Origin of the sequence: Streptomyces sp. RKAG337 (assembly GCF_023701715.1) — a bacterium.
Classification (GTDB): Bacteria; Actinomycetota; Actinomycetes; order Streptomycetales; family Streptomycetaceae; genus Actinacidiphila.
In genome coordinates, this window is sequence record NZ_JAJOZA010000001.1 from 7,558,455 (window position 1) to 7,670,963 (window position 112,509).

Consider the following 112,509-nt stretch of genomic DNA (forward strand, 5'->3'; position numbering starts at 1 on the left):
TCTCCGACGCGCAGCAGAAGCAGGAGAACCAGATCGCCGCGATCCGCACCTTCATCCAGCAGAAGGTGGACGTCATCGGCTTCTCACCGGTGGTCGTCACGGGCTGGGACACCGTACTGAAGGAGGCCAAGGCCGCCGGCATCCCGGTGATACTCACCGACCGGGCGATCGACACCCAGGACACGTCCCTCTACAAGACCTTCATCGGGTCGGACTTCGTCAAGGAGGGGACCGCCGCCGGTCAGTGGCTGCTCGACGCGGAGAAGAGCGGCACCGGCACGGTGAACATCGCGGAGCTCGAGGGCACCACCGGTTCCGCCCCGGCGATCGACCGCAAGAAGGGGTTCGAGGGCCTGGTCCTGAAGGACCCCCGGTTCAAGCTGGTCGCGGACCAGACCGGTGACTTCACCCGTGCCAAGGGCAAGGAGGTCATGACGGCCTTCCTGAAGGCGCACAAGAACATCAATGTGCTCTTCGCGCACAACGACGACATGGCGATGGGTGCCATCCAGGCGATCGAGGAGGCGGGTCTCAAGCCCGGAAAGGACATCCGCATCGTCTCGATCGACGGGGTCAAGGACGCCTTCCAGGCGATGGTCGACGGCAAGATCGAGGTCGTCGTCGAGTGCAACCCGCTGATCGGGCCGCAGGTCATGGACCTCGTGCGGAAGCTCAAGGACAAGGCCGAGGTGCCGGCCCGGGTCGAGTCCAAGGAAGGCGTCTTCACCAAGGACAAGGCGGCCGCCGAACTCCCCAACCGGCAGTACTGATCTCGCCGGTACCGTTCCGGTGATCCGGGACGGGGGCGCCCCAGGTGGGCGCCCCGGACCCGGCCGGAGCCGACAAGCGGCCCGAGGAGAGGAGCTCCCATGTCGACGCCGCAGCTCAGCCCCGCTCAACCCGTCCTCCGGATGACCGGCATCACCAAGGAGTTCGCCGGCGTCCGGGCCCTCGCCGGAGTCGGACTCGACCTGTATCCCGGTGAGGTGCACGCCCTGATGGGCGAGAACGGCGCCGGGAAGTCCACCCTCATCAAGGTGCTGACCGGAGTGCACGAGGCCGAAGCCGGGACCGTCACGCTGGACGGCGTCCCGGTCCGGTTCGCCGGGCCGCTGCAGGCGCAGCGGGCCGGGATCAGCACTGTGTACCAGGAGGTCAACCTCTGCCCCAACCTGTCGGTCGCGGAGAACATCTTCCTCGGCCGCGAGCCCCGCAGGTTCGGCCGCATCATGTGGTCCGAACTGCGCCGGCGGGCCCGTGACCTGCTGTCCGGGCTCGACCTGGAGATCGACGTCCGCGCGCCGCTGGACACCCTTCCGCTCGCCCTGCAGCAGATGGTCGCCATCGCCCGCGCCGTGGACATCCGGGCGAAGGTGCTGATCCTCGACGAACCCACCTCCAGCCTGGACCGCGAGGAGGTGGCCCAGCTGTTCACGGTGATCCGCCGGCTGCGTGGCGAGGGCGTGGCGATCCTGTTCGTGACGCACTTCCTGGACCAGGTCTACGACGTGTCCGACCGGATCACCGTGCTCCGCGACGGCCGTCTCGTCGGTGAGTACCGCACCGCGCACCTGCCGCAGATCGAGCTGGTGTCGGCGATGCTCGGGCAGGAGCTGGGGGAACTCACCGACCGGGGCCGGGGCGACCGCGAGCGGCCGGCCGGGGCCCCGTTCGCCGAGGCGCGCGGACTCGGACGTAAGGGCGCCATCGCGCCGTTCGACCTCGCTGTGCGCCCGGGGGAGGTACTGGGCCTCGCCGGGCTGCTCGGCGCGGGACGCTCGGAGACCGCCCGGCTGCTGGCCGGCGCCGACCGCGCCGACACCGGCAGTCTCACCGTCGACGGCCGGACCGCCACCCTGCGCAGTCCCCGCGCCGCCGTCCGGCGGGGCATCGCGTTCTGTTCGGAGAACCGCAGGAGCGAGGGCATCATCCCTGATCTGACGGTACGGGAGAACATCGTCCTCGCCCTCCAGGCCGCCCGCGGCTGGGCCAGAGCACTCCCCGCCCGCCGGACGGAGGAGCTGGTCGCGCACTGGACAGCGGCCCTGCACATCCACCCGGCCGACCCGGAGGCGGTCGTCCGCAACCTGAGCGGCGGCAATCAGCAGAAGGTGCTGCTCGCCCGCTGGCTGATCACCGAACCGAAACTGCTGATCCTCGACGAACCGACCCGGGGCATCGACATCGGGGCCAAGGCCGAGATCCAGCGGCTGGTGGCCTCGCTCGCCGCGGACGGCATGGCGGTGGTCTACGTCTCCGCCGAACTCGAAGAGGTGCTGAGCCTGTCCGACACCGTCGCGGTACTGCGCGACCGCGAGCTCGTGGCGACACTGCCCAACACCGCCGAACTCACCCTGGACCGGCTGATGGAGACCATCGCGACCGGAGGGACCCACTGATGCCGCCCCTCATCACCAGGCTGGCCGCCCACCGGCTGTTCTGGCCGCTGGCGCTGCTCGCCGCCCTGCTGGTCACCAATGTCGTCCACACCCCCGACTTCTTCTCGATCCGGATCCGTGACGGCCACCTCTTCGGCAGCCTGGTCGACATCCTGCGGCTCGGCTCCCCGCTGCTGCTGGTCGCCCTCGGTATGACCCTGGTCATCGCCATCGGCGGGATCGACCTGTCGGTCGGCGCCGTCGTCGCCGTCTCCGGAGCCGTCGCCTGCCTCAACATCAGCGAGCTCACCGACCAGCGGAGCGTGGGTGGCGTCGTCGTCGCGGTACTGCTCGCACTCGGCGTGTGCATCGCCCTGGGGGTGTGGAACGGCGTGCTGGTCGCCGGGATCGGCATGCAGCCGATCATCGCCACCCTGATCCTGATGGTCGCGGGGCGCGGCGTCGCACAGATGATCACCAGCGGCCGGATCGTCACGGTGAACAGTGAGCCCTACCACCTGATCGGGGGCGGGTACGAACTCGGCCTCCCGCTCTCGGTGGTGATCGCCGCTGCGGTGCTCGTACTGACCGGTCTTGTCGTCCGGCGCACCGCACTCGGGCTGCTGCTCGAAGCGGTCGGCGGCAACCGGGAGGCCAGCCGGCTGGTCGGAATCCGGGCCCGGGGCCTCACCATCGCGGTCTACGCGTTCTGCGCGCTGTGCGCGGCCGGTGCCGGACTGATGATCAGCTCCAACGTGGCCGCCGCCGACGGGAACAACGCGGGCCTGTGGATCGAGCTCGACGCGATCCTCGCCGTGGTCATCGGCGGAACCTCGCTCACCGGGGGCCGCTTCCACCTCGGCGGGACCGCCATCGGCGCCCTCGTCATCCAGACGCTCTCCACCACGGTCTACACCGTGGGGGTGCCGCCCGAGACGACGCTGGTGTTCAAGGCGCTGGTCGTCATGGCGGTCTGTCTGCTGCAGTCCCCGGCGTTCCGCACCAAGGTGCTGTCGCGCAAACCGCCCCGCCGGCCGGATACCGGCGGCGCCCGCCCGGACGTCACCGCGACGAGCACCGGCACCTCCCGGAGCAACACACCGGCCAACGCCGCCCAGAGCCCGAAGGAGGCGACCACCCTGTGAGCGCGACCCAGCCCCGCGCCGCCGCCGGCCGCGGCGTCCGCACCTTCCTGGCCCAGCACCGCGACTACGTCCCGGTCATGGCCACCGCTGTCCTGTTCGCGCTGACCCTCGAAGCGGGCAACTACCGTTACCTGGACTTCCTGGCCGGCCAGACCATCGCCAACCTCTTCGTGGACAACGCGTTCCTGTTGGTCATCGCCGCCGGCATGACGTTCGTGATCCTCACCGGCGGCATCGATCTCTCGGTCGGAGCCGTCGCCGCGCTCTCCACGATGCTGTGCGCCACGCTCGTCGAGCGGCACGGATGGCCGCCGGCCCTGGTCATCCCGCTGGTCCTTGCGGCCGGCGCCCTGATCGGTGGCGCCATGGGCTACGCCATCCATCACTTCGAGGTGCAGCCCTTCATCGCGACGCTGGCCGGGATGTTCTTCGCCCGGGGCCTGTGCTACCTGATCAGCACCAACGCGATCCCGATCGACGACCCGGTCTTCACCACCCTGGCGCAGTCCCATGTCACCTTCCCCGGAGGGGTGTTCATCTCCTGGTCGGTGGTCATCGCGCTGGGCGTCGTCGCCGTCGCGTTCCTGACGCTGCACTACACGAGGTTCGGCCGGGCGGTGTACGCGGTCGGCGGCAACGCGCAGTCGGCGCTGCTGATGGGGGTCCCGGTCGGCCGGACGGTGATCCGGGCCTACACCGTCAGCGGGCTGTGCTCGGCCCTGGGCGGAGTGCTGTTCACGCTCTACACGCTGTCCGGGTACAGCCTGCACCTGGTCGGCACGGAGCTCGACGCGATCGCCGCCGTGGTGATCGGCGGGACGATCCTGGCCGGCGGCTCCGGCTACGTCCTGGGCTCCCTGCTGGGCGTGCTCGTCCTCGGGGTCATCAAGACCATCATCACCTTCGAGGGCACGCTCAGCTCCTGGTGGACGAAGATCGCGGTCGGCACGCTGCTGTTCGCCTTCGTCCTGCTGCAGCGCCTGATGACGTCCCGCCGGCGAGCCTGACCGACCGACCGGCCGCCCCGCGGCCCGTCCCGCACCCCACGCGCCATGGAATCCGCCCTTCACCACCTTTCAAGGGAGACCCATGCCTTTCACCCGGTCCCATCGACCAGGCCGTCATCTCCGGCAACGGCTCCGTACCGCTGCCGCCCTCGCCACGAGCGCGGCACTCCTCACCGTCGGCTTCGTCCCGCTCGCGGCCACCCCCGCCGCCGCGGCCACCGCCCTCGCCGGGCACTGGGCGCTGGACGAGGCCACCGGCAGTACCGCGGCCGACGACTCCGGCGGCGCCCACCCGGGCACTCTCGCGGCGGGAGCCAGCCACGCGGCCGGGCAGGTGGGCGCCGGGAGCGTCGCGACGAACGGCACCGGCACCGGCAACATCGACCTCGGCGCCCCGATCGTCGACACCTCCGGCTCCTTCAGCGTCTCCGCCTGGGTGAAGCTCGACAACACCGACGGCTACCAGACCGCCGTCAGCATCGACGGCGCCGAGGTGAGCGGCTTCTACCTCGGACTGCGCGGCGACACCGAGACGTTCGCCTTCGCCCGGCTGCCCTCCGACACCGTTGGGACGGCGGCCGTCGCCGCCTCCGGCGACAGTCCGGCCGCCGGTTCCTGGTACCACCTCACCGGTGTCCAGGACACCGCCGCCGGCACGCTGTCGCTGTACGTCAACGGCAAACTGCAGACGGCCGTTCCGTACACCACTCCGTGGAAGGCCACCGGGCACGCCTTCGCCGGCCGGGGCAAGTACGCCGGGAATCCGGTGGACCACCTCGAGGGAGGCGTGGACGACCTGCGGTTCTACACCGGCGCCCTGGCCGCGTCCGAGGTGACCGCGCTGGACCAGCCCGCGCACTGGGCGTTCGACGCGGGCACCGGAACCTCCGCCGCGGACAGCTCAGGCCACGGCCACCCGCTCACCCTCGGCGCGACGGCCGCCTGGACCACCGGCAAAGCCGGTGCGTACGCGCTGCGGTCCAACGGGACGGCCGCCTCGTCCGCGACCACCGGCGCCGCCGCGACGGACACCTCGCAGTCCTTCTCGGTCTCGGCCTGGGTCAGGCTCAACTCCCTCACCGGCTACCAGACCTTCGCGAGCCTCGACGGGACCGCCGTCTCCGGCTGCTACCTCCAACTGCGCGGCGACACCGGAAAGTTCGCCTTCACCCGGCTGGCGTCCGACAGCTCCACCGCCACCGTCCACCACGCCGACGCGACGGCCGCCCCGACCACCGGCACCTGGTACCACCTCACCGGCGTCAGCGACAACGCGTCCGGCCGGCTGAGGCTGTACGTCAACGGCATCCTGCAGTCCACGGTCGCGTACACCACCCCGTGGAAGGCCGCGGCGGGCACAGCGGTCGGCCGCGGCAGGTTCAACGGCACCCCGGTCGACTTCGCCGACGCCGCCATCGACGATGTGGTGATCTACGACCATCCGGTGACCGCTCCCGAGCTGGAGACCCTCCTGGGCCAGGGCAACGGCACGCTCTCCGTCAACGCTGCCACCGCCGCGCACGCGCTGCCGAGCGACTTCTTCGGCCTGATGACCGAGGACATCAACCACTCCGGCGAGGGCGGCCTGTACGGCGAACTGCTGCAGAACCGCTCGCTGATGGCCACCTCCAGCAGTCCTACCTCCTGGTCCGCCGTCGGCTCCACCGGCGGCTCGGCGAGCATCGCGCTGGACACCGCGAATCCCCTCAACAGCGCGCTGACCCGGTCGCTGAAGGTCTCCCTGACAGGTGCCTCGCCGGGCAACCGGGCGGGCGTCGCGAACAGCGGCTTCTGGGGTATCCCGGTCAAGCCGTCCACCACCTACACCGCCTCGCTGTACGCCAAGGCCGCCCCGGGCTTCACGGGACCGCTCAAGCTCTCCCTGGAGAGCACCGGTGGCACGGCCTACGCGACGGCCACCATCCCCGCTCCGACCACGGCCTGGAAGAAGTACACCGTCCGCCTGACCACCGCGGCCGGCGCTCCCACCGGTTCCGCCAACCGCTTCGTGCTCTCCTCCGAGAGTGCCGCGGGAGCCACCTTGTGGCTGAGCAACGTGTCGCTCTTCCCACCCACCTACAACAACCGCCCCAACGGACTGCGGGTCGATCTGATGGAGAAGATGAAGGCCCTCAATCCCTCCTTCATCCGGCTGCCGGGCGGCAACTACCTCGAAGGCAACACGGTCGCCGAACGCTTCGACTGGAAGAAGACCCTCGGCCCGACCGAGACCCGGCCCGGACACCAGGACCCCTGGGGCTACTGGTCCACGGACGGCCTCGGCCTGCTGGAATACCTCGAATGGTGCGAGGACCTCGGCGCCCGGCCCGTCCTCGGGGTCTACGCCGGCTACTCCCTGCAGCACGATGTCGTACCGCTGGACCAGCTCGCCCCGTACGTCCAGGACGCCCTGGACGAGATCCAGTACATCACCGGCGACGTGACGACGAAATGGGGTGCCAGGCGCGCCGCCGACGGGCATCCCGCGCCGTTCTCCCTCCAGTACGTCGAGGTCGGCAACGAGGACTGGTTCGACACCACCGGCAGTTATGACGGCGCCAACGGCCGCTACGCACAGTTCCACGATGCCATCAGGGCCGCCTACCCGGCGCTCAAGCTGATCGCCACCACCGCCGTCTCCGCACGCACTCCCGATGTGGTGGATCTGCACAACTACCGCTCGCCCGGCTGGTTCAACGCGAACGCCAACGCCTACGACACCTACTCGCGCAGCGGCCCGAAGGTGTTCGAGGGGGAGTGGGCCTCCCAGGTCGGCCGGCCGACCCCGACGCTGGCGGGTGCGATCGGCGACGCGTCCTGGCTGACCAATCTGCAGCGCAATTCCGATGTGGTGGCGATGGAGGCGTACGCCCCGCTGCTGGCCAACGTGAACAGCGTCCAGTGGAACACCAACCTGATCGCCTTCGACGCCTCGACCAGCTACAACTCTCCCAGCGCCTACGTCCAGCAGATGATGGCCGCCGCACACGGCGACCAGATCCTGACCGCTTCTTACAGCGGCACCAGCACCGTCAACCAGGTGGTCAGCCGCTCGTCCCGCACCGGGAAGTACTACATCACCGTCGTGAACCCGGGCGGGAATCCGCAGTCGATCACCGTCCGTCTGACGGGCGCCGGCGCGGCCGTCCCGACCACCGGTACCGCCGTCACCTTGACCTCCGCCCATCCGTCCGACACCAACACCCTCACCGATCCCCGCCACATCGTCCCGGTCACCACAGCGGTGACGGGTCTGGGAGCCACTTTCACCCGCACCTTCCCGGCCAACTCGGTCACCCAGCTCACCATCGGCTGAGCGGAAGCACGTCCCTGACGGCGTCGGCCGACCCTCACCGGCCGGCCGACGCCCGGGCGCGGAATCAGTTCTGTTCACATCCGCTCACAGCATTGACGGACCTCCGGCGCGGCTCTAACTTTCATTGGGTCGTACTTCGTACGTCATATATGAGACGCGATATCTGAGATCTGAGAGCGCATATGACCTCCCCTCCCGCCCCGATCCCCTCCCGGACGCAGTACGTGCAGGAGGCGATCAAGCACGGCATCCTCACCGGGCAGTTGAGTCCGGGACAGGCACTCGTCGAGGCCGATCTGGCGGCGCAGTTCGGCGTTTCGAAGACCCCCGTGCGCGAGGCGCTCAAGACGCTGGCCGGCACCGGCCTCGTCGTGATGAGCCAGTACAAGGGCGTCACGGTGCGGACCGTGGACGCGGCCATGGCGCGGGAGATCTACGACGTGCGGCTGCTGCTGGAGCCTGAGGCGCTGCGCCGCAGCATCGTCAGGAAGGAGTCCCTGGCGGCGGCGCAGGACGCGCTCGTGCGGGCCGGGGGCGCGGAGGACCGGGCCGACCGGAGCCTCGCCAACCGCGACTTCCACCGGGCGCTCTACCTCCCCTGCGGCAACCCGCTCCTGACGCGGATGCTCGACGAGGTGCGTGACCAGGCGGCCCTGGTGTCGACAGTCGCCTGGGCGGCCTCCCCCTCCTGGGAGCAGGAGGCCCGTGAGCACCAGGAGATCCTGCGGGCCGCGCTCGCCGGCGACGCGGACGGCGCCGCCGGGCTGCTGCACACCCACATCTCGGACTTCGTCCGCCGCGCGTTCCCCGACCACGAGGAGGCGGGAGCCTGATGGACCGCTCCGAACCGACACCCCGCCCCGAACCGACGCCCGGCTCCGCACCGATGGACCGCGCCGCACTGCGGGCCGCGCTCGCCGACGTCGTCGCGATTCCGGTGACCCCGTTCGACGCCGACGGTGCGATCGACCGGGCCGCGTACCGGCTTCTGCTGCGCAGGCTGCTGGACGGCGGCGTCCGGACGCTCACGCCCAACGGGAACACCGGTGAGTTCTACGCACTCGCCCCCGAGGAGCGCCTCACCGTCGTCGAGGACACGCTCGCCGAGACCGCGCGGCGACCGGCCGCCGTCCTGGTGGGAGTGGGACACGACGTGCCGACCGCCGTCGCCGGCGCCCGGCACGCGCGCGACCACGGCGCGCAGATGGTGATGGTGCACCAGCCCGTCCATCCCTATGTCTCACAGGACGGATGGGTGGACTACCACCGCGCCATCGCCGAATCCGTTCCCGAACTGGGCGTGGTGCCCTACATCCGCAACCCGCTCCTCGGCGGCGACCGGATGGCACTGCTCGGCGACCTGTGCCCCAATGTGATCGGCGCGAAGTACGCGGTGCCGGACGCAGCCCGCTTCGGGGCCTTCGCGCGCGACGCCGGGCTCGACCGGTTCGTCTGGGTGGCAGGACTCGCGGAGCTGTACGCGCCGGCCTACTGGGCGATGGGCGCCACCGGGTTCACCTCCGGCCTGGTCAACGTCGCACCGTCCGTCTCGCTGGGCATGCTGACGGCCCTGCGGGCCGGAGACCATCCGGGAGCGATGAAGGTCTGGGAACAGGTCCGCCCCTTCGAGGACCTGCGCGCCGCGCAGCAGTCCGCCAACAACGTGACCGTTGTGAAGGAGGCACTCGCCGCACTCGGCCTGTGCCGCCGCGAAGTGCGGCCGCCGAGCCGTGAGCTGCCCGACGCGCAGCGCGCCGAGGTCGCGGCACTCATCAAGGACTGGGCGATATGAGGAAGTCTCCCGGTGAACTGCGCAGCCACCGGTGGTACGGCACCGACGGGCTCCGCTCGTTCAGCCACCGGGCGCGCACCCGGCAGCTCGGCTATCTCCCCGAGGAGCACCTCGGCAAGCCGGTGATCGCGATCCTCAACACCTGGTCCGACATCAACCCCTGCCACTCCCATCTGCGGGAACGCGCCCAGGCGGTGAAACGCGGGGTGTGGCAGGCGGGCGGCTTCCCGCTGGAGTTCCCGGTGTCCACGCTCTCGGAGACCTTCCAGAAGCCGACGCCGATGCTCTACCGCAACCTCCTCGCCATGGAGACCGAGGAACTGCTGCGCTCCTACCCGGTCGACGGCGCCGTCCTGATGGGCGGCTGCGACAAGTCCACCCCGGCGCTGCTGATGGGCGCGGCCAGCATGGACCTGCCGGCCGTCTTCGTCCCGGCCGGACCCATGCTGCCCGGACACTGGCGCAATGAAGTGCTGGGCTCCGGCACGGACATGTGGAAGTACTGGGACGACCGGCGCGCCGGGCTGATCGGCGACGCCGAACTGGCAGAACTGGAGAACGGGCTCGCGCGTTCCCCCGGCCACTGCATGACGATGGGCACCGCCTCGACGCTGACGGCCGCCGCCGAGGCGCTGGGTGTCACGATGCCCGGCGCGTCCTCGATCCCGGCGGTGGACTCCGGTCACGAGCGGATGGCTGCCGCCTCGGGAGCGCGCATCGTCGAGCTGGTGCGGCAGGACCTGAAGCTGTCGCGGATCCTCACCCGTGACGCGTACGAGGACGCGGTCGCCACCGTCCTCGCCCTGGGCGGCTCCACCAATGCCGTGATCCATCTGATCGCGATGGCCGGCCGTTCCGGCGTCGAGCTGACCCTGGACGACTTCGACCGCATCGCCCGCACGGTGCCGGTGCTGGCGAACCTGCGCCCGGGCGGCCGCTATCTGATGGAGGACTTCCACTTCGCCGGCGGCCTGCCCGGCTTCCTCGCGCAGCTCACGGACGTCCTGCATCTGGAGCGCCCGACGGTCGCGCACCCCACGCTGCGCGAGCAGCTCACGGGCGCGCGCGTCCACAACCCGGACGTGATCCGCCCCCGCGGCAACCCACTCGCCGACGAGGGCGGCCTCGCGGTGCTGCGCGGCAACCTCTGTCCGGACGGCGCCGTCATCAAGCACATCGCCGCCGATCCCCAACTGCTCAAGCACACCGGTCCTGCCGTGGTCTTCGACGACTACCGGACGATGCAGGCCACCATCAACGACCCGGGCCTGGGCATCACCGCCGACACCGTCCTGGTCCTGCGCGGCTCCGGTCCGCTCGGCGGCCCCGGGATGCCCGAGTACGGGATGCTGCCGATCCCCGACCACCTTCTCCAGCAGGGGGTGAGGGACATGGTCCGGATCTCCGACGCCCGGATGAGCGGCACGAGTTACGGTGCCTGCGTCCTGCACATCGCACCCGAGTCGTACGTCGGCGGCCCGCTCGCACTCGTCCGCACCGGTGACCTGATCACCCTCGACGTGCAGGCGCGACGACTCCACCTGGAGGTGGACGACGCCGAGTTGGCACGCCGCCGCACAGAGTGGCAGCCGCCACCGCCCCGCTTCTCACGCGGCTACGGCGCCCTCTACCAGGAACAGATCACCCAGGCCGACACCGGCTGCGACTTCCGTTTCCTGGCCGGGCCCGGGGAAGTGCCCGAGCCCTACGCGGGCTGATCGTCCGGAGGCGTCGCTTTCCCGCCCGTCGATCGACTATGCGTCTGGCAAGGGCGGATCATAGTCCAACGCTGCGTGTTTTCGCGGGAAATCATCTTACGTCCGCATCCAGGGCATCGCCGTGCGTAGTCTCACGGTCACCGCAGTGCAGTTGGGGTCCTCAACTGCCGCGAACCGAGAGGGAATCCGCGTGCCCGGAATCGATGAGTGCTTACTCGAAGCGATGGGTCTGCCCGGTGCACGGGGAGCCGCCGTCGTCGAGTGGACCACGGGACTGGCGCTCGGCACTCTCGGCGTATCCCCCACGAACGACTACGAGACCACGGCGGTCGAGACGGCCGAACTGGCCCGGATGGCCGCCGAACACACCGCCTTCGCGCCGGCCGGGAACCAGGGCGACGCCGAGGGCGCCAAGGGATCGCCCGTCGAGGACGTCATCGTCACCACCCCCACCAGCTATCACCTGCTGCGCTTCGTCGACACCACCTTCGACAGCAGCGTGTTCTTCCATCTCTGGCTCGACCGCGACGAGGGAAATCTCGCCCTTGCCCGGCTCCGGCTCCAGGGACTGGCCGAGCGCCTGGTGCTCGGATGAGAGCGCTGAACCCCTCGATGCTGGTCCGCATGGCCGGAGACCGGGCCACCGGCGCCCTGCTGCGGGAGACGGGCACGGTCTATCTGCTCGACGGAGAGGTCGTCCACGCCGAGAGTCCCGCGGCACCCGGCGTCGACGTGCTGCTGCTCGCCCGCCGCCGGCTCTCCCCGGCGGAGTGGCAGCAGACCATCGACCGGGCGGGGGCACGGTGCCGGGTCGGGCGCAGCCTCGTCGAGAGCAACCTGCTCACCAGCGGGGAGCTGGAGATCTGCCATCTCGGCGCGGTCTTCGACGCCGCGTTCTTCGCGCTCGCCCCCAGAACCGGCCCGACCCGCTTCCGCTACGGAGCCACCCACTGGTTCGGGCCGGTGCGACCGCTGCGTGCCGAGGTCGTCGAGCGTGAGACCCGGCGGCGGCAGGAGCTGCTGGACGGGATCTGGCCGCACCCCGAAGTCGACAGCGCGCCGGTGGTCCGCGACCGGGCGGCCGACAACCCCGCGGTCACCCGGCGGCAGCGCGCCGTCCTGGAACTGGCGGACGGCGTACGGACCCCGTTCACGATGGCCCGGCTCCTGGGCCGTCCCGCCTTCCACACCCTCGTCGACGTGCGCCGGCTGGCCGCCGCCGGGCATCTGCGGACACCCCGCCGATCGGCGGCGGCCGAGCCTTCCCCCATCCCGGCCTGGGTCGCGGACCTGTCCGCGGACCCCGACATATCCCTGCTGCGCCGACTGCGTGACGCATTGGAGGCAACCCTGTGATCTTCCGGCCCGCCCATGAGGCACCGGCAACGCCGTCATGAGACGCGCACTGAGACAGCGCGCCGAAAGGAGACAGCTGATGGCGACGGAGGCCGATGTCCTGGAAGAGCTCCGGAGGTTACGGGCCCGCGTTCCCCACCTCACCGGCGTGCTCGCGGCGAGTATCGACGGTCTGGTGCTGGCCCAGGACCTTCCCACCCCGGAGTCCGAGACCGTCGCCGCGCTCAGCGCCGCCGTGCTCTCGGTCGCCCTCCGCCTGGCGGACGGAACCGACCGGGGCGCGTTCCGGGAGCTGCTGGTCAGGGGCGAGCAGGGCTATGTCGCCACCTATGCGGCGGGCGTCTCCGTCGTCCTGACCGCATGGGCCGGGACGGACGCCAACGTGGGCCGACTCCACCTGGAGGCCCGCCGGTGCAGTGCGCGCATCGCCGAACTGACCGACAGCACGCTGATCCGGCCCGAGACCACCTGACCGCACCACCGTTCCGACGCATCACCCACAGCAGACCACTGCACACCACCGCAAAGACCGGAAGGAAGTACCCGCTCATGACGAACATCGAGACCTCCCTCAAGGAAGCGACGACATCGATCGAGGGCACGCTGGGCGTCGCGCTCGTCGACTACACCAGCGGCATGGCACTGGGCACGATCGGCGGCGGCAAGGACCTCGACCTGACGGTCGCCGCCGCCGGGAACACCGACGTGGTGCGCGCGAAGGTGCGCACCATGGAGATGCTCGGCCTCAAGGACGACATCGAGGACATCCTCATCACCCTCGGCAGCCAGTACCACCTGATCCGGCTGATCAAGGGACGCGGCAAGAACGGCCTCTTCCTCTACCTGGCACTGGACAAGGGACGGGCCAACCTGGCGATGGCCAGGCATCAGCTCAGGAAGATCGAGGCCGACCTGGAGGTCTGACGACCGCCCGCGACGGGGGCCGCACAGCGGTCGGCTCCCGTCCTGCGGTCGTGGAGAGCCGCGCCGCCGCGCTTCCGGCACTACGCCTGGCTGCCGGACCGGCGCCGGCGGACGATCAGGAGCGCGGCGCCGGCCGCCAGGACGACTCCCGCGGCGGCGGCACCCAGCAGCAGGGTGGACGACGAACCGGAACCGTCGGTGTCGGCGGCCGCGGTCGGCTGGGCGGCCGGGTGGCTGGGGGCCGGCGCGGCGGAGACCGGGGGAGCGGGCGTGGTGGCGGACGTGCTGGGTGCCGGGCGGCCCGGAACGGCTGTGACCTTGAGAGTGGTCTTTCCGGCGCCGATGGCCGGGAACGCGGACTCCGCCGCGATCTGCCAGGTGCCGGGCGGCAGCGGTACGGCGACGGTGTAGGTGCCCTGCGCCATGTCCAGCGGGGTGAGGGCCCACGGCCCGACCTGCCTGCCGTCCGCCGCCGTCGCCTGCAGTGTCGCGGCGACCTTCTCGTCCACGGGGTGGTGGTCCTCGTCCCAGGTGGCCGTGACCGTCAGGCGGCCCTCCGCGTTGCCGGTGATCTCCAGGTGGATGGTGTCCCCATGGGCGGACGCCGGGCTCGTGGACAGCAGCGACAGCAGGGTGGCGAGGGTGATCAGCAGTGCGGCCGTGAGCGGCCGGAGCAGGCGGAGGGACGGGAGGTGCATCGGGGACCGGCTTTCGGGAGGGTCGGGAGACACGGCGGGACGGGCGGCGGGCGGGCCCACAGGAGTGCTGACGGGCCCGCCCGGTGGGGCGGGCCCGTCAGTTCATGAGGTTTCGGCCGTCGTCAGGACGTGGACTGCTGGAAAGTCCAGCGCTGCCAGGCCTGGTTGCCGGGCTGCTGCAGCTCCAGCAACGCCCCGCCGTAGTAGTCGCGGTTGCTCACGCCGAGGACCAGCGGTGAGCCCTTGACGCCGAGCGTGTAGCCGGTGGCGTTGGCGGTGATCTTCCACGCTTGCGATGCGGCGGTGCCGCACGGCTGCTGGGCGATCCACTGACCCGCGACCGGCTTCCCGCCGATCTGCAGGCATTTGCCGGACACCGCGGACTTGACCCGGACGTAGCCGCCGCCGACGCTCTCGAACAGCCACTGCTGGTTGGTGTAGCCGTGCCGCTGGTAGCCGATGAGTACCGCGCCGTTGGCCCGGGAGGAGCCGTACATGTCGGCGGCCTGTCCGGTGAAGCTGTTCAGCATCAGGTACCGCTTGCCGGGCTCGACCGGGCCGGCCGTCGTTCCGCCGGCCGGCTGGGTACGGAACGCCGCCTGGCGACCGGGTGCGGAGACCTTGCCGTCCGCGCCGTGCACGGCGACGGCGACCTTGTACTGCGTGCCGGGCTTCAGGCTGACCACGCGCACGGTGGTGGCCTTGACGTTGCCGATGGCCCTCTGGTCCAGCAGCAGGTCGTACCCGGTGGCGCCGGTGGCCGGCTTCCACGTGAGCACCGCGGAGTTCTGGGTCACCTGACTCACGACGACATCAGGACCGGTCGTCGGGTTCGGCGTCGTGGTGGTGGTCGGGTTCGGCGTCGGACCGGCCGTCTTGGTGGGGGACGGTGTCGGGCTCGGCGTCGGGTTGGGATTGGGGTTGCTGCCGCCGTTGCTGAGCAGGAACTGGTTGTTGGCGATGTTCCAGTGCGTCGTCAGGTAGCTGCCCGGCTGCGGGTTGGTGTTGAAGTAGTCGTCGTGATTGCAGTCGAGCCGGTCGTCACTGCTGCGGTTCGGGCAGTGGATCTGCATCTGCGGGTAGTACGGCGTGTCCGAGTAGCACATGATGTCCCACTCGTCGACGCAGTGGCCGCCACGGCTGGTGTGCGGGGCACTGTTGTTGACCGCGCCGAGGTTGTGGCCGAGTTCGTGGGCGGGCGTCGAACCTCCCCAGCAGCCGGAGTCCGTCCGGCCGTAGGAGGGGCCGAAGTTGCTGGAGTTCTCCGGGCCGGGACGCTCGTCACCCGCGAAGCTGCCGATGCCGCAGTAGACGTTGGAGTCCGCGAAGATCATGTACTTGCGGTCGCGGCGGTTCAGGCCCTGCGCCGCCAGCGCCTGGTTGGTTGCGCTGAAGTCCTGCATCGCGGAAGCCGGCACTTCGAGGTTGAGTACCGCGACGGTGCAGTCGGACTCGGTGACGTAGCGGATGTGCCGCACACCGCCGGTCTCCGTCGCGCTCGCGTTGTAGATGACGTCGGAGTCGTGGGCCCACTTCTTGAACGAGGGCAGGTACTCGGCGAACCGGTTCGCGCCGGGGCCGTGCGCGTAGACGACCTGGACGCGGTTGCCGGTCGAGCCGTCGCCGTCACAGATCACGGCCGACGCCGCGTCCTGCGCCGCGGCGCTCTTGGCGGCGGTGCCGGTGGCGCCCGTCGAGGCGGGCGGTGCCGACGCGATGGCCTTGCCGGGGTGGGCGGCGTCCAGCGTGGCCGGCACGTCCGAGAGCAACTCGGCGCCGCCCGGGGCCCTGCCGGCGCCGGCCTTGGGTATGGAGGACACCACGGCCGCCTTGACGGCCGGAGGCGTGTCCTTGGTGATGTCCACGCCCTTGGGCGGTGAGTCGGGGCCGTGCGTGCACTGCTTGACGCCCTCGACCTCGAAGCCGCCGACACACGAGCTGTCCTCGGGGGCGGCTTCCAGGCCCTTGTACACCATGCCCTTGCGCGGCTCGTCGGGCGGAACGTCGTCCAGCGCCTGCGGGGATGCGGAGTCCACCTGCTGGGTGTTCGTGCCGCCGATGCCGCCCGTGGTGGCGAGTGCGGTGACGCCACCGGCGACCAGCGTGGCGGAGGCCAGCGCGATGGCGAGGAGCGTCCGTCTCTTGGCCGCCGAGCGGCGCCGGTGCTCGCCTCGATCGTTGAGCTGCAACAAGTTCATCCCATCCTTGGGTCTGGACTGCGTTGCGGCGGGACACTGCCACATCGAACGCCCGTTCATCCACCCGGGTTTCGTTGCTATAGGAGGGGCGAAAGTTGCCGATGGGGCGCCGATGGGCCGAACTGACGCACGGTCATGGGCGAGGAGCGTTGCCTCGCCCCGGGTATTGCAGTGACATTGCACCAGAGGTCTAGACCGCCGGAAAGCAAACCTCGGCGGCACTGCGGCGCCGGAACCTTCACAGGAACATGAGGTCGGCTTTAGGAATCCTTAGGCTTCGCCGAAACCGCGACCGCGCGGCGACGTGGCGCGAGCGGCGGAGGCAGCGGCGGAGGGGGCGTCACCCCGCGCGCAACCGGCGTCAGTTGAACGTAGCGCATCCCGTCGCAGGATGCGGCTGGTTCGATACCGTTCGGTAACTTCGTTGTTCCAGAGGGTGATAAACATGCTGCGAGACTGCTCGGGCGTCCGTGGGTGGGAACCGCCCGGTCGGATGCCGTACAGCCTTGTGCCCCCGTTGCGTTTCCCGACGAAACGGTCAGTGGCCCGGTGATCCCGGCCGCCGCTGGTGGGCACGGCGGTGCAGCCCTGGTGGGTGCCGCGCCGAGCACCGCGCGACCGGGCCCGCCGGCCGGCAGTCGTCCGAGGCGCGTGCGCGAAGGCGCCGTCGCCGTCCGCTGAAACGACCGGAGGGGCCATGTCGATGTCCACCAGGGGTACCGCGTCCGTGGGGAAGCAGCACGTGGGGCACAGGTCGTATCCCGGCTCGCGGGAGACGACCGCGCAGGAGGCGTCCGCCTCCCCGGAAGTCCGGATCCCGGCGGGACCGCCGGGCAGGACCCGCGACGGCCGGCCGGCGGAGTTACCGGGCCGCGCCCATCCGGCGGTCGACGCGGATTTCACCTCCGCCCGGAGCGCCGCCCAGAGCGCAGTTCAGAGCACTGTCCAAGGATCCACCCTGCCCGGAGGCCACGCGGAGCTGCTGCGGCCCCCCTCGCCGCACGGGGACAGGAGCGGCGGCCCCACCCCGGTGGTGCGCGGCCTCGCCGAGGGCCTGCTGAGACAACTTCCCCACCTCGTCGAAGAGCTCATGGAACTGACCTTGGGCAGGGGAGTGCGGCATCTGGAGCTCGTACCAGGGTCCGAAATACGCCGTTCCCTCCACGAGAACGTCCTCGGCTTCCTGCGGATCCTCGCGGGCAAGCCGCCCGCCGACAGCAACCCGCTGGCGGTCCCGATGGCATGGGGACACTACCGCGCCCAGGAAGGCGTGTCGGTCGAATCCCTGCTCCGCGTCCACCGGCTGGCCACCCAACTGCTCTGGGAGAAACTGTTCGACGAGGCCCGGGCGCTGTCCCCGGAGGTGCTGCAGCGGCTCCTCGACGAGAGCGGCCCCGTGTGGGACGCGCTCGACAGCTACTCGCAGGCGTTCGTCGAGGGGCACCGCGTGGCGGAGGCCGACGCCCAGCGCCGCAGCACCGAACGCCGTGAGACGGTGATCGACGCGCTGATCGAGGGCCGCGGCGTCGAGCCGGTGGTCGCGGCCGAGGCGCAGGTGACTCTCGGCCTTCCGGCGCGCGGCCGGTTCGTCGTGATCGCCATGGCCGACGGGACGGTGCCGAGCGGGGAGCGCGACGCCGACGGTTTCGGGAGCGGGACCCCGCGCGCGCTGCGTCATGCCCTGCCCTCCCACGCGGTGCTGGCCGTCTGGCGCCGGCGTACCGACCGGCACATCGGACTGCTGGAACTGGGCAGCACCTCGCTGGGGCGGCTGGTCGAAGCGCTCTCGGCCGGCGTGGGCCGGCGGGTGGGCATCTCCTGCGAGGTCGACAGCCTCTCCGACATCGCCACTGCTTATCACTGCGCCGAGACCGCCCTGCAGACCCTGCCGGCGGCCACGGAAGGCGTCGCGGCCTTCGACGACCACCTGCTGGAAGCCCTCGTGGTGACCAGCCCGCACGTCGCCCAGCGGCTGGCCCGCCACACCTTCGGCAGACTGCTCGACTGCCCTCAGGAGGAGCGGGACCTGCTGCTCGCCACCCTGGACGCCTGGTTCCGCGGCGGCTGCTCGGCGGCCAGGGCCGCGGACGAGCTGCACTGCCATCGCAACACCGTGCTCAACCGGCTGCGCCGCATCGAGGCGCTCACCGGCAGCATGCTCGACGACGACCGGCACCAACTCGCCTGCCGGATGGCCCTGGTGGCCGTGCGCTGCCCATGAGCGCCCCGACACGATGCGCCGCTCCTGACCGTTCCGGCCTCGTGTTCCGCTCCTGACCTGGTGCGTTGTGCTCGGCGCACAGCCAGGTACCGGCAATCCGCAGCGGGCGGCCATCGACTCCGGTGCCGGCGCACGGGACCCTGGAGGCGGGGGAACACGCACACGTGGCCGGCTTCACCGCCGGTTCATGGCCCGGCTTCCAGACGAGCGGCCGACCCTCTCGGGCCGATGGTCCCGTCCGCAGCGCGGCGGACGGCAAGGACCGCGGCACGGCCCATGGTCCCCGAGTGCCTGCTGGGAGAGATGCTGTGACCGACGTATTCGTCGACTCGTTCGTCCACGCACTGGGCGAACGCAAAGCCCATGTCAGCGAGACCGGCGCCGCGGGGCACCTGATGTCCTCGGCGCAGGACCTGGAGTCGGCCGGCTTCCGCTGGCACCACGTCTGTGAGCCGACGACCGGCGCCTACGACCTGGCCAGGAACGTCACCGCGCAGCTGGCCGACTCCGGCCGGCTGGGCGACGTGGACGCGATCGTCTACGCGACATGTCTGCCCGGCAACGGCAACGCCGGAGACCCGGCGGCGTGGGAGCGCAGCCGGGACGTGAAGCACCTCATGGACTTTCCCGCCGGCCGGCTGCAGGCCGACTTCGGGCTCGGGAAGGCCGTCGTCATCGGGCTCAACCAGCAGGCGTGCACGGCGATGCTGGGCTCCCTGCGGCTGGCCGGGGCGATGCTCCGGGCCGAGGCGGACTGGGAGCGGGTGCTGTGCGTGACGGCCGACCGCTTCCCGGCGGGTGCCCGGTACGAGCAGGCCTACAACCTCATCTCCGACGGCGCGGCGGCCTGTGTCGTCAGCCGGGAACCCGCCGCGTTCCGCCTGGTGACGGCACACCAGATCACCAACGGCGGCCTCGGGCAGGCGGATGACGACGAGACGGTCGGCATGTACTTCGCGTACACCCACCGGCTGGTGCGCGAGACCCTGACCCGGGCCGGGCTGTCGGCCGCGGACCTCGACTGGGTCGTCACCCAGAACACCAACGACAAGGCCTGGCAGATCCTGGCCCGGCTGCTCGGGGTGGACGCCGGGAAGGTCTTCTTCTCGTCCATGCGGGACGTGGGGCACGTCATCTCCGCCGACAACATCATCAACCTCGCGGAACTGATCGCTTCCGGCCGGCTGCGGCCTGGTCAGTACGTCGCGCTCGTGATGGCCGGATTCGGCCTGAACTGGCAGTGCGTGATCCTGCAGGCCACCGAGTCCTTCGCCGCGTGAGCCGGACGAGCGCCCGCGGTCGCAGCGCCCGCGCTCGCGGCGTCCGCGTCCCCGGCGTCCGCGGCCGTGGCGTCCGGGCGGATCCGCCCCGACCGCCTGCCACCGGTACGCGAACCGACACGACACGTCAGATGAGGACAGTGTGAGTAGTACAGCGAATGCTCCGAAGCCCCGGCTCGCGGAGGCCATCGCCTCGCTCGGTGACACCGTGAGCAGGCTCAGCCACCTCTCGAAGCGCTCCTACCAGAACCCCTACATCACGCTGCGGCAGTGGCCGGAAGAGGTCCGGCCCGAGGAGGACTGGTTCAGCTCACCCGAGTACGTGAGCCTGTACGGCACCCCGTTGTGGGACGCGCTCGACGAGCCCGCCAGGCGGCGGCTGGCCTTTCATGAGGCCGTCAACTTCTACAGCCTCAACATCCACGGCGAGAAGGGCCTGATGCAGGGCCTGGCGCAGCGTCTGTACCGCAAGGACCTGGTGGACGTCTCGGAGTACCTGCACCACTTCCTCGACGAGGAGAACAAGCACAGCATCTACTTCGGCGGCTTCTGCACCCGGTACGCGAAGGTGTACCGGAGCCGCCAGTTCGCGCTGGAGGAGACTCGTTCGCAGAGCGTCGAGGACTTCCTCTTCTTCGCCAAGACCATGATCTTCGAGGAGATCGTGGACCGCTACAACTGGGTCCAGGCCCGGGACGCCAGGTTGCACCCGGTGTCGCGGTTCATCAACGACAACCATCACGTAGAGGAATCGCGGCACCTGGTCTTCGGCCGCCAGCTGGTCACCGCGTTGTGGGAGGCCTGCGTCCCTTCGTGGGGCGATGACACGGTGGCCGACCTGCGCCGTCAGCTGGAGCAGTTCTTCGTCGTCAGCTGGCGCGAGTACTACAACCCCGACGTCTACGCCGACGCGGGGCTCGACGATCCCTGGGAGGTCGCCGAGCAGGCCTGGTCCGCACCGGCGCAGCGCGCCCACCGGCGTGCGGTGTCGACGAAGGTCCTGGCCTTCCTCACCGAGGCGGGGATTCTCGACAAGGAGCCGGCCGATTCTTTCTGACCAGGAGATCCGGAACCTGCTCAGGTCCTGGGTCCTCACCAAGGCCCCCGATCTGTCCGCCGACGGCCTGACCGACCGGACGCCCCTGTTCGAGGAGCGGCATCTGAGGTCCGTGCACCTGCCGGAACTCCTGCTGCTCCTGGAACGGCTGCGCGCCGCACCGATCGAGGTGGAGGACCTGCGGCCCGGGGACTTCCGTGACATCCACACGATGGTGGACCGGTTCGGCGGAGCGGGGGTGACACCGTGACGCGCGCGACAGCGAGCGCGGCCGGCCCCGACCGGCTCGCCGCTCTGCACCGCATCGGCCTTTCCTGGCAGCCGTCCGGGCAGGCGGCCCTGCGCGGCCCGCTGTTGCGGCTCGCCGACGACTGCGACCGCGCCTTCGTACGGCTCGCCTCCCTCTGGAACGCGGAGGAGGAGCGGCATCCCGCATCGCTGCCCGCGGAGCGGCTGCAGCAGGTCGGCTACCTCCGCTCCTTCCCGCACCAGGCGACCTTCGCGGCCCGGCTGAGCCCCGAGGAGCCGAACATCGACGCCTTCCTCGCCGGCCCCGTCCTGGATGCGGACGACCGGGTCGCGCTGTCCGGGCTCTCACCGGTCACCGAGGTCCTGACTCCGGCGGCCTGCTACCACCTCTACAACGGTCATCAGGGCGAAGTACTCGACCAGGCAATGTTCCTGACGACCCGTAACACCTGTTTCCGTCAGGAGACGCACTACGTGCCGCTGCGGCGGCTGAGCAGCTTCACGATGCGGGAGATCGTCTGCGTCGGCACCGCCGCCGAGACGGTCACTTTCCTCGACGAGGCCCGGACCGCCCTCGACCTGTTCTTCGGGCTGATCGACCTGGACCTGGAGTGGCTCGCGGCGACCGACCCGTTCTTCCGGCCCGAGGACAACCCGCGCCATCTGCTGCAGCGCGTCCAGCCGGTGAAGTACGAGGCGACATACGGCGGTGACCTGGCCATCGCCTCGGTCAACCGGCACCACGACCACTTCGGGTCCGGCTTCGGCCTGACCCGCGACGGCCGGCCCGCCGACAGCTGCTGTGTGGCCTTCGGCCTCGAACGCTGGCTGTTCGCCCTCACCGACCGCCATGGCCTCGACCCGGCTTCGTGGCCCGTCCTGGAGGACGCGGCGACGACGGTCCTGGCGAAGCTGCGGGGAGGCGCGGCGTGAGGGGAACCACGGTCATCACCGGCGCGGACGGCTACCTGGGACGCCGGCTTGCCGCAGCACTGCTCGACGACGGGGACGACGACCTGATTCTGGCCGTCCGTGCCGCCTCCGCAACCGAACTCGACGGGAAACGGCAGCGGCTGGCGGACGAGCTGGGACCGGACGCCGCAGGGCGGACCCGGTGTGTGGCGGCCGACGTCCGCCACGACACCCTCCTGACCGACGTCGATCCGGGTGCGGTGACCCGCATCGTCCACGGGGCGGCCGTCACCCGCTTCAACGTCGAGCGCGACATCGCCGACGCCGTCAACGTGGCGGGCACCGGTAGGCTGCGGGCCTTCGCCGCACGATGCGAGAACCTGCGGCGATTCGCCCTGCTGTCCACGCTGTACGCTGCCGGCGAGCATCAGGGTGACATCGCGGAGGAGCGGCTCCCGGACGCCGGCTTCGTCAACCACTACGAGTGGTCGAAGTGGGCGGCCGAGGAACAACTCCTGGGTGCGGCCGGGGAGATGCCGGTCTCCGTACTGCGGCTGCCCACGGTCATCGCCGACGACGACAGCGGGCACGTCACGCAGTACAACGTCTTCCACAACACGCTCAAGCTCTTCCACTACGGACTGCTGTCGCTGCTGCCGGGGGACGAGAAGACACCGCTCTCCCTCGCGACGGCCGCCTTCACCGTCTCGGCGGTCACCCGTCTGCTCGATCCCGCAGTCGCCGACGGCGTCTACCACGTCTGCCCCGACCCGGCGCGGACGCCGACCCTCGGCGAGCTCGTCGACCTCGCCTTCGGCGTCTTCGAACGCGACGCGGGATTCCGGCGGCGGGGCCTGATCCGGCCCGTCCCCTGCGACCGGGAGAGCTTCGACGACCTGCTGCACGCCGCCACCGGGCTGCGCGCCGGGCCGCTCCATCAGTCACTCGCGTCGGTCTCACCCTTCGCCGCCCAGCTCTATCTGCCGAAGACGTTCCGCAACGAAGCGCTGCGCGCGGCCTGGCCCGCGTACGCGGCCCCCGATCCGTACGCGCTGACCGAGGCCACCTGCACCCGGCTGGTCGCCTCGAAGTGGGGCCGCCGGCCCGAGGAGACACCGTGACCCTTTCCGAGAACGACCTGTGGCTGCTGAGCTACTACCGCTCGTCCGAGATCAACGGCGCCCTGTTCTTCGGCCGGGTCGCCCGCACCCTGCGCGGCGGACCGCTCCAGGCGAACGTGACCCACCACTTCGCCGACGAGGCCAACCACGCGAAGTACTGGACCCGTTGCATCGAGGACCTGGGTCACCCCGCGACGAAGTTGTCCGGCAGCTACCAGGACCAGTATCTGGAGGCCGTCGGTCTGCCCGCCAACCTCATGGAGGTCATGGCGGTCACCCAGGTCTTCGAGAAGCGGGTGATCGCCCAGTACCGCCGCCATCTGCGGGCCGGGGACACCCATCCGAGGGTCCGGCAGACCATCGAGACGATCATGGAGGACGAGCGCTGGCATGTGAAGTACGTCAGGGACGCCCTGGAGGAGATGGCGGGCCGGTACGGCCAGGAATACATCGACTCGACCCTGGCCCGCTTCACGGCGGCCGACGAGGAGGTCTACGCGAAGACCCTCGCGGAGTACGGCGAACGCATCACCTTCCTGAGCGGCCCCGACCTGCCCTTCGAGGATCCGCCCTCCGCGGAGGGCACGCCGTGACCGGCCCTGCGGCGCCCCCGGCCCGAGGCGGAACGACGGTCCTTGCCGTATGGACCCGGCGACCGCTCGCTCGCACCGCGCTGACCGGTCCGGAGAGCGAGCGGTTCGCCGCACTCACCGGCCGGGTGCAGCGGGAGCAGTGGCTGATCTCCCGGCATGCCCTGCGGACCCTGCTCGGGGTCTTGGGGCTGCCGGCCGACACGACCGCCTACGCGTTTCCGCACCGCCGTCTGTCGCTCTCCCACGTCGGGGGAGCAGCCGTGGCCGCGGGCCTGGCGGTCCCGGACGGGGGTGTGGTGGGGGTCGGTGTCGATCTCGAAACGGCCCGTGCGGCGCGCCCGGAGACCGCGCGCTTCTTTCTCGGCGAACGCGAACGCTCCTGGCTCGACACCGTTCCCGAATGCGCCCGCGCGGCGGAACACGTACGCCTGTGGACGGTCAAGGAGGCGCTGTACAAGGCGGATCCGGACAACCGGCACACCGTTCTCCGCGACTACACCACCGACGACCCGGCGGCCGGTTCCGGCCGTGCCCGGCGGCGCCCGCCGCACGACACCGTCTTCGGCTACACCGCCACCCGGTTCGGTGAAGCCCGGCTCTCCGTGGCCGCGGCCTTCCACCGTCCCCCGATCACCCCCGTAAGGACCGCGACCGTGCCCTCCGTCACCTTCGACGACGTCGCCCACCGCATCAGCGCGACGCTCTCCGTTCCCGTCGACACCCTGACGCCCGAAACGCATCTGCGGGACCTCGCCGCCGACAGCTTCCTTCTCGTCGAGATGGCCGTCGACCTGCAGGAGGAGTTCGACGCGCTGTTCACCCAGGCCGACCTGCGGGAGGTGACCACCCTGGGGCAACTGGCGGGACTCGTGGGCGCGCAGCCCTGACCGGGAGCAACCGCGTACTTCTCCGGCCGGCACACAGACGGCCGCGCTCGCCCGTCCCACCGCCCGAACCCCCTGTCCACCCGACCCACCGGAGTGCGGAATGTCGCAGCGTCTGAGCCAAGCCCTCCACCGGTTCCGCGGACCCCTGCTGGCCCTCTGGCTGGTGGCGCTCGTCGCGGCGGCCGTCGCGGCTCTGCCGCTGGCCGACCGGCTGAGCGGCGGCGGCTGGTACGTACCCGGATCGGACTCGCTGAGCGCGGTGCAGTCGATGCGGTCGGGATTCGCCGACCGCGGCGCCAGCAACCTCACGCTGGTCGTGACGGACGAACGGAACCTCGCCGGCAGCCCGGAGTTCGACCGGCGGATGAGCCAGGTCATGCGTGAGGTCACCGGCGACAAACGGCTGGAGACGACGGGCAGTTACGGCTGGCTCACCCTGTCCGGCCACTCCCGGCAGGAGTTCGTGGGCAAGGACGGCAGGACCGCCGTCACCATGGTCGGGCTGGCGCTGGACGACGGGACGGCCCGTCGCGTCCTGCCCGATGTGCAACAGGAGATCGACCACCGCTACGCGCCGCAGGGGCTGCGGGTGTCGATGGTCAGCGCCGGAACGTTCTGGGGCGAGATCAACAAACTGAGCGCGGAAGGCCTGCAGAAGGCCGAGCTCATCACCTTCCCGCTGGTGCTGCTCATCCTGCTGCTGCTCTATCGCGGTGTGGTCGCGGCAGTGGTCTCGTTCGTGGTCTCGGTGACCGCGATCGTCCTGACCTTCGGGGTGATGTCCGTACTCGCCGCGCACGTCGAGCTGTCGATCTTCGTCCAGAACGCGGCGACCATGATCGGCCTCGGGGTCAGTGTCGACTACTCGCTCTTCATCATCTCCCGCTACGTCGACGAGCTGACCGCGGGACGCGATCGCACCACGGCGCTGGCGATCGCGCTGCGCACCAGCGGCAGAACCGTCCTCTTCTCGGGGCTGATCGTCGTCCTCGCCATGTCCAGCCTCTTCCTGGTGGACCTCAACGTCATCCGCTCCATCGCGCTGGGCATCGTCGTCGTGGTCGCCTTCGCCACGCTGGCGAGCGTCGTGGTCCTGCCCGTCGTCCTCCACCTGATCGGCGACCGCATCCTGTGGGGACGCCTGCCCCCGCGGCGGCGCACATCAGGGGAGAAGGGCCGGACGCCGGGGGAGCACCGCCGGACGGCGGCGGAACGGGGCCACCGCTGGGGGAGGGTGGCGCGTCAGATCATGCGCCGCCCCGTGCTGTTCCTGACGCTCGCGAGCGCCGCCCTGCTGGCGCTGGCCGTCCCCTCGCTGGACCTGCACACCTTCACCCCGGACGCGCGGATCGCGCCCGCCTCGTCCCCCGTGCGCCAGGGGTTCGACGCCGTGCGTGAGCAGTTCGGGCCGGGCACGGCCTCACCCCAGCAGATCGTCATCACCTCGCGGACCGCGCTGTCCGCGTCACCCGACGCCGGGAGGGTCACCGCGCTCCAGGAGCAGCTCGTCCGGCTGCCCCACGTCACCGCGGTCCGCTCCCCGCTCGACGTGCTGCGCACCGTCAGCCCCGAACGGCCGCTGGCGGGGCTGGACGCGGCGGTGTTCTCGCGGCTGCCCGGAGACGCCCGCGGCACCGTCGACCACTACGTCTCCGCCGACCGCCACAAGATCGTGCTGGAGGTCATCGGGGACGACTACGCCTCCGCCGACCGGTCCCGCGCGCTGCTGGATGCCATCCGCTCGGCCGCGGCCGGGACCGACGCCCCCGGCCTGCACGCGGTGGTCGGCGGCGAGACCGCGGAAGGCACCGACGCCAACACGGCGATCGGGGACGCCCTGCCCGAGGTGGTCGCGGTGATGCTGGCGGTCCTCTATCTGATGCTGCTGGTCACCTTCCGGTCCCTGCTGCTCCCGGTGAAGGCCATCACCATCAACATGCTGTCGCTCGGCGCGACCTACGGTGTGCTGGTCCTGGTCTTCCAACGCGGCCTGGGCGCGGCCCTCTTCGGCTTCGACCCGTCGGACCACCTCCAGAACTTCGTCCCGATCCTGCTGCTGGCGATCCTGTTCAGCCTCAGTACCGACTACGAGGTCTTCCTGCTCCGCCGCATCCGCGAGGAGCACGACGCGGGCGCGGACAACACGACGGCCGTGGCCACCGGAATGGCCCGTACCGCGCCGTTGATCTCCGGGGCCGCGCTGCTGATGGTCGCGGTGTTCGGCGCCTTCGCGCTGACCGGCATCATGCCGATCCAGCAGCTCGGCCTCGGTCTCGCACTGGCCATCGCCCTGGACGCCACCGTCATCCGGCTCATCGTCGTGCCCGCCGCCATGCGGCTGATGGGCCGCTGGAACTGGTGGCTGCCGGGCCGCCGCCCGACCCCGGCCACCGCGTCCGAAAGCGCCTCCGCACCTTCCGAACCCTCGGATGCCTCGGAGCCGTCGGGCCGCGCCTGAGCCCGTTCCCCATCTGCCCGTATGCCCCTGTGCTGCTCATCGAAAGGACACCGACCCAGTGGACCAACCCGCCCTCTTCCTCCTCCTGCTGAACTTCACCGTCATCGGAGCGCTCCCCAGAGTCTTCTTCCGGTCCGACGGCCGCTTCAACCTGAAGTGGTGGCTGACGGCGCTGCCCTTCGGCCTCAGCCCGCTGTTCGTCGCCGGGTCCACCGCTGTCGGCTGGGAGCCGATCACCCCGGAGTCCTGGCACACGGGACTGACTCTTGTGGCGGTGGCGCTGAACGCCGTCTCGATCGCTCTGATCTTCCTGACCCTGGGCACCCACCGGATCCCCGTCGCGCTGTGGCACCAGGAGAACGACGACCCGCGCCACATCGTCACCCATGGTGCCTACGGCCTGATCCGGCACCCGTTCTATGCGGCGTTCCTCCTGGCGTTCCTCAGCGGGGCCGTGCTCTTCCCGCATGCGATCACGCTCGCGCTGTTCTGCTACGGGTTCGTCGCGCTCAATGCGACGGCCGCTCAGGAGGAACAACGACTCAGCGGCTCGGAGTTCGGGGTGGAATACCGGAGGTACCTCGCGAGGACGGGGCGCTTCCTGCCTCGTCCGGGCAGGTCCGCACCGGCGGAGACCAGCCGGGTCGGGGGCTGACCGTGGCCGTCCTTCCGCCGCTCACCGCCTGGCTGACCGACCCTCACCCCGGGCGCGGTGTGCGGTTGGCCGACGACTCGGGCGGCTGGAGCTACGTCCCCTATCCGGAGCTGGCGGCCGCCGCCCGCCGGGCCGCCGCCGGCATGCGGTCGGCCGGTGTCCGCCCCGGAGACGTCGTGTGTCTGCTGATGCCCACCGGCCTGCCCTGCCTGGGCGCGCTGTTCGGTGTCTGGGCGCTCGGCGCGACGATCTCCCCGCTGCCGCCGCCCTCGTTCCAGACCGATGACGCGTACGTCGAGCACATCACCGCCGTCCTGGAGCAGGCCGCGCCCGCCCTGGTGGTCGCGAGCGGGGAGTTCGGCGATCTGGCCGCCCGGGCGATGACCCGGGCGGGGCTTCCCGGCCGGCCGTGGACGCCGCAGGAGATCACCGCCGGAGCCGCACCCGAAGTACCCGAAGGGCAGGGATCCGCGGCCGGCCGGCCGGTGGCTCCGCCCGCCGGGTCCATCGCCCTGCTGCAGTTCACGTCGGGCTCCACCGGCCGACCACGCGGTGTGCGGGTCTCCTGGCGGAACCTCACGGCGAACCGTGCCCTGCAGAGCCGTCTGATCGGATGGAAGGACGGGGACGGCTTCGCCTCCTGGCTGCCGCTCCACCACGACATGGGCCTGATCGGCTGCTGTCTCTTCCCGGTCGCCTCGCAGAGCGACCTGTGGCTGATGCGCCCGGACCAGTTCATCCGGGACCCGGCCCGCTGGCTCGCCTGCTTCGCGCCCGGCCGGGCGGCGCACTCGGCGGCGCCGTCGTTCGCGTTCGCCTACGCGGCCCGGCGGGTCCGGCCGCGGCGGCTGGACGAGCTGGACCTGTCCGGCTGGCGCAGCGTCTGCGTCGGCGCCGAGGCGGTCGACCCGGCGGCGCTCTCCGCGTTCGCCCGGTTCGCCGCGCCGGCCGGATTCTCCGCTGACGCGTATGTGCCGTCCTACGGGCTGGCGGAGAACACGCTCGCGGTGACGGGCGGCGCGGCGCCGCTCCTGATCGTGCGCCCCGACTGGGCCGCGCTGCGGATCGGCCGGGCGGTGACCGTAGAGGACACCGCCCGGCTGGCTGACGCGGCGGTCGAGCCGGGCTCCGGCTGGCTGGTCGGCCATGGCTTTCCCCAGGACGGGGACGGCGTCGCCGTCCGCATCCTCGACGCGGCCGGCGACCCCGTCCCGGCGGGCCATCTCGGGGAGATCGCCGTGTCCGGCGCCTCGGTGGCGCCGGGCTACCACGCGGGGCGCGAGGGCGGTCCGGACGCCACCCGCTTCGTCGACGGCGAACTCCGCACCGCGGACGCCGGATTCCTGCACGACGGCCAGCTCTTCGTCCTGGGCCGGATGGGCGACAGCCTGAAACTGCGCGGGCGCAGCGTCTACGTCGACGACCTCGACGCGAAGGTCGCCGCGGCGGCCGGGCTGGACCGGGACCGCGCGGCGGTGGTGGCCCTCAACGATCGCGGCCGAGCCGGTGTCGCCGTCTTCGTGGAGGCCGCCCCCGGCCCCTGGACGGAGAAGGTGACCGACATGCTGCGGGCCGAACTCGGCCCCGAGCCCGCCCTCACCCTCGTCGCCGGCCGCCGCGGTCTGCTCAAGCGCACCACCAGCGGCAAGCTGCGCCGCCGTCATATGTGGCAACTGCTCCAGGAGGGCGGTCTCGAGTCGGTGACGACCAGGTTGTGACGACCAGGCTGTGACGGACAACCGGCTCGCCCGGGCGGGGTGCTCCTCCAACGTCGCGTCACGGAACTTGATCGACGGGACGTCAGAAGCGGACCAAAACACCCTATAAAGGGATACTCTCCCCTCGGATGGCACCAGGGACTGCTACCGATGGAGAGCGATGCCAGCGAACCAGCGCATCACCGGCGCGACCGTGCGGCAGGTCGCGGGAAATCCCAAGATCTGGGCCTTCCCGGCGACCATCATCGGGCTGGTCGCCCTGCTGCTCTCACTGGTCTACATGGGCGGCATCCTCAACCCCAACGGCAATCTGCACCACATGCCGATCGGCCTGGTCAACGCCGACCGGGGCGCCGTGGTGGCGGGGCAGCCGATGAACCTGGGCCGGCAGGTCACCGACGGCATCGCCGCATCGGCCACGTCGCAGCAGCAGGCATCGTGGCGGCAGCTCGACGCGGGGGCCGCCCGGGACGGGCTCGCCTCCGGGAAGCTCTACGGCGTCCTGGAGGTGCCGGACGGCTTCACCGCGGCCGTCGGCGCGCTGGGGGCGCCGACCGGGCAGCAGCCGGCGCGGCCGACGATGTCGGTGCTGACCAACCCGGGGGCGGGCAGCCTGGCCTCCTCGCTGGCGAGTTCCATCTCCCAGCAGACGGCACACGCGGCATCGGCGCAGCTCGGCGCGTCGCTCATCGAGCGGCAGCGCCCCGGGGGCGGCGCGATGACCAACGCCGAACGGCTTCTCCTGCAGGACCCCGTGACGGTGAAGGTCTCGGTCGGGCATGCCATCGGCTCGCACAGCGGTCTCGGTCTGACCGCGTTCTACTACACCCTGCTCCTGGTCCTGTCCGGGTTCCTCGGGGCGAGCGTGATCAGCAACGGCGTGGACGTCGCCCTCGGCTACGCGGCCAGCGAGCTGGGGCCGGTGCGCACCCAGCGGCCCACCGTGCCGATCACCCGGACCCGGACGTTCATCGTCACATGTGTGATGTCGCTGGGGCTCTCCGCACTGACGTCGAGTCTGATCATGCTGGCGACCGTGGTGATCCTGGGTATGGACGCGTCCCACCTGCCGCTGCTGTGGGTCTTCTCGTTCTGCGCGACCGCCGCGGTCGGGCTCGGGGTCCAGGCGCTGCTCGCCGCCTTCGGCGGGATCGGCCAGCTGATCAGCATGTTCGTGTTCATCGCGCTGGCCCTGCCGTCCTCGGGCGCCACCATTCCGCTGCAGGCGCTGCCCAGCTTCTACCGCGTGCTGTCCGATTTCGAACCCATGCGGCAACTCGCCGACGGTGTACGGGCGATCATGTACTTCGGCGCCCAGGCCGACGCCGGTCTCACGCGTGCGTGGATCATGATCGCGGTCGGCTCGATCGCGGCCCTGGCCTTCGGGTTCGCCATGACCGGCTACTACGACCGCAAGGGCCTGCACCGCATCGTTCCCGAACACGTCTGAGGTTCTTGCGCGGCCATCAGTTCACCAGCGGTGAGACCGGCCGCTCGAAGAAGGTCTCCAGTGAGACCGTGGCCTGGGTGCCGCTGACGCCGTCGATGGCGTAGAGCCGTCGGAGCACGTCCTGGAGTTGCACCGTGGTGGCGGTGCGCACCTTCACCAGCACCGAGGCGCTGCCCGCGATGATGTGCGCCTCCTGGATCTCAGGGATGGCGGCGAACGCCGCGCCCGACTCGCCCATCCAGGCCGACGACTCGACCATGACGAAGGCGAGCACGCCCTGCCCGAGGGCCGCCGGGTCCACGTCCACCGTCGTCCGCCGGATGATGCCGCGCTCGCGCAGTTTCCGCACCCGCTCGTGCGCGGCGCCGGCCGACAGGCCGACGGCCTTGCCGAGGGCGGCATAGGCCTGAGTGGCGTCCTGCTGGAGCAGTGCGACGAGTTCACGGTCAATGTCATCCACGCTTGCCACCATACTTCATTCTGCGATATTCATACGAGACAGAATGTAGTTCGGCATCAAGTCATGAAGGTGTGATCATGTCTTCCGTCGCTCGCCCCTCGATATACGAGATTCTGGACGATCGCTTCCGTACCGGACGCTGTGCGAACGGCGACGAACGGCTCGAGAAGCTGTATGAGGACTGCCGTTGGGCCGAGGGCCCGCTCTATCTGCCCGCCTGGCGGCAGCTGATCTGGAGCGACATCCCCAACGACCGCATGCTGCGCTGGGACGAGGCGACGGGCGCCGTCAGCCTCTTCCGTTCGCCGGCCGGCCACAGCAACGGCAACACGCTCGACCACCAGGGCCGCCTGATCAGCTGTGAGCAGGGCAACCGCCGCGTCAGCCGGACCGAGCCGGACGGGACGCTGACCGTCCTCGCGGAGCGCTTCGAGGGCAAGCGGCTCAACAGCCCGAACGACGCGACCGTGAAGTCCGACGACTCGATCTGGTTCTCCGACCCCGACTTCGGCATCACCAGCGACTACGAGGGACACCGGGCGGACAGCGAGATCGGTGCGTGCAACGTCTACCGGGTGGACCCGGTGACCGGGGAAGTCCGCCTGGTCGCCGACGGTTTCGGCGGCCCGAACGGTCTCGTCTTCTCGCTGGACGAGCGACAGCTGTACGTCTCCGACACCCGCGCGGGCCAGATCCGCGTGTTCGACGTCCGCGAGAACGGCGCCCTCTCGGACGGCAAGGTCTTCGCCGAGACGACCGACGGCGTCAGCCGCTTCGACAACATCCGCTTCGACGACGAAGGCCGGCTGTGGGCCGCGGCCATGGACGGCGGAGTGCACTGCTACGACCCGGACGGGACGCTGATCGGCAGGCTCGCGGTCCCCGAGGCGGTCTCCAACATCGCCTTCGGCGGCCCCAAGAACAACCGGCTGTTCATCACGGCGACCACGACGCTGTACTCGCTGGTGATGTCGGTGACGGGCGCGCCGCGGACACGGCGCGTCTGAGCGCCACCCGGCGGCCGTTGCGTCGACCGGGTGCCACGAGGGCTCGGTGGAGGGGAGAATCGAATCGTCGCCGGGCCGGCCCGGGTGGGCACGGAGGCAGTTCGCGGACCGCATCGTTCGAGGGGGCGTGCCAACAGTGATCGCGTTCAACTTCACCGGCCAACTCACGCTGCGCTACGACGCCGAGCTGCCCGCAGGCGTCCGTCAGGGGACCGCTGTGATCGCCGTGACCCCGCCGGCCGATTTCTTCGTCACCCCCGCACCGGCTTACATCCTGCAGGTGCGCCGCTACGCCTGCCCCCTCACCTCGATGCGGCTCCGCACGTCCTCCGCGGATCATCTCCTGGAGGACGTTCAAGCCGTGGTGCTGCCGGACGAACCGCGCGAGCACCGCTATCTGCTGCCCCCGTGGCCCACTGCGGGTGCGCTGGAGTACCACCTCACCTGGGCACAGGACCCGGAGGGACCCGCGGTCGGAGACGCGCTGGAGGAACGGGTGCTCTTCGTCGTCCGCATCCTCGCCGAGGATCGTGATGGCGGCACCCAGGTCCTGGAGTACGGGCGGATCGCGGTCACCTGGACGGATCCCGCCTCCCCCCGTGCCCGCCCGCTCGCCGCCCCTGACGCCGGCCGCCCCCTGCCCGCGCCGCTGCGGGAAGCCGTCGACGACCTCGTACGAGCCGACGCGGAGCCGGTGCCGGGCTGCCCGCACTGCGCGATGCTCTGGGAGCTGCGCCTGCTCGAACAGGCCGAACGGGTGGGAGAATTGGCCGAAGAGCATCACGATGCCACGGTCGGTAAATGGGTGGTGCGGTGGTTCCCCAATCCGCGGGACGCCTTCCGGGAGTTCATCAACCCCTGCCCGTGCGTCCGTGTCCGGCTCGGCGCGCCCCCGGACCCCGCTGACCTGTGGTGGTCGGCGGACCCGGCCGCCCGGCAGCGACTCGACGCCGAGTTGCAGGAGCACCTCATCGCCACCGGCCGCCGCCGCGTCATCCACTTCCTCCGTACCGTCAACGCCGCCCCGCCGACCCCCTGACGGCCGGTGGCGCAGACCGGCTCGCCGGATTCCGCCGCCAACGTCATGGACGGCGACCGGCTGCGGCGACCCGCCGGGGCACGGCTGCCACCAGCGACTATCCCACCCGCTCCGGCCTCACTCGCCGACCTCGCGCACCATTCGCCCCCCGTTGAAGATCGCCGCCAACGCCTGCGCGGGGCAGGGCTGGCAGAGGTACACCGGTGGCGCTGAGACAATGGGGGCTGACAGCCTCGTACTCGCGCGCTGCCTGACCGTCGACCCAGCACCGGGCCACTGATCCATCGGAGAGACCATGACGACCCCGACCCCGGTCGCCGCTACCACCACCGGCCGCTGATGGGCGCGCTGGAACCCGTCGCCCTGGTGCTCGACGGCTATATCGAAGACGCCCCCGTCCCGGCGCCCGGCGATGAGTACCGGGCGACGGCGGCGTTCCGGCTGATCCACTCGCCCACCGACCACGCGGCGGACGAGATGGTGCTCCCGTGCCTGGTGACGGACCCGGTCCTGGTCAGGACCGCCCTGGAGGATCTGGAAGAGGGCGACCTGCTGAGAGTGGAGGGCGTGCTGATGCTGCCCGGCGGGACCCCCGACGGCGTGCTGCGGCTGCGGGTGGAAGCTCTTGAGGTGCTGTCGCCGGCCCCGATACGCGAGATCGAGCCCGACACGGTCGACCGCTACGGCCCGTATGTCATCGTCAGCGGCAACACCCACAGCACCGGGGCCGACCCCGTCCAGATGTGGACCGCCGCCGGTGTCTGGGTCGGCATCGCGCCCGGCCCCGCCGCTGTTCAGGACATGATCACCGCCTACGAGGCCCGCACCAACGGCACATGACGCGGGGCGTCTCCGGTGGAGTGATCCCGGTGGTGGGAGGCGTCCGCAGGTGCGTGAGGGGAGGGCACTGACAGCCGGTGAGCGTACAACCCACGTCCAGCTCGGCGGACGCTCGACACGGTGCGGGTGCGGGTGCGGGTGCGGGTGAGAGTGCGGGTGCGGCACTACATGCGGCGCATCACGGCCACGACCCGGCCGAGGATCGTCGCGTCGTCGCCGGCGATGGGGGAGTAGGCGTCGTTGTGCGGATGGAGCCACGCGTGCCCGGCCGCGTCGCGCTTGAACCGCTTGACGGTGGCTTCGCCGTCGATCATCGCGGCGACGATGTCGCCGCTGGCGGCAGAGCTCTGACGGCGGACGGTGACCCAGTCTCCGGTGACGATGGCCGCGTCGATCATGGAGTCGCCGACGACCTCCAGGGCGAACAGCTCCCCTTCACCCACCAGGAGCCGCGGCAGATCGAGCACGTCCTGGATGTCTTCCTGGGCGGTGATCGGGATCCCGGCCGCGATCCTGCCGATGAGCGGCACGCGTGCGGTCGCCGTGCGGCCGGCCGTCTTCGTGGTGCGCGAGTCCTCCGGGAGCACGTAGGCGCGTGGTGTGTGGGGATCCCGGCGCAGAGCGCCTTTGCGCTCCAGCACCATCAGTTGATGGGCGACCGAGGAGGTGCTCGACAGGCCCACGGCCTGGCCGATCTCCCGCATCGACGGCGGATAGCCGGTGCTGTCGATGAAGTCGCGGATGGTGGCGACGATGTCGGCCTGCCGGGTGGTGAGCCCGTCGTAATTGCCCGGGGCGCCCGGCGGTCGGCCGGGGCGCCCTGCTGTCTTGCGGTTGTCCATGGTCCGCGCGCCCTCCCTCGCTGGTGATCATGGTGAGAGAAGCACAGTAACCCGGACAGACCGGGTAAGGGAACGACCTTTCGAATAACGCTGATGTGGCACGACGCCGTGTCGGCCGCCGTGGGACGCGGGTAGCCGGTTCCTCCGGGGTGTCGAGCGGAGCGGCCAGGGGGACGGAGCCACCCCTGATGCGCGGCTGGCACAAATCCGCGCGGTGCTGGACGCAGGGCCTTGATCGACGGCAGGGCGTCCGTTCAAGACGTCCGTTCAAGACGTCGGTTCGAGACGTCGGTTCGAGACGTCGGTTTGAGGGGTCCGTTCAAGACGCCGGTCGTCCGGCGTCCGCGTGGCGGTCCGGGCTACGCGCCCGGACCGCTGTCGATGCGCCCCAGCAGGTCGAGCAGGGTGGTGCGGTCGGTGGGGGACAGGGCGGCGTAGCACGTGGCGAGGACTTCGTCGGCGATCCGATGCCCTGCGGTGAGGGTCTCTTCGCCGGCGGGGGTGAGGTGGTGCTCGATGCGCCGGCCGTGGCCCGGCCTGCGCTCGATCAGGCCGAGGGCCGCCAGCCGGCCGGCGAGCGTCCCGAACGCCTGCTCGCTCTGGAACGTCGCCGCGGCCAGTGCGCGGGCCGCTGATCCGGGCGTGCGGCTGATCGCGCGGAGGGCGTCCCACTGGGCCAGCGTCGTACCGGCGGCGGCGAGCCGGACCTCGAGTGCCCGGTGCTGCTTGTACTGGGCCTGCTTCACCGCTCTTCCAAGGACCTGCAGTTCATCGGGCATGGACTCAGTCTAGAGCATGACCAAGCTTGTTTATATAAACATCCTTAGTTAGAGTCGGGGCATGTCAACGAACCACACGGTTGCCGTGTACCCCGACCTGTCCATCACCCTCACCGAGGCCGGTTCCGGCCGCCCCTGTCTGATCCTGCACGGCGGCGGGGGGCCGGCTACCGTCGCCGGACTCGCGGACCACCTCGCACCGACCATGCGCACCATCACCCCCACCCACCCCGGTTGGAACGGCGCTCCTCGCCCCGCGTGGCTGACCGGTATCGACGATCTCGCCCTCGCCTACCTGCACTGCCTCCAGGACCTCGAGCTCCGCGACGTGCTCGTCATCGGCTCCTCGCTCGGCGGCTGGACCGCCGCCGAAATGGCCGTGCGGGACACCGGGGGACTCATCACCGGACTGGTCCTGATCGACGCGGCCGGAGTGCATGTCGAAGCCGAGCCGATAGTCGACTTCTTCGCGCTCGACGCCGCCGGCGTCGCCGAGTACGCCTGGCACGACTCGGCCCGCTTCTACGTCGACCCGGCCGACGTCCCCGCCGAGCGGCTCGCCCTTCAGCAGGCCAATCAGGCCACCATGCGCGAACTCGCCGGCGACCCCTACATGCACGACCCCAAACTGCTCCGCCGCCTGCGGCGCGTCGACGTCCCCACGCTGCTGCTCTGGGGAGAGAGCGACCGCATCGTCACCCCCGCCTACGGCGCGGCGTACGCCGAAGCCTTCGGCGACGCCCGGCTCCAGATCATCCCCGAAGCGGGTCACCTGCCGCAGATCGAGCAGCCGGCAGCCACCTTCGCCCTGATCGACGCCTACCGTCGCTGATACGGCGGCAACAGGCGGACGTGTAAGGGGAGTTGATCTCCATGGCTGCCGATGAAAGGTCCCGTTTCCCGCCTGACCGCCCCCCGCCCGGGGAAGGATGTCGCACAACCGCACGGGTCGAGGGGGAGGACGGGGAATGGGGATCTTCGGGCGCAAGAGACGGCCTGCGGACACGCGGCCGCTGGACACACCGCAAGACGCACCACGGGACACACCTCCGGACCCACCGGAGGACGCACGCCCTCAGCCGACGCTGCGGCCGGTCGGGCCGCAGGACGCACCCATGCCCGGCGGTGACGACGACGGGACCCGCTGGATCTACGAGGTCGCGGGGGAGTACTCGTCGGAGACCTGGGCGCCACGGGAGTCGATCCGCCGCTGGTGGCGGGTGGACCGTGACGGCAACGAGCTCGAGGGACCCGTGGAGAACGAGAACTTCGGGCCCCCGCAGAACGACCTGCACCGCGCCACCGACCCCGACGGCCCGCTGAGCTGGCTCCCCGACCCGGAGGCGACGGTGCGGGCCTGGCTGTCGGTCGCGCTCAGCCGGAGCGGCGACGGCATCGAGGTGCACTGGCTCCAGATCATCGGGACACCGCTGGTCCTCGCCGGTCACGACGTCTGGGACTTCGCTCCGCCCGACTTCGACGGCACCCCGCCGCCGCGCATCGGTGTGGCCGTACCGGTCGGACTCGGCTCTCAGATGGCCGGGCATTCCCCCACGGTGCTGTGGGGCCTGCTGCTCTGGGTGACGGTCAGCGAGGACCCGGCCGCCGACCCCGTCCAGAACGTCTGGCTGCGCCCCGAGGTCGACGCCGAGCGTGCCGACGAACTCCTGCGCATCGTCCTCCAGGCGCCGGACATCCGTTTCTGACGCCGCGGTCCGCTGAAAAGCCGGTGGGGAGCCGGTGAGAACGGGTGCGGGCCGCTATCCGGTGAGTGTCTGGGTGCCGAGCACGGCGAGGAGGGCAAGGCGTTCGGCATCCGTGGTGCCGGGCTCGGCGGTGTAGATCATGATGCGCAGATCGCTTCCCGCGACGCTGAGGATGTCGCAGTCGAGCGTCAGGGCGCCCACCTGCGGGTGGTCGATGGTCTTGCGCGCGGCCTCGTGCCGGCCGACGGCTCCGCCGTCCCACAGGTCGGCGAACCGGTCGCTCTTCGCGCGCAGCTCCGCGACCAGCCGCCGTACCCGCAGGTCCGCCGGATACCGGCTCGCGGTCGCCCGCAACGCCGTGACCTGCGCGATCTCGAGTTCGCGCTGGGACTGAGGTGTGTGGCGGACGCGGCCCGCCGGGCCGAGGAAGGTACGCCACACCGCGTTGCGCTCGTTGCCGTGCAGCTCACCCATCAAGGCCACGTACAAGGGGTTGGCCAGCAGCAGGGTCCACGCCGCGTCCGAGACCGCGACGGGCGTCCCGGCCAGCCGGTCCAGCATCCGCTGGACGCTCGGTGTGATGTAGGCGGGCACCGTGCCCCGCCCCGGTGGTACCAGCCCGGCGGCGTGGAACAGATGCTCGCGCTCGGCCACGGACAGGCGCAGAGCCCGGCCCAGGGCCTCGACGACCTGTTCCGAAGGGTTGGTCGCGCGGCCCTGTTCGAGGCGGGTGACGTAGTCGACCGAGATCCCGGCCAGCAGGGCGAGCTCCTCGCGGCGCAGCCCTGCCGCGCGCCGGTGGCCGCCGACCGCCAGTCCTGCCGCCTCCGGGGAGACCCGGTCGCGCCAGCGCCGCAACGTGTGCCCGAACTCCGTGGTCGCCATGACACCACTGTGCACCGCCCGGGCCCGGATCGTCCTGGTACTGGGAGTCCCAGGAAAACGGGACTCCTGGCTGACCCGTGCAGCCGTGCCGCAGCGTGGAGGCATGACAACGACACTGATCACCGGAGCCAACAAGGGTCTCGGCTTCGAGTCCGCCCGCCGGCTCATCGCCGCGGGACACACCGTCTACCTCGGAAGCCGGGACGCCGAGCGCGGCCGCCGGGCCGCCGAGCGGCTCGGCGCGCGCGTGGTGCAGCTCGACGTCACCGACGACGCGTCCGTACAGGCCGCGGTGAAGGCCGTCGAGGCCGACGGAGGACTGGACGTACTGATCAATAACGCCGGTATCCAGGAAGAGATGCGGGACGGCACCGTCGTGATCGGTGCATTGGACCTGACCGCGGACGTGCTGCGGAAGACGTTCGAAACGAACGTCTTCGGCACGGTGCGTGTCATCCACGCATTTCTCCCGCTGCTGCAGCGTTCCGCCGCCCCGGTCATGGTCAATGTCAGCAGCGGCCTGGCCTCGCTTTCTCTGGTCACCACCCCGGGCATCCCGACGTACGCCTACCCGGGCGTGGCCTATCCGGCGTCGAAAACCGCGGTCAACATGATCACGGTGCAGTACGCGAAGGCGTTCCCGAACATGCGGATCAATGCGGTGGAGCCCGGCTTCACCAAGACCGACCTGAATGCGCACAGCGGCATTCAGAGCGTCGAGCAGGGTGCCGAGATCATCGTGCGTATGGCGCAGGTGAGCCCTGACGGCCCGACCGGGGGGTATTTCGACGCCGAGGGGACACTTCCCTGGTGAGGGGCCTTCCCTGGTGAGGGACCTTCTCTGATCACGGGCTGTTTCCCGGAGTGCGCCCACCGCGCCGGGGACGGCCCGTCCGGCTGTCCGCATGAGTGAGTTTCCGGGCACCGAAAGTCACGGCACCCTCTTTTGCTCCTCTTATTACTGGTCTCACCCGTCCTGCTCGTCCTACTCGTCAAACAGAATGGGCCGGCTCTGGGCCGGCGGGAGCTTTCGCGGCGGGCGTGTTTAACGCCGGGATCAAAGGGCCCCGGGATGGGTGGGCGATAGCAACCCATTGCCTAAGAGGGCCTGTTTCGGCGGCCCGAAAACCCCGTATCGCGTGAGCCCGGGCACAGGACGTACGTCACGTCCGAAGCCGCTTAGTGGACACTTTCGCCTTTCCTTTCGGGCCGCGCACAGCCCCGACGGGTGCCTTTCGGCTCTGTTTACTAAGACGGGTAGTAATCGAGGTCTTTGCCATCGCTGACGCGCCGCGTTAACCATGGATCGAGCAAGACGAACATGAGCGCCACGCCCTCTCGACACATCAGCGAGACCGGGCCCGCCACCTGCTCCGCACGCCGCCACTACGGCCGGCCGTCCCCTGATCCCGTCTGGAAGAGGTTCCTACCGCATGCCCGCACGCACTCAGCTCTCCGCCCTGCGCACCTTCCGCCCCTCCAAGCGCCTCAAGGTCTCCGCGGTCGCTCTGACCGCCGCCGGCGCCACCACGGCACTCGCCCTGGCCGGCACCGCCACCCAGAGCACCTCCGCGCTCCCCGCCATCGACGTCGCGAAGGTCACCGCCGGCAGCCAGGCCGGCACCAAGGTCGAGGGACTCACCCAGGGAGTGGCCGACAAGGCCTACCCGGCCTATGTCGGCAAGCCCACCGCCGCGGCCGCGAAGAACACCTCCCGCGACCTCACCAAGGCACCCGCGAAGGCCAAGCCGGCCGCCGCCGCCGAGCACAAGGCCAAGCCGGCCGCGAACCGGTCGACCGTGCGCAAGCCGGTTGCCGTGTCGGCTCCGAAGTACGCGGACAACCTGGACGGTTGGATCCGCGAGTCGCTGGCCATCATGAAGGCCAAGGGCATCCCCGGTAGCTACTCCGGCCTCCACCGCAACATCATCCGCGAGTCCAGCGGCAACCCGAACGCCGTCAACGACTGGGACATCAACGCCATCAACGGCATCCCGTCCAAGGGCCTGCTCCAGGTGATCCAGCCGACCTTCGACACCTACCACGTCGCCGGCACCGCCAATCACCTCACCGACCCGGTCGCCAACATCACGGCCGCCGCCAACTACGCGGCCCACCGCTACGGTTCGATCGACAACGTCAACTCCGCGTACTGATCGACGCAGCTCAGTAACCTCACCCAGCCCCCTCGGCTCCGTCGGCCAAGGCCGTGCCCAGACCGGTCGTCTCCAGCCTCTCCCAGGCCTGTTCCTGGGAGAGCACCCAACCGGTCGGGCCCGAGAAGGGCACATGGCCCGCCGGCTAGGCCAGCCACAGCGAGCCTCGCCGGTGACGCGCCAGCGGGATGTCCACAGCGTCCGCGGCACACGTACCACTGCCGCGCTGAATCTGCATTGCGCGAAGTCGTCCCCGCGCGGAATCGGCGGGGATACAGCCCCCGCCGTCCGCCGCGCGGGGGCTTTCGTGTGTGCCGACCGTGCGGAAAGCCCGGGTGGGGGTGAAGCTGGAGATATGGAGATCACGATGCGGCTGGCCCAGCAGCCGGAGGCCGACGAGCTGCTCGGCCGCAGTCCGCTGGCGGCGCTGGTGGGCATGCTGCTGGACCAGCAGGTGCCGATGGAGTGGGCCTTCGCGGGGCCGTACACCATCGCCCATCGCCCAGCGGCTGGGTGCCGATGATCTGGACGCGCACGCCATCGCCGCGTACGACCCGGACGCCTTCGCGGCGCTGCTGTCGGAGAAACCGGCCGTGCACCGCTATCCGGGATCCATGGCGAAGCGGGTCCAGCAGCTGTGCGCGTACCTGGTCGAGCACTACGACGGGGATGCGGCGTCCGTGTGGACGGGCGCGGATACCGGCGCGGAGCTGTTGGGGCGGCTGAAGGCGCTGCCCGGCTTCGGAGAGCAGAAGGCGCAGATCTTCCTGGCACTGCTGGGCAAGCGGCTGGGCGTACGGCCGAAGGGGTGGCGGGAGGCTGCGGGCAAGTACGGGCCCGCCGGGGTCTACCGGTCGGCCGCCGACATCACCGGGCCGGAGTCGCTCGCTAAGGTACGGGCACACAAGCAGGAATTGAAGGCGGCGGCGAAGGCCGCCAAGTGAGGATCTGATCATGATCAATGGTGTTCATGTGGTGATCTACAGCCGGGATGCCGAAGCCGATCGCGCGTTCTTCCGCGACGTGCTGGGTTATCCGCACGTGGATGCGGGCGGCGGATGGCTCATCTTCAAGCTGCCGCCCGCCGAAATCGCCGTGCACCCCACCGATGGCCCGGAGCGCCACGAGCTCTTCCTGATGTGCGACGACGTCAACGCCAGCGTGCAGGAACTCACGGCGAAGGGCGTCACGTTCATCCAGCCGGTGACCGACCAGGGGTGGGGCCTGATGAGCATTCTGCAACTGCCCGGAGGCGGCGAGGTCGGTCTGTACGAACCCCGCCACGAAAGAGCTCACGAGCTCTGACCCTGCGTGGCCAGGCCCGGCAGTCGGCTTCGGTTTCAGTCGCGGGTGTCGGTGTGGCGGTAGCCGAAGGGGCCCGGGAGGTCCGTGGAAGTGGTCCTTCTGCCGGTGGTCGACCAGGTGCGATGACCGCCCTTCGAACCGACGGTCAGGGACAGCGACTTGCGGTTCACGTTGAGGCGGACGCCCGGGAAGATCCGGAACGACTTGCGGAAGGTGATGGGCATGTGGGCCTCCTCGATCGGTGTTGTGTGCGTCGCCTGCCCCAAGAGCCCTTGTTTTACCTCCTCATGAGAAGAAATTCGAGCGCCCGCACGTACCGAACGCACCGCACGCACCTCCCCGTCACGAGGGAGGTGCGTGCGGTCCGTCGCAGCTGGTGGGCTCAGAGCGTGATGACAACCTTGCCGAAGGCCTTGCCCGAGGCGTAGAAGCGGTACGCGTCGGGGGCCTCCTCGAAGGTGAACTCCCGGTCGATGACCGGGTGGATCCGGTTCACGGCCATGGCCCGGTTCATCGCGAGGAACTGGCTACGGCTGCCGACGGCCACCGTGCGCAGGGCGGCGCCGGAGGCGAACAGTACGCCGGGGTCCAGGGGTTGTGCCGCGCCGGCGACGAAGCCGACGCAGGCGACGTGACCCGCCACCGCCACCGCCTTGAGCGACTGGTCCAACAGGCCCGCCACGTCGACCACGCGGTCGGCACCTCGGCCGCCGGTCAGCTCCACGACCTTGGCGGCCCAGTCGGGGGCGGCCCGGTAGTCGATGACCTCGTCCGCGCCGAGTTCGATGAGGCGCCGCGCTTTGTCCGGGCCGCTCGTCGTCGCGATCACCCGGGCTCCGAGCGCCTTGGCGAACTGGAGCGCGAACAGCGAAACGCCGCCCGACCCCTGGGTCACCAGGGTCTCGCCCGCTCGCAGGCCGATGCCGTCACCGGTCAGCGCGTTCCAGGCGGTGACCCCGACGCAGGGGAGCGTCGCCGCTTCCTGGTAGGAGAGGTGGTCGGGGACCGGGACGAGCGAGTCCTCGCTGATCAGCGCGAGCTCGGTGAGCATGCCGTCGAGGGAGCCGCCGCGCTGTGGCAGATGCTGCAGGCCGAACGGGCCGTCCTGCCAGCTCGGGAAGAGGGTCGCCGCAACGCGGTCGCCGATCTTCACTCCGTGTACTCCCGGACCGAGCGCGACGACCTCGCCGGCGCCGTCGGACACCGGTATCACGTCCGGTTTCACCGGTAGCACGTAGTTGCCCCGCAACACCATCAGCTCGCGGTTGCTGAGGGACACGGCCTTGACGGCGACCAGGACCTGTCCGGTGCCGGGGACCGGGCGGGCGTGCTCCTTGATCGACAGGCCTTCTATGCCGGCCCCGCTGTTGACGTGGTAACTGCGCATGGTGTTCTCCTCGTTCGTTCTGTGGCTTGGGGGAGTTCAGCTGGGGTCGGCCGGCGAGTCGGTCGAGCGTCGGCCCGTCCGGAAGTAGAACGATTGATCTACCAAGACCATATAGACCGGTTGATCTACTCGTCAATGGGTGGCAGGCTGTCACTTATGACGACGCGCACCGCACCGGGACCTCGCGAACGCCTCTTGGAAGCCGCCCAGCGGCTGACCTACAGCCATGGCATGGGCGTGGGCGTCGACGCCCTGCTGAAGGAGGCGAACGTGGCCCGGCGCTCGCTCTACGAGCACTTCGGCGGCAAGGACGGACTGATCGCGGAAGTCCTGCGGCGGAGTACCGCCGAGGACGAGGCCGCCTACCACCAGGCCATGGAGGCGGCGGGCGACGACCCCCGTACCCGTCTGCTGGGCGTCTTCGACGGCATCGCCGTGGCCATCGACCGGCCCGACTTCCGCGGCTGCCGCTATCTGGCCGCGGATCTCGCCCTGACCGACCCCGACCACCCGGGGCACGCCATCACCCGTGCGTACCGCATGCGGGTGCAGCAGCTCCTGGAGCACGAGCTCCTCGCGCTCGGGCATCCACACGTCGTGGCCGCGGCCGGCCAGCTTCTGCTGCTCATCGACGGCGCACTCGCGGCCGGGGTCACCCGCCCCGCAACCCACCCCGCGGCCTCCGCCCGCCAACTGGCCGAGCACGTCCTCGACTCCCGTCCGGCGGCCGCCTGACGAGGACGCGGCCCAGAGGGGTACGGCGGTCGCGAGCTGACGAGGTGGCTACCGGCCGCCTTCATACTGTTGCAGTCGGCGCTCCGATTCCTCCCGGCGGGCCCGTTCATCACTCAGCTGCCGGCCGAGGACGATCGCCCGGTACTCTTCCGTACGGGCCCACTCGTTACCGCAGTCCGCGCGCCGTTCATTCACCTGGCTGGACTCGTCCGACAGGCTCAACAGGGTTGCCTGCACGCGGCTCAGCTCGGCCTCCAGCTCCTGAATCCTCTTCGTGAGACGCTTGCGCTCCGATGCGAGCGAGGCAAGCTGGGCCTCCAGTGCCGTCTTGTCACCACGTTCCGCGGCCAGTTCCGCCTGCAGCCTGAGGATCCGGCCGACGACCTTCGCTCGCTCCTCGAACATGTCGTAGTACTCTTCGTGCGCTGCTTTCTCCCGCGCACGATTCTTGGTTATCTTCTCCTGGATCTCCTCATGGGCGGCTTCGAGCTCCAGCAGGGAGAACGAGGAGCGCCAGCCCGACGTTTCCTTCGTCTCGCCGTCGGACGGTTCGACGGGCTCTCGATAGGAAGCGCCTTTCTCGCGCTTCTCGGCATCCGCCGCCGCCCATAAGACCTGGATCCTGTCCGCGTCGCCTTCGAGTACCCGGACGACTTCGAGGACCAGCCTCAGCCGGGGCACGGTCTTTCCCTTGAGCAGACTGCCGATGGCGGTATGGCTGAGAAAGTGATCATGGTTCATGAGTTTCGATATCTCGCGCAGGCTGATGTCGTTCGCACGCGAGAGTGAATACAGTTCATGCCCCAGGCGTTCCCGGGCCGGGTAGCGCGGCAAGGAGTCCATGCGCTCATTATCCACAACCGCCTTGCCCTGCACGGAGGTTGCCCCGTAATGACGTGGCCGGGGTTGTATCGATCCGTAAAGCAGCGTTCCGGATCGTCGGCCTTCGGTCCGGTCTGTCGCGGACTCCGTAACTCCTCGGCTCTGCCTGCTATCCCTTGATGTGGAGAGTGGCCGTCGAACCGCCGGGGAGATCAGAAAATGCACTACGTGCTGCAGGGAATCCTTACTCAGTTGCCGACCGCGCTGATCATCAGCGCCGCCGGGCTGGCAATGCGCAGGGTGAACGGAAAGGGACGGCTTCGCAAGGGCCGCGGTAGGAAAGGGGCGGCCGAATGAATCGGCAGGTGATGGCGACCGGCCCGTCAGGCCCGACGGGTTCGGATCACGCGGACGGAAGCCTCGCGGCCACTCCGAACATGGTCACGGACATGTGGAGCGCGCCCTCATCGGCGGCGGCGGTGAGATCCGCGTACAGCGCGTCCCGCTGCTGCTCGGTGATCAGCTCCTCGCGCAGCGCGGACTCGCCGAGCATGCGGATGAGCTGCCAGTTGACCTCGGTGTTGCTCTGGATCAGCGCCTGGGAGCCGACATCCATGATCTCCAGCCCCGCCGTGGCCAGTTGGCCGACGAGCTGCCGTCCGGCGTGGGGATTCGCCGAGGCCGTCAGCGCGCGGCGCATCAGCGCGGCGACGACCTCGGGGTCACCGGGGTACAGGAGCGCGGTCGCCCAGTCCGTGTCGAGCAGGGCGACGCGCCCGCCGGGCCGCAGCACGCGGACGATCTCGCCGACCGCCTTCGCGGGTTCGGTGAGGTGCTGGAAGACGCGCTCGCACCACACCACATCCGTGCCGGCATCATCGAGCGGCAGCGCCGTCGCGTCACCCGCGACGAACCGGGCGGCGTTGCCGGCCGCGGCCGCGCGGCGTTCCGCGGCCTCCCTCAGCCCGTCGTGCGGTTCGACGCCGACCGCCTCGCCGGCCGGCCCCACAGCGGCCGCGAGAACCTGGGTCTCCGACCCGGTACCCGCCCCGACATCCACCGCCCGCTCCCCGGGCTGAGCCGCCACCGCGGCATGAGCCCACTGCCGAAGTCTGCGTACACCCTCGCTGTCGGCCTGCGCATCCAGCGCCCCGATCAGTCGATCCGTGGGCGTGACGCCGATGTTGGTCACATGAAACGCCGAAGTGGGTCGAGGATCCGCCATACCGCCATCCTAGAGGCCGCCCCACGCCGACCTCCAGGAAGCGGTCGATCTTGTCACCGCGCCGGTTTGTCGCCCGCGAGCAGCCTGCAGAAACTCGTCAGGCGACGGAGCCCGGAACGTCGGACCGTGGAAGTCCGGCGGGCAGCGAAGTCCGCGCCGGTATTTCGACGGACGCGGCGAAGGCCGCGAGGGTGGTGAAGTCGTCGACCCGCAGACCGATCCGCGGATTGACGTGATGGAGCAAGGCGGGCGCGTGGTGGTTGGCAGCTACATGCGCGTGATCCGCGTCGCTCTGCTCGTCGTCCACCCAAGCGAACGGGCGGCCGTCGGCGTATGCCACCAACGGCTCAGACTTCCAATGAACTCCGTCAGGGCGCTCTTTCAACAGGGCGCTGCCGAAGGCCACGAACGGCAGCTCAGGCAGCCCGAGCACAGGTCCGATCCATCTGTTCGCGTCGCTCATCCAGGTTGTCGCCCAGCAGATCTCGTAGCCGAGAGCCAGCAGCGCCCGCCCGTGATCGGGGTTCAGCCAGACGCGCAGCGGCCGCGCACGGGACCGCGACCGCACAGGATCCCCGGCGACCCCGCCCTCCTGCGGGACCCGGAGGGTGGTGTAACCATCGGGGCGTCTCTCCGGTTTCGCCGCATACGGATTCAGCGGCCCGTCAACATCGAGGAACAGCAACGGTCGACTCATGGCACCCCCGAATTCATCCCCGCGATCTGCTGATCCGCAGCATATCCGTCGTCAGATGTGACGGAGCGTGTACTCCTTTCCGGTATATGTGCCGCCCTGCAGCTCGCTCCCAGTCGAGCCCCCGGCGGCCGGAAGGCTCGAAGCGAAGGCCTCCGCATCGTCCGCGGGCACGTAACCCAGCTCGGCGCCGGCCGCGATGTCCCAGAAGCGGCGGGTGTTGGCGGAGACCGCGTAGGCGGTGGTGAAGTGCACGTCGGGAGCGGTGAGGGCCGTGCGGACGAAGCCGAGGCAGTCGCGGGGGCTCAGCCAGGTGGAGAGGTGGCGTCGTTCGGTCGGGGTGTCTTCGTAGCTCCCGATCCGCAGGCACACCACGGACAGTCCGAACTTGTCCGCGTACAGGCGCCCGAGCGCCTCCATGGCGACCTTGCTCACCCCGTAGAGCCCGTCGGGCCGTGCGGGCAGGTCGGGTGTCACGGTCTCCGTGACCGGATAGAAGCCGCCGAGACGGTTGCTGCTGGCGAGAACCACCCGCCGCAGCCCCTGTCGGCGCGCTCCCTCCAGCACGTTGTGCGTTCCGAGGACGTTCGCTTCCAGGAGGTCCGGCAAGGGGGCTTCGTCCGGAATCCCGCCCAGGTGGATCACCGCATCCGCACCGTGGAGAGCTTCCGCCACCGCGTCGGCGTCTCGCAGATCGAGCTGGTGGACGTCCTCCGTCGGCGACTGCGCGGTGAGCTGGACGCGATCGATGAGCACCAGCCGCGTCACCTCGTCGCGCAATCCGGCTCGTACTGCCGAGCCGATCCGCCCGGCAGCACCGGTGATCGCCACCGTCCCACGGCGTGTTCGCATGGCGACCACCCTGCCGTATCGCACGGACATTCGAGCTCCGAGACCCTTCCGCGGCCGGTCCGGATACGGGCGTTGGCCAGCGGTTGCTCCCGGCCGGCCGGCCCGAGCGGCTGGCCGGAAGAAGCGGGATAAACCTGCCGGAGCCGCCGACGCCAGCACGGCGCGGCTCGGTGGAGGCCAGACGCCAGTAAAGTCACGGGTGGTGGCGCCGCGTCGGGGCGCCGGAGTATGGAGGATTTTTCCTGTGCTGATCGCTCAGCGTCCGTCGTTGACCGAAGAGGTCGTCGAGGTGTGGCGTTCACGGTTCGTCATCGAACCGCTGGAGCCGGGATTCGGCTACACCCTGGGGAACTCGCTGCGCCGGGCGCTGTTGTCGTCGATCCCCGGTGCCGCTGTCACCAGCATCCGCATCGATGGCGTTCTGCACGAGTTCACCACCGTGCCGGGCGTCAAGGAGGACGTGACCGACATCGTCCTGAACATCAAGCAGCTCGTGGTGTCCTCTGAGGAGGACGAGCCGGTGGTGATGTACCTGCGCAAGCAGGGCCCCGGTGTCGTGACCGCCGCCGACATCACGCCGCCGGCCGGTGTCACGGTGCACAACCCCGACCTGGTTCTGGCCACCCTGAACGCCCAGGGCAAGCTGGAGGTGGAACTCACCGTCGAGCGCGGTCGCGGCTACGTCTCCGCCGTCCAGAACAAGCAGCAGGGCCAGGAGATCGGCCGTATTCCGGTCGACTCCATCTACAGCCCGGTGCTCAAGGCCACCTGCACGGTGGAGGCGACCCGTGTCGAGCAGCGCACCGACTTCGACAAGCTGATCGTCGACATCGAGACCAAGCAGGCGGTGCTGCCGCGTGACGCCCTGGCGTCGGCCGGCAAGACCCTGGTCGAGCTGTTCGGACTGGCCAGCGAGCTCAATGCCGATGCCGAGGGCATCGACATGGGCCCGTCCCCGACGGTTGCGGCCCTGGCCGCCGATCTGGCGCTGCCGATCGAGGAGCTCGATCTCACCGTCCGTTCGTACAACTGTCTCAAGCGCGAGGGCGTCCACTCGGTGGGCGAGCTCACGGCGCGTTCCGAGGCGGACCTGCTCGACATCCGCAACTTCGGCGGGAAGTCGATCGTCGAGGTCAAGATGAAGCTGGCCGGCATGGGCCTGACCCTCAGGGACAGCCCGCCCGGATTCGACCCGACCGCCGCGGCGGACGCCTTCAGCGCCGATGACGACGGGAACACCGGGTTCCAGGAGACCGAGCAGTACTGACGGGGCGGGGAATTCCGTCCCGTTCCCGGCCCTGCCGCCTGAGGAGAGCCTCAGGCGGCAGGGCCGGTTCAGCTCTTCCCACGGCCGCGATACCTTCTCCGGCATGGAACCGCTCATATTCGACTACGGGGACTTGCACCTGCGCGTGGACCGGGGAGTGTTCGAGCTCTTCAACCTGGCCGGCGCCGAGCACACGTTCAGAGTTCCGTTGCGCTGGCTCGGGGTCTTGGTGCACTACAAGAAGCCTGAGAAGCCCGGTCAGTTGTTCTTCGGTGTCGTCCGCGATCCGAACGCCGCGCTCTACGGCACCGACCGGCTCGCCTTCAGGTTCGCCAGCTCGCCGGCGGTCCAGGTGCCGCCCGCCGACGAGACGTTGTTCCGGGCGTACTTCACCCAAGTGGCCACGCTCGCCGACCGCCGGACGGCCTGACGTGGATTCGGTGGACGCAAAGGTCTTCGAGCACGGTGACGTGCATCTGCGGGTCGACCACGGCATCTTCGAGCTGTTCCGGCGCAATCGCATCATCGGGTCGTACCGGACACCGCTGCGCTGGGTGAAGGTGCGCGCCGAGGCACGCAAGGGCGGCCTGACCCGGCTGCACTTCGGCAATGTCGAGCAGCTCGACGAACCGATCTACGCCGGCACGACGAGTTCCCGGCACCTGCTCGCCACCGTCGAGATCCCGACCGCCGACGAGCCCCTCTACCGCGCCTTCTTCACCGAGCTCGCCCACCTCTCCGACCGCCCCATCACCTCGTAACGGAACAGGAGGTCTCCATGGGCGGGCTGGAGAACCACACCATGGAGGCCCTGCGCCGGGGCACCTGCCCGCGGCTGCGCTCCACGCCGCTCGGCTTCGCCGGAAGCCTGGCGGGCGACGTCAACCACCAGTGGATCGTCGAACGGGACGCGGACCAGAACTACTTGGTCCGCGGATGGCTCAACCAGCGCTGAGCAACGGACCCGGAGACGATCGTCGAGGCCACACGGCATGTGGTTTCTCGCTCCATTGTGGCCGGTTCTGAACGGACGTCGGGCGATGCCCGTACTTGCCGACAGTTTCACTGCTGCGCGTCGCGCGGCCGCGAGAGGGAGGTCACCGGTCATGGCGCTCACGCTCTACGTCGACCCCGTGCGCTGGAGGGCGCATCAGGATGTGGTGACCCGGCAGTTCCCCGGGATGGTCCCGGTCGTCAGGGGCAACGGATTCGGCTTCGGCCACGAGGCGCTGGCCGAGGAGGCCATGCGCCTGAACACGGACGTCATCGCCGTCGGTACCACCTACGAGGCGGCCCGGATGAAGGATGTGTACAGCGGAAGGGTTCTGGTCCTGTCGCCGTACTGGCGCGGTGAGCAGGCCCCCGCGCTGCCGGGGCGGGTGATCCGGTCGGTGTCCTGCGTCGAGAGCCTGCGCAGCCTGAGGGGAGCCCGGGTCGTCGTCGAGGTGATGAGCAGCATGAAGTCGCCGGGCGTCAGCGCCCACGACCTGCACCTGCTCCGGTCCGGAGTCGAGGACGTGAGCCTGGAGGGGTTCGCCATCCACCTGCCGCTGAACCGGACCGGCGGCCCGGACGCCGCAGGGGAGGTCATCGCGTGCATGGAGCGACTCCGTGCCGCTGGTCTTCCCCTGCACACGATGTTCGTCAGCCATCTGGGGGCCGAGCAACTCGACCAGGTGCAGACGCAGTTCCCCCACACGCGCATCCGCGCCCGCATCGGGACCCAACTGTGGCTGGGCGATCAGGAAGCCACCCAATTCCGGACGTCGGTCCTGGAGGTCAGGCAGGTCGTGAAGGGGGAGCGCTTCGGTTTCCTGCAGGGCAAGGTGCCCTCCGACGGCTGCCTGGTGGTCGTCTCGGGCGGTACCTCGCACGGGGTGGGCCTGGAAGCCCCGAAGGACCTGCACGGTGTGGTGCCCCGGGCGAAGAACGTGGCCCGGCTCGGTCTGGCCACCGCCAATCACCACCTGTCGCCCTTCGTCTGGGCGGGCAGACGGCGCTGGTTCGCGGAGCCGCCGCACCTGCAGGTCTCGGTCCTCTTCGTGCCGCAGGACGTCCCGCAGCCGACGGTGGGCAGCGAACTCGTGGCGCGCCTGGGGCACACCGTGACCCATCCCGACCGGGTCGTCGACTGCTCGGCCCAGGCCTGGCCCGCTCCGTCCGACGCCGGTGCTCCCGACTCCGCCTCGTTTGACTCCGCCGCCTTCGACCGAGCCTGTGAGGTGGTCTGAGACGGCGGGCCACGGCAGGCCAGGGAACGGCAGACCAGGGCACGGCAGACCAGGGCACGGCAGAGCAGGGAACGGCAGAGCAGGGCCACGGCAGACCAAGCCTGACCGCTCCTGGCGGCAGATGCTGGCCTATCCGGTGTGCCGGCCGGGGTCAGGGTTCGGGTCGCGGGCGGCGGTCAGAGAGCGCTCGGCGTCCGCGAGGGCCTGGGCGCGGTCCGTCGACCGCCGCCAGGTTCCCCGGGCCCTGAAGGGAAGGTCGCCGACCACGGTCACATCATGTCCACCCTCGATGAGCAGGGTCAGCGCGCGCTCCAGCATCGCCTTGGCCGTGCTGTCCATGCCGGTGACGCGTTCGAGGTCGAGGACGACCCCGCCCGGCGCGCCCACTCTCCGCCGCTCCAGGGCGAACAGCACCCGCTCGGCCGCGGTGAAGTCCAGCTTGCCCTGAGCCGCGATCAGGGCGATCCGCCCGCTGCTCGTGGTCGTCGACAGCATCACGGTGGGGGCGCCCGGCGCGGCATTGTGCATCAGATGCAGCCCGAAGCGCTCGGACAGCTCCCGCAGTGCCGCGACGCCCCGGACGGGATTGCCGGCAGCGTCCAGCGGAGGGCTGTGGAGGGCGATTCCGAAGCGGGCCGGACTGACGGCGACCAGCCCTCCGGACACCCCGCTCTTGGCCGGGAGTCCCACGTGCAGCATCCAGCTCCCGGCGGCGTCGTACATCCCGCACATGGCCATCACCGAAAGCACCTGAAGGGCCACCGGCTCGGGAACGACACGCTCTCCCGTCACCGGGTTCGTGCCCCCGTTCGCCAGGGTGGCTCCCATCACCGCCAGGTCGGTCACCGTGGCCCGTACCGCGCACTGCCGGAAGTAGGTGTCGACCGCCTGGACCGGATCACCCCGCAGCACACCGGTCCCGCGCATCAGATACGCCAGCGCCCGATTGCGGTGACCCGTCTCGACCTCGGAACGGTAGACGTCCTCGTCCACGTACAGGGTGCGGCCGGCGAACCGTCCGAGACACTCCAGGATCCGCGAGAACCGCTCGGCGGGGCTGGTGGCCGGGACCAGGGCCGTGACCGCGATGGCGCCGGCATTGATCATCGGGTTCGCGGGCCGGCCGGTCACCGCGTCGAGGCTGATGGCATTGAACGCCTCACCACTGGGCTCGGCTCCGACACTGCGCCCCACATCGTCGGGACCCAGCTCTGCCAGCGCGAGGGCGAGGACGAAGGGCTTCGTCAGGGACTGGAGCGTGAACGACACGCCGCACCGTCCGGCGCGGTAGCCGTGACCGTCCATGCTCATCAGCGCGAGCCCGAAACAGTCACGGTCCGCGAAGGCCAGCTGCGGGATGTAGTCGGCGACCCGGCCGTCGGACAGGGACCCGTAGCGACCGTGCACCTCCGCCAGAGCCTCGGTGACGACGTCCACGCCGCTCCGGGCGGAACTCATGGCGCTCCTGGCCCATGGAGAACCGGCCCATGGAGAACCGGCCCATGGAGAACCGGGCCCGCGAGCTCCGGGCCCGCGAGCTCCGCCTCGGGCGGGAGCGGTGGCACGGCCGCACGGAGGCCGGATCGTCGGATGGTGGTGCGTCCCATGACGTCTCCTGGCGGCGGGACCTCCATCCTTCCTCTCCGCAGGCTTCTCCGCAGCCCGGGGAGTGCCGGCCGGGCCCATGACCAGGCCGGCGCCCGCTCATCCGTTCGAGGGATGCGGCTCGCGGGATGTCTCGCCGTGCTGGGAGCCGGGACCGCGGTCACCGGCCATGAACGGCCGGGAGACAACGGTGACGGCAACGGAGACCGCGGCGATGACGGCGATCGTGGGGCCGGCGGCGAGGTACTGGGCGGCGCCACCGGCGATCGCGGCGCCGAGGCCCTGCCAGGTCATCCGGCCGGCGGATTCCACGCCCTGGACCTGGCCGCGGACGGGATCAGGGGTCAGCGCGAGCAGCTGTTCCTGCAGGGGCAGCGTGGCGGCGAATCCTGTGCCGGCGAGGAACACCGCCGCTGCCGCGACCAGGACGGGAGGGTCGATCGCGAACAGCAGGTAAGGGACGGCGAGCAGCAGCCGCAGAGAGAAGGCGTAGCGGCGTCGCTGCTCGGCGCTGAGGAGGCGTCCGACGGTCAGGTCCCCGAGGAGCATGCCGGCCGACCCGGCGGCCAGCAGGATGCCGGCGTGGTCCGGGTCGTAGGAGATGAACAGGGCCTCGCAGCCGACGATCAGGCCGTTGGGAACCCAGAGGTTCACCAGCAGCGCCCGCCGGCCGGGGCGGGAGAAGAGCGCGGCGTTCGTCGTCCAGGTCTGCCGCAGTCCGGGGCGACGGGTCAGCCGGATCGAGTGTTCCCTGACGGTCGTCGCCACCACGGCCAGCCCGAGTCCGGTCAGGACCGCGGCGACGACGAAGACCCCTTGCGGAGTCAGGTACCGCAGCAGGACGGCGCCCAAGGCGTAGCCGAGGACGGCCATGCCACCCGACGTGATGTTCATCAGCGAACGTGCCAGCGCGTACGCGGAGACCGGCACGACCTCGGCGAGCAGCCCCATCCGCGTGCCGGTCCCGAGGGACTGGAAGAACCCGAGCCCCAGGAGCAGGGCGAACCGGGCGGCCAAGGGCAACCCCGGGACGGCCTGCGCGGCGACACCCAGCAGGGACAGGCCCTGGAGCGCGACGAGGGTCCGGCGAGGTCGGCGTCCGTCCGCGACCGACATCAGCGTCAGCGCACCGAACACGGTCGCGAAGGTGGCGCCGTACATGCTGACGGCCGTCAGGAACGGGGAGCGGGTCTGCTGGTTGACCATGGTGCCGAGCGCGAAGCCCGACACGGTGCTCGCGGCGACCGTCAAGGTGAAGCCGGCGTAGAGGCCGGCGAACTCTCTGTTGCGGAGCAGGGCGCGATAGGAGGTGGTGGCGGGTGCCGCGGGCGCGGAGTTGTGAGAAGGCATGAAAAAAGCCTCCGGGCGCGCGCACTGGGCGCCGCCGAAGGCCAACGCGCTCATTCTAGCGGACTGCTGGCCTGCTGGCCTGCTGGACCGCTGGATTGCCGGACTGACCGGACGGGCGGACGGCCCGCGGGGCGTACCCCGCGGGCGCACACGTACACGCCCGGTGTGGTGGGATCAGCCGCGCCGCAGGAACATCACGACTGCGACGACGATCACGATGAGCACGACGGTACCGAGACCTATGTACATGCGAGTTTCCTCTTCCCTGTGGCGAACGATGGGCCGCGGCCGCCCTTCCCGGCCGCCGCGTTGCCCCTGTTGACCGCGTACCCCGCTTTCCCCGCTTAAACGTGGGATGCCGTTCACGGCGGATCCGGAGAGACCGGTCGATGAGCCCGGCGGTCGGCACGCGAGTTGCCCGTTCACACCCCTTGGGCACCCGATTCATACCTCCGGGTGAGGGGAACGGTCTTCGGGCCGGCCGCCGGCCGAACCTCTCTAACGTGACCTGCACGATGGCGGGTCGTCGGCGGGCAGCCGCGTTGTCTCATGCAGGGGGTGCGGGGTGCAGCACATGGCGTCGCTGTGGCGGCGTTTGCAGTACCGGTTCGACAATCTGGTGTCACGCAGCACCCCCGCACTCATCGGCTGGCTCACGCTCGCCTGCTTCGGCGCGGTCGTCCCGGTGAGCGTGGTGCTGGTGTGGACCGATCGCCGGCCCCCGAGTACGTTCTCCGGCCGGCTCGAGGCCGTATGGGTCAGCGTCGGGCAGACGCTGAAGATCGGAGGGGCGGTCGGATCCCCTCTGTACGTACTGGCGTCCATCCTGCTGGCGCTGGTCGCCCTGCTGTTCGTGTCGGCGTTGGTCAGTCTGATCACCACGGGGATCAACCAACGCATCCTGGAGCTCCGCATGGGCCACTCCGCGGTACTCGAAGCGCGGCACACCGTCGTACTGGGCTGGTCCGATCCCGTGTTCTCCGTGATCGCGGAACTGGTGACGGCCAACACCAACCAGCGCCGATCCACCGTGACCGTCCTCGCCGCCAAGGACAAGGCGGAGATGGAGGAGGAGATCGGCGCCCGCCTCCGCGCCACCGGCACCACCAACATCGTCTGCCGCAACGGCTGCACCACCGACCCGGCGGTTCTGGCCAGGGTCAGTCCGCAGACCGCGAAGGCCATCCTGGTGCTGCCGCCCGACGGGGACGACGGCGACGCCCACGTCGTGAAGACTCTGCTCGCCCTCAACGCGCTCACACCGGAGACCGGCGACGCCATCGTGGTCGCCGCGGTCCACGACGCCCACAACCACCTCACCGCCACGCTGGCCGCCGGACCGCGCGGACGGGTGCTGGCCATCGACGACATCATCGCCCGCCTCGTCGTCCAGACCGCCCGCCAGCCCGGACTCTCCCTCGTCTACGAGGAGCTCCTCGACTTCGCGGGGGACGAGTTCTACACCGTGGTCGCTCCCGCACTCGTCGGACGCACCTTCGGCGAGGCCCTGCTCGCCTTCTCCCACTCCTCGGTGGTCGGACTGCTGCGCACCGACGGCATCGCACTCAACCCGAACCCCGGCACGACCATCACCGCGAGCGACCGGATCATCGTCATCGCACAGGACGACGACACAGCCGTCGTGGCGGACGCGGCCAACTGCATCGACGAGGAAGCGATCGTCACGGCCGACCCCCGGCCACCCACCGCACAGCGGCTCCTCATGCTCGGCTGGAACCGCCGCGGTCCCCTCATCCTCGATCAACTCGCCCTCTATCTGGCCGCCCCGACCAGACTCGACGTGGTGGCGCTCGGGGACGAACCAGCGCTCGGAGACGAACCGGCGCTCGACGGCATCCATGACATGGCAGATGCGCCGCAGCACCTCGATGTGACGTTCCACAGCGCGGACACCACGGACCCGCGCGTGCTGGGGCGGTTGGACGTGCTCTCGTACGACAGCGTCATCGTCATCGGAGACACGGGACACGCGTCCCTGCCCCCCTTCGTCACCACCCGGGCCCCGGAGGCGGACGACAGGACGCTGGTCACGCTGCTGCATCTGAGAGCGATCGAGGAAGCCACCCACCAGGAGATCCCCCTCACCACCGAGATGTCCGACGACCGCAACCGGCTGCTCGCGCCGGTGCGTGCGGGCGCCGACTTCATCGTCAGCGGGCGCCTCATCAGCCTCCTGATGACGCAGATCTCGGAGAGCCCCTACCTGGCCGACCTCTTCGACGAGCTGTTCAGGGCGGAGGGGAACGAGCTCTACCTCAAGCCCGCGGGCGACTACGTCCGGGCGGGGGAGGAGGTCACGTTCGCCACCGTCGTCGCCTCAGCACGCCGCCGCCATGAATGCGCCCTCGGGTACCGGCTGCGCGCGCAGGCCGCCACAGGGCCGATGTACGGGGTTCGGATCAACCCCGACAAGCGACAGCCCGTGCGCTTCACGCGGGACGACTGGGTGATCGTGCTCGCGGAGAGCTGAAGGAGCCGAGATCTGCCGAACCGTCCCCCGTCAACTGCGGGACAACGGGCGGCCAGTGACGGTGCCGGCGGTACTCTGGCCGTCGGCCGCGGAACGGCCTTCGTCACTCGGCTTGTTGTGGTTCAGGGGGCGATCATGGGAATCGAGCTGGAACTGCACTCCCGGCGGCCTGCACGGGGCAGATCGTCCATGACTACCCTTCTTCGAAGGTCCCACGAGCACGGCGAAGCGCTGGCACGGGCACTGGACCCGTACGACCCGACGGGCCCGGGCAAGCTCGCCTGGGTGGACCCCTACGGCGACACGCTGTTCAACGAGCAGGAGGCGGAGGTCGCGCTCCGGGAGGTCGCCGCCCTGTTGCCGCAGTGCGCGGACGGACCGCAGAGAGCCGCCCTGCAGGCTCTCGCGGAGCTGCTCGCGCTGTGTGCGGCAACACCGGGCAGCTATCTGTGGTTCATCGGCGACTAGAGCCTCTCCTTGATCGGTCGGTGAAGCGTGGCGGGGCTGGTTAGTCTGCTGCGATGACGAGCAATGAGCTGATCGTTGACCTGCGCGGTCGGCTGATCGCGACCCTCGACGACTTCTGGGACGCGGTGAGCGAGCCGTGCGGGCTGCCGAGGTGGTTCGGCCGCAACCTGGTCGGCCTGCACCGCGAGCGCCTCCAGGGGGACGTGGGCCTTGGAGGGCCACCAGCGGTAGATCGTCTGTTGGTCGGAGCGCCGCGCGGGGACGAGCCCGCGTAGCCGACCGGTCCAGTAGGAGATAGTCGACCGGTCGTACACTCGCTTCATGGGACGGACCAGCGACGCCAGGGAGAAGATCCTCAGTGCCGCGCAATCGCTCATCGAGCTGCGCGGTTACTCGGCCTTGGGCGTGGCCGAGATCTGCAAGGCCGCCGGGGTGCCGAAGGGCAGCTTCTACTACTTCTTCGCATCCAAGGAAGCGCTCGCCCTGGCCGTGCTCGACGAGCACTGGGCCGGTCAGCAGGCGACCTGGACGCGCATCCTGAACAGCGCCGCGGAACCGCTGCAGCGGCTGCGCCGGCTCTTCGAGGAGACGGCGGCCGGCCAGCTCGCCGGGCAGCAGAGCTGCGGCACCGTGTCGGGCTGCCTGTTCGGCAATCTCACTCTGGAGATGAGCAACCAGACCGAGGCCGTCCGCGAGCGACTGCAGGAGATCTTCGACGCTCAGGTCGGGATGGTCGCCGCGGTCATCGCCGAGGCTCTCGAGCGCAAGGAGGTCACCGTGATCGACACCCGGGAAGCCGCACGGTCGGTTGTCGCCCAGCTCGAGGGGCAGGTGCTGTTCGCCAAGCTCTACAACAACACCCACCGGCTCGGCCCCCTGTGGGCGAACTGCCTGGCCCTGCTCGGTGCCCGCCCGCCGCGGGAGGCCGTGGCCGGGATCTGACGCCCGGGGCCGGAGGGCTCGGCGTCGGGGGGCTCGCTGTCCGCCCGTGACGTCGTCACTGGCCGCGCCAGATGTTGTCGAAGGCCGCATCTTCGATGCGCCGCCGCTGCCGTACGCCTTCCAGCTCCGTCGCGGCGCCGTGGACGGCGGCCAGCACCGTCACGACCGCGTCATCGGTGAGGTCGGCGATCTCCTCGGTCGGCTTGTCCTGGATGCCCACGGCCGCCGCGAGGCCGGCGAGGACGGGCTCGCCCGACGACCAGCGCTCGGCGGCGTGGCGACGGGCGGGTGAGTCGGTCAGTGCCGCCGGGCCGGTCCTGAGGGGAATCCAGTGGTGGCGCGGCCGGGCCGCATCGCCTTCGGCCTCCAGAACGGCGCGGTAGGTCGTGGCCAGGCCACGGCCCCGGCGCCACAGCCAGTCCTCGACGGTCTCGTACGGCTCCTGGCGGGTGATGGACGCGGCCGCCTCCTCCAACAGGCGATCACCCGGAGTCCGCTGCGGGCCGGGCAGGATGCGCTCGCCGTCCAAGGTGAGGACCTCGGCGTCGACGAGGTCGATCAGTTCGGCTCCCGCGAGCGCCAGCGACAGTTCGCCCTGCTCGACGGGACGGCTGGACGCGACGTCCATGGTGATGATCAACAGGTCCCGCGGAGTGGTCATGACGGACTCCACATCAGAAGCATCGGTGGCTTCGGCGGCGGTACGGTGCCGGAGGGCCGGCCTGGCATCAGGGGCGAGAGCGGCCCTCCGGCCGCCGCTGCGCTCCCTCACCCACCGAGTCTGCCCGGGTCCGGGGTGGATTCGCCGCTGCGGACGGACTTACCTGGGAGGCATGTCGCACCATCACCAGGTTGTGCCGCTCGCCGATGCACCGCGCGGCGGCACCCGAGCCACGGGGGTCACCGGGTGGCGTCGGTCCGGCCCGGGTCGTTGGGGTGGGGCTCCAGCGCGGTGACGGTGAACGTCATCCACGGGTGCAGGGGGAGTGTGCCGAGCACCTTCTCATGGAGCTCGTCCTCGTCGGCGGCCCGCCAGATTCCGATGCTGCGCAGCTCGCCGACCGGGCGCCACAGCCGTGCCAGGTTGCCGGTGGCGGCCAGTTCCCGGGCGTGGACGGCCTCGGCGGCGCGCCGCCGGTCGACCTCGTCCTGGCTGGTGCCCTCAGGGACGGTGGTGGTGATCTCGACGAGGAACTCTCGCATGTCCATCCCCTCATGGTCCGTCAGCCACCAGGGCGGCGCCACAACCGGCGTCCTCCCTTCTGGGAGGCCTGGACTCCCACCGGCGTAGCATGACGAGCATGGAGCTGCGCCAATTGCGGTACTTCGTAGCGGTCGCCGAGGAGCTGAACTTCGGCCGGGCCGCCGAGCGCCTGCTGATCGCCGGTCCCTCCCTGTCGCAGCAGATCAAGACGCTCGAACGGGACCTGGGGGTGCGGCTGTTCGACCGCGACCGCCGCTCCGTGTCCCTCACTCCGGCCGGCTCGGCCCTGCTCCCGCACACCCGCGCCCTGCTGGAACGGGCCACCGACCTCCAGCGGCGCGCCGCTCAGCTGTCCGGCTCGGAACCGGTGCGGCTCGGCTACGTCAACTGGCTCCCGCCCGATCTGACCGCCCGGGCCGCCGCGGTGGCCCAGGTCCACATCGACGCGTGGATCGCCCCCTCGCACACCCAGGCCGCCCGGGTCGCCGACGGCAGTCTGGATCTCGCGGTGTGCTGGGTGCGGACCGACGACCTGGAACACCGTGGCCTCAGCGCCCGGCTCATCGGCGCCGACCGGCTGTACGCCGTCGCCGCCGGCGACGACACGAGCACCGTGGACGCCCGTGACACCGTCGTCCTCCTCGACGACGACACCACCTCCTGGTCGTCCTGGAACCGCTATGCCGAGCTGCTGGCCCGGGACACCGGGGCCCGCGCGGTACGCATCTCCGACGGCGGCATCACCGGGCCCGGGTTCTTCGACCATGTGCGCCGCAGCGGTCGCCCGGTCATCAACTGCCCCAAGGGGCAGACCACCCCGCTGCCGCCCGATCTGGTCCAACGCCCGGTCGGCGCGCCGGAGATCTACTGGACCTGGTCCCTGGTCCGCCGCGAGAGCGAGGACCGTCCTGCGGTTCTCGCCCTCATCGACGCCCTCTGCGGGGGCGTGGGCGACCTCGGCCTCCACGCCGAGGACGCCTGGCTGCCGGCTGAAGACCCGCACCGGCACTAGGTCCGCCTGGGTTTCGCCGGAGCCATCGCCCCGCTGACATGCGCTGGAAGGCTGCGCCTATCAGGAGGGAGAGAACCGCTCCTGGCCTGGGCCGCGTGGACCTTTGACGCCATCGCGCCGACCCGTCTACGGTCAAATAGTCGACCGGTCGGTTAGTTCAGGGCGACCGGAAAACCCACCTCATCGCGGAGAAGGTCATCATGAGCACTCACGACCAGAAGGTCGCCGTCATCACCGGAGCCTCGCAGGGGATCGGCGCCGCACTCGTCGACGCCTACCGCAAGCTCGGCTACGCCGTCGTCGCCACCTCGCGCACCATCGCTCCCGCCACCGACGCCGGCATCCTGACCGTCCAGGGCGACATCGCCGACCCCGCCACCGCCGAACGCGTCATCGCCGCCGGCGTCGAGCGATTCGGCCGGATCGACACCCTCGTCAACAACGCCGGGCTCTTCAAGGCCAAGCCCTTCACCGAGTACACCCAGGGCGACTACGCCGCCATGACCGGTGTGAACCTCACCGGCTTCTTCCGTATCACCCAACTGGCCGTCGAGCACATGCTCGCCCAGGGCGGTGGCCACATCGTCAACATCACCACCAGCCTGGTCGACAACGCGGACGCCAACGTCCCCTCCGTACTGGCCTCGTTGACCAAGGGCGGCCTGCAGTCCGCCACCAAGTCCCTCGCCATCGAGTACGCCACGCGCAACATCCGTGCCAACGCCGTCTCACCGGGCACCATCAGGACCTCCATGCACCCGGAGGAGTCCTACGCGGGCCTCGCCGCGCTGCAGCCGGTCGGCCGGCTCGGCGAACCGGGCGACATCGTCGACGCGGTGATCTACTTGGAGAACGCCCCGTTCGTCACCGGCGAGATCCTCCATGTCGACGGCGGCGTCAGCGCCGGCCACTGACCCGCTTCCCTCGACAGGAGAGCCCTGATGAACATCACCACTGACAGTCCAGCGATCCTGCGCGGCGTCCTCGACCGGTGGAAGGACGCCGTCGACCAGCACGAACCGCAGCAGGTCGCCGCCCAGTTCACCGACGACGCGATCTTCCAGGGGCTGCACCCCTACAGCGTCGGAAGGCCGGGCGTCGCCGCCTACTACGACTCCCAGCCCATCGGGATGACGGCCGCCTATCGGATTCTTGAGACCAGACGCCCTGCCGACGACCTCGTCCTCGGCTACCTGAGTGTCGACTTCTCGTTCACCGACCGGGCCACCATCAGCGTCAACCTCGGCGTACTGGTGCAGCGCTCGGAAGAGGGCTGGCAGATCAGCCACTACCAGGTCTCGCGGCTCGACTAGGACGTGCCGCCTTCTTCGGCGGCCCGCGTCAAGGGGCGCCGGCCGGACGGCTCAGCGGATCTCGTTGATGCGGATCAGGTTGCCCGCGGGATCCCGGATGGCGCAGTCGCGCACGCCGTAGGGCTGCTCGGTCGGCTCCTGGATGATCTCGGCGTCGGCCTGCAGCCGTTCGAAGGTGGCGTCGAGGTCGGGGGTGGCCAGCGTGATGATGGCGTAGGTGCCCTTGGCCATCATCTCGGTGATGGTGCGGCGCTCGTCGTCGGTGATGCCCGGGTCGGCGGCCGGCGGGTGCAGAACGATGGACGTGCCGGGCTGGCCGACCGGGCCGACGGTGATCCAGCGCATCCCGTTGTACCCGACGTCGTTGCGGACCTCGAAGCCGAGGAGGTCGCGGTAGAACGCCAGCGACGCGTCCGGGTCGTCGTGCGGGAGGAAGCTCGAGTGAATCGTGATGTCCATGGCAGTCACGCTAGCCGCGGTCCGTGGAGCCCGCTTCTCGATTCCGGACGGGCCTCGTCACCTGCTTCACCACGCACGACGGCATCCCAGCCGTAGCGCGCGCGGCGTCGCGCCGGTAGGTGCTGGGCGGCACACCGACCAACTCGGTGAACCGCGTACTGAAGGTGCCCAGCGATGAACAGCCGACCGCGAAACAGACCTCGGTGACGCTGAGGTCCCCCCGCCGCAGCAACGCCATCGCCCGCTCGATACGCCGCGTCATCAGATAGGCGTACGGAGACTCGCCGTAGGCGAGCCGGAACTCGCGGCTGAGGTGCCCGGCCGACAGGCTCACGCCGCGGGCGAGCGCCAGGACGTCCAGCGGCTGCGCGTACTCCCGGTCGATCCGGTCACGGACGCGGCGCAGCAGCGCGAGGTCGCGCAGCCGCTGCGCCGCGGTGGGTCTGCTGGTCACATCAACGATCGTGCCACAGCCGACGTGTCCGCGAGGGCCCCCGTCAGGCCCCGGTGTACGCCGCGAGGTGCTCCCCGGTGAGGGTGGAGCGGGCGGCGACGAGTTCGGCCGGGGTGCCCTCGAAGACGATCCGGCCGCCGTCGTGCCCGGCGCCGGGGCCGAGGTCGACGATCCAGTCGGCGTGCGCCATGACCGCCTGGTGGTGCTCGACGACGATGACCGACTTGCCGGCGTCGACGAGCCGGTCGAGCAGGCCGAGCAGCTGCTCCACGTCGGCGAGGTGCAGACCGGTGGTCGGCTCGTCGAGGACGTAGACGCCGCCCTTCTCCGCCATGTGGGTGGCCAGCTTGAGCCGCTGCCGCTCGCCGCCGGACAGCGTGGTGAGCGGCTGCCCCAGGCTGAGGTAGCCCAGCCCGACGTCGGCGAGCCGGGTGAGGATCCGGTGCGCGGCGGGGGTGTGCGCCTCGCCGGAGCCGAAGAACTCCTCGGCCTCGGTCACCGGCATCGCCAGCACCTCGCTGATGTCGCGGCCACCGAGGTGGTACTCGAGCACCGACGCCTGGTACCGCTTGCCCTCGCACTCCTCGCAGGTGGTGGCGACGCCGGCCATCATCGCCAGGTCGGTGTAGATGACACCGGCACCGTTGCAGCCGGGGCAGGCGCCCTCGGAGTTGGCGCTGAACAGTGCCGGCTTCACACCGTTGGCCTTGGCGAACGCCGAGCGGATCGGGTCGAGCAGTCCGGTGTACGTCGCGGGGTTGCTGCGTCGCGAGCCGCGGATCGCCCCCTGGCCGACGGACACCACGCCTTCACCAGCGGGGATCGACCCGTGCACGAGCGAGCTCTTGCCGGAGCCGGCGACGCCGGTGACGACGACGAGCACCCCGAGCGGGATGTCGACGTCGACGTTGCGCAGGTTGTTCGCCGTCGCGCCGCGGATCTCCAGCGTTCCGGTGGGCTTCCGCACCGACTCTCGGAGAGCGGCCCGGTCGTCGAAATGCCGGCCGGTGATGGTGCCGCTCTTGCGCAGCCCCTCGACGGTGCCCTCGAAGCAGACGGTGCCGCCGGCCGTGCCGGCGCCGGGGCCGAGGTCGACGACGTGGTCGGCGACCACGATCGTCTCCGGCTTGTGCTCCACCACGAGCACCGTGTTGCCCTTGTCCCGCAGCCGCAGCAGCAGGTCGTTCATCCGCTGGATGTCATGGGGGTGCAGGCCCGCGGTGGGCTCGTCGAAGACGTACGTGGTGTCGGTGAGCGAGGAGCCGAGGTGGCGGATCATCTTGACGCGCTGCGCCTCACCGCCCGACAGCGTGCCCGCCGGGCGGTCGAGCGCGAGATAGCCGAGGCCGATCTCCACGAACGAGTCGAGGGTCTGCCCCAGCGCGGTGAGCAGCGGCGCCACCGACGGCTCCTTGAGGCCGCGGACCCATTCGGCCAGGTCGCTGATCTGCATGGCGCAGGCGTCGGCGATGCTGATCCGCTTGATCTTCGACGACCGGGCCCCCTCGCTCAGCCGGCTGCCGTCGCACTCGGGGCAGGTGGTGAAGGTGACCGCCCGCTCCACGAAAGCCCGGATGTGCGGCTGCAGCGCTTCCTTGTCCTTGGACAGGAACGACTTCTGGATCTTGGGGATCAGACCCTCGTAGGTGAGGTTGACGCCCTCGACCTTCACCTTGGTCGGCTCCCGGTAGAGGAAGTCCTGCATCTCCTTCTTGGTGAACTTGCGGATCGGCTTGTTCGGGTCGAGGAGTCCCGACTCGGCGTAGACCCGTACGGTCCAGAAGCTGTCGGACTTCCAGCCGGGGATGGTGAACGCGCCGTCGGCGAGCGACTTGGAGTCGTCGTAGAGCTGGGTGAGGTCGATGTCGGAGACGCTGCCCCGGCCCTCGCAGCGGGTACACATGCCGCCCGTGCGGTTGAAGGTCGCCTTCACGGCCTTCTTGGCACCGCGCTCGACGGTGATGGCACCGCTCGCCCGGACCGAGGGCACGTTGAAGGCGTACGCGCTGGGCGGGCCGATGTGCGGCTTCCCGAGCCGGCTGAAGAGGATGCGCAGCATCGCGTTGGCGTCGGTGGCGGTGCCGACCGTGGAACGGGGGTCGGCACCCATCCGCTGCTGGTCGACGATGATCGCGGTCGTCAGTCCGTCGAGGACGTCGACCTCCGGCCGTGCCAGCGTGGGCATGAAGCCCTGGACGAAGGCGCTGTAGGTCTCGTTGATCAGCCGCTGCGACTCCGCGGCGATCGTGTTGAACACCAGTGAGCTCTTGCCCGAGCCGGAGACGCCGGTGAACACCGTCAGCCGGCGCTTCGGGATCTCGATGCTGACGTCCTTGAGGTTGTTCACGCGCGCGCCGTGCACCCGGATCAGGTCGTGGCTGTCGGCGACATGCGGCGCAGGCGACTGCTTGTCCGTCCTCTTGGCCATGCTTTTCGTGTCTCCATCTGTGAGGCGGGCCGCCTTCGCGGTCTCCGTCGCCGTCGCTTGACTCGATCCGACCCGCTCGGCCGGGGGCGCGAGTACCCAAGTATCCACGCCCCCACGGCCCGTGGAGCGGGAACTCAGCTGTCCTGGAGCAGCCCGAGGACGTTGCCGTCGAGGTCGGTGAAGGTGGCCACGAGGCGGCCGCCACCGACGTCGTGCGCGGCCTCCTTCACGGTGCCACCCGCGGCGGTCACCTCGGCCAGCTTCGCCTCGATGTCCTGCACGTGCCAGTAGGACACCGGTGAGGTCGCGCCCTGCGGCCCGCCGTTCGGCACCAGCCCGATGTGCTGGCCCGCCGCATCGAAGCCGACGTAGTAGGGCGCGTCGGAGGTCGGCTCCAAGCCGAGCAGGGCGGCGTAGACCGCCTTGGCCTTCGCCAGGTCGGACACGGGGTGCAGGACGGTCTTGATTCCCTGGGTGGAAGAGTCGGTCATGGTCGCTCCTGAAGCCGTGGGTCACGGGGACCCGGGGTGTGTCGGGTATGAGGACGAGCGGGAAGGCCCCGGATGCGCCCTTGACCGTCACACTAGGTGGCCTCGTTGACCGGCGCTTCTCGATTCCTGATCGGTCCGGTCGGCCGGTCCCGCCACGCCTCGGGGGGCTTCAGGCGGGGAGGGCGGGGAGCGCGGCCAGCCATTCGGTCAGGAGCCGGTTGATCTCGGCGGGGCGCTCCTGCTGGATCCAGTGGCCGCAGCCGTCGAGGATGTGCGAGGAGAGCAGGCCGGGCAGCGTGGCGGGGTACGCCTTGATCGCATCGGTCATCCAGGTGGTGGAGGCGTCCAGGCCGCCTCCGGCGAACAGCGACGGCTGGGTGATGGGCGCGCCGTCGAAGGAGGCGAGGTCCGCCCAGTCCCGGTCCATGTTCCGGTAGCGGTTGAGCGCGCCCGTCAGGCCGGTCCGCTCGAATTCCCCGGCGTACACGTCGAGGTCCCGCTCGCTGAGCCAGGCCGGCCGCGGTCCGGCCGGAAACCGGTCACGGAGCGTCCCGCCGGGGTGGACGAAGTGCGGGTCCGGCGCGTCGGGCGCGGGCACGGTGTCGCCGGACATCGCGGCGTAGAAGCCCATGAGCCAGCCGCGCACGTCGGGCTCGATCTCGGCTTCGGCGCGACCGGGCCGCTGGAAGTAGGAGACGTAGAACTCCTCGCTCCCACCCATCCGCGCGAAGATCTCACTGGGCCGCGGTCCGCCGCGCGGGGCGTAGGGGACGCTGAGCAGTCCCACCGCGCGGAAGACGTCCGGCCTGACGAGGGCGGAGTTCGCCGCGATGGTCGCACCCCAGTCGTGGCCGACGATCACTGCGGTCCGTTCGCCCAGGGCGTGCACCACCGCGGCGTTGTCCTCGACCAGCTCGAGCATCCGGTAGGCGTCCGGGTCATCGGGCCGGGAGCTACGGCCGTAACCGCGGACGTCGACGGCCACGGCCCGGTATCCGGCCGCGGCCAGGGCCGGCAGCTGGTGGCGCCAGGAGTACCAGCATTCCGGGAAGCCGTGCACGAGCAACACCAATGGCCCCGTGCCCTGTTCCACCAGATGGATTCGGCCTGCGGGCGCGGGGACCATCCGGTGAACGACGTCCGCGGTCTGCTGCGACATGAACCCTCCAAGGCTCTCGGTCTGCCATCCGCCAAGATCGCCTCACCAGCATGCCGAGAGCGGCGCGGCCGTAGCGAGCGGTGTTGCCACTTCGGCAAAACGGCGTTCGAGGGTGTGTGTCCCGGCGACACGCCGCGTCCGGGGCAGATAAGGGCCCGGTCCTGGTGGGACACAGCGTGGGGCGAACGTGGCCATCGAGACGGTGGCGCGGGCCTGCCCCCGAATCACGATGGTCACGGTGGCCGACGCGGGGCACATGGCGCTGATGGAACAGCCCGCGCGCATCGCCGAGGTGATCGTCGAGGCGGCCGCGGGACGACGGTGATGTGTCGCGGTGCGGTGGGATGGGTCGAAGGGTGGCCGGTTCGCAGCGGCGGGCGCCTGGGTGGCGCCCGCCGCTGCGAACCGATGTCAGGTCAGCTGTCGATGCGGTGCAGGGTCCAGAACGAGGTCAGGTCCGTGGTCGTGGCCGCCTGGGCGGCCGCCTTGAACTCGGCCGTGGTCGAGACGCCGTACCAGTGCGACGTGGCGTAGTCCTTGAGGACCTTGGCCATGACGCTGTCGCCGAGGGTGCGCCGCAGGTCGTGCAGGGCGCACTTGCCGTAGCCGTAGACGACGGTGGAGTACCGGGACGAATGGGCGTCCCAGTAGGCCATCGAGTTGGTGATCTTCTCGGCCGTCGAGGCCCAGGAGACGCTGTTCCAGCAGTTCGTGCCGGTCAGGTTCTGTGCCAGGTCGGTGGCGTAGTCGGTGAACGCCTCATCGAGCCAGGGGCTGGTGTACTCGTCGTCGCCGACGATGCCGTAGAACCACTGGTGCCCGATCTCGTGGGTGAGCGCGGTGGTGCTGACCAGGTCGAGGACGAACCCGGGGTACTCCATCCCGCCGAACCAGAAGTTGTTGTCGATCACCGCGTCCAGTTCGCCGTACGGGTAGGCGCCGAACCGGCCCGCGTGGGCGTCCACCGCGTTCTTCGCGGTGGTGAGCATCGACTGCGCGTTGGCGGAGCTGATGCCCGAGACGGAGTAGATGTTGATCGGGGTGCCGGCGGCGGAGGTGCCGGAGATCTTGCTGAACGGGCCGGCCGCCCAGGCGAAGTCACGGACCTTGGACGCGGTGGCCGTGGTGATCGTGCGTCCGCTCGAACCGGGGGTGTCGACCGAGGCGCCGGTGGCCGGTGCCAGCAAGGTGCTCGGGTGGTCCAGGGTCACCTTGAAGTCCGAGGCCAGCGAGTAGAACGACTCCCCGTTGTTGGTGTACGGGTCGAGGTGCCAGCCGGCACCGTCCTTGACCGCGAGTACGGGCAGGGCGTTGCCGATCATGTTGAAGGCACCGTCGTGCCCGAAGCGGTCGGCGCCGCTGGGCACGGTGATGCCCAGGTCGAAGCCGATCGTGCCGGTCTGACCCTGGGTCAGGGGCACCGGCAGGTCGATCTTGAGGGCCGTGCAGGCCACCGAGAGCGCGCCGGCGGTGCCACCGGTGACGTTGCTGACCGTGATCGGCATGGCGGAGCAGGTGCCGTGGTAGTTGTCCCACAGCCTCAGATACACCTCGCTCAACGGCGTGGAGGAGGCGTTGGTGAAGGTCGCGCTCTCGTGACCGGTCCAGACGGTGCCGCTCGTGTTGCTGCTCAGGCTGACGGTGTACGAGGGCGAGGCCGGAGTGCGGGTGGAGTCCGCGGGCGGGGTCGTGCCGCCGGAGGTGTCGAGGGCGACGTCGTCGACGACGAAGCTCGTCTGGAGGCTGGAGTCCTCCGTGCCGGTGAAGGCGACGTTCACCGTTTGGCCCGCGAACGCCGAGACGTCGAACGACTTCTGCGCGTAGCCGGTGTTCTTGTCGAGGTTCGAGTAGGTCGCGAGCGTCGTGCTGCCGATCTTCGCCGTCAGCTTGTCGTACTTGGTGGACGAGGTCGTCTCGGCGGTGTCGATGTGCAGCCAGAAGGTGAGGGTGGCGGTGCTGCATCCGGCCGGGATCGTGACGCTCTGGGAGAGCGTGTCGGTGTGGGTACTGCCGACACCGTTCAGCCAGCCGAAGTGGGTGCCGCCGTGGGCGGTCTCGCCGGCGCGGTTGGTGATCACGCTGGTCGACGACTGGGTCCAGGGCGAAGTACCGCTTTCGAAGCCACCGTTGGTGACCACCTGGGCCGGAGTGCAGGCGGCGGCGGGCCGAGCCGTGGGCGGCGCGGCGGCCGCCGGCGTGGCGGGGAACGAAGCGGCGGCCAACGCGGCGACTGCGAACGCGGTCGCGGTGAGGGCCTTGTGGGGGGACGGTCTCACACGAAACTCCTTTGAGGCGGCCGGGATTCCGGCCTGCTCGGTGGCCGCCCGGCCGGCTTGGGTGCGCCGGAGGGAAGCCGCGGGCTGTGCGCAGAGCTTGCACGATCGCTGAGATGGGAGATCCGCCGTCACCCCTGGGGTCGGGACGACAGCTGCGGGAATCTTGGCAGATGTGACCAGAGCATGCCATCAGGGGCAGGTAAAGTGTTGGTGCTCCCGACGCGTCTCGGCCGTCATCCTGCTCCGTTCCGGCCACGTCCCCGCTGTGCCGGCGAAGGAACGAACTCGGCCTAGCTGAACGGAGGCTGGGGCTGGGGCCGACGTGTCGCGCTGGGATGCGACCGGGGGAAGCCGTTGACGCTTCTGGGGGCGAAGTGGGGGTGGTGGGACGCCGCGTGCTCGATGACCAGGATGGCCGCGTCGTCGAGGGGGATCCCGCCGACGTGGCTGAGCAGATCGCGGTGGATGCGGTCCAGCAGCGCATCGGGGCTGCCGGCGGGGAAGGAGGCGACGCGTTCGGCGAGCGGATAGAACGCTCCGGCCGGTGAGCGGGCCTCGATCACCCCGTCGGTGTACAGGATGAGGATGTCGCCGGCTTCGAAGGTCCAGGAGTCGGTGGGATGGAGCGGGATCGGCGGTTCACACATGCCCAGCGGGGGCACCGAGTGCTTGGCGTACATCGCGGTGACCTGTCCGTCGCGCACCAGCAGCGGTGGGGGATGCCCGCAGTTGATCATCTCGCCGAGCGGTCCCTCGTCGGGGATCTCCAGGACCAGGCAGGTGATGAAGTGCTCGCCGGGATCGTGCTCGGTGTCCGCGACGTCGTCCACGTTGCGGTACACGCTGTCCTCGAGGACGGCCACCAGCTCGGGGAGGGTGTCGTAGCGATGGGCCCCCTCACGGAAGGCACCCAGCACCAGTGACGCCTCACCGATGGCGGCCAGGCCGCTGCCCCGGACATCGCCGATCACCACCCGGGTCGCGGCATGTCCGGCACGGGCGACCGCGAACAGGTCGCCCCCGATGTCCGTCTCCTCCTCGGCCGACAGATACAGCCACGCGATCCGCAGGGGCCCGACCCGGCGTGGCGGGGGCCGCAGGAGGACCCGCTGCGCCGTCTCCGCCACCGAGCGCGCCTGGACCAGCGCACGTTCCTGCCGCTCGCGAATGTGGCGCAGGAAGACCACCAGGGTGGAGAGAAACGTCAGGGCGATGAGCTGGGCGATGTGGTTGGTCGTGGTGAGTCCGCCGTGGAACACGGCGATGAGTATCTGAGCGGCCACCGCGAGGACCCCGGCCACCGCGGTGAGGCGGGCCCCGGCGAGGGAGGCGGTGAGGGCGGGCGCGATCACCAGCAGCGGGCCCAGATGGACATCGGTCGGGGCCTGGAGGTCCACCACGGTGATCACGACGATCAGCGCGAGTGGAATCGCCACCAGCCAGCGGCTCCACGGCTCCTCCAGCAGGCGGTTCCCCGACCAGCGCCGGACACCCATGCATCCATTATCAGTGGCCCTCGGTTTGCCGCATGGGGATCGCCCTGGCCGCCCGGGGACACTGTGCGGTGGGGGAGCCTACGGCGCGAGACGACGCCTTCCATCGGCTTCCCCCTCGCTCCTCCGGGTGCCTGCGGTGGCCGAGGTGGCGCACCGGGCGTTGACTTGGCAGGTGAGGCGCATCGTCCTCCCGAGAGGGCGCCCAGGCCCATCCCGCAACGTGACGGTTCCACGGGCTCCACCGGCAGGCTCGCGCCGGGCAGGAGGTCTCTTCCCATGACCGGGACCCTTCCAGCGACCGGAGTCGCCATCTCCGGCGCCCGAGCATCTTCCTGGGCTGGGAGCGCGCCCGCGGAATCGACGGCCGGACCCGCGACTTCTACCTCCGCCAGCTGCGCGACTGGAAGGACATCATCGAACCCGGCGTCATGCTGCCCGAAGGGCTGGGGATGTTCGGTCAGCTGTGCGGAGCGACCCTGGCGCGGGCGCACGCCCGGTCCGGGGACCAGGTCGGGATCGCCGCCTAGCTGGGCTCCGGCGACGCCTTCGACAAGGCACTGGCCCGGTTCGCCGAGAGCTACGCCGACCAGAACGAACGTGACCACCAGGCCCTGGTGCAGGCGGTGAACACCGGCCGGGTCGCGGCCCGGACCGCCTGAGTGCACCGGCATGGATGCGTCAGGTGGTCGCCACCAACAGCTCCTCCCCGCTCGACGTATGCAGGCCGTCCTCCCGGCCGGCGAAGTACCGCTCGTTGAGCTGGGGCGCCGACACGTGCCGGGCTTCGGTGAAGCCGGACTCCTGCGCCAGCGCCAGCATTTCCTGCGGCGCGTAGAAACTGACGAACGGCGTCCCTGCCGCTCTGGCCCCCTTCTCCGCAACCTGGAGTCCGGGGCGGTTCTCCTCGGCGAGGAGCTCCGGCGGCAGCTGGAACGTCATGGCCAGCGTGGAGCCCGGGGCCAGCGACGCGAGCCGGCGCAGCGTGGCCGCGTTCGCCTCCTTGGTGAGGTACAGGGCGACACCGGTGGAGGCCACGACGGCCGGCTGGTCCGCGTCGAATCCGGCCGCGGTCAGTTGCTCCCACCACGACCCGCCCGCCTCGAAGTCGACCGGCACGAGTCGCAGCCAGTCCGGGACGCCGAAGCCGAGTTCGGTCAGCCGTCGGCGCTTCCAGGCCTGGGGTCCGGGCCGGTCGACCTCGAACACCCGCAAGCGGGAGGCGATCTCCGGCCTGCGCTGGGCGAAGGTGTCCAGGCCGGCTCCCAGGACGATGTACTGGCCGACGCCCTTGCCGGCCTGCTCGACGACCAGATCCTCGATGAAGCGGGCCCGGGCCACGATCGACGCCCGGAACCAACTGGTCGCGCCGGCGTCCATGTCCCCGCGGCGGCGCCACTCGTCTCCGGGGGCGGCCAACCGCAAGCCGATCTCGTCCTCCAGCACATGGGGCGGCGGATCGACCTGGACGTGCAGAGCACGCCACAAGGCCACCCGTACCGCCGTGTTGTCCGGCGCCGCCGTCTCCTCGTCAGCCATGACGCACTCCCGCTCCGTGTCCCTGCTCACCGCTGCGCCGGGGCCTGGAGGCTCCACAGGCGCCCGTCGGGGTCGCGGACGGTCATCTCCCTGGTCCCGAAGTGCGTGTCCTCGAACGGGGTGACCACCTCGACGCCGGGGGCGGGGTGGAACACATCCGCGTCGGGCACCTTCAGCACGAGCCGCACCTCGGGCTCCTTCTCCTGGGGGACCTCGGCGATGAACAGGTAGGGGCCGTCGCCGTTGCGCAGCTGGCCGGAGTTGTGATCCGTCTCGAAGTCCAGCTCATAGCCCAGTCCCTGGAAGAACTTCGCCGACCTGCCCCAGTTGTGGGTCTCGATGAACACGGCCTCGATGCCTTCGGTCGTCATGTCAGCTCTCCTTGTCGGACGGTCGCTCTTGCTCCGGGTGCGTGCCATCGAGGTAGGCGCGCAGCGCCTCGGCGACCAGCGCCGACAGCGACAGCTCCGACTCGATGGCGCGGTGCTTGACCTGCTTGATCAACCCGATGGGCAGGTACACGTTGAACTGCTTCACATCCTCGTCTCCCACATGAGCATGCTAGCAAGCTATGGCGATGGATTGCTAGCACTACCTCGTCGATATGGGAGATCCCGGATACGCGCCCGCGCAGATCGTCAGGACAGTGGGGTCGTCGAGGACTCCGTGGCCGCCACATCCTCGTCCGGGTCGTGCTGGAGGCCGCGCTGCAGACCCAGGATCGCGACGACCGCAGCGACGGCCATGATCCCGGACATGCAGTAGAGGACCGTGCGGATGGCGTAGGCGAAGTCCAGGCGGATGAAGGCCGGGATGGTTCCGGTGCCCGGGCCCTGGGACTGCGAGTACTTCGTGGCGAGCGCCGTCGCCTGGTCGTGCGGTGTGCCCTGTGCGACGAGGGAGGACGTGATCCGTGAGCGGAACTGGGAGACCTGGGTGGTGCCGAGGATGGCGAGACCCAGGCTGGCGGCGTAGTTCCGCACGGTCTGGGTGATGCCGGTCGCCTCGCCGTACGACAGGCGTGAGGCACGGTTCACCGCGTCCGTGCTGGCCGGGCCGAGCATGAACCCCATGCCGGCGCCCGCCAGCACCACGCTCCACACCTGCGAGCCGAAGTGCAGATCGACGACCTTTCCGGCCCACCAGTAGAACCCGACGGCGGCCAGCACACACCCCAGGACCACCGGGCGCTTCGCGCCGCCCCGGTCGAGCATGCGTCCGCCGATCTGCGCGGCGACCGCGAAACCGAGGAAGAAGTAGAGCAGGTACAGACCCGTCTGCTGCGACGACTCTCCCAGTGAGATCTGGGCGTACTCACTGGCGAAGAAGAACACCGGAACGAACACCAGCATCGAGATGCCCAGCACGAGGTTCTCCACCAGGAACGCCCGGATGCGGAAGATCCGCACCTGCATCAGCGGCGATTCGGTCACCCGCTCCACCTGGACGAAGATCACCAGCAGCGCGGCGCCACCGGCGATGCACAGCCAGATGCCGGGATTGCCCCAGCCCCAGATCGGCGCCTGCTGGAAGCCGAACACGCTCAGGGCCACACCGCTCGCGATGAGCACCAGCCCGCGGTAGTCCATCGGCGCCGGGCGGTGTTCGGTCTGCGGGCGGGACCACAGGATCAGCAGCAGGGCGATCAGCGCCACCGGAATGTTGACCCAGAAGATCGCCCGCCAGGTCCATTCGGTCAGATATCCGCCCAGGATCGGCCCGATGGCCGTCAGCCCGCCGGCGATCCCGAAGAACAACGCGAGCGCACGCCCGCGCTCGCGCAGGGGGAACGTCTGTACGACGATCGCGAGCGCGGCGGGGAACATGATCGCTCCGCCCGCGCCCTGCAGGGCCCGGAAGACGACGATCCACGCCTGGGCCGCCCCGCCCTTCGGGGTGAGCCCGCACATGGCCGACGCACCGGCGAAGATGATCACACCGAGCACGACCATCTTGCGGTGGCCCACGGTGTCCGCCAGCCGGCCGCCGAAGGCGAACAGCGCGGCGAGGGAGAGCAGATAGGCGTTGACGGCCCATTGCACCCCGGTGCTGGTCAGCCCCAGTTCGCTCTGGATCTCGGGCACGGCGATGGACACGATGGTCTGGTCGATGAACGTCATCGCCACAGCGAAAATCATCGCGGTGAGGACAAGGTTCTTGCTTCTGCCGCCGTTCGTGGCACCGGAATCAACCATGATCACTCCTCGGCTCAATTACCCATTGTGCGGTTCCCTCCCAGGTCGCGCCTGGCGAGCGCCCGCGCGGGTCGGGCACGTGCTCCGCGTCCGTTGTGAAAGGGGCGCCGACCAGCCGAAGCCGCTCCATGGCCCGAGCGCTACTGTGCACGGTGAGGTCGGCGGGACGGACGCACATTGGGGGGACTGTGGAAGCCGTTGGTACGAAGGCCGGGGCGGGCCCGGCTCTGTGGGCCGGGCCCGTGGTCGCCGTTGGGCTGCTGCTGAGTGCCGGTGCGCTCTACGAACGGTTCGACGCTCCCCGCAGCGGTCGCGAATACCTCTTCTGCCACGCCTCGGAGGCCGTTGACCACCTGACGTTCACCGCCCTCGCTCTGGTGCTGGCCGCGGTCATCGCCTCGGTCGCCGGCGGGATCGTCGTGTGGTGGAGCAAGCTCCGCAACGCCGTTCTCCCGCTCTGCTGCGTGGCCGTCGTCGTTGCGCTGCTGATGGCGGCAGACGGTGTGGACGCTCAGGGGGAGAGCCGGGCGGCGGAGATCGCGGCCCAGGGGTTCACGGAGGTCGGATGCGACTACACGCCCCAGGTCTACGACGCGACGCCGGGCTGGTTCTCCTGGTGATGCCGCCGGGACGGTGACGGCGTGCGGCATGACCCGACCGGGGGATACGAACCCTTCTTGCATGACCATGCGCGTTAATGCATAATCTTCCTATGTCTAAGGTCCTCACCTCCCTCCCCGCCGGCGAGCGCGTCGGCATCGCCTTCTCGGGCGGCCTCGATACCTCGGTCGCGGTCGCGTGGATGCGCGACAGGGGCGCCGTCCCCTGCACCTACACCGCCGACATCGGTCAGTACGACGAGCCGGACATCGCCTCGGTGCCCGGCCGTGCGAAGACCTACGGTGCTGAGATCGCGCGCCTGGTCGACTGCCGCGCCGCGCTGGTCGAGGAGGGCCTGGCCGCGCTCACCTGCGGGGCGTTCCACATCCGCTCGGGCGGGCGTGCCTACTTCAACACCACGCCGCTGGGCCGTGCCGTCACGGGCACGCTCCTGGTGCGGGCGATGCTCGATGACAACGTGCAGATCTGGGGCGACGGCTCGACCTTCAAGGGCAACGACATCGAGCGGTTCTACCGCTACGGCCTGCTCGCCAACCCGCACCTGCGGATCTACAAGCCGTGGCTGGACGCGGACTTCGTGACCGAGCTCGGCGGCCGCAAGGAGATGTCGGAGTGGCTCGTCGCCCACGACCTGCCCTACCGCGACAGCACGGAGAAGGCGTACTCCACCGACGCCAACATCTGGGGTGCCACGCACGAGGCCAAGACGCTGGAGCACCTGGACACCGGCGTGGAGACCGTGGAGCCGATCATGGGCGTGCGGTTCTGGGACCCGACGGTCGAGATCGCCACCGAGGACGTGACGATCGGCTTCGACCAGGGCCGGCCGGTGACGGTCAACGGCAAGGAGTTCACCTCCCCCGTCGACCTGGTCATGGAGGCGAACGCCATCGGCGGCCGGCACGGCATGGGCATGTCGGACCAGATCGAGAACCGGATCATCGAGGCCAAGAGCCGCGGCATCTACGAGGCGCCCGGCATGGCCCTGCTGCACGCGGCGTACGAGCGCCTCGTCAACGCGATCCACAACGAGGACACCGTCGCGCAGTACCACAACGAGGGGCGGCGCCTCGGCCGGCTGATGTACGAGGGCCGCTGGCTGGACCCGCAGGCGCTGATGGTGCGCGAGTCCCTGCAGCGCTGGGTCGGCACGGCCGTCACCGGTGAGGTGACGCTGCGGCTGCGGCGCGGTGAGGACTACTCGATCCTCAACACCACGGGCCCGGCGTTCAGCTACCACCCCGACAAGCTCTCCATGGAGCGCACCGAGGACTCGGCGTTCGGCCCCGTGGACCGGATCGGCCAGCTCACCATGCGCAACCTCGACATCGCCGACTCGCGCGCCAAGCTGGAGCAGTACGCCGCGCTCGGTCTGATCGGCACCGCGAACCCCGCCATCGGCGCCGCCCAGGCGGCCGCGACCGGGCTGATCGGCAGCATGCCGGAGGGCGGCGCCGAGGCCATCGCCTCCCGTGGCGAGGTCTCCGACGACGACGAGATGCTGGACCGCGCCGCGATGGAGTTCGGCACGGACTAGGGCCCGTCGAGCGGCGGGCCGTCGAACCGACGGCCCGGCCCATCGAGGGAACGCACCACCGGACAGGCCGGCCCGGCGCCAAGAGCGCGGGGCCGGCCTGTCCCGTTGTCCGGGCCCGTGGCCGGGAGGGGCCGCCTGGCGATGTCGACGTGGGAAGCGGCCACAGCTTGTCCGCTTCTCCTGGGACTGTTGACCCAGGCCGAAGGCGTCCGGCCGACGTGCGAAAGGCGGCATGACCCCGATGACCGTTCTCGACAACCGGGCGCTCAACCGCGCGACGCTCGCCCGGCAGCTGCTGCTCGAGCGGGCCGACGTACCGGTTCTCGACGCCGTCGCGCACCTCGGCGGTCTGCAGGCGCAGGAACCGCAGGAGCCGTTCGTCGGGCTCTGGTCGCGGGTGCGGGCGTTCGACCCGGCCGTGCTCTCGGACCTGCTGACCGGCCGGAGTGTGGTGCGGACACATCTGATGCGCCGCACCGTCCACCTCGTCACCGCCGACGACGCCCTGGCGTGGCGGGCCCGGCACGATGCCATGCTGCGGCAACGGGTGCTCGGGACCTACCGGCGCGAGCTCGACGGGGTGGACCTCGAGGAGCTCGCCGCGGCAGGCCGGGCGGTCATGGCGGACGGCGAGCCGCGCTCGATGACCGAGCTAGCGCGGGCGCTCGCCGAGCGGTGGCCGGCGCCCGGGTCGCGGCCGCTGGGGGAGATGCTGATCGCCGCCCTCATCCCGATGGTGCAGTTGCCGCCGCGGGGGCTGTGGCGGACGCGGGCGGGCGTGCGCAACGTCCCGCTCTCGTCCTGGCTGGGCCGTGAGATCGACCCTCCGTCTCCTGACGGCGCCGATCCGGTGGGCCAAGCCCTGGTACGGCGCTATCTGGCCGCGTTCGGCCCCGCCGCCTCGGCGGACCTGCGCGCCTGGTGCGGCCTCGCGGGGCTGCCGGCCGCCGTCACCGCGCTGCGCGAGGAGCTGGTCACCTTCCGGGACGAGCGAGGCCGGGAGCTGCTGGACCTTCCCGGAGCGCCGCGCCCCGATCCCGGCACGCCTGCCCCGGTGCGGTTCCTGCCGGCGTTCGACAACGTGATCCTCGGGTACCACGACCGCGGCCGGATCATCGATGACGCTCATCGCGGCTTGTCGGTCGCCGGTGCTCGCGTGGTCCTGGTGGACGGCCGGGTCGCCGCTACCTGGAGCGTCGAGGCCGGCACGGTGATCGTCACCCCGCTGTACCGCTTCGCCCGAGCGGACCGGACCGCCGTCGCCGAACAGGGGCAGGCGCTGGCGTCGTTCCTCTCCGACGACGACAGCGACCGGGTACGGATCGCCGCGTCGTCCGACTGACGTGTGCAGGGGCGCGCTCAGCGGTTCAGCAGGTCGTCCAGTTCGGCGGCGTAGAGCAGCGCGGGGTCGAATCCCATGCCGGTGAAGTGGCCGGCGAGTTCGAGGGACAGGACGCCGTGCAGCCGGGTCCAGAACCTCAGGCCGCGGTGGAGGGCGGCGGCGGGAGCCGGGTGGCCGGCGGCCCACTGCCGATGCTCTGCGAGGTGTGCGTCGAAGGGGGTCGCGGGGCCCTTCACGGGCAGCGCGTTGACGGCGTCGAGCACGGTCGTCATCGTCTCGGCCGCGATCGCGGTGATGTCGTTGGGCGCGTGGTAGCCCGGTACGGGTGTGCCGTAGATGAGGAAGTACCGGTGGGGGTCGTCCAGCGCCCAGCCGCGGAGGGCCTGCGCCAGCGTGGCCGCGTCGGGCCCTGGCCGGGCGGCCGTGCGGAGGGTGTCGGCGAGGCTCTGGTAGGCGTCCTGGATGAGCGAGGTGATCAGCTCGTCGCGGCCGGCGAAGTACCGGTAGAGCGCGGGTCCGCTCATGCCCATCTGTTTGGAGATCGCGTTGAGGGAGAGCGCGGTCGCGCCTGACGTGGCGATCTGCTCCCACGCGTGTCTCTTGATGTCCGCACGCACCTGGGCGCGGTAGCGCTCGCGCGGGGTCGTCGTGCTCGTTTCCGTCATGCCTGCCACCGTTCCGCACTGTCGAGATTACATATTCAAGATTTAGTTAGAACCTATCACGAGAGCTCTTGACGTTCGCTTCCGTTCTGCGTTACAACTTATAACGAACGCGAAGCCAAGTAGCCAAAGCGAAGCGCAGTGGAGGACGTCATGAACGCTCAGGGACTCGTCGAAGTGGTGCTGCCGGGCAAGGTGGAGCCGGAAGGGCTGCAGATCCGGCACGGAGCGGTCCCGAACGTGGGCCCGGGCCAGGTCCTGATCCGCATGGAGGCCACCGGGGTCTCGTTCGCCGAGCAGCAGATGCGCCGCGGCCGGTACTACGACCAGCCCCCCTTCCCGTTCGTGCCCGGCTACGACCTGGTCGGCACTGTCCTCGAGACCGGCGAAGGCGTCGAGCCCGGCCTGACCGGCACCCGGGTGGCCGCGCTGGTCAAGGTCGGCGGCTGGGCCAGCCACGTGCTCGTCGACGCGGCGGACGCGGTACCGGTGCCCGACGGCGTCGACGCGGCGCAGGCGGAGACCGTGGTCGTCAACGGCATCACCGCCTGGCAGATGCTGCACCGCACGGCACGCATCCGCTCGGGGCAGACCATCCTGGTGCACGGCGCCAACGGCGGCGTCGGCTCGGTCCTGGTCCAACTCGCCCTCGCCGCAGGCGTGAAGGTGATCGGTACGGCCTCCGCGCGCCACCATGACGCCCTGCGGGAACGTGGCGTCACCCCCATCGACTACCGCGACCAGGACGTCGCCACCCGGGTCCGCGCGCTCGCCCCCGGCGGGGTCGACGCCGTCTTCGACCACGTCGGCGGCCGCAGCGTGATCGACTCCTGGCACCTCCTCGCACCCGGCGGCACGCTCGTCGCCTACGGCAGCGCCTCCACCCGGGACGACGAGGGATCCAAGCAGTGGCCCGTGCTCAAGCTGCTCGGCCGGGTGTGGCTGTGGAACGCGCTGCCCAACCGCCGCCGCGCCTACTTCTTCAACGTCTGGGCCGGGCGGGCCCTGTCCAAGAACCGGTTCCGGGCCCGGCTGCGCGCCGACCTCACTCAGGTCTTCGCGGCCCTGCAGCGCGGCGACATCACCGCCCAGATCGCCGCCCAACTGCCGCTCGCCCGCGCCGCCGACGCGATGCGGCTGGCCGAGTCGGGCACCGTCGCCGGAAAGATCGTCCTGAACCCCTGACGGGTCCCGTCCACCGCCGCTGACCGCACGCCGCCGCCCCTGCGGCCGTCAAGAGAACGCGAGGAACCGCCATGACCACCACCCGGACCCGCACGCCCGCCTTCACCGCCAACTTCCGCCGGGCGCGGCTGTTCCTGCCCGCCGCGGTCGCCGCGCTGGCGTTGACCGCCACGGCCGCCGCCGCGGACAGCTCGCCCACCGCCACGGCCGAGCGGACCGGCACCGCACAGGACCATCGGGGTTCCCCGAACAAGCCGAAGGCGATGTTCGACGCATGGATCCGGCTCTGGAACGGCGACTTCGCACAGGCGCCGCGCATCATCTCGCCCCGCCTCCGGGTGCACGCCGCGCTGCTCGACGGCGGTGACGGCAGTTCCATCCGAGGTGTCGACGGCCTGGTGAACTGGATCACGCAGACGCGCGCGGCGTTCCCGGATCTGCGCTTCACCGCGGAGGTCAGCCCGGTGGTCGACGGCCGCTTCGGCTCCGTGCGCTGGAAGGCCACCGGCACCTACGCCGGCGGCTTCCCCGGCGCCAAGGCCAAGCCCGGGACCGTGGTCACCTTCACCGGCACCGACACCCTCCGCGTCCAGGACGGCAGGTTCGTGGAGTACTGGGTCAACACCGACACGCTGCTCCTGCTCACCCAGCTCCAGGCGCTCTGAACCACATGCCGGACCTCGCCAGCGCGGCCCCTCGCCAGCGCCGCCCCTCGCCCCTCGTCCCGAACGCGATGAGTGACGCACGCCTACAGGCTGAGCGCGTCCTCCGCGTTGTCCATCCACGCGGTCACGGAGTTCTTGCCGGGCGAGACGTACAGCTTGGGAGTCGTTGCCTTGAGCGGCGTCTGCGTCAGATCCGACTCGGTGTCCATGGTCATCGCGATCGAGTTGACGGTCTTGCCCTTGCCGTCGTCGGCGCCGCCCATGAGCCCGGCGTAGGCGGACTTGCCCGGCTCGAGCCGGATCGCCTTCTCTATGGCGGGGGCCGTGCCCCGCCGTGTGGCCTGCCCGTCCAGATCGCCGAAGGTCACGCTCGGATGACCGAGCGCCCTGCAGGCCTTGGTGCCCTTGTTGGTGATCTTCAGCAGGTAGCTGCTGGTCGTGGGCTCCGCCAGGCTCGCGGTGAACTTCAGGTCGTACGTACTGCACGGGAAGACGTCGTAGTCGGGGTCGGACGACGAGCCGCCGCCGGACGGGCTCTTGCTCGGGGACGCAACGGGCTTCGCCGTCTTGGACGGCGTCGCGGGCTTCGTCGGGCTCGCGGCCTTGCTCGGGCTCGCGGTGGGTCCCCCGCCCGCCGCGTCGTCGTCGCTGGGCCCGCAGGCGGTCAGGGCCAGCGCGGATACGGCGACGAGGACGACGGCGGCTCTGCGAACGGTGCTCATGTGGTGTTCCCCCCGATGAGAAGCGCGACAGCGCGCTTGGCTGAGGACAACCCTCCCGTAGAACCTTCACGGCTTGGTGACGGTGTCTTGCCGACTCGACGACGATTGCCGGCGTGTCTCCCCCCGGCCCCCCGGTCACCACCCGAGCAACAAGTGGCGTCACACCTTCCCGTGAACCGCCGAACTCCCTCCATCGCGGTACGGGGCAGTGACCGACTTGGCTCCGATGAAGACTCGGTAGCGCTCCCGTGCGGCAAAGTCGGCCAGGCTCCAGACGGCCGGACGGCCGACCTCCGCGCAGAGGTGCAGGACCGCGTCGTCGTCCGTCCAGACGCCGACGTGGGCGCCGTAGGGATCGTCGGTCCCGTTGAAGAGGAGCAGGTCGAGCGGCTTGAGGACCTGGGCGCGCACGGTGGTGTCCGTGTCGTCCCAGAGGTCGCTGGAGCGCAGTGCGGGCGGGGTCAGGCCGAAGTGCCGGAGTACCTCGTAGGCGAACAGCTGGCAGTTGGCGCCCGCCGCGAGGCCGGGCTCGCGGGTGACGGCCGTCGATCCCGGGAAGCGGGCACCCGCGTACGGAACGGTCCAGAAGGGGGCCGGAAGCCGGGGGAGGAGCGGTTCCATGGTGTCCACCTCAGACGATCGAACCAAGAGCGAACCTGGGGGAGTCGGGTTCGTAGCGCAGGGTACGACTTCGGGCCCGAGGAGGGCCCAGGCGACGAGGGCGCGGTGGCTGAGGCTACCGACCCACGTGCCTCGGTGCTCGCGGTCGGCCTCGAGATCTCCGGTCGATAACAGTTGAACGATCAACGTAGGCGGTGTAGACAGGCCCCCTTAAAAGTTAGGTTAGCCTTCCCTTTCATGGCCCTCGTTCACCTGGCCGCCTCGGCCGGATACACCACGCCTCCTTTCTATCGAGTCCTCACCAAATCGGGCTATTTCCTCGGCCTGTGCGGGGCCATCGGTGCCACGACGACGTACGTGGCGACCGTCCGCCCCGCGCTTCGTGCACCGGGGAACGAACCCGGCGACACCGAGGTTCTGCGTCGAAGAACGTCGCTCCACCTGGCCTGGGCCGGAGTCGTCCTGCTGGTCGCCGGCTACTTCCAGCTGGCCGGCCGGGTGGCCAGGGCCGGCAAGGGGATGCCGTTCGGTGACGCGATGGCGCCGGGGCGGATCTGGGACCTCCTGCGCGCACCGGCGGGGAAGGGCGCGTGGGTGGCGCAGGGCACGCTCTACCTGGTGCAGAACGTGGTGCTCGTGGTGGCGTCCGCCGTTCTGATCGCCCTGTTCGCCCCCCGGGTGCGACGCCACCTGAACGCCCTCGCGCTGACCGCCCTGCCGCTGTCGCTCGCGGTGACGCTCATCGCGGGGATACCGGCCACCGCGCCGAAGGACACGGACCACGTGCTGGACCCGCTGCTGGGCCAGCTGCACATCATCAGCGGCACGGTGTGGATCGGTGGCCTGGCCCTGCTCTCGGTCCTCGCCGGCGCCCGGAGCCGGCTGAGCGGGAACGCCGGTGTGCTGTGGGCGGACCTCTGGCGCCGGTTCAGCCTGGTCGCCATGGTCTGCGTCGGCGCGGTGCTCACCTCGGGCCTGTGGATGAGCTGGAAGCACGTCGGCGGTCTGGGTCAACTGTGGACGACCGGTTACGGGTTCGCCCTGCTCATCAAGATCCTGCTGGTCCTCGCCATGGTCGTGGCCGGTGGCGTCAACCAGTTCTGGCTGATGCCCCGCATCGCCCAGGCCCGTCGCGCCGACTCCTCCGGCTCCCTGCTGCACCTGACGCTGCGCCACTTCCCGAAGGTCGTCTGGGTCGAGGTCGCCCTCGGCGTCGCGGTGCTGGCCGTCATGCCCTTCCTCACCGGTTCCGCCCGCTCTCAGGCAGGCAGCCCGCAGGCCGTCTCGAGCGGCAGCATCTTCGCGGCGGGCGCCGCCTTGGTGCTCACCCTCGCGGCCTCCTTCTGGATCACGGTCAGGGTCTCCGACGCCCTCGCGCGGCGCCAGGTCCCGGCCACGAGCTGACCGTCGGTCCGGGCCGATGCCGTCCGGCGACCGTGGGGCCGCTCGTCGTCCCATGTGACGCGGCCCCGGCCGGTTGAACGGGGATCGGGGTGCCCGTCCAAGCGAACGCCTCGCCTCGGACGGCTGAGACGGGGAACGGCTACCGAGCGGACCGGCTGCCGTCCGGCTCCGCCTCCTGCTCGTAGCTCGCGAGGGCGCTTCGCCGCGACGGTAGTTCCCCGGCTTCGGTCATGAGTTCCCCGGCTCCGGTCATGGTGGCCTGGGCGAGGAGCTTCAGTGCGGCCTGGGAGGCCGATCCGGGGGCTGCGGTGACCATGACCACGGACTGCTCGGGTTCGGATGCCCCGGTCAGGGTCTGCTGTCCGACCGTCAGGGCACCGACCAGCGGATGCCGCAGTTCGTACTCGGCGGAGTCACAGGCCCGCACCCGGTGGTCGGCCCACATGCCCGCGAACTCGGCGCTCCGCGTGGTCAGTTCACCGATGAGCGAGGTGAGTTGCTGGTCCTGCGGATGCCGTCCCGCCACCAGCCGCAGATTGCCGACCACGGCCCGTGCCTTCGCCGGCCAGTCGACGTACAGCTCACGGACGTGAGCGTCCAGGAAGACCAGCCGCGCCATGTTCGGACGGTCCGCTGGGCGTTCGGGGCCGGTCGGGTCCACGTGCCCGGCCAGCAGTGCGTGTCCCAGGGTGTTCCAGGCCAGCACGTCACTGCGGCGCCCGGTCACGACGACCGGTACTTCGCCGAGGGCGCTCACCAGGTCGCGTACGGCCGGGGCGAGCCGCTCGGCGGGAGGGCGGCGGACCGTGCGCCGGTGTCGGCAGGCAGTGGCCAGGTCACGGAGGTGAAGCCGCTCCGTCTCCTCCAGGCGCAGCGCGCCGGCGATGGCGTCCAGCACCTCCACGGAGGCGTGGCAGGAGGCCCCTTGCTCCAGGCGCGTGTAGTAGGAGGCGCTGACGCCCGCCAGAAGCGCCAGCTCCTCGCGCCGCAGGCCGGGGACTCGTCGGCGGTCGCCGTAGGTCGGCAGGCCGACGTCCTGAGGTTGCAGCTGCGCCCGCCGCGCCTGCAGGAAGGTGCCGAGCTGTCCGTGTGCGTCCATGGCACCGAGTATGCGGCGACGACGCCACGCGCAGCCTGCCCCGGCCAGGGATAGGCAGAGCTTGGGCTGGTTGCCCACTGCGGAGCGCACCCACAGTGGGGCCTCATGCAGGGCAGACCCTGCACCACCATCCACGACGCAGGGAAGAACGTGTCGAAGAAGTTCGCAAGGAACATCCTGGTCGCCGCCATCGCGGTGGCCTCCCTCTCCGCCGGCTTTCCCGGCTCGGCGGCAGCGGCCACAGCGCCGTTGTCCCACGCCCACATCGCTGAGCACTTCGACCTCGCCGGCGGACAGATGCCGGAGAACATCGTCTGGGAACCGAACGGCAGCATCGACGTGTCGTTCTCCGCCGCTCGCCAGATAGCCCAGATCACCCGCCACGGAGCGATCCGCGTGCTGGCGACCCTGCCCGCACCGGCCGACGGCGGCGTGCACACTCCGGTTCTCGGCTTTCCGCTGGTCACCGGCCTGGTCAGGGACGCGCACGGCACGCTGTACTTCCTGTACGCCACCGGCACCAGCGACCTCACGGGCGTCTGGCGGCTCACCCCCGGAGGGACCCCTCAGCGGATCGCCGCGCTGCCGGCCGACGGCCTGCCCAACGGGCTGGCTCTCGACGACCACCGGCTCTACGTCACCGACTCGGTCCGCGGTGTCATCTGGCGCGTACCGACCAGCGGCGGTGACGCGACGGTCTGGGCGAGCGGCCCCGAGCTGGCCTCGACCGGATTCCTCGGCGCCAACGGGCTGAAGGTGCACAACGGCGCCGTCTGGGTGTCCAACATGGACAAGGGCACCGTGCTCCGGTTCCCGCTGAGGAGGAACGGCACGGCGGGTCCTGCCGAGATCAGGGCCGACCAGCTCCCCGGAATCGACGACTTCGACTTCATCGGGCGCACCGACCGGATTGTCGCCGCCCTCGACCAGTCCGACCAGGTCGCCCTGGTGGAGCCCGACGGTACCCACACCATCGTGCTCAGCGCCCAGGACGGCCTGCAGAACCCCACGGCCCTCGCCGTACGCGGTGACACCGTGTACGTGACCTCGGCCGCATACCTCACCCAGCGGGACCCCAACCTGCTCACCGCGCGCATTCAGCCGCACTGCTGACGAGCCGTCACAGCCGGGGCCCGGCAGTCGCCGGGCCCCGGCCACGAAAGGAGATTCCATGACCACCCCCTACCAGAACACCCTCGAACACCTCGCCCCCGAGGACTTCCGCTTCAGCAGGAAGGCCTGGATCGCGGCCACCCCGCCGGAGGTCTACGAGCTGGTGAGCGACGTGTCGATGATCAGCGCCTGGAGTCCGAACGTGAGCGATGTGCGCTACGACGACGGCGACGGCCCACAAGCCGGCGCCTGGTTCACCGGACGCAGCCGGCGCGGCGATCGGGAGTGGACCAGCCGCTCGCAGGTGGTGCGGGCCGAGCCCGGCGACACGTTCGCCTTCGTCGTGGACGGACTCGTCCGGTGGAGCTGGACGTTCCGTCCGCTCGGCACCGGCACCGTGGCGGAGCAGTCCTGGCAATTGCTGGCGCTGGACCCGGTGCTGGGCAGCACCCGCGCCGATCTGGAGGCACTGCGCGCGCACATGGCGGACAGCGTGGAGACCACGCTGGTCTCGCTGGGGCGCTGGGTCGCCGAGGGCGGCGACCACCGCTGACCGCCGCCTGGTCGGCATACTGACGACCAGGCGGCACCAGGCGGCACGATGCGGCACGAGTCGGTACCAGTGAAAAGGCGATGAGGACATGACGGCGCACGACCCGGACCGCGGCTATCTGCTCGACAACCGGCAGTCGGAGGTGGGTGTCCGCTTCGGCGCGCTGGCCGAGCTGTTCGATCCGGTGACGTTCCGGCACGTCGACCGGCTCGGGATCACAGCGGGGATGCGGTGCTGGGAGGTCGGCGCCGGTGGCCCTTCCGTCGCAGCCGGGCTCGCCGCGCGGGTCGGGCCCGGCGGAACGGTCGTCGCGACCGACATCGACGTGTCCTGGGCGCAGGGCATCGCCGACGATGTCGTCGAGGTACTGCGCCATGACGTCGCGGCCGACCCGCCACCCGCAGGCGGCTTCGACCTCGTGCACGCCCGGCTGGTGCTGGTGCACGTCACCGACCGTGCCGAGGCGCTGCGCCGTATGGTCCAGGCGCTCCGTCCGGGAGGTGCGCTGCTCCTGGAGGACGCGGACCCCGGGCTGCAGCCGCCGCTCTGCCCGGACGAGTCGGGTCCTGAGCAGCGGCTCGCCAACCGTCTGCGGTCCGGATTCCGTGAACTGATGGCGGCCCGTGGTGCGGACCTCGGCTACGGCCGGACGCTGCCCCGGCTGCTGCGCGGCGCAGGGCTGGAGGACGTACAGGCCGACGCGTACTTCCCCATCACTTCGCCGGCCTGCACCGTCCTCGAGGCCGCCACCGTGCGGCAGATCCGCGGTCAGCTCGTGGCGGCCGGACTCGCGACCGATGAGGAGATCGACCGCCACCTGGCCGACGTCGACACCGGACTCCTGGACCTGGCCACAGCTCCGCTGGTCTCCGCGTGGGGCCGCCGCCCGTAGCGGTCGAGCGGGGGAGCGGCACCGGCGACCATCGCGTCACGCCTGTCGGTTCCCCGTCCGGTCCCGGGGCCGTGCCGTCATCGCGGCCGCGGCGATCGCGGTCGCCGCCAGGATCGCCCCGGCCGTGCCGAGCGCGGCCTGCGCGGCGCCGCGCGGGGTGCCGTCTCCTGCGAGGTAGACGCCGCCGATCACCGCGACGCCGAGCGTGCCGCCGAGTTGCTGGACGGCGTTGAGGAGCCCGGCCGCCGAGCCGGTCTCCTGCGGGCCGACACCGCGCAGCGCGGTGGTGAAGAACGGCGGCGTGAACAGGCCCGTACCGAGGCCCGCGACGGCGAGCGCGAACGGCAGGGCCGTCGGGTACGCGTCGGGCGCGGCGGAGCGGTAGGCGAGGACCGCGGCGGCGAGTCCGACGGCGAGGGCGGCGATCCCGGCGTGCAGGACGCGGGTCCCGTGCCGGGGGACCAGGTACGCGCCCGCGGCCCACGATCCGGCGGCCAGCCCGGCGGACCACGGCAGCAGGGTCAGGCCCGCGGTGAGCGGGCCGCGGTGCAGGCCCAGTTCCAGGTGCAGGACCACGGTGATCATGACGCCGTTCATGACGGCGAAGAAGAGCGTGGAGGTGGCCAGCGCGGCGGGGAACGCGCGGCCGCGCAGCAGCGCCGGTTCGATCAGCGGGGGCCGGCCGTGGCGCGCGGTGCGGCGCTGGTGGGCGACGAACAGCACCAGGACGGCCGCGCCCGCGCCCGCCGCCGCCCATCCGGCCGGCCCCGGAGCGCCGGTCGCCAGCGGGCACACCACCAGCGCCGTGCCGGCCATCGCCAGCGCCGTCCCCACCGGGTCCAGGCGTGGCCGGACCGGTGCGCGGTCCTCGCGCAGCCGCCGTGCGACGACCAGCACGACGGCGGCGAGGGGGAGGTTGACCAGCAGGCAGGCGCGCCACGACGAGCCGAACAGGTCGGCGTGCGTCAGGAGCCCGCCCAACACCGGGCCCAGGACCGCCGACAGGCCCATGACGGGGCCGATCGTGCCCAGCGCCTTGGGCAGTTCGGCACCGTCGAACATCGCCCGGATCAGGCCGAACGTCTGCGGGATGATCAGCGCCGCCGCGGCGCCCTGCAGCGCGCGCAGCCCGATCAGCGTCCCGGCCGTCGGCGCGAGCGCGCACGCCAGGGACGTGACGGCGAACGCCGCGACGCCGATGCGGAAGATCCGGCGGCGGCCCGCGATGTCGCCGAGCCGGGCGCCGGTCAGCAGTCCGAGCGCGAACATCAGGGTGTAGGAGGCGCTGAACCACGGGATGGCGGCGTCCGAGCCGCCCAGATCGGTGTGGATGACCGGGCCCGCGACCTGGACGATCGTGGCGTCCAGCAGGTTCATCGCCTCGGCGACCAGCAGCGCGGCCAACGCGGGCCAGCGCCACCGGTACGCGGGCGGCCGCCCGGGTCCGTCCGGGTGCGGATCCGGGCCGGTGACGGTGTCGATCGGCGTGCCGTGGCCGGTGCTGTGGGACATGCGTCTCCCCCTGGGTGTGCGGTGTGCGGTGTGCGGTGTGCGTGCGCGGCTTGTGGTGCGGGGTCGGTCGGGCGCCGGAAGTCCGGACGGCGATCCGCCGGCGCGTCACCACCGTCCCGCCCAACCGGCAGGTGGTTCCACTTCTGCGGCTGAGTTCAGTGATTACTGCCATCGAGGTGGGCTAGCGTGGTGGATATGCTCGTACTGGACGATCTGGATCGTGGCCTGATCCATGCCCTGCAAGTGGACGCGCGGGCGTCGTTCACGCTCGTCGCCGACATCCTCGGCTGCTCCACCCAGACCGTGGTGCGCCGCTACCGCCGTCTGTCCGCGCAAGCGGGCCTTCGCGTGGTCGCGCTGCCCGCGCCGCGCAGCTCCGGCACCCACCAGTGGTTCGTGCGGCTGACCGCCGCGACGCGCACCGCGCACGACATCGCGGTCGCGCTCGCCCGCCGCTCCGACACGTCGTGGGTGCGGCTGACCTCCGGCGGCACCGAGATCGTCGCGATCATCCACACCACGCCCACGGGCCCCGACGCGCACGCGCTGTTGCTGCGCGACATCCCGCGCACCGCCGGGATCACCGCCGTGTCCGCGCATTACCTCCTGCACACCTACCTCGGCGGGCCGACCGCGTGGCGAGGACGCGTCGACACCCTCGACGCCGCCCAGCAGGCACGGCTGCGCGACGAAAGCGTCACCGGAACAGGGCCGGGCACGGGCGCGGGCACGAGCACGGGCACGAGCACGGGCACGAGCACGGCGGGAACCGCGTCGGGCGAACCCGTATACCTGCTCACCGACGCGGACCGCCTCCTGCTGGACGCGCTGCGCGACGACGCCCGCCTCAGCTACGCCGAGCTCGCCGCGGCGACCGGTTCGACGGCGTCCACGGTGTCCCGCAGGCTCGCCGAACTGCGGGCGCGCGGCGCGCTGTTCTTCGATGTGGACATCGACCCGTCGCTGCTGGGTGTGACCGTGTCGGCGCTGCTGTGGATGCAGATCGCGCCCTCGCATCTGGACGCGGTCGCCACCGAGCTGGCGGGGCACCATGAGCTGGCGGTGGTCGCGGCGACGACCGGACCGACGAACCTGGTCGCGCACGCGCTGTGCCGGGACGCGGAGGAACTGCACCACTACCTGACTCGCAAGGTGGCGTTGGACGCGATCGCACGGATCGAAACCGCGCCGGTCCTGCGCACCTACAAGGCCGCCGCGACGCTGCGCGTCGGGTGACGGGCCGGACCGCGCCGCTCTCGGCGGCTTCGGCGGCACCCCGTCGAGCCGCGACCGCCGGCTCAGCCGACGGGAGCGCCGAACCACTCGGGCAGCCGGCCGAGCAGGTCCTGCTGATCGTCACCGACCCATGCCACATGGCCGTCCGGCCGCAACAGCACCGCGGGCGCGTCCAGTTCCTCACTGACGTCGACGACATGGTCGACCCGATCGGCCCAGCCCGCCACGGAGAGCCGACCGGTCCGGTCGAGCAGCAGGCCGCGGCCTTCGTGCAGCAGGTCGTAGAGCCGCCCCTGCTTGAGCTCGATGTCCCGCATCCGGCGGCCGAGCAGCTCATGGCCCTCGCCGAAGTCGTAGCGGATGTCGACGGCGGTGATGATCCCGGTCACGTACCTGTTCACCTCCTCGAAGTCCATCAGCTTCCCGAACAGCTCCCGCAACGCGGTCGCACCCGGATCGGTCCCCAGGAGCGTGATCCCCGCGCGACTGTTGTTCAGCACACGGGCGCCCACCGGATACCGTTCGGCGTGGTAGCTGTCCAACAGACCGTCGGACGCCCAGCCGTTGACCGCGGCGGCCAGTTTCCAGCCCAGGTTGAACGCGTCCTGCACGCCGAGGTTCATCCCCTGACCGCCGGCCGGCGGGTGGATGTGCGCCGCGTCGCCGGCCAGCAGGACACGGCCGACCCGGTAGCGCTCGGCCTGCCGGATGGCGTTGCCGAACCGGGAGAGCCAGCGCGGCGAGTGGACGCCGAAGTCGGTGCCGGCGATCGACCGCAGCCGCTGCTTGAACTCGTCGAGGGTCGGCTCGGCCGCACGGTCCTCGGCCACCCCGTCGGCGGGCACGATGATGCGGCACACCCCGTCCTCGTCGGGGCCGGTGACACCGAATCGCAGCTGGGTCCTGCGGACCTCCTCGACGACGGCGGCGATCGTCGCCGGATCCTCGGTCACCTCCATCTGACCGATCAGCGTCTCGACCGTGGAGGGTTCGCCCGGGAAACCGACGCCGAGCAGCTTGCGCACCGCACTGCGGCCGCCGTCGCACCCGACGACGTAGCGCGAGCGAAGGTGCCCGCCGCCACCGGCCAGCTCGACGGTCACCCCGTCCTCGTCCTGGCTCAGCCCGGCCACTTCGCAACCGCGCCGGATCTCGGTGCCGAGTTCGACGGCACGCTCGTCGAGCAGCCGCTCGCTGACCGGCTGCGGAGTGGCCAGGCCGTACGGGTGCGCCGTGTCCAGCCGGTCCGGCCACGGCTTCATGATGCCGCCGAAGAGCCCGCCGACCTGGAACTTCTCACTGACCGCGAGAAACCGGTCGAGAAGGCCGCGCTGGTCCATGATCTCGACGCTGCGAGCGTGCAGGCCCTGCCCCCGGGACTCCTTGGTCGGCTCGGTCAACTTCTCCAGCACGACCACGTGCACGCCGTGCAGCCGCAACTCGCAGGCCAGCATCAAACCGGTCGGTCCGGCGCCGACCACGATCACGTCAATCATCACAACACCCGTTCAGCGACAGTGGATTTCGGCCGGCCGCAGGCCCTTCACGAATCTGTCATTTCCGCAGGCCCTGGCCTTGGCCGGCCATTCTGCGGCACGACCGGGGCCTTGCCGCAAGCCCCCCGGTGCGCTATATGTTGAGAGTGGAAAGGAGTGGGTTCCCTCCTTTCCCTTTCCCGTCCGATATCGCGGGCGACCACGGCCAGGCTGTCAGCCGTCGTGCGGAAGTCCAGTCGCCAGGCCGCCGTCGCCCGGGATCAGTTGGCGTCAGTCTTCCTCGCTCAGTGCGCGGCGCAGGCCCACTTGGCCGATGAGGATGCCTCCGTCGACCGGGAGCGTCACACCCGTGATCCAGGCGGCGTCCGAGGACGCCAGGAAGGCCACCGCGGCCGCGATGTCGTCGGGCTGACCGACCCTGCCGAGCGGGTAGTGGCCGGCGACTGCTCGCAGGGCGGACTCGCGCCCCGCCCAGGCCTCGGTGTGAACCGTGCCGGGGACGACCAGGTTCACCCGGACACCGCGGGGGGCCGCGTGACCGGCGAGGGTGCGCGTCAGACTGGCCAGACCCGCCTTGGCGGCGCTGTAGGCGTGGTTGCCGAAGTCCTGCTCGCCGTTGACCGAGCCGATGCTGACGATCGCACCCCGGCGGCCGGGTGCGGCCGCGAGGTGGGGGAGGGCCGCGCGGGCGCAGCGAAAGGCGCCGGTGAGGGTGATGTCGAGGTCCTGGTGCCAGCCCTCGTCCGTCTCGTCCTCGAAGAGCGGGGCGTCCGGATGGCAGGCGCAGGCGTTGTTGACCAGCACGTCCAGTGTGCCGAAACGCCGTACCGCGTACGCGACGGCAGCCTCGACCGCGGTGCGGTCGGCCACATCGCAGGGCAGTGCCTCGGCCGCGCCTCCGGACTCCCGGATCCCGGCCGCCACCTTCTCGGCGCGGTCCCCTTCCAGGTCGGTGACCAGCACCTGGGCGCCCTCATCGGCCAGCCGGCGGGCGGTGGCCGCGCCGATGCCGCGGCCCGCGCCCGTGATCAGTACTCCGTATCCCTCGAAACGTCTCATGCGCGACTGACTACCCGGTTACCTCCGGGGCTGAACGGCCGGCAGCGGCGCGGACGCGGCGGAGTCACCCGCCGCGGCGCCAGACGACCAGGTTGCGCTGCGGGATCACCACGGCGACATGCCAGCCCGCGGGAGCCTTCGGCCAGCTGTCCGCAGCGGGGGCGGACGCCGTGCGAACGGTCGTCACGGCGACGTTCGCGCCGTCCGGCGGGGTGTCGGGGCCGGCCAGGTCGCGCGTCCAGACCCGGCCGTCGAGGACCATGTACGCCATCGCGAACCGGGTGCGCCAGCCCAGGCCCAGGTCCATCACCAGCCGGTCGCCCGGCCGGATCCGTGCCTGGTCCATGAAGCCGGTGGCGTCCGGGTACCCGCGGGCGAGAGTCGGCCGGGAGACGTGCTGGGTGATCGTCACCGTCGCCCATCCGGCGAACAGCGTCAGCGCCATGCCGACGCCGATCATCGCCACAACGGGCCGCCGAGTGCTGAGCAGCCCTCTGAGCAGGATGGTGGCGGTGAAGACCGTCAGGGCTGTCACGGTGGTCAGCGGTACGGAGAAGACACCCCAGTCGCCGGACCAGCGACTGGAGAGGAACGTGCTGTCCGGAAGCGCCCACAGAATGAAGTTCAGCTTCCGGAAGCGGTCCCCCGCGAGGACGGTCAGAGCCGCGGAGAGCGCCACGGTCAGCGCGATCGCCGCCACCGCGGCCCGAACGAGCGCTCTGCGGCCCCTGATCCGGTGGAGAGCAACGGCGCCCGCCAGGAACAGCGCCGGCACCAGCGGCGACAGATAGCGGGCGTTGACGATCGTGTCGATACGGCGGTCGGTGGGCAGGGCGGCCGCGGCGGCCAGCGATACGCCGAGCAGCAGTGCCACGGTCAGGAAGGCGACCGCGCGGTCCGCGCGCGGCGCCCTGGTACTGGCCAGGCAGGTGCAGCAGACCACCAGGCCCAGGGCGCCCATGCCGTATGTCGAGGTGACGAAGTACCAGGTGTGGCCGATCCACCGCATGACGGTGCGCTGGTACAGCTCCGGGGTGCGCAGCGCCTGCCATACGGCGTTGCCCACCTGACTGGGGTGGGTGCCGTCGAGGCGGGACAGCAGCCACTGGGCCAGCTCCCGCTGCGTGGCATACATGAGCGCGAGGGCCGACAGCGCCGCGGCGGTCGCCGGGCGCGGCGCCCAGTTCCGCACGAAGGCCACCAGCAGAACCAGGCAGGTCAGGGCGACGACCACACCACCGCGGTCGTGCACCATCATGCTGAATCCCGCCGCGCCGCCGGCGAGGATCCCCGATCCGCACCTCCGGCGGAACGAACCCTCCGAGAGCAGCCCGTGAACACCGATCAGCCAGGCCAGTACCAGCGCCGGGAGCGGGGTGTCGGCCAGTGCGAACTGTGAGTAGAAGACCACCGGAGGCAGCATCACCACGACGGTCGCCAGCACGTACGACACCGGACGCGGCACGTCCAGCCTTCGCAGTGCGCCATAGGCGAGCGGCAGTACCAGGCAGCTCAGCAGCGCGTTGATGCCCAGGACGAGGTGGTACGCCTGGACGGGATCGTGGGTGATCCGCAGGGCCGGTGAGATCAACAGCGGGTATCCGCCGGGGATCACCATGTCGCTGGGGATCTCGGTCGCGGAGCCGCCCGCCAGGAGTCGCGCCAGAACGAGGTACATGTGCTCGTCGGGCCCCACCGTCGGATAGTTCTCGCCGGTGACCAGAGCCAGCCGGAAGAACACCTGCCCGACGTAGCCGGCCGCGACAGCGACCGGCCAGAACCAGCTCGCACGCACCAGTCGTGCGGCGCTCCCCCTGGCCAACGGGGGTTTCTGCGCTTCCGGCGGCGCCCCCACGGGCGAAGGGGCGACGGCGCTTCGCAGTGGCATGGGGAGTGACCTTTTTCCTGGCGCGAGTGGTGCGCGGCTTTCATCGCCGGCCATGCGTGAGCTTATGAGCCGATGGGCACACCGGAACGACATCCGCGCGGGATGGCCGTCCTTGGGCGACGAACGTTCGTTTCCCGTTCACTCGGCGCTCAGAATGCCGCTCAGGGCTCGGCGGTCCGCACGCCCCCGGGCCGGCGGGGCGGTGATCTGGCGGCCCGGGGCCGGGTGGTCACAGCATCACGTGCTTCACCCGGGTGTAGTCGAGCAGTCCGGCGAGGGACAGGTCGCTTCCGTAGCCCGAGTGCTTGACGCCGCCGTGCGGCATCTCGGACACCGTCGTGCCGTGGGTGTTGATCCACACGATCCCGGTGTCCAGCGCCCGGGTGGCGCGCATCGCCCGCTGGTGGTCACCGGTCCACACACTGGCCGCCAGGCCCTGCGGCACGCCGTTGGCGAGTCGGACCGCTTCGGTCTCGTCGGCGAAGGACTGCACGGTGACGACCGGGCCGAAGACCTCCCGTTGCACGATCTCATCGTCCTGGCGCACCCCCGCGACGACGCTGGCCTGGTGGAAGAAACCGGGCCGGGACAGGGCGGAGCCACCGGCGACGATCCGGGCGTGGTCCGGCAGCCGGTTGAGCAGGTCGCGTACGGAGCTGAGCTGCGCGGCGCTGTTGAGCGGGCCGAAGGCGGCGTCCGGTTCCCCGGGGGCGCCGGGGAGTTGTCGCGCGGCTTGTTCGGCGAAGGCGGCCAGGAACGCGTCGTGCACCCGGTGGTGGACCAGGATCCGGGTGGCGGCCGTACAGTCCTGGCCGGCGTTGTAGAAGGCGAGGGACGCCAGTTGGCCGACGGCGTCGTCGAGGTCGGCGTCGTCGTACACCAGGACAGGTGCGTTGCCGCCGAGCTCCAGGTGGACCCGCTTGAGGTCCGCGGCGGCCGCCGCGGCGATCTCCTGGCCCGCCCGTACGCTGCCGGTGACGGCGATGAGCCGGATCGCCGGGTGGCCGACCAGCGCCCGTCCGGTGTCGCGGTCGCCGCAGACCACGTTGAGCACCCCCGGTGGCAGGAACTCGGCCGCGATCCGCGCGAGCAGCGCCGTGGAGGACGGTGTGGTGTCGGCGGGCTTGAGTACGGTGGTGTTGCCCGCGGCCAGAGCCGGGGCGAGCTTCCAGACCGCCATCATCAGCGGGTAGTTCCACGGGGTGATCTGCGCGCACACCCCGACCGGTTCCCTGCGCAGCACCGAGGTGCGGCCCGGGGTGTACTCAGCGGCGGCGCTGCCGGGCAGACCGCGCGCCGCGCCGGCGAAGAACCGTACGGCGTCGATGATCGCGGGCAGTTCGTCCGTACGGAACAGCTCCGGCGGTTTGCCGGTGTCGGCCACCTCCGCCGCCTCGAACTCGTCCGCGTGTTGTTCCATGGCGTCCGCGATCCGCAGCAGCGCGCGCTGGCGCTCGGCGGGTGTGGTCAGCGACCAGCGCTCGAAGGCGGCCTGCGCCGCTGTGCACGCCGCATCGACATCGGCGGTGTCCGAGAGCGGCGCGCGGGCGTTGACCTGTCCGGTGGCGGGATCGATGAGCCGGGTGGTGGCTCCGGACGCGGCCGGTACGTCGGCTCCGCCGATGTGGTTGGTCACGCTGGTGAGGAAAGGGGTGTCAGCCACGGGTCAGCGCCTCCTGTGCGGCGGCGCGACCGGTACGGACCGCACCTTCCATGTATCCGGCGACCCACTGGTCGGAGCCGCACACGTAGAACGGTGGCTCGTGCGTGCCGTGCAGCGGGCCCACCGCCATCACTTCGCCCGGTGTCCACTGGGTGACGTACCCCTGGGTCCAGGGATTGGTGCCCCACAGCCGCAGGTAGCACGACTGGGGGTGCAGGGCCTGCTCCCCGTAGAGTCCAGCGATCTCGCCGAGCAGTTCCGGGGTACGCAGATGGGCGGGGGTGCCGAGCAGGACTCCGTACCGCTCGGGCGGGACGAGGGCCGACAGGATTCCGTCCTCCTGCGGCCAGGTGGAGCCGAGCGTGCCCTCGCATTCGGACAGGCCGTTGCGTCCGCCGGCCCGCCAGAACGGCTCGGTGTACACGGCCGCGAACTTCGCCGCGACGGCGTTGCGCTGACGGTGCAGCGAGGCGAGCCGCTCATCACTGACACCGGTGACGGCGACCGAGCGCAGCGGGCCGACCGGCAGGGCGCTGACCACCGCGCCCGACGTCAGGGTCTCGCCGGTGGTGAGGCGGACGGTGCAGCGGCCGGGCCGGATGTCCACGGCCGCCACCGGCGACCCCAGGCGGACGCGGGAGCGCAGTTCACGCCCCATCACCTCGGCCATCGTCGCCGAACCCGCGGCCAGCCGCAGCCCCTCCCAGTCCTCGTAGTCGTAGTGCCCGGCGCTGGGCACCGCCGCGTTCTTGCGCAGCGCGGCGAGCAGTGAGGTCCGCTCGTAGGATCCGCTGGCGAGGCTGAGCTGGCCGATCTCCCACAGCCGTACCACCGCGGGTGAGGCGTGCCGCGAGCGCAGCCAGCCGCCCACCGAGAGCCGGTCCAGGACGGCCGCCTCCTGATGGGACCACGGGTCGGCAGGGTCGACGGTCGCGGCCATGGCCACGAATTCGGCGGTGAGCCGCTCGTGCTGTGCCTGGTCCCCGGGCCCGAACCAGTGGGGCGGATCGCCGGCGGAGTCGGCCTCCGGCGTGGAGCGGGTGATGAGTCCCGGCTCCGCCACATAACTGGGGATCAGCTCCAGACCGAGCTCCGCGGCCAGTCCCAGGTACGCGGTGTGTGCGCGGCCCACGACCTCTCCGCCGAGCTGGACCCGGCGTCCGTCCGGCAGCGCCGCCTGCTCGACCCTTCCGCCCACCCGGTCCCGGGCCTCCAGGACCAGCACGTCGGCGCCGCCTGCCGCCAGGTCCCGGGCCGCGGCGAGTCCGGCCAGCCCGGCGCCGAGCACGATGACGTCATGGTTCATCTCGTTCAGTCCTTTGTCTCGGTGTCCGGCGCCGTCGACCGCGCCCGGGCACACCGCTCCGCCGGCCCGGCGGAGCCCATGGCTCGGAAGCCCAGGGGCCCGGGAGCCGGGTGCACGGGCGCGGTGGAGCGGTGTGCGTGGGGCGGGACGGTTCGCCGGGGGTGGGGCGATGGTGCCCGGATCGGTGGGCTCAGCTCAGGACGAGGCAGTGCTCGGGTTTCCAGCCGAGTTCCACGCTCTCGCCGCCGCTCCACCGGTCCTCCATGCGGGACCGCGCAGTGTTCTGCTCCAGCGCCGACAGTGTGACGCCCGGCGCGAGTTCGATCAGATAGGTCGTCGTCGGTCCGGAGTACACGGTCTCCCTGATCACTCCGCGCATCACCGACATGCCGGGCTCGAAGTCGGACAGCCAGATCTTCTCCGGCCGGATGGACACGCTCACCGCGCTGCCCTCGGCGACGCCGTCGCGGCGCCCCACCGGTAGCGACAGCCCCTGTTCGAGCACGATGTCGCCGCCGCGATAGGTCCCGGTCATCAGGTTGGAGGTGCCCATGAACGCGGCGACGAAGCGGCTGGCGGGGTGCTCGTAGACGTCCTCGGGCGTGCCGCACTGTTCGACGTGGCCCGCGTTCATCACGGCCACCCGGTCGGACATGGTCAGGGCCTCGTCCTGATCGTGGGTGACGAAGACGAAGGTGATGCCCACCTCGCGCTGGATCTGCTTGAGTTCCACCTGCATCTGGCGGCGCAGTTTCAGGTCCAGGGCGGCCAGCGGTTCGTCGAGCAGCAGTACCGCCGGCCGGTTGACGAGTGCCCTGGCCAGGGCCACCCGCTGCCGCTGGCCTCCGGACAGGGTCGCGGGCTTGCGCTTGGCGAGCCCGCCGAGCTGGACCAGGTCCAGCATGTCGCCGACCCGCTGCTTGATCTCCGCCTTGGGCACGCGCTTGCGCTTGAGGCCGAAGGCCACGTTGTCGGTGAGGCTGAGATGGTCGAACAGCGCGTAACTCTGGAAGACGGTGTTGACGTTGCGCTTGTTCGGCGGCAGCGCGGTCACGTCCTCCCCGGCGAGCAGCACGGCGCCCTCGGTGGGGTCGGCGAACCCGCCGATCATGCGCAGCGAGGTGGTCTTGCCGCAGCCCGAGGGGCCGAGCAGGGAGAAGAACTGGCCTGCCGCGATGTCGAGGGTGACGTCACGGACGGCGTAGGAGTCCGCGAACTGCTTGGAGACGCCGTCGAGCCGGACTGCGGGAGTCGTGTCCATGGCTGTCACTTCCCTGAGAGGAGATCGAGGCCGCCGCGACGGCCGAACAGGCGGGGAATGGCCAGGGCCAGCGCGATCAGCCCGATGGATCCGGCGAGCATCAGCGTGCCCAGGGCGTTGATGGTGGGCTGTACCCCGAAGCGGATCGCCGAGTAGATCCGTACGGACACCGGCTGGGGATCGACGCCGGTGGTGAAATAGGCGAGGACGAAGTCGTCGAAGACCAGCGCGAAGATGAGCACCGCGCAGGCCAGAACCGCGGGCAGCAGCGCCGGCAGGGTCACCAGCCGCAGCGCCTGCCACCGGGTGGCGCCCAGGTCCATCGCGGCTTCCTCCACCTCCGGGTTGAGGGCGGCGACGCGTGAGCGCAGGATCACGGTCACATAGGAGATGGAGAAGGTGATCTCGGAGATCATCACCGTGCCGGTGGACAAGGTGATGCCCAGCCCCTTGAACAGCAGCATCGACGCCACCCCGGTGACGATCTCCGGGGTGATCAGCGGGACCAGCAGGACCAGACCGGCCAGGGAGCCCAGGCGGCTGCGGCAGCGGACCAGCCCGAGGGCCAGCGCCCCACCGAGCACGATGGATCCGGCCATGGCCACCAGAGAGATCTTCAGGCTGGCGCCGAGCGAGCCGAGCAGCACGTCGTCATGGAGAAAGGCGCGGTACCAGCGCAGGCTGAAACCGCCGAAGACGGTCAGCGACTTCTTGGAGTTGAACGAGTACAGCACCACCACGACGATGGGCAGGTAGAGCAGCGCGAAGAACAGCGCCGTGACCGCGATGGCGAAGCGGGGTTTGCGCTCGGCGCCGTGCCGCCGGACCCGCGGACGGCGGGCCGGTGGAGGCAGGGCCGGGGACGGCCGGGTGGCGGTGGAGGGACTGTCTACGGTCATTGGCGGGCCTCCGCCTCGTCCTTGCGGGTGCGCCGCAGGTAGCCGAGCATGCCGATCAGCAGCACCAGCATCAGCATCATGGTGAGAGCCGAGCCCAGCGGCCAGTTCTGGCCCTGGAAGAACTTGTCCTGGATGAGATTGCCGATCATGATCTGGTCCGGTCCTCCCAGGAGTTGGGCGCTGACGAAGTCGCCCATGGCCGGAAGGAAGACCAGGACCAGGCCGGCCGCCGCGCCCTGGCGGGTCGCCGGGAGCGTGACGTGGAAGAACGTGCGGACCGGGCCGCCGTACAGGTCGCGGCCCGCCTCGATGAGGGAGACGTCCATGCGTTCCAGGGCCGCGTACAGCGGAATGATCATGAAGACCACGAATCCGTAGACCAGTCCGGCCACCACGCCGAAGCCGGTGTTGAGGATTTTCGTCCCGGAGTCGGCCAGACCCAGCTTGCGCAGGGTGGACAGGACGGGCCCGTCGTCGGAGAGCACCACCGACCAGCCGTACATACGCACCAGGTAGTTGGCGAAGAACGGCACGACGATCGCCGAGATGAGCGCGTTCTTGAACCGTCCGCCGTGCAGGGCGATCGTGTACGACACCGGGTAGGCCACCAGCAGACAGATGACGCAGGTCAGCAGGGCGTAGCCGAGGGAGCGCAGCATGACGTCCGCGTAGGCGGGGTCGGCCAGCGCCCGGATGCTGCTGAGGTCGAAGCCGAACCGGGGGTTGCCGAGGTCGTCGGTGGTGCCCACTGCGAGGGTGGCCACCAGGAGCAGGGAAGCGATCAGGAAGCCGGTCATCCACAGGGTGCCGGGGACCATGAGCCAGGCCCACAGCCGGGCGCCGGAGGCGGAGGGGCCGGGGAGCGGGCGCCGTGCGCGCTTGAGTCGCAGCATGTCAGCCGGCCTTCACATGGGTCCAGGCGGTGTCCCGCGCGTCTTCCTGCGCACGGGTGCCGTTGCGGAAGAACAGGTCCGCCGTGAGGTCGTCGTCGGTGACGATGCACTCGGGGAAGGGTTTGACGAGCGCGGCGTAGACGTCCTCGGTGCCGGCCACCGGCATGGGGTAGCCGATGTACTCGATGTTCTTCTTGACGTTCTCCGGGCGGAGCATGTAGTCGATGAAGAGCATCGCGGTCCCGGGGTGGCGGGCGTTGGAGGGGATGGCGTAGCAGTCGGAGTTGATCGGCGTGCCCTCCCTGGGGGCCTGGAAGCCGAACACGGTGGGGTCCTTGGCCTGGTTGAGCATCGCGGCCATGTCCCCGCTCCAGGCCTGCGATATCGCCGCGTTGCCGTTGAGCAGGTTGTTGTAACTGTCGCTGGAGAAGCCGCGCAGACTCGGGCGCAGTGTCTTGAGCAGCGACGTGATGCGGTCCAGGTCACCGGTGTCGCTGGTGGTGATGCCCAGGCCGAGCTTGAGGGCCGCCATGCCGAGGACCTCGTCACGGTCGTCGAGCAGGAACGTCCTGCCCTTGGCCTTTCTGTTCCACAGGTCGTCCCAGGAGCCGGTGAGGTCGCCGATCTGGTCGCGACGCCAGCCGATGCCGGTCTTGTAGACGGTGAACGGCACCGTGTGCGCGGATCCCGGGTCGTACCAGGGGTCGGCGAAGTAGGCGTGCTTGCCGAGGACGGACTCACTGTGGGCGAGCTTGGAATGGTCGATCCGGCGCAGTTTGCCGCCCCTTGCCAGCCGCTGGGCCCACTTGGCGGTGGGGAAGATGATGTCGTAGTGGTTGCCGGCGTTGAGCTTGGCGACCATGCCTTCCATCGAGTCGAAGTTCGACTGGATGATCTTGACGCCGTACTCCTTGCGGAACCCGTCGAAGACGGCCGGGTCCACGTAGTCGGCCCAGTTGAAGTAGACGAGGTCGCCGTCGACGCGCACATCGATCGGAGCACCGGCCTCGTCGTCGGAGACCTTGACGGGCGCGAACCCGCAGCCGCCCAGTGCGGCGGCACCCGCGGCGCCGAGGGCGCCGAAGGCGGCCGCGCGGAGCAGGGAGCGTCGTGATGGTGGAGGTACCTCGGGGGACACGGATCGTCCTCTCCGTAGTGGAACGGCACAGCTCCAGGGCTGGACCGGCATGAGGGTCGCGGAGGCCCTGTCTCCGCGGTAAGGAAAGCCGGTCTGGGGAAGTGCGTGCAGCGCCGGGTCCGGCGATGTCAGCGGGTGCCCGGTAAGGCCGCGCGGGACGGAAGCGGGCCGTCGGGGCGCGGTGACTTCCGGCGCCGGGCCGGGGCCCCGCTCACGGCCGCTGCCCCTCGATGTCGTCGCGGAACCGGCGGGCGAACCAGCCCACGGCGGCCTCGCGGCGCGACAGCGGTCCGGGTTCGTATCCCGGTGTGCCGAGTCCTGCCTGGACGCGGGCGACCAGTTCGGCGTCCTCGTCGTTGGTGATCCAGCCGATGTGGATGTTCAGCCGCCTGGCGAGCCGGGTGCGGGCACTCGTGCCGCGCCGGGTGTAGAAGGCGCCCGGCAGCGCCGTCCGGTCCTGCGCGGTGGGCAGGGCGGTCCAGGCGATCACATGGTCGGGGTAGAGGTCGATCAGGGTGTTCGGATAGATCACCACGTAGCGCCATACCCGCCGGTCCGCCTCGGCCAGGCCGGGCATGGGGGCGGCGACCCGCTGGTAGAGGCGCTCGGCCCAGTTCGAGGAGGGCTTGTCGCGGAGCGGGGACTCGAACAATGCGTACGACTCCGTGGTGTCGACGGTGTACCCCTGGTAGTCGAGCAGGCGCATCAGTCCCGGATGGGCGACGGGCACGTGGTAGCCCTCCAGATAGTTGTCGACGACCACCTTCCAGTTGGCCTTCTGCACCTCCGCTCCGGCGACGTCGTGGATGCGGCCGCGGCCGACCGGTACGAGATCCGGCCCGGTGTAGTGCCCGATGGCCTCGGCCAGGCCGGCGCACTGTTCCGCGAGCGGCACCGCGCCGTGGTCGAGGTTGGCGAACACGAAGCCGAGGAAGGACTCGACGCGGACAGAATGCAGGCCCAGACGCGGCTTGTCCAGGCACGGGATCTGCCGGGCCTCGGGGGCGCCGACCAGGGATCCGTCCAGCCGGTAGGTCCAGCCGTGGTACGGGCAGCGGATGGCCTTCCCGGACGGTTCCGGGGCGCTGACCAGCTGGGTGCCGCGGTGCCGGCAGACATTGAGGTGTGCGGCCAGGCCGCCGTCCTCGGTGCGGACCACCAGTACGCTCCGGCCGGCCACGGTGCCGGCGAGGCGGGCGCCCGGACCGGGAAGGTCGGTCTCGTGGCAGACCAGCTGCCAGGACTTGGCGAAGACGAGTTCGGTCTCGGCCGTGGCGATGGCCGGGTCGGTGTAATAACGCGCGGGGAGTGCTTCCCCGGGTGAGTTCTCTGCGGTGCCCGGAGCGCCGTCGGCGACGGGCACCTGGGTGGTTGGGGGCTGCATCGGATCCTCCTCCACGCCGCCGTGGCGACGATGGGTGGTGAGGCTGCGCAGGGGTGACGGCCGGCATGGGATCGGCCGGGCCGTAACCATACTGACTAACTGGTCAGTCAGACTGAATCCAAACCCCGGCGATGTCAAGCATTGCGGACTGGCTAACTAGTTAGTTAGTCTCTGCGCTGTCGGACCGCCGACGACCCCGTATCCCGTACCGGCCTCGTTGCGACCGTCCGGTGTGTACGGGGCCGGTACCGGCCCCCGGACCGGCATCCGGCCGGTGCCCCCGCGAACACACCGGCCGGATGCCCCGGGAGATGCCGGCATCCCGGACCGGATCAACTCAAGGCCACAGCCACCCGAGGCCGCAGCCACCCGAGGCCGCAGCCACCCGAGGCCGCAGCCACCCGAGGGCACGGCATCCAGGACCACGGCACCCAAGGCCACGGCACCCAAGGCCACAGCACTCAAGGCCTCTGCGCCCCGGCGAGCAGCAGGCCCCACCGGGCCCACCGCCACCGGGCCGCACCGCACCCTGTCGCATCCACTGCGAACAGACCACCGCGAACCGACCACCCCGAACCATCCGCCCGCCTCGGTCCCGCCGAGACCGGCCCTTCGTACCCGGAGGCACGCATGAGCTGTCGTCGGAATCTGGTCTGGCTCGGCCTCACCCCCGAGCCCGAGCGGGAACTGCCCACCGTGGTGGCAGCCCTGCGCTTCCGCACCAACGGGTCAGGCGCACTCGGATCCGACACACACGGCTCCCGTCCGCACGGTTCCCGCACACCCACCGGCACGCCGTCCGCCCTGGCCGACGCCGAACGGCAGCGGGTGGAGCAGCTGATCCTGCGCGGCAGCCGGCGCAGCTGGCTCCGCTACCTCGCCGAGGTCACCGCCCTGGTGGTCGACGCCGCGGACGCGCCGGCCCACGGCGACCCCGAGGCCGCGCTGACCGCCGGCGATGTCGTACTCGACCACCACCGGATGCTCATCGGCCTGCCCGGGGCCGGGTACGAACGCACCGCCACCCAGCGGCAGGCACTCGAAGAGGCGTTGCGGCGCCTCAGGAACCGCACCCCGAACGAAGGCGCCGCATGACCGAGATCCGTTCCCTGATGCCCCCGGGCCAACGCCGCCTGCTCACCGCGCAGCCGCCCGGGGGAGAGGACCTCAGCGCCTACCTGGCGACCGGCGGCTACCCGCCCGCCCCCGACCCCCGTCGGCTGCTCGACCGCGTCGCCTCCCGTGGCCTGCGCGGGCGGGGCGGGGCGGGGTTCCCCACCGCCGACAAACTCCGGGCGGTGCGTGACGCGCCGCTCCCCGCGGTCGTGGTGGCCAACGGCGAGGAGGGCGAGCCCGGCTCGGCGAAGGACCGCTGGCTGCTGCGCTCCCGCCCGCACCTCGTCCTCGACGGACTGCGCCATGCCGCGTCCGTGACCGGAGCCGAGCGCGGTTATGTCTACCTCTCCGACGCCGCTTCCGCCGAGAGCGTCCGACGGGCTCTGGCCGAGCGGCCGCCGGACACTCCCGTCGAGGTCGTCGTGACCGAGCACACCTACGTCGCGGGCGAGGAGACGGCCGTGGTGCGCCGCATCGACGGCGGCCCCGCACTGCCCACCGCCAAGCCCCCGCGCCCGTTCGAACGAGGCGTCGGCGGCGCGCCGACGCTGGTGGCCAACGTGGAGACCCTGGCCCGGCTCGCTCTGCTGGCCGCCGGCCCGGGCACCGCTGCCGCGGCCGACTCCTACCTGGTGACCCTCTCCGGCGGGCGGACCGAACCCGTACTGGTCGAGGCGCCTCGAGGCACCACCCTGCGGACACTGGCCGACGCCCACACCTCCGACGCGGCCACGGCGCTGCTCATGGGCGGCCTGTTCGGCGGGCTGTACGGCGACGGCTGGCAGGACCTGCGGCTGGACCACGACGAACTCGCGGCAGCGGGCACGGCGCTCGGCTGCGGGGCGATCCGGTTCCTGCTCCCACAGGACTGCCCGGTCGGGGCGGCGGCGGACGCCGCCGGTTTCCTCGCCGCGCAGAGCGCCCGGCAGTGCGGCGTCTGCGTCTCCGGCACGCAGGCCCTCGCCGGTGCCCTGGCCGCGCTCGCGAGCGGAACGGCGTCCGCCCAGGACAGCGACAACCTGCTGCGCTGGTCGGCCGGCCTGCCCGGCCGTGGCGCGTGCGGTCTGCTCGACGCCGCGGCACGCACCGCCGGGACCCTGCTGCGGCACTTCCCGCACCTGGTCCGGTCGCATCTGGACGCACCCTGCCCGGACTGCGCCGCCGCTCCGCCCGACGGCGGGAACCGCCTGACGGTCGCCGCCCCCTGAGCGGGCTCCGCCGCCTCAACGCCATCCGAAACCACCCGAACCGTCCGACCCCACCCGAAGCCATCCGACCCCACCCGGGCCGTCCCGATTTCTTGAGGAGCACCCATGAAACTCCAGCTGGACTCCACGCTCTGCCAGGGCTACGGCCTGTGCCATGAACGGGCCCCGGAACTGGTCGGGATCGACGAGTGGGGCTACGCGCACCTGATCGCCGCGGCCGTCCCCGGCGCTGCCGCCGAAGAGGCCGCCGAAGCGGTCACCTCCTGCCCCAACGCCGCGCTGCGACTGGTGAAGTGACCATGGGACGTGACCTGTCGGCCCTGTTCGACCCCATGTCGGTGGCCATCGTCGGAGCCAGTGACGACCCGGCCAAGTACGGCCACGCCATAGCGGCCCAAGCGGTGCGCGCCCCGCACCACCGTCCCGTGCACCTGGTCAACCGGCGCGGCGGAACGGTCCTGGGCCGGACCGCGGCCACCAGCCTCACCGCGATCGGCGAACCCGTCGACCTGGTGGTGATCTCCGTCCCGGCCGCAGGCTTCGAGGCGGCCGTTGACGAGGCGCTGGCCTGCGGAGCCCGCTCGATCGTGGCCATCACCGCGGGCTTCGCCGAGACCGGACCGGCCGGACGGGAGGTTCAGCGGGCCATCGCCGAGCAGGTGCGCGCGGCCGGGGCGGTCATGGTCGGACCCAACTGCCTCGGCATCGCGGACAACACCACGGACCTCCATCTCGCCTCCGACCACTTCACCGCCGGCGGGGTGGCGCTGCTGAGCCAGAGCGGCAACCTCGCGCTGGAGCTCCAACTCCGCTTCGGGGCGCACGATCTGGGCTTCTCCCGGTTCGTGTCCTTGGGCAACCAGGCCGACGTCACCCTCGTCGACCTCCTCGCCGACTGCGCCCTGCACGAGGGCACCCGGGCCATCGCCGTCTACGCGGAGGACTTCGCGGACGGCCGCGCCTTCGCCGAAGCGGCCGCCGCGGCCGGGAAACCGGTCGTCCTGCTGACCGGTGGCCGCGGCGATGCCTCGGCCCGCAGCGCCCAGTCGCACACCGGAGCACTGACGACATCCTCGGATGTGGTCACCGCGGCCTGCCGTGACGCCGGCATCGAACTGGTCGCCACGCCGCGCGAGCTGACCGTCGTGCTGGCCGCCCTGGACAGCGGTCGGCGGTCCCGGTGCCACCGGGTCGCGATCGTCACCGACGGCGGCGGCCACGGAGTCATCGCCGCCGACGCCGTGGAGGCGTCAGGGCTGACGGTGCCCGAACTCGGCCGGGCCACCCAGGACGGCCTGCGGGCCGCGCTGTGGGAGCAGTCGTCGGTGGTGAACCCGGTCGACCTGGCCGGCATGGGCGAGCAGGACCCCGCGTCGTACGCCGCCGCGGTGGCCGCGCTGCTGGACGCCGAGGAGACCGACGCCGTACTGCTGACCGGGTACTTCGGCGGCTACGCGGCCGGCGACAACGGTCTCGGGGCGGGCGGGACGGCCCTGGCGGCCGGCGAGACGGCGGCGGCGCGGGCGATCGCGGACCATCAGCGCACGGTCGCCACACCACTGGTCGTGCAGTCGATGTACCCCCGGTCGTCCAGTTGCCGGACCCTGGCGTCGGCGGGCATCGCCGTCTTCGGCGCGACCGAGGACGCCGCCCGCGCGCTGGCCGCCCTCACCGCGCCGCCGCACCCGGCGTCGTCGGGCATACTCCCGCTGCCGCCGGCCGCCGAACCGCTGCGCGAGACGGGCTACCTGGCGACCCGCCGCGCCCTGGAGGCCGCGGGGATTCCCTTCCCGGCGGTGCGCGAGGTGCGCGACGAGGAGCAGTTGCTCGCCGCCGCCGACGAGATCGGCGGCCCCTACGTCCTCAAAGCCCTGCACCTGCTGCACAAATCGGACGCCGGTGGCGTCGCACTGAACCTGTCCGACCGCGACGCCCTGCTCGCCGCGTTCCGCGACATGCGCACCCGGCTCGGTGCGCCCGCGTACTCGGTGGAGGCCATGGCCGATCTGACGGACGGCATCGAACTCATCGTGGGCGTCAACCATGATCCCCGCTTCGGGCCGGTCGCCATGGTGGGCCTCGGCGGCGTCCTCGCCGAAGCGCTGGGGGACGTCGCCTTCGCCCTCGCCCCCGTCTCCGCCGAGCGTGCCCGGACACTCCTGCGAAGTCTCCGCACGGCCTCCCTGCTCGACGGTGTACGCGGCAGGCCGGCCGTGGACGTGTCCGCCGCGGCCGAAGCCATCGAACGGATCACGGCCTTCGCCGCCGCCCACCCGGAGATCGCCGAACTGGAGATCAACCCGCTGCTGGTACGCCCCGACGGCGTGCTCGCCCTGGACTCCCGAGCCGTCCTCGCCTGACGAACGCCTGCAGCCCGTCGCCCGCAGCCCGCAGCCCGTCGCCCGCAACCAGGGCCCCGCCGGCCCACCTGATCCGCACCCCCGTCCAAGCCATCCCTCAAGCCCCCGAAGAGGCCCTCATGGATATGCGCTACACCACCGAACAGGCCGACCTCAAAGAGCGCGCCGCCGCATACGCCCGGCTCCTGATGGGCTACGAGGATCAGTCGGAGACGGCCGGCGGCCCCCTGCCGAAGGAGACGATCGCCGAGTTGACCCGTGCGGCCATGGACGCCGGGGTCTACGCCATCAACATGCCTTCCGAGTGGGGCGGAGCCGGGCTGAGCCTGCTCGACCAGGTCATCGTCGAGGAGGAGTTCGGCAAGGTGACCAACTGCCTGTGGGACATCCCCTGGCGCCCCGCGAACGTCCTGGCCCACGGCGACGAGCGCCAGCGGGAGAAGTACCTGCTGCCGGTCATCCGCGCGGAGCGGTTCGACGCCTTCGCGGTGACCGAGCCCGGTGCGGGATCCGACCCGTCCTCGGGGACCAGCACCGCCACCCGCACCGAGGGCGGCTGGCTGCTCAACGGTGAGAAGTGGTTCGTCACCTGCGGCGACATCGCCGACTTCCTGCTGGTCCAGGCGGACGCCGGCCCCGAGCGCGCGCCCACGCTGTTCTTCGTCGACAAGGCCGCGCCCGGAGTGACGATGACGCGGGTCCCGCAGTTCATGCACAGCGCGGTGAACGGGCACCCCGAGTTCACGTTCACCGATGTGTACGTCGGTGACGAGGACGTGCTCGGCGGCGTCGGCGGGGGTTACGACCTCACCAAGGAGTGGTTCACCGACGAGCGGCTGATGATCGCGGCCCGGACGGTCGGCGCCGCACAGCGCGCGTTGGAGCTGGCCCGGGAGTGGGCGCTGGGCCGTGAGCAGTTCGGGTCCCGTATCGCCGATTTCCAGCTGATCCAGGGGATGCTCGCCGACTGCGCCGTGGACATCGCGGTCAACCGGGCCTACACCCACCAGGTGGCGTGGGAGGCCGATCAGCCGCACACCGACCGCAAGATCCTGCACGCCAAGGCGGCCACCGCCAAACTCTCGGCGAGCGAGGCCGCGGGCCGGGTCATCGACCGGTGCCTGCAGATCTTCGGCGGCCGCGGCTACGACCGCTCCTACCCGGTGGAGCGCATGTACCGCGAGGTCCGGGTGGACCGGATCTGGGAGGGCACCTCCGAGATCCAGCGGCTCATCATCGCCAACGAACTCATCAAGCGCGGCACCGGATTCCTGGCCGTGCCCACGCCCTGACCCCGGCCGTCACCGTCCACCGCACACCACCGGCTCACCTTCACCGGCTCACCTTCGCCGGCCCATCACCACCGGCTCATCACCCTCGCGAGGAACCCCATGGACTTCCGGCTCACCGAACGTCAGATACAGCTCAAGACCGCCGCGCGCTCCCTCACGGAGTTCATCACCCGGTACGAGAACGACTGCGAGACGGACAACGGCCTTTCGCCCCAGGCCCATGCCGCCGTGCGCGACGCCGTTCTCGACTCCGGCCTCCAGGCGATCAACATGCCCATCGAGTGGGGCGGTGCCGGACTCACCATTGCCGAGCAGGCCACCGTCCAGGAGGAGCTGGGCCGGCTCACCGGAGCGCTGTGGGACATGGTCTGGCGCCCGGCCAACGCGCTGCGCTTCTGCACCCCGGAGCAGCGCGAGCGGTACCTCATCCCGGTGATCAAGGGGCAGCGCCGGGACTGCTACGCGGTCACCGAGCCCAACGCCGGGTCCGATCCGCAGAATCTGGCCACCACGGCCACCAGGACCGCGTCGGGCTGGGTGCTCAACGGTGAGAAGTGGTTCGTCACCGTCGGGGACCACGCCGACTTCATGATCGTGCTGGCGGCGGCGGGGCCCGACCGCGCCCCCACCCTGTTCCTCGTCGACAAGGACACGCCCGGCATCGAGATGACACGGGTGCCCCGCTTCATGCACACCTTCGTGTACGAGCACCCCGAGTTCACCTTCACCGATGTCGAGGCGGGCGAGGACGCCGTCCTCGGTGGTATCGGCGAGGGCTACGACATCACCCGCTCCTGGTTCACCGAGGAGCGGCTGATGATCGCCGCCCGCACCATCGGCGCCGCCGAGCGCGGGCTGGAGCTGGCGCGGGAGTGGGCGCTGGGCCGTGAGCAGTTCGGGTCCCGGATCGCCGATTTCCAGCTGATCCAGGGGATGCTGGCCGACAGCGCCGTGGACATCGCGGTCAACCGGGCCTACACCCACCAGGTGGCCTGGGAGGTCACCGGATCGACGGAGGAGAACCGGAAGAGCCTGCACGCCAAGGCGGCCATCGCCAAGCTCTCGGCGAGCGAGGCGTCGGGCCGGGTCATCGACCGGTGCCTGCAGATCTTCGGCGGCCGCGGATACGACCGCTCGTACCCGGTGGAGCGGATGTACCGCGAGGTGCGGGTGGACCGGATCTGGGAGGGCACCTCCGAGATCCAGCGGCTCATCATCGCCAATGAGCTCATCAAGCGCGGTACCGGAGTCCTGGACCTTCCCGCGACGCGCTGACGTCTGCCGGGAGCCGACCCGGTTCGGCGTAACGCCGCGTAGCGCCCGGGAGCGGTCCCGTACGGGGACCGCTCCCGGCCCATCGGCACACCACACCCCGACACACCATGAAGGAGAACCGATGGCCGACATCGCACGGGTGGGCATCGTAGGGTGCGGACTCATGGGCTCCGGCATCGCCGAGGTCTGCGCGCGGGCCGGAATCGATGTGGTGGTCGCGGAGACGGGCGCGGCGGCGGCACGGGCCGGCCGGGACCGGATCGCGCGGTCCCTGGAGCGCGCCGCGGCGCACGGCAAGCTCGACGCCGCCGACCGGGACGCCGCACTGGCACGGATCACGGTCGTCGCGGATCTCGACGTGCTGCACGACCGTGACCTGGTCGTCGAGGCGGTCGCCGAGGACGAGCGGACGAAGGTCGCGGTGTTCACCCGGCTCGACGCCGTGGTCAGCAGGCCGGACGCGATCCTGGCCACCAACACCTCCTCCATCCCGGTGATCCGGCTGGCGGCCGCCACCTCCCGGCCCGAGCAGGTGGTCGGCGTGCACTTCTTCAACCCGGTCCCGGTGCTGCGGCTGGTGGAACTCGTGCCCTCGCTCCTCACCTCCGCAACGACCGTCCAGCGGGCGGAGAGCTTCGCACGCGACACCCTCGGCAAGGAGATCGTGCGCGCCCAGGACCGGGCCGGCTTCGTGGTCAACGCGCTCCTCGTTCCGTACCTGCTCGCCGCCGTGCGCATGGTCGAGTCCGGCACCGCCTCGATCGAGGACATCGACCGGGGGATGGTCCTGGGCTGTGCCCACCCGCTCGGCCCGCTCGCACTCACCGACCTGATCGGCCTGGACACCACCCGCGCCATCGCCGAATCGATGTACGCGGAGTTCAAGGAGCCCCTGTACTCACCGCCGCCGCTGCTGTCCCGGATGGTCGAGGCGGGACTGCTCGGACGCAAGACGGGACGCGGGTTCCACACCTACGCCTGACCGGGCCCGGGTTTCCGGGCACCGGGGCCGCGGCACCAGGTCCGTGAGGCGCGCCCACGGTCCCGGTGGCGCAGATCATGGGAGAGGATGGTCGGGTCACCGCGCCGACGACAACTGGGGAGCACAACCGTGGCCACGAACGGGCGCACGACGGAGACCCGCGAGCGGATCCTGTCCGCCGCCTGCCAGGTGATCGCCGAGACCGGGTTCGAAAAGATCCGGATGTGGATGGTGGCGGAACGGGCAGGGGTGTCGACCGCGCTGTTGCACTACCACTACAAGACCCGCGACAAGCTCTTCACCGAGGCGATGACCCATTCGTTCGCCAACACCACCGTGGACCTCGAGCGGGACGCGGACTCGGTGGCACCGTCGGTCATCCTGGCCCGCATCGTACGGAGTCTGCTCCCCATGGACCCCGAGCTGCGCCAGGACTGGCGCCTCTGGCAGGAACTGTGGGTGCGGGCGCTGCGCGACGACGAGACGCAGCGGTTCGCCGTCGACCTGTACGACCAGCTCCAGGAGTGGGTCTCCGGCGCGGTGAACCGGGGAATCGAGGCGGGCGAGTTCACCGACACCGACGTCGCCGCGCTCAGCACCCACATTCTCGCCCTGTGCGACGGCTACGGCATCCGCCTCATGCTCAGCGATCCGAAGGTCACCTCCGACAGCGCGCTGGAGGCGGTCTGGCGAGCGATCGCCGCCGCGCTGGGGATCTCACCGGCCTTTCCGAAGGTCTGAACGCGACGGGTCGCATCCCCCGTCGCCGCAAGGGCGGCCGGTGCGTGGGGTGTCCGTGGGGTGGCGTACCGTTACGGCTCGAACAGGCGAACCGAACGGCCGCTGTGACCTGAGCGTGCCCGCCGACAGGACCCGACCACTCCTGCCCACGGCACATGCGAGGAGGAGCAGCCATGCGGTGGCATCGCCGCGATCCCATGGCGCCGGGCGCGCTGCGCCGGGAATGCCGGCGCATCCTGCGGGAGATGCCGGTGCCGGATCCCTTCACCGTGGCCGGGTTCATCAAGAACATCGAGGCGGAGCGTGGCCGCGAGATCCGCCTGGTCGAGTTGCCATCCGATGTGCCGGGCCAGACCGGGGCCTGCGGCCTGTGGGTGAAGCACCGTCAGCGTCCGCTGGACCTGATTCTGCACGTCCAGGGGACGACGAAGTTCCACCGAAAAAAGATCATCTTCCATGAGCTCTGTCATCTGTGGTGCGAGGACGGCTCCGGAGCGGAGCGGGAACAACTCGCGCTGCTCTTCCCCGGGATGCCCCCGGAAATGCTCGACAGGCTGCTGTCCACCGGTCAGGTCATGGCCCGCAGCGGCTATGCCACACACGCCGAGGCCCGGGCCGAAACGCTCGCCGATCTGCTGCATCACGAGACCCGGCACGCCCGGATCACCGGTGACGTGACCCTGCGAAATCTCGACGAAAGCCTGTCGCGGCCCATCGCGGGTCCGCGCCGCAAGAAGGTGCTGCCTCATGACTGACGTCATCGCTTACGCAATCATCGCTCTGCTGCTCTTCCAAGCGGTGTGGCGGGTACCGGCCGCGCTGCGCGGGCAGTCCCGGGAACGGTCGCTGTGGGGCGCGTTCGCGGCGCTCGCCGTCGCCTGGCTGCTGCGCACCGGCCTGGGCAGGGCCGTCATCGACGAGCTGGGTGTCGTCGACCTCGCGACCCTGCTCAAGCACACCATCACGATCGCCGGCATCTGCGTGCTGCTCCGATACGTCACCGCGGTCGACGGCGACGTCGCCGCGTCCGACGGCGCCGTCCTGCGACGCGTGCGCATCACCGCCGCCGTGCACCGCATCGCCACCCGGGCCTCCATAGCAACCGTGCTGGTCATGGCCGCGGTGTTCTTCCTCGTCCTG

At 70.6% G+C, this 112,509-nt stretch carries 108 protein-coding genes and 3 pseudogenes (2 of these 111 running past the window's edge); 69 read left to right on the top strand and 42 right to left on the bottom strand.

The features are described from left to right. From LNW73_RS33490 to LNW73_RS33545, 12 genes are all read left to right on the top strand, one after another. Positions 1-770, top strand: the 3' portion of a protein-coding gene (locus LNW73_RS33490; protein WP_250992580.1) for an ABC transporter substrate-binding protein. The gene continues 271 nt to the left of window position 1, outside the view; only the last 770 of its 1,041 coding nucleotides appear in the window; the start codon falls outside the window, past its left edge; the stop codon is at positions 768-770. Between the two features lie 99 nt (positions 771-869). Further along, positions 870-2,399 (top strand): sugar ABC transporter ATP-binding protein, encoded by a 1,530-nt coding sequence (locus LNW73_RS33495; protein WP_250992581.1) that lies wholly within the window; start codon positions 870-872, stop codon positions 2,397-2,399. Next, a complete protein-coding gene (locus LNW73_RS33500; RefSeq protein ID WP_250992582.1) occupies positions 2,399-3,523 on the top strand; it encodes an ABC transporter permease in 1,125 nt (374 codons plus the stop codon). Before LNW73_RS33495 ends, LNW73_RS33500 begins: the two co-directional genes overlap by 1 nt. Further along, complete coding sequence (gene yjfF / locus LNW73_RS33505; RefSeq protein ID WP_374118248.1) at positions 3,520-4,530, top strand: galactofuranose ABC transporter, permease protein YjfF; 1,011 nt, start codon at positions 3,520-3,522, stop codon at positions 4,528-4,530. Before LNW73_RS33500 ends, yjfF begins: the two co-directional genes overlap by 4 nt. Before the next feature lie 82 nt (positions 4,531-4,612). Further along, a complete protein-coding gene (locus LNW73_RS33510; RefSeq protein ID WP_250992583.1) occupies positions 4,613-7,846 on the top strand; it encodes a LamG-like jellyroll fold domain-containing protein in 3,234 nt (1,077 codons plus the stop codon). Positions 7,847-8,028: 182 nt separating this feature from the next. Continuing rightward, complete coding sequence (locus LNW73_RS33515; protein ID WP_250992584.1) at positions 8,029-8,679, top strand: GntR family transcriptional regulator; 651 nt, start codon at positions 8,029-8,031, stop codon at positions 8,677-8,679. Positions 8,680-8,732: 53 nt separating this feature from the next. Beyond that, positions 8,733-9,638, top strand: a complete 906-nt coding sequence (locus LNW73_RS33520; protein WP_250993121.1) for a dihydrodipicolinate synthase family protein — start codon at positions 8,733-8,735, stop codon at positions 9,636-9,638. Continuing rightward, positions 9,635-11,356: an L-arabinonate dehydratase gene (araD, locus tag LNW73_RS33525; protein WP_250992585.1), complete on the top strand. Its 1,722-nt coding sequence runs from the start codon at positions 9,635-9,637 to the stop codon at positions 11,354-11,356. Before LNW73_RS33520 ends, araD begins: the two co-directional genes overlap by 4 nt. 190 nt (positions 11,357-11,546) lie before the next feature. Next, on the top strand, positions 11,547-11,951 hold the full coding sequence (locus LNW73_RS33530; protein WP_250973920.1) for a hypothetical protein: 405 nt from the start codon (positions 11,547-11,549) through the stop codon (positions 11,949-11,951). Beyond that, positions 11,948-12,712, top strand: coding sequence for a transcriptional regulator (locus LNW73_RS33535; protein WP_250992586.1), 765 nt, complete (start codon positions 11,948-11,950; stop codon positions 12,710-12,712). Before LNW73_RS33530 ends, LNW73_RS33535 begins: the two co-directional genes overlap by 4 nt. 37 nt (positions 12,713-12,749) lie before the next feature. Further along, complete coding sequence (locus LNW73_RS33540) at positions 12,750-13,184, top strand: roadblock/LC7 domain-containing protein (RefSeq protein WP_250973918.1); 435 nt, start codon at positions 12,750-12,752, stop codon at positions 13,182-13,184. 77 nt (positions 13,185-13,261) lie between these two features. Further along, entirely contained in the window at positions 13,262-13,636 is a 375-nt protein-coding gene (locus LNW73_RS33545; protein ID WP_250973917.1) for a hypothetical protein, read from the top strand. A gap of 80 nt (positions 13,637-13,716) precedes the next feature. On the opposite strand, the gene LNW73_RS33550 is transcribed toward LNW73_RS33545, so the two are convergent. Together LNW73_RS33550 and LNW73_RS33555 are read right to left on the bottom strand one after the other, a co-directional pair. Further along, positions 13,717-14,334, bottom strand: a complete 618-nt coding sequence (locus LNW73_RS33550) for an LPXTG cell wall anchor domain-containing protein (RefSeq protein ID WP_250992587.1) — start codon at positions 14,332-14,334, stop codon at positions 13,717-13,719. A gap of 122 nt (positions 14,335-14,456) precedes the next feature. Next, on the bottom strand, positions 14,457-16,532 hold the full coding sequence (locus LNW73_RS33555; protein ID WP_250992588.1) for an RICIN domain-containing protein: 2,076 nt from the start codon (positions 16,530-16,532) through the stop codon (positions 14,457-14,459). Between the two features lie 703 nt (positions 16,533-17,235). Between LNW73_RS33555 and LNW73_RS33560 the strand changes: the two genes are divergently transcribed. From LNW73_RS33560 to LNW73_RS33615, 12 genes are all read left to right on the top strand, one after another. Continuing rightward, positions 17,236-18,753, top strand: a complete 1,518-nt coding sequence (locus tag LNW73_RS33560) for a PucR family transcriptional regulator (RefSeq protein WP_250992589.1) — start codon at positions 17,236-17,238, stop codon at positions 18,751-18,753. Positions 18,754-19,061: 308 nt separating this feature from the next. Next, positions 19,062-20,033, top strand: a complete 972-nt coding sequence (locus LNW73_RS33565; RefSeq protein ID WP_250992590.1) for a 3-oxoacyl-[acyl-carrier-protein] synthase III C-terminal domain-containing protein — start codon at positions 19,062-19,064, stop codon at positions 20,031-20,033. A gap of 142 nt (positions 20,034-20,175) precedes the next feature. Further along, entirely contained in the window at positions 20,176-21,090 is a 915-nt protein-coding gene (locus LNW73_RS33570; protein WP_250992591.1) for a diiron oxygenase, read from the top strand. Between the two features lie 112 nt (positions 21,091-21,202). Continuing rightward, entirely contained in the window at positions 21,203-21,340 is a 138-nt protein-coding gene (locus tag LNW73_RS33575) for a hypothetical protein (RefSeq protein ID WP_250992592.1), read from the top strand. Then, positions 21,337-22,272: a hypothetical protein gene (locus LNW73_RS33580; protein WP_250992593.1), complete on the top strand. Its 936-nt coding sequence runs from the start codon at positions 21,337-21,339 to the stop codon at positions 22,270-22,272. The genes LNW73_RS33575 and LNW73_RS33580 overlap by 4 nt, the downstream gene beginning before the upstream one ends. Next, positions 22,269-23,372 carry an SDR family oxidoreductase gene (locus LNW73_RS33585; protein ID WP_250992594.1) on the top strand — a complete coding sequence of 368 codons (1,104 nt, stop codon included), beginning with the start codon at positions 22,269-22,271 and terminating at the stop codon, positions 23,370-23,372. The genes LNW73_RS33580 and LNW73_RS33585 overlap by 4 nt, the downstream gene beginning before the upstream one ends. Beyond that, complete coding sequence (locus LNW73_RS33590) at positions 23,369-23,965, top strand: ferritin-like domain-containing protein (protein WP_250992595.1); 597 nt, start codon at positions 23,369-23,371, stop codon at positions 23,963-23,965. Before LNW73_RS33585 ends, LNW73_RS33590 begins: the two co-directional genes overlap by 4 nt. After that, positions 23,962-24,852 (top strand): 4'-phosphopantetheinyl transferase superfamily protein, encoded by an 891-nt coding sequence (locus LNW73_RS33595; RefSeq protein WP_250992596.1) that lies wholly within the window; start codon positions 23,962-23,964, stop codon positions 24,850-24,852. Before LNW73_RS33590 ends, LNW73_RS33595 begins: the two co-directional genes overlap by 4 nt. Positions 24,853-24,952: 100 nt before the next feature. Then, positions 24,953-27,310 carry an MMPL family transporter gene (locus LNW73_RS33600; protein WP_250992597.1) on the top strand — a complete coding sequence of 786 codons (2,358 nt, stop codon included), beginning with the start codon at positions 24,953-24,955 and terminating at the stop codon, positions 27,308-27,310. 58 nt (positions 27,311-27,368) lie between these two features. Continuing rightward, positions 27,369-27,965, top strand: a complete 597-nt coding sequence (locus LNW73_RS33605) for a methyltransferase family protein (protein ID WP_250992598.1) — start codon at positions 27,369-27,371, stop codon at positions 27,963-27,965. Between the two features lie 2 nt (positions 27,966-27,967). Continuing rightward, the gene (locus LNW73_RS33610) at positions 27,968-29,683 is read left to right on the top strand and encodes an AMP-binding protein (RefSeq protein WP_250992599.1); all 1,716 of its coding nucleotides are present in this window, start codon (positions 27,968-27,970) and stop codon (positions 29,681-29,683) included. A gap of 160 nt (positions 29,684-29,843) precedes the next feature. After that, positions 29,844-31,133 (top strand): YhgE/Pip domain-containing protein, encoded by a 1,290-nt coding sequence (locus LNW73_RS33615; RefSeq protein WP_250992600.1) that lies wholly within the window; start codon positions 29,844-29,846, stop codon positions 31,131-31,133. Positions 31,134-31,149: 16 nt separating this feature from the next. Here the strand turns inward: LNW73_RS33615 and LNW73_RS33620 are convergent, their stop codons facing one another. Further along, entirely contained in the window at positions 31,150-31,593 is a 444-nt protein-coding gene (locus LNW73_RS33620; protein ID WP_250992601.1) for an Lrp/AsnC family transcriptional regulator, read from the bottom strand. A 77-nt stretch (positions 31,594-31,670) separates the two neighbouring features. Here LNW73_RS33620 and LNW73_RS33625 point away from each other — a divergent pair, with 77 nt between their 5' ends. From LNW73_RS33625 to LNW73_RS33635, 3 genes are all read left to right on the top strand, one after another. Beyond that, on the top strand, positions 31,671-32,600 hold the full coding sequence (locus tag LNW73_RS33625; protein WP_250992602.1) for an SMP-30/gluconolactonase/LRE family protein: 930 nt from the start codon (positions 31,671-31,673) through the stop codon (positions 32,598-32,600). A 127-nt stretch (positions 32,601-32,727) separates the two neighbouring features. After that, complete coding sequence (locus LNW73_RS33630; RefSeq protein WP_250992603.1) at positions 32,728-33,639, top strand: hypothetical protein; 912 nt, start codon at positions 32,728-32,730, stop codon at positions 33,637-33,639. A gap of 339 nt (positions 33,640-33,978) precedes the next feature. After that, positions 33,979-34,479: a hypothetical protein gene (locus LNW73_RS33635; RefSeq protein ID WP_250992604.1), complete on the top strand. Its 501-nt coding sequence runs from the start codon at positions 33,979-33,981 to the stop codon at positions 34,477-34,479. A gap of 164 nt (positions 34,480-34,643) precedes the next feature. Here the strand turns inward: LNW73_RS33635 and lexA are convergent, their stop codons facing one another. Next, positions 34,644-35,321, bottom strand: a complete 678-nt coding sequence (gene lexA / locus LNW73_RS33640; protein ID WP_250973901.1) for a transcriptional repressor LexA — start codon at positions 35,319-35,321, stop codon at positions 34,644-34,646. Positions 35,322-35,680: 359 nt separating this feature from the next. Further along, complete coding sequence (locus LNW73_RS33645; RefSeq protein ID WP_250992605.1) at positions 35,681-36,100, bottom strand: MarR family winged helix-turn-helix transcriptional regulator; 420 nt, start codon at positions 36,098-36,100, stop codon at positions 35,681-35,683. A 61-nt stretch (positions 36,101-36,161) separates the two neighbouring features. Between LNW73_RS33645 and LNW73_RS33650 the strand changes: the two genes are divergently transcribed. Then, on the top strand, positions 36,162-36,932 hold the full coding sequence (locus LNW73_RS33650) for an alpha/beta fold hydrolase (RefSeq protein WP_250992606.1): 771 nt from the start codon (positions 36,162-36,164) through the stop codon (positions 36,930-36,932). A gap of 283 nt (positions 36,933-37,215) precedes the next feature. Further along, positions 37,216-37,806 carry a hypothetical protein gene (locus LNW73_RS33655; protein ID WP_250992607.1) on the top strand — a complete coding sequence of 197 codons (591 nt, stop codon included), beginning with the start codon at positions 37,216-37,218 and terminating at the stop codon, positions 37,804-37,806. A gap of 54 nt (positions 37,807-37,860) precedes the next feature. Here LNW73_RS33655 and LNW73_RS33660 read toward each other — a convergent pair whose 3' ends face one another. After that, the gene (locus LNW73_RS33660) at positions 37,861-38,691 is read right to left on the bottom strand and encodes a helix-turn-helix transcriptional regulator (RefSeq protein ID WP_250992608.1); all 831 of its coding nucleotides are present in this window, start codon (positions 38,689-38,691) and stop codon (positions 37,861-37,863) included. A gap of 103 nt (positions 38,692-38,794) precedes the next feature. Between LNW73_RS33660 and LNW73_RS33665 the strand changes: the two genes are divergently transcribed. The 4 genes and pseudogenes from LNW73_RS33665 to LNW73_RS33680 all read left to right on the top strand — a co-directional run bounded on the left by LNW73_RS33665 (position 38,795) and on the right by LNW73_RS33680 (position 42,152). After that, positions 38,795-39,505, top strand: coding sequence for an SDR family NAD(P)-dependent oxidoreductase (locus tag LNW73_RS33665; RefSeq protein WP_250992609.1), 711 nt, complete (start codon positions 38,795-38,797; stop codon positions 39,503-39,505). A gap of 619 nt (positions 39,506-40,124) precedes the next feature. Beyond that, the gene (locus tag LNW73_RS33670; RefSeq protein WP_250992610.1) at positions 40,125-40,847 is read left to right on the top strand and encodes a transglycosylase SLT domain-containing protein; all 723 of its coding nucleotides are present in this window, start codon (positions 40,125-40,127) and stop codon (positions 40,845-40,847) included. A gap of 355 nt (positions 40,848-41,202) precedes the next feature. Further along, positions 41,203-41,791 (top strand): annotated as a pseudogene (locus LNW73_RS33675) (HhH-GPD-type base excision DNA repair protein). Between the two features lie 10 nt (positions 41,792-41,801). Then, positions 41,802-42,152: a VOC family protein gene (locus tag LNW73_RS33680; RefSeq protein WP_250992611.1), complete on the top strand. Its 351-nt coding sequence runs from the start codon at positions 41,802-41,804 to the stop codon at positions 42,150-42,152. 35 nt (positions 42,153-42,187) lie between these two features. On the opposite strand, the gene LNW73_RS33685 is transcribed toward LNW73_RS33680, so the two are convergent. Continuing rightward, positions 42,188-42,376 (bottom strand): DUF4236 domain-containing protein, encoded by a 189-nt coding sequence (locus tag LNW73_RS33685; protein WP_250973892.1) that lies wholly within the window; start codon positions 42,374-42,376, stop codon positions 42,188-42,190. A 158-nt stretch (positions 42,377-42,534) separates the two neighbouring features. After that, positions 42,535-43,539, bottom strand: a complete 1,005-nt coding sequence (locus LNW73_RS33690; RefSeq protein ID WP_250992612.1) for a zinc-dependent alcohol dehydrogenase family protein — start codon at positions 43,537-43,539, stop codon at positions 42,535-42,537. A gap of 156 nt (positions 43,540-43,695) precedes the next feature. Here LNW73_RS33690 and LNW73_RS33695 point away from each other — a divergent pair, with 156 nt between their 5' ends. Further along, on the top strand, positions 43,696-44,274 hold the full coding sequence (locus LNW73_RS33695; protein WP_250992613.1) for a TetR/AcrR family transcriptional regulator: 579 nt from the start codon (positions 43,696-43,698) through the stop codon (positions 44,272-44,274). Positions 44,275-44,322: 48 nt separating this feature from the next. Here the strand turns inward: LNW73_RS33695 and LNW73_RS33700 are convergent, their stop codons facing one another. Continuing rightward, a complete protein-coding gene (locus LNW73_RS33700; protein ID WP_250992614.1) occupies positions 44,323-45,117 on the bottom strand; it encodes a hypothetical protein in 795 nt (264 codons plus the stop codon). Between the two features lie 198 nt (positions 45,118-45,315). Between LNW73_RS33700 and LNW73_RS33705 the strand changes: the two genes are divergently transcribed. Then, positions 45,316-45,453 carry a hypothetical protein gene (locus LNW73_RS33705; protein ID WP_250992615.1) on the top strand — a complete coding sequence of 46 codons (138 nt, stop codon included), beginning with the start codon at positions 45,316-45,318 and terminating at the stop codon, positions 45,451-45,453. A gap of 46 nt (positions 45,454-45,499) precedes the next feature. On the opposite strand, the gene LNW73_RS33710 is transcribed toward LNW73_RS33705, so the two are convergent. The 3 genes from LNW73_RS33710 to LNW73_RS33720 all read right to left on the bottom strand — a co-directional run bounded on the left by LNW73_RS33710 (position 45,500) and on the right by LNW73_RS33720 (position 47,867). Then, positions 45,500-46,321, bottom strand: a complete 822-nt coding sequence (locus tag LNW73_RS33710; RefSeq protein ID WP_250992616.1) for a methyltransferase domain-containing protein — start codon at positions 46,319-46,321, stop codon at positions 45,500-45,502. A gap of 97 nt (positions 46,322-46,418) precedes the next feature. Next, positions 46,419-47,018: a hypothetical protein gene (locus LNW73_RS33715; RefSeq protein ID WP_250992617.1), complete on the bottom strand. Its 600-nt coding sequence runs from the start codon at positions 47,016-47,018 to the stop codon at positions 46,419-46,421. 51 nt (positions 47,019-47,069) lie between these two features. Continuing rightward, a complete protein-coding gene (locus tag LNW73_RS33720) occupies positions 47,070-47,867 on the bottom strand; it encodes an NAD-dependent epimerase/dehydratase family protein (RefSeq protein WP_250992618.1) in 798 nt (265 codons plus the stop codon). Positions 47,868-48,111: 244 nt separating this feature from the next. Between LNW73_RS33720 and LNW73_RS33725 the strand changes: the two genes are divergently transcribed. The 5 genes from LNW73_RS33725 to LNW73_RS33745 all read left to right on the top strand — a co-directional run bounded on the left by LNW73_RS33725 (position 48,112) and on the right by LNW73_RS33745 (position 51,365). After that, on the top strand, positions 48,112-49,134 hold the full coding sequence (locus LNW73_RS33725) for a DNA-directed RNA polymerase subunit alpha (protein WP_250973885.1): 1,023 nt from the start codon (positions 48,112-48,114) through the stop codon (positions 49,132-49,134). A gap of 103 nt (positions 49,135-49,237) precedes the next feature. Next, positions 49,238-49,564, top strand: coding sequence for a hypothetical protein (locus tag LNW73_RS33730; protein ID WP_250992619.1), 327 nt, complete (start codon positions 49,238-49,240; stop codon positions 49,562-49,564). A 10-nt stretch (positions 49,565-49,574) separates the two neighbouring features. Beyond that, positions 49,575-49,895 carry a hypothetical protein gene (locus LNW73_RS33735; RefSeq protein ID WP_250992620.1) on the top strand — a complete coding sequence of 107 codons (321 nt, stop codon included), beginning with the start codon at positions 49,575-49,577 and terminating at the stop codon, positions 49,893-49,895. 17 nt (positions 49,896-49,912) lie between these two features. Then, positions 49,913-50,089, top strand: coding sequence for a hypothetical protein (locus LNW73_RS33740; RefSeq protein WP_250992621.1), 177 nt, complete (start codon positions 49,913-49,915; stop codon positions 50,087-50,089). Positions 50,090-50,240: 151 nt separating this feature from the next. After that, positions 50,241-51,365, top strand: a complete 1,125-nt coding sequence (locus tag LNW73_RS33745; protein ID WP_250992622.1) for an alanine racemase — start codon at positions 50,241-50,243, stop codon at positions 51,363-51,365. A 129-nt stretch (positions 51,366-51,494) separates the two neighbouring features. Here the strand turns inward: LNW73_RS33745 and glsA are convergent, their stop codons facing one another. Together glsA and LNW73_RS33755 are read right to left on the bottom strand one after the other, a co-directional pair. Continuing rightward, positions 51,495-52,823 carry a glutaminase A gene (gene glsA, locus LNW73_RS33750; RefSeq protein ID WP_250992623.1) on the bottom strand — a complete coding sequence of 443 codons (1,329 nt, stop codon included), beginning with the start codon at positions 52,821-52,823 and terminating at the stop codon, positions 51,495-51,497. 246 nt (positions 52,824-53,069) lie between these two features. After that, the gene (locus tag LNW73_RS33755) at positions 53,070-54,320 is read right to left on the bottom strand and encodes an MFS transporter (RefSeq protein ID WP_250992624.1); all 1,251 of its coding nucleotides are present in this window, start codon (positions 54,318-54,320) and stop codon (positions 53,070-53,072) included. A gap of 574 nt (positions 54,321-54,894) precedes the next feature. Here LNW73_RS33755 and LNW73_RS33760 point away from each other — a divergent pair. The 4 genes and pseudogenes from LNW73_RS33760 (at position 54,895) to LNW73_RS33775 (ending at position 58,221) form a co-directional block, all read left to right on the top strand. After that, positions 54,895-56,811 (top strand): CASTOR/POLLUX-related putative ion channel, encoded by a 1,917-nt coding sequence (locus LNW73_RS33760; RefSeq protein ID WP_250992625.1) that lies wholly within the window; start codon positions 54,895-54,897, stop codon positions 56,809-56,811. Between the two features lie 189 nt (positions 56,812-57,000). Next, positions 57,001-57,279 (top strand): hypothetical protein, encoded by a 279-nt coding sequence (locus LNW73_RS33765; RefSeq protein WP_250992626.1) that lies wholly within the window; start codon positions 57,001-57,003, stop codon positions 57,277-57,279. Between the two features lie 53 nt (positions 57,280-57,332). Beyond that, positions 57,333-57,449: pseudogene (locus tag LNW73_RS36850) on the top strand (barstar family protein); the annotation flags it as partial. Positions 57,450-57,600: 151 nt separating this feature from the next. Continuing rightward, positions 57,601-58,221: a TetR/AcrR family transcriptional regulator gene (locus LNW73_RS33775; RefSeq protein ID WP_250973877.1), complete on the top strand. Its 621-nt coding sequence runs from the start codon at positions 57,601-57,603 to the stop codon at positions 58,219-58,221. Between the two features lie 55 nt (positions 58,222-58,276). Here LNW73_RS33775 and LNW73_RS33780 read toward each other — a convergent pair whose 3' ends face one another. Both LNW73_RS33780 and LNW73_RS33785 read right to left on the bottom strand, forming a co-directional pair. After that, a complete protein-coding gene (locus tag LNW73_RS33780) occupies positions 58,277-58,882 on the bottom strand; it encodes a GOLPH3/VPS74 family protein (protein ID WP_250992627.1) in 606 nt (201 codons plus the stop codon). Positions 58,883-59,121: 239 nt separating this feature from the next. After that, positions 59,122-59,424 (bottom strand): muconolactone Delta-isomerase family protein, encoded by a 303-nt coding sequence (locus LNW73_RS33785; RefSeq protein WP_250980001.1) that lies wholly within the window; start codon positions 59,422-59,424, stop codon positions 59,122-59,124. Between the two features lie 89 nt (positions 59,425-59,513). Between LNW73_RS33785 and LNW73_RS33790 the strand changes: the two genes are divergently transcribed. The 3 genes from LNW73_RS33790 (at position 59,514) to LNW73_RS33800 (ending at position 61,750) form a co-directional block, all read left to right on the top strand. Further along, positions 59,514-60,437: a LysR family transcriptional regulator gene (locus LNW73_RS33790; protein ID WP_285392067.1), complete on the top strand. Its 924-nt coding sequence runs from the start codon at positions 59,514-59,516 to the stop codon at positions 60,435-60,437. Positions 60,438-60,637: 200 nt separating this feature from the next. After that, positions 60,638-61,351 carry an SDR family NAD(P)-dependent oxidoreductase gene (locus LNW73_RS33795; RefSeq protein ID WP_250992629.1) on the top strand — a complete coding sequence of 238 codons (714 nt, stop codon included), beginning with the start codon at positions 60,638-60,640 and terminating at the stop codon, positions 61,349-61,351. Between the two features lie 27 nt (positions 61,352-61,378). Continuing rightward, positions 61,379-61,750 carry a YybH family protein gene (locus LNW73_RS33800; RefSeq protein WP_250992630.1) on the top strand — a complete coding sequence of 124 codons (372 nt, stop codon included), beginning with the start codon at positions 61,379-61,381 and terminating at the stop codon, positions 61,748-61,750. 51 nt (positions 61,751-61,801) lie between these two features. Here the strand turns inward: LNW73_RS33800 and LNW73_RS33805 are convergent, their stop codons facing one another. The 5 genes from LNW73_RS33805 to LNW73_RS33825 all read right to left on the bottom strand — a co-directional run bounded on the left by LNW73_RS33805 (position 61,802) and on the right by LNW73_RS33825 (position 66,741). Then, the gene (locus tag LNW73_RS33805) at positions 61,802-62,209 is read right to left on the bottom strand and encodes a VOC family protein (RefSeq protein WP_250992631.1); all 408 of its coding nucleotides are present in this window, start codon (positions 62,207-62,209) and stop codon (positions 61,802-61,804) included. A 10-nt stretch (positions 62,210-62,219) separates the two neighbouring features. Continuing rightward, complete coding sequence (locus LNW73_RS33810; RefSeq protein ID WP_250992632.1) at positions 62,220-62,663, bottom strand: helix-turn-helix transcriptional regulator; 444 nt, start codon at positions 62,661-62,663, stop codon at positions 62,220-62,222. A gap of 43 nt (positions 62,664-62,706) precedes the next feature. Continuing rightward, positions 62,707-65,091, bottom strand: coding sequence for an ATP-binding cassette domain-containing protein (locus tag LNW73_RS33815; RefSeq protein ID WP_250992633.1), 2,385 nt, complete (start codon positions 65,089-65,091; stop codon positions 62,707-62,709). 134 nt (positions 65,092-65,225) lie between these two features. Continuing rightward, positions 65,226-65,582, bottom strand: coding sequence for a VOC family protein (locus LNW73_RS33820; protein ID WP_250992634.1), 357 nt, complete (start codon positions 65,580-65,582; stop codon positions 65,226-65,228). A 169-nt stretch (positions 65,583-65,751) separates the two neighbouring features. Further along, positions 65,752-66,741 carry an alpha/beta fold hydrolase gene (locus LNW73_RS33825; protein ID WP_250992635.1) on the bottom strand — a complete coding sequence of 330 codons (990 nt, stop codon included), beginning with the start codon at positions 66,739-66,741 and terminating at the stop codon, positions 65,752-65,754. A gap of 187 nt (positions 66,742-66,928) precedes the next feature. Between LNW73_RS33825 and LNW73_RS33830 the strand changes: the two genes are divergently transcribed. Next, complete coding sequence (locus LNW73_RS33830; protein ID WP_250992636.1) at positions 66,929-67,066, top strand: alpha/beta fold hydrolase; 138 nt, start codon at positions 66,929-66,931, stop codon at positions 67,064-67,066. A gap of 91 nt (positions 67,067-67,157) precedes the next feature. Here the strand turns inward: LNW73_RS33830 and LNW73_RS33835 are convergent, their stop codons facing one another. Both LNW73_RS33835 and LNW73_RS33840 read right to left on the bottom strand, forming a co-directional pair. Then, on the bottom strand, positions 67,158-69,017 hold the full coding sequence (locus LNW73_RS33835; protein ID WP_250992637.1) for a M1 family metallopeptidase: 1,860 nt from the start codon (positions 69,015-69,017) through the stop codon (positions 67,158-67,160). Positions 69,018-69,307: 290 nt separating this feature from the next. Then, positions 69,308-70,513, bottom strand: coding sequence for a PP2C family protein-serine/threonine phosphatase (locus LNW73_RS33840; RefSeq protein WP_250992638.1), 1,206 nt, complete (start codon positions 70,511-70,513; stop codon positions 69,308-69,310). Between the two features lie 326 nt (positions 70,514-70,839). On the opposite strand from LNW73_RS33840, the pseudogene LNW73_RS33845 reads away from it, so the two are divergent. After that, a pseudogene (locus LNW73_RS33845) lies at positions 70,840-71,172 on the top strand (DUF2252 family protein); the annotation flags it as partial. A 19-nt stretch (positions 71,173-71,191) separates the two neighbouring features. Here the strand turns inward: LNW73_RS33845 and LNW73_RS33850 are convergent. The 4 genes from LNW73_RS33850 to LNW73_RS33865 form a co-directional block, all read right to left on the bottom strand. Continuing rightward, positions 71,192-72,049, bottom strand: coding sequence for a class I SAM-dependent methyltransferase (locus tag LNW73_RS33850; RefSeq protein ID WP_250992639.1), 858 nt, complete (start codon positions 72,047-72,049; stop codon positions 71,192-71,194). A gap of 26 nt (positions 72,050-72,075) precedes the next feature. Then, a complete protein-coding gene (locus LNW73_RS33855) occupies positions 72,076-72,420 on the bottom strand; it encodes a VOC family protein (RefSeq protein WP_250992640.1) in 345 nt (114 codons plus the stop codon). A 1-nt stretch (position 72,421) separates the two neighbouring features. Continuing rightward, entirely contained in the window at positions 72,422-72,601 is a 180-nt protein-coding gene (locus LNW73_RS33860; protein ID WP_250973863.1) for a CopG family transcriptional regulator, read from the bottom strand. Between the two features lie 86 nt (positions 72,602-72,687). Beyond that, positions 72,688-74,244 carry an MFS transporter gene (locus LNW73_RS33865; protein WP_250992641.1) on the bottom strand — a complete coding sequence of 519 codons (1,557 nt, stop codon included), beginning with the start codon at positions 74,242-74,244 and terminating at the stop codon, positions 72,688-72,690. Between the two features lie 242 nt (positions 74,245-74,486). On the opposite strand from LNW73_RS33865, the gene LNW73_RS33870 reads away from it, so the two are divergent. From LNW73_RS33870 to LNW73_RS33880, 3 genes are all read left to right on the top strand, one after another. Then, a complete protein-coding gene (locus LNW73_RS33870; protein WP_250992642.1) occupies positions 74,487-74,864 on the top strand; it encodes a hypothetical protein in 378 nt (125 codons plus the stop codon). A gap of 92 nt (positions 74,865-74,956) precedes the next feature. Next, complete coding sequence (argG, locus tag LNW73_RS33875) at positions 74,957-76,402, top strand: argininosuccinate synthase (protein WP_250973860.1); 1,446 nt, start codon at positions 74,957-74,959, stop codon at positions 76,400-76,402. A 241-nt stretch (positions 76,403-76,643) separates the two neighbouring features. Further along, positions 76,644-77,744 (top strand): winged helix DNA-binding domain-containing protein, encoded by a 1,101-nt coding sequence (locus LNW73_RS33880; RefSeq protein ID WP_250993122.1) that lies wholly within the window; start codon positions 76,644-76,646, stop codon positions 77,742-77,744. Between the two features lie 17 nt (positions 77,745-77,761). Here the strand turns inward: LNW73_RS33880 and LNW73_RS33885 are convergent, their stop codons facing one another. Then, entirely contained in the window at positions 77,762-78,409 is a 648-nt protein-coding gene (locus tag LNW73_RS33885) for a TetR/AcrR family transcriptional regulator (RefSeq protein ID WP_250992643.1), read from the bottom strand. A 150-nt stretch (positions 78,410-78,559) separates the two neighbouring features. Here LNW73_RS33885 and LNW73_RS33890 point away from each other — a divergent pair, with 150 nt between their 5' ends. Both LNW73_RS33890 and LNW73_RS33895 read left to right on the top strand, forming a co-directional pair. After that, positions 78,560-79,591 (top strand): medium chain dehydrogenase/reductase family protein, encoded by a 1,032-nt coding sequence (locus LNW73_RS33890; RefSeq protein WP_250992644.1) that lies wholly within the window; start codon positions 78,560-78,562, stop codon positions 79,589-79,591. Positions 79,592-79,662: 71 nt separating this feature from the next. Beyond that, on the top strand, positions 79,663-80,256 hold the full coding sequence (locus LNW73_RS33895; RefSeq protein WP_250992645.1) for an ester cyclase: 594 nt from the start codon (positions 79,663-79,665) through the stop codon (positions 80,254-80,256). Between the two features lie 83 nt (positions 80,257-80,339). Here the strand turns inward: LNW73_RS33895 and LNW73_RS33900 are convergent, their stop codons facing one another. Beyond that, the gene (locus LNW73_RS33900) at positions 80,340-80,978 is read right to left on the bottom strand and encodes a DUF4232 domain-containing protein (protein WP_250992646.1); all 639 of its coding nucleotides are present in this window, start codon (positions 80,976-80,978) and stop codon (positions 80,340-80,342) included. A gap of 159 nt (positions 80,979-81,137) precedes the next feature. Then, positions 81,138-81,599 (bottom strand): hydrolase, encoded by a 462-nt coding sequence (locus tag LNW73_RS33905; protein WP_250992647.1) that lies wholly within the window; start codon positions 81,597-81,599, stop codon positions 81,138-81,140. Positions 81,600-81,836: 237 nt separating this feature from the next. Here LNW73_RS33905 and LNW73_RS33910 point away from each other — a divergent pair, with 237 nt between their 5' ends. After that, complete coding sequence (locus tag LNW73_RS33910) at positions 81,837-83,003, top strand: copper resistance D family protein (protein ID WP_250992648.1); 1,167 nt, start codon at positions 81,837-81,839, stop codon at positions 83,001-83,003. A 139-nt stretch (positions 83,004-83,142) separates the two neighbouring features. Here LNW73_RS33910 and LNW73_RS33915 read toward each other — a convergent pair whose 3' ends face one another. After that, positions 83,143-84,102 (bottom strand): helix-turn-helix domain-containing protein, encoded by a 960-nt coding sequence (locus LNW73_RS33915; protein ID WP_250992649.1) that lies wholly within the window; start codon positions 84,100-84,102, stop codon positions 83,143-83,145. Positions 84,103-84,207: 105 nt separating this feature from the next. On the opposite strand from LNW73_RS33915, the gene LNW73_RS33920 reads away from it, so the two are divergent. The 3 genes from LNW73_RS33920 to LNW73_RS33930 all read left to right on the top strand — a co-directional run bounded on the left by LNW73_RS33920 (position 84,208) and on the right by LNW73_RS33930 (position 86,660). Beyond that, positions 84,208-85,215: an SMP-30/gluconolactonase/LRE family protein gene (locus LNW73_RS33920; protein ID WP_250992650.1), complete on the top strand. Its 1,008-nt coding sequence runs from the start codon at positions 84,208-84,210 to the stop codon at positions 85,213-85,215. Positions 85,216-85,273: 58 nt separating this feature from the next. Then, positions 85,274-85,768, top strand: coding sequence for an SRPBCC family protein (locus tag LNW73_RS33925; RefSeq protein WP_250992651.1), 495 nt, complete (start codon positions 85,274-85,276; stop codon positions 85,766-85,768). A gap of 88 nt (positions 85,769-85,856) precedes the next feature. Next, a complete protein-coding gene (locus LNW73_RS33930; protein ID WP_250992652.1) occupies positions 85,857-86,660 on the top strand; it encodes a class I SAM-dependent methyltransferase in 804 nt (267 codons plus the stop codon). 36 nt (positions 86,661-86,696) lie between these two features. On the opposite strand, the gene LNW73_RS33935 is transcribed toward LNW73_RS33930, so the two are convergent. Continuing rightward, on the bottom strand, positions 86,697-88,172 hold the full coding sequence (locus LNW73_RS33935; protein WP_250992653.1) for an MFS transporter: 1,476 nt from the start codon (positions 88,170-88,172) through the stop codon (positions 86,697-86,699). 195 nt (positions 88,173-88,367) lie between these two features. Between LNW73_RS33935 and LNW73_RS33940 the strand changes: the two genes are divergently transcribed. Beyond that, positions 88,368-89,408: an Lrp/AsnC family transcriptional regulator gene (locus tag LNW73_RS33940; protein ID WP_250992654.1), complete on the top strand. Its 1,041-nt coding sequence runs from the start codon at positions 88,368-88,370 to the stop codon at positions 89,406-89,408. A gap of 62 nt (positions 89,409-89,470) precedes the next feature. On the opposite strand, the gene rox is transcribed toward LNW73_RS33940, so the two are convergent. From rox to LNW73_RS33990, 10 genes are all read right to left on the bottom strand, one after another. Continuing rightward, a complete protein-coding gene (rox, locus tag LNW73_RS33945; RefSeq protein WP_250992655.1) occupies positions 89,471-90,904 on the bottom strand; it encodes a rifampin monooxygenase in 1,434 nt (477 codons plus the stop codon). Between the two features lie 270 nt (positions 90,905-91,174). Then, the gene (locus LNW73_RS33950) at positions 91,175-91,963 is read right to left on the bottom strand and encodes an SDR family NAD(P)-dependent oxidoreductase (protein ID WP_250992656.1); all 789 of its coding nucleotides are present in this window, start codon (positions 91,961-91,963) and stop codon (positions 91,175-91,177) included. Between the two features lie 64 nt (positions 91,964-92,027). After that, positions 92,028-93,758 (bottom strand): hypothetical protein, encoded by a 1,731-nt coding sequence (locus LNW73_RS33955; RefSeq protein WP_250992657.1) that lies wholly within the window; start codon positions 93,756-93,758, stop codon positions 92,028-92,030. A 322-nt stretch (positions 93,759-94,080) separates the two neighbouring features. Then, the gene (locus tag LNW73_RS33960) at positions 94,081-95,514 is read right to left on the bottom strand and encodes an aminobutyraldehyde dehydrogenase (protein WP_250992658.1); all 1,434 of its coding nucleotides are present in this window, start codon (positions 95,512-95,514) and stop codon (positions 94,081-94,083) included. Continuing rightward, positions 95,507-96,820 (bottom strand): flavin monoamine oxidase family protein, encoded by a 1,314-nt coding sequence (locus tag LNW73_RS33965; protein WP_250992659.1) that lies wholly within the window; start codon positions 96,818-96,820, stop codon positions 95,507-95,509. Before LNW73_RS33965 ends, LNW73_RS33960 begins: the two co-directional genes overlap by 8 nt. 190 nt (positions 96,821-97,010) lie before the next feature. Then, positions 97,011-98,081, bottom strand: a complete 1,071-nt coding sequence (locus LNW73_RS33970) for an ABC transporter ATP-binding protein (RefSeq protein WP_250992660.1) — start codon at positions 98,079-98,081, stop codon at positions 97,011-97,013. Positions 98,082-98,086: 5 nt separating this feature from the next. Continuing rightward, positions 98,087-98,980, bottom strand: a complete 894-nt coding sequence (locus LNW73_RS33975; RefSeq protein WP_250992661.1) for an ABC transporter permease — start codon at positions 98,978-98,980, stop codon at positions 98,087-98,089. Next, positions 98,977-99,873, bottom strand: a complete 897-nt coding sequence (locus LNW73_RS33980; RefSeq protein ID WP_250992662.1) for an ABC transporter permease — start codon at positions 99,871-99,873, stop codon at positions 98,977-98,979. The genes LNW73_RS33975 and LNW73_RS33980 overlap by 4 nt, the downstream gene beginning before the upstream one ends. 1 nt (position 99,874) lies before the next feature. Further along, a complete protein-coding gene (locus LNW73_RS33985; protein ID WP_250992663.1) occupies positions 99,875-101,011 on the bottom strand; it encodes a polyamine ABC transporter substrate-binding protein in 1,137 nt (378 codons plus the stop codon). A 211-nt stretch (positions 101,012-101,222) separates the two neighbouring features. Then, the gene (locus LNW73_RS33990) at positions 101,223-102,395 is read right to left on the bottom strand and encodes an aromatic ring-hydroxylating oxygenase subunit alpha (RefSeq protein ID WP_250992664.1); all 1,173 of its coding nucleotides are present in this window, start codon (positions 102,393-102,395) and stop codon (positions 101,223-101,225) included. A 630-nt stretch (positions 102,396-103,025) separates the two neighbouring features. Between LNW73_RS33990 and LNW73_RS33995 the strand changes: the two genes are divergently transcribed. The 10 genes from LNW73_RS33995 to LNW73_RS34040 all read left to right on the top strand — a co-directional run. Continuing rightward, complete coding sequence (locus LNW73_RS33995) at positions 103,026-103,490, top strand: hypothetical protein (RefSeq protein ID WP_250992665.1); 465 nt, start codon at positions 103,026-103,028, stop codon at positions 103,488-103,490. After that, on the top strand, positions 103,487-104,719 hold the full coding sequence (locus LNW73_RS34000; RefSeq protein WP_250992666.1) for an NADH-ubiquinone oxidoreductase-F iron-sulfur binding region domain-containing protein: 1,233 nt from the start codon (positions 103,487-103,489) through the stop codon (positions 104,717-104,719). The genes LNW73_RS33995 and LNW73_RS34000 overlap by 4 nt, the downstream gene beginning before the upstream one ends. A 105-nt stretch (positions 104,720-104,824) precedes the next feature. Beyond that, entirely contained in the window at positions 104,825-105,016 is a 192-nt protein-coding gene (locus LNW73_RS34005; RefSeq protein WP_164292460.1) for a ferredoxin, read from the top strand. A 2-nt stretch (positions 105,017-105,018) separates the two neighbouring features. Next, entirely contained in the window at positions 105,019-107,079 is a 2,061-nt protein-coding gene (locus tag LNW73_RS34010; protein ID WP_250992667.1) for an acetate--CoA ligase family protein, read from the top strand. A 119-nt stretch (positions 107,080-107,198) separates the two neighbouring features. Further along, positions 107,199-108,371, top strand: coding sequence for an acyl-CoA dehydrogenase family protein (locus LNW73_RS34015; protein WP_250992668.1), 1,173 nt, complete (start codon positions 107,199-107,201; stop codon positions 108,369-108,371). Positions 108,372-108,470: 99 nt separating this feature from the next. After that, positions 108,471-109,646 (top strand): acyl-CoA dehydrogenase family protein, encoded by a 1,176-nt coding sequence (locus LNW73_RS34020; protein WP_250992669.1) that lies wholly within the window; start codon positions 108,471-108,473, stop codon positions 109,644-109,646. 121 nt (positions 109,647-109,767) lie between these two features. Then, positions 109,768-110,628 (top strand): 3-hydroxybutyryl-CoA dehydrogenase, encoded by an 861-nt coding sequence (locus LNW73_RS34025; RefSeq protein ID WP_250992670.1) that lies wholly within the window; start codon positions 109,768-109,770, stop codon positions 110,626-110,628. Positions 110,629-110,757: 129 nt separating this feature from the next. Continuing rightward, positions 110,758-111,369 carry a TetR/AcrR family transcriptional regulator gene (locus tag LNW73_RS34030; protein ID WP_250992671.1) on the top strand — a complete coding sequence of 204 codons (612 nt, stop codon included), beginning with the start codon at positions 110,758-110,760 and terminating at the stop codon, positions 111,367-111,369. Positions 111,370-111,566: 197 nt separating this feature from the next. Further along, complete coding sequence (locus LNW73_RS34035; RefSeq protein WP_250992672.1) at positions 111,567-112,124, top strand: hypothetical protein; 558 nt, start codon at positions 111,567-111,569, stop codon at positions 112,122-112,124. Then, positions 112,117-112,509, top strand: the 5' portion of a protein-coding gene (locus tag LNW73_RS34040) for an MAB_1171c family putative transporter (protein WP_250992673.1). Its footprint extends 879 nt past the window's final position; the window shows 393 of its 1,272 coding nt (coding positions 1-393); it begins with the start codon at positions 112,117-112,119; its stop codon lies beyond the right edge, outside the window. Before LNW73_RS34035 ends, LNW73_RS34040 begins: the two co-directional genes overlap by 8 nt.

Excerpts from the sequence above, each read along its gene's own strand:
- LNW73_RS33495 (WP_250992581.1), top strand. The coding sequence starts at position 870 with ATGTCGACGCCGCAGCTCAGCCCCGCTCAACCCGTCCTCCGGATGACC.
- LNW73_RS33500 (WP_250992582.1), top strand. The coding sequence starts at position 2,399 with ATGCCGCCCCTCATCACCAGGCTGGCCGCCCACCGGCTGTTCTGGCCG.
- LNW73_RS33510 (WP_250992583.1), top strand. The coding sequence starts at position 4,613 with ATGCCTTTCACCCGGTCCCATCGACCAGGCCGTCATCTCCGGCAACGG.
- LNW73_RS33515 (WP_250992584.1), top strand. The coding sequence starts at position 8,029 with ATGACCTCCCCTCCCGCCCCGATCCCCTCCCGGACGCAGTACGTGCAG.
- LNW73_RS33520 (WP_250993121.1), top strand. The coding sequence starts at position 8,733 with ATGGACCGCGCCGCACTGCGGGCCGCGCTCGCCGACGTCGTCGCGATT.
- araD (WP_250992585.1), top strand. The coding sequence starts at position 9,635 with ATGAGGAAGTCTCCCGGTGAACTGCGCAGCCACCGGTGGTACGGCACC.
- LNW73_RS33535 (WP_250992586.1), top strand. The coding sequence starts at position 11,948 with ATGAGAGCGCTGAACCCCTCGATGCTGGTCCGCATGGCCGGAGACCGG.
- LNW73_RS33540 (WP_250973918.1), top strand. The coding sequence starts at position 12,750 with ATGAGACGCGCACTGAGACAGCGCGCCGAAAGGAGACAGCTGATGGCG.
- LNW73_RS33545 (WP_250973917.1), top strand. The coding sequence starts at position 13,262 with ATGACGAACATCGAGACCTCCCTCAAGGAAGCGACGACATCGATCGAG.
- LNW73_RS33550 (WP_250992587.1), bottom strand. The coding sequence starts at position 14,334 with ATGCACCTCCCGTCCCTCCGCCTGCTCCGGCCGCTCACGGCCGCACTG.
- LNW73_RS33555 (WP_250992588.1), bottom strand. The coding sequence starts at position 16,532 with ATGAACTTGTTGCAGCTCAACGATCGAGGCGAGCACCGGCGCCGCTCG.
- LNW73_RS33560 (WP_250992589.1), top strand. The coding sequence starts at position 17,236 with ATGTCCACCAGGGGTACCGCGTCCGTGGGGAAGCAGCACGTGGGGCAC.
- LNW73_RS33600 (WP_250992597.1), top strand. The coding sequence starts at position 24,953 with ATGTCGCAGCGTCTGAGCCAAGCCCTCCACCGGTTCCGCGGACCCCTG.
- LNW73_RS33615 (WP_250992600.1), top strand. The coding sequence starts at position 29,844 with ATGCCAGCGAACCAGCGCATCACCGGCGCGACCGTGCGGCAGGTCGCG.
- LNW73_RS33625 (WP_250992602.1), top strand. The coding sequence starts at position 31,671 with ATGTCTTCCGTCGCTCGCCCCTCGATATACGAGATTCTGGACGATCGC.
- LNW73_RS33635 (WP_250992604.1), top strand. The coding sequence starts at position 33,979 with ATGGGCGCGCTGGAACCCGTCGCCCTGGTGCTCGACGGCTATATCGAA.
- lexA (WP_250973901.1), bottom strand. The coding sequence starts at position 35,321 with ATGGACAACCGCAAGACAGCAGGGCGCCCCGGCCGACCGCCGGGCGCC.
- LNW73_RS33645 (WP_250992605.1), bottom strand. The coding sequence starts at position 36,100 with ATGCCCGATGAACTGCAGGTCCTTGGAAGAGCGGTGAAGCAGGCCCAG.
- LNW73_RS33650 (WP_250992606.1), top strand. The coding sequence starts at position 36,162 with ATGTCAACGAACCACACGGTTGCCGTGTACCCCGACCTGTCCATCACC.
- LNW73_RS33655 (WP_250992607.1), top strand. The coding sequence starts at position 37,216 with ATGCCCGGCGGTGACGACGACGGGACCCGCTGGATCTACGAGGTCGCG.
- LNW73_RS33660 (WP_250992608.1), bottom strand. The coding sequence starts at position 38,691 with ATGGCGACCACGGAGTTCGGGCACACGTTGCGGCGCTGGCGCGACCGG.
- LNW73_RS33665 (WP_250992609.1), top strand. The coding sequence starts at position 38,795 with ATGACAACGACACTGATCACCGGAGCCAACAAGGGTCTCGGCTTCGAG.
- LNW73_RS33670 (WP_250992610.1), top strand. The coding sequence starts at position 40,125 with ATGCCCGCACGCACTCAGCTCTCCGCCCTGCGCACCTTCCGCCCCTCC.
- LNW73_RS33680 (WP_250992611.1), top strand. The coding sequence starts at position 41,802 with ATGATCAATGGTGTTCATGTGGTGATCTACAGCCGGGATGCCGAAGCC.
- LNW73_RS33685 (WP_250973892.1), bottom strand. The coding sequence starts at position 42,376 with ATGCCCATCACCTTCCGCAAGTCGTTCCGGATCTTCCCGGGCGTCCGC.
- LNW73_RS33690 (WP_250992612.1), bottom strand. The coding sequence starts at position 43,539 with ATGCGCAGTTACCACGTCAACAGCGGGGCCGGCATAGAAGGCCTGTCG.
- LNW73_RS33695 (WP_250992613.1), top strand. The coding sequence starts at position 43,696 with ATGACGACGCGCACCGCACCGGGACCTCGCGAACGCCTCTTGGAAGCC.
- LNW73_RS33700 (WP_250992614.1), bottom strand. The coding sequence starts at position 45,117 with ATGGACTCCTTGCCGCGCTACCCGGCCCGGGAACGCCTGGGGCATGAA.
- LNW73_RS33705 (WP_250992615.1), top strand. The coding sequence starts at position 45,316 with ATGCACTACGTGCTGCAGGGAATCCTTACTCAGTTGCCGACCGCGCTG.
- LNW73_RS33710 (WP_250992616.1), bottom strand. The coding sequence starts at position 46,321 with ATGGCGGATCCTCGACCCACTTCGGCGTTTCATGTGACCAACATCGGC.
- LNW73_RS33715 (WP_250992617.1), bottom strand. The coding sequence starts at position 47,018 with ATGAGTCGACCGTTGCTGTTCCTCGATGTTGACGGGCCGCTGAATCCG.
- LNW73_RS33720 (WP_250992618.1), bottom strand. The coding sequence starts at position 47,867 with ATGCGAACACGCCGTGGGACGGTGGCGATCACCGGTGCTGCCGGGCGG.
- LNW73_RS33730 (WP_250992619.1), top strand. The coding sequence starts at position 49,238 with ATGGAACCGCTCATATTCGACTACGGGGACTTGCACCTGCGCGTGGAC.
- LNW73_RS33740 (WP_250992621.1), top strand. The coding sequence starts at position 49,913 with ATGGGCGGGCTGGAGAACCACACCATGGAGGCCCTGCGCCGGGGCACC.
- LNW73_RS33745 (WP_250992622.1), top strand. The coding sequence starts at position 50,241 with ATGGCGCTCACGCTCTACGTCGACCCCGTGCGCTGGAGGGCGCATCAG.
- glsA (WP_250992623.1), bottom strand. The coding sequence starts at position 52,823 with ATGAGTTCCGCCCGGAGCGGCGTGGACGTCGTCACCGAGGCTCTGGCG.
- LNW73_RS33755 (WP_250992624.1), bottom strand. The coding sequence starts at position 54,320 with ATGCCTTCTCACAACTCCGCGCCCGCGGCACCCGCCACCACCTCCTAT.
- LNW73_RS33760 (WP_250992625.1), top strand. The coding sequence starts at position 54,895 with ATGGCGTCGCTGTGGCGGCGTTTGCAGTACCGGTTCGACAATCTGGTG.
- LNW73_RS33765 (WP_250992626.1), top strand. The coding sequence starts at position 57,001 with ATGACTACCCTTCTTCGAAGGTCCCACGAGCACGGCGAAGCGCTGGCA.
- LNW73_RS33775 (WP_250973877.1), top strand. The coding sequence starts at position 57,601 with ATGGGACGGACCAGCGACGCCAGGGAGAAGATCCTCAGTGCCGCGCAA.
- LNW73_RS33780 (WP_250992627.1), bottom strand. The coding sequence starts at position 58,882 with ATGACCACTCCGCGGGACCTGTTGATCATCACCATGGACGTCGCGTCC.
- LNW73_RS33785 (WP_250980001.1), bottom strand. The coding sequence starts at position 59,424 with ATGCGAGAGTTCCTCGTCGAGATCACCACCACCGTCCCTGAGGGCACC.
- LNW73_RS33790 (WP_285392067.1), top strand. The coding sequence starts at position 59,514 with ATGACGAGCATGGAGCTGCGCCAATTGCGGTACTTCGTAGCGGTCGCC.
- LNW73_RS33795 (WP_250992629.1), top strand. The coding sequence starts at position 60,638 with ATGAGCACTCACGACCAGAAGGTCGCCGTCATCACCGGAGCCTCGCAG.
- LNW73_RS33800 (WP_250992630.1), top strand. The coding sequence starts at position 61,379 with ATGAACATCACCACTGACAGTCCAGCGATCCTGCGCGGCGTCCTCGAC.
- LNW73_RS33805 (WP_250992631.1), bottom strand. The coding sequence starts at position 62,209 with ATGGACATCACGATTCACTCGAGCTTCCTCCCGCACGACGACCCGGAC.
- LNW73_RS33815 (WP_250992633.1), bottom strand. The coding sequence starts at position 65,091 with ATGGCCAAGAGGACGGACAAGCAGTCGCCTGCGCCGCATGTCGCCGAC.
- LNW73_RS33820 (WP_250992634.1), bottom strand. The coding sequence starts at position 65,582 with ATGACCGACTCTTCCACCCAGGGAATCAAGACCGTCCTGCACCCCGTG.
- LNW73_RS33825 (WP_250992635.1), bottom strand. The coding sequence starts at position 66,741 with ATGTCGCAGCAGACCGCGGACGTCGTTCACCGGATGGTCCCCGCGCCC.
- LNW73_RS33840 (WP_250992638.1), bottom strand. The coding sequence starts at position 70,513 with ATGGGTGTCCGGCGCTGGTCGGGGAACCGCCTGCTGGAGGAGCCGTGG.
- LNW73_RS33850 (WP_250992639.1), bottom strand. The coding sequence starts at position 72,049 with ATGGCTGACGAGGAGACGGCGGCGCCGGACAACACGGCGGTACGGGTG.
- LNW73_RS33855 (WP_250992640.1), bottom strand. The coding sequence starts at position 72,420 with ATGACGACCGAAGGCATCGAGGCCGTGTTCATCGAGACCCACAACTGG.
- LNW73_RS33865 (WP_250992641.1), bottom strand. The coding sequence starts at position 74,244 with ATGGTTGATTCCGGTGCCACGAACGGCGGCAGAAGCAAGAACCTTGTC.
- argG (WP_250973860.1), top strand. The coding sequence starts at position 74,957 with ATGTCTAAGGTCCTCACCTCCCTCCCCGCCGGCGAGCGCGTCGGCATC.
- LNW73_RS33880 (WP_250993122.1), top strand. The coding sequence starts at position 76,644 with ATGACCGTTCTCGACAACCGGGCGCTCAACCGCGCGACGCTCGCCCGG.
- LNW73_RS33885 (WP_250992643.1), bottom strand. The coding sequence starts at position 78,409 with ATGACGGAAACGAGCACGACGACCCCGCGCGAGCGCTACCGCGCCCAG.
- LNW73_RS33890 (WP_250992644.1), top strand. The coding sequence starts at position 78,560 with ATGAACGCTCAGGGACTCGTCGAAGTGGTGCTGCCGGGCAAGGTGGAG.
- LNW73_RS33895 (WP_250992645.1), top strand. The coding sequence starts at position 79,663 with ATGACCACCACCCGGACCCGCACGCCCGCCTTCACCGCCAACTTCCGC.
- LNW73_RS33900 (WP_250992646.1), bottom strand. The coding sequence starts at position 80,978 with ATGAGCACCGTTCGCAGAGCCGCCGTCGTCCTCGTCGCCGTATCCGCG.
- LNW73_RS33905 (WP_250992647.1), bottom strand. The coding sequence starts at position 81,599 with ATGGAACCGCTCCTCCCCCGGCTTCCGGCCCCCTTCTGGACCGTTCCG.
- LNW73_RS33910 (WP_250992648.1), top strand. The coding sequence starts at position 81,837 with ATGGCCCTCGTTCACCTGGCCGCCTCGGCCGGATACACCACGCCTCCT.
- LNW73_RS33915 (WP_250992649.1), bottom strand. The coding sequence starts at position 84,102 with ATGGACGCACACGGACAGCTCGGCACCTTCCTGCAGGCGCGGCGGGCG.
- LNW73_RS33920 (WP_250992650.1), top strand. The coding sequence starts at position 84,208 with ATGCAGGGCAGACCCTGCACCACCATCCACGACGCAGGGAAGAACGTG.
- LNW73_RS33925 (WP_250992651.1), top strand. The coding sequence starts at position 85,274 with ATGACCACCCCCTACCAGAACACCCTCGAACACCTCGCCCCCGAGGAC.
- LNW73_RS33930 (WP_250992652.1), top strand. The coding sequence starts at position 85,857 with ATGACGGCGCACGACCCGGACCGCGGCTATCTGCTCGACAACCGGCAG.
- LNW73_RS33935 (WP_250992653.1), bottom strand. The coding sequence starts at position 88,172 with ATGTCCCACAGCACCGGCCACGGCACGCCGATCGACACCGTCACCGGC.
- LNW73_RS33940 (WP_250992654.1), top strand. The coding sequence starts at position 88,368 with ATGCTCGTACTGGACGATCTGGATCGTGGCCTGATCCATGCCCTGCAA.
- rox (WP_250992655.1), bottom strand. The coding sequence starts at position 90,904 with ATGATTGACGTGATCGTGGTCGGCGCCGGACCGACCGGTTTGATGCTG.
- LNW73_RS33950 (WP_250992656.1), bottom strand. The coding sequence starts at position 91,963 with ATGAGACGTTTCGAGGGATACGGAGTACTGATCACGGGCGCGGGCCGC.
- LNW73_RS33965 (WP_250992659.1), bottom strand. The coding sequence starts at position 96,820 with ATGAACCATGACGTCATCGTGCTCGGCGCCGGGCTGGCCGGACTCGCC.
- LNW73_RS33970 (WP_250992660.1), bottom strand. The coding sequence starts at position 98,081 with ATGGACACGACTCCCGCAGTCCGGCTCGACGGCGTCTCCAAGCAGTTC.
- LNW73_RS33975 (WP_250992661.1), bottom strand. The coding sequence starts at position 98,980 with ATGACCGTAGACAGTCCCTCCACCGCCACCCGGCCGTCCCCGGCCCTG.
- LNW73_RS33980 (WP_250992662.1), bottom strand. The coding sequence starts at position 99,873 with ATGCTGCGACTCAAGCGCGCACGGCGCCCGCTCCCCGGCCCCTCCGCC.
- LNW73_RS33990 (WP_250992664.1), bottom strand. The coding sequence starts at position 102,395 with ATGCAGCCCCCAACCACCCAGGTGCCCGTCGCCGACGGCGCTCCGGGC.
- LNW73_RS33995 (WP_250992665.1), top strand. The coding sequence starts at position 103,026 with ATGAGCTGTCGTCGGAATCTGGTCTGGCTCGGCCTCACCCCCGAGCCC.
- LNW73_RS34000 (WP_250992666.1), top strand. The coding sequence starts at position 103,487 with ATGACCGAGATCCGTTCCCTGATGCCCCCGGGCCAACGCCGCCTGCTC.
- LNW73_RS34005 (WP_164292460.1), top strand. The coding sequence starts at position 104,825 with ATGAAACTCCAGCTGGACTCCACGCTCTGCCAGGGCTACGGCCTGTGC.
- LNW73_RS34010 (WP_250992667.1), top strand. The coding sequence starts at position 105,019 with ATGGGACGTGACCTGTCGGCCCTGTTCGACCCCATGTCGGTGGCCATC.
- LNW73_RS34015 (WP_250992668.1), top strand. The coding sequence starts at position 107,199 with ATGGATATGCGCTACACCACCGAACAGGCCGACCTCAAAGAGCGCGCC.
- LNW73_RS34020 (WP_250992669.1), top strand. The coding sequence starts at position 108,471 with ATGGACTTCCGGCTCACCGAACGTCAGATACAGCTCAAGACCGCCGCG.
- LNW73_RS34025 (WP_250992670.1), top strand. The coding sequence starts at position 109,768 with ATGGCCGACATCGCACGGGTGGGCATCGTAGGGTGCGGACTCATGGGC.
- LNW73_RS34035 (WP_250992672.1), top strand. The coding sequence starts at position 111,567 with ATGGCGCCGGGCGCGCTGCGCCGGGAATGCCGGCGCATCCTGCGGGAG.